The sequence below is a fragment of the Salibacter halophilus genome, assembly GCF_008806325.1.
Classification (GTDB): Bacteria; Bacteroidota; Bacteroidia; order Flavobacteriales_G; family Salibacteraceae; genus Salibacter; species Salibacter halophilus.
The window spans coordinates 1-115,343 of the sequence record NZ_WACR01000006.1; the positions used below are offsets into that span (position 1 = coordinate 1).

Consider the following 115,343-nt stretch of genomic DNA (forward strand, 5'->3'; position numbering starts at 1 on the left):
TGTCAATACATTTGGCGATACTGTATCGACTATTGTTACAACTGCTGTGGCAGCTGAAGTATTACCATTTCCATCATCAGCTGTAAGCGTAACTGTATTTGTTCCTATGTCATTGCAATCAAAAGCTGTTTGATCTAAACTTAACGTAGGCGTTGTACAATTATCGGATGACCCATTTTCGACATCTGATGTAGAAATTGTAGCCTGTCCATTGGAATCGAGTTGAATCGTTATATTTTGCGCCTGGACGGTAGGACTAATATTATCTGAAACTACAACGTTAAAAGATGATGTTGATGTGTTATTAGTTGGAACACCTGTATTATCAGATGCTGTTACATCAACTGTTGTTGAGCCAACAGAAAATTGATAAGTAGAAGGGTTAATTGATTGATTGTTGATACTGTAAGAAACATTAGGATTTGAATCACAATTATCTGTTACAGTAACATTTGAAAACGACCCTGCTACATAAGAGCAATTCGTTGATGATGTACTTACATTTAAATCATTAGCAACAATAGTTGGCGCAGCATTATCATTAAAGTTTTTTGTTACAGAAAAACCGAAAAGTCCTCCACAAGCTGGTTCTGTTTCAACAGGTGGGCCATCTACAAATGTTATTGTTAAAGATTGGTTACACGCAGCTGGATAAAAATCGTAATAAACCCAGTTGTCATAAGTATTTGCTCCAGTACAGGTTGATCGGTTTTGTACGGATCCTTGAACAGGTAAATTACTGAAAGAGGTGTTGTTCACTGATCCAGTAGCTGTGACATTTTGATTGCCTGATCCCTGATCTACAACTATATAGAAATTTGAAAGAGAACTTGGAGATGGTGTCCCATGCCAGTGTTCTAACCAAAATCGAATAGAACCATCATTCCTTTCTTCCCAAAAGGTTTGAACAGAATGCGAAAAAGCATTAGTACTAACTACTATGAAAGTTAAAAATAAAAATAAATGTCTTAGTTTGTTCATGATAATGATTAAATTATTGAATAATTGAATTTTGAAAATAATTTGTGCAAATTTCACTAAATCATTATACCATTAAACAATTGGAAGAAATAGAAATTAAAAATGTGATATAAAGTGATATAACAGCATTTTTTTTTGTAATTATAATTACTTTTTTTCAACAATAACACTGATCATTTTTAAACCAAAAGTCCTAAGTCATAATCAAACTTTAAATACATTATTTTTTTATGCTCTAAGAGGGTTTAGAAAAACCTGTGTTTAAAATTCCAGTCCATATTTCATATAGCTTTTGGCATTGCGGCCATGTGATTTTACAGGTATCTTTCGGAGTGTGTCATGCACTTAGGCACCTGTTATATGCCCATGTTTATGCAATCATAACCAGGGCAAACAGCCGTGCCACATGCTCTGGATATGTTTTAAGTGCGTATGTTCCAGGTTTAACCCGCTGGACTTCATTCCCCTGAACATAGTCTCAATTTGCCAGCGGTTCTCATACTCTTTAATGGAACAGGTTTCCTGATCATAGGAAATGATAAGTTGGAGTTCTGGCTTGTTATTTCGACCATTGACCTTACAGGCTGTCAGGTAACATTTTACCTCACATACGACCAGCGACTTTTCCTTCCAGGTTTTTTCACCCACTATCAATTGACTAAACAGGTGTGAAGCTTTAACTTTGATACCATTAAAGTATTTGACCCATTTGTTTCCTACAAATTCCCTGTAGGCCAACAATGACCATATGGCTTCGCGTCCAAAAGGGTGGATAAAGCGCTCGATAAGTGTACACGTTCATCTGTATTAGAGTTTCCATTTTTAGGGAGGAGCATAGTAAAGAGTACAGGGAATACACAGCCTTTGTAGACAATACCCAAAGCCAGATTATTAATCCGGAACGTACCAAAGTCCCATTCGGTTAAGTCCATCAACAAATGGTAGGGATCTTCAAACGGGATCAACTTCATAATCATCTTTGCAATAAGATCGGTGTCCAATGCTTACTCAGCAATGAACCGCTCAAGTCTACGCATCGAAGATTCTGCTGTGGTTTTACCTGCAGTTTCAAAGCCAGTGGAGAGTTTGCTTAAATTAACATTTTGAACTTTGCAAAGAGCCAAAACTACTGCGAGATGCGATTTAATGCGGGCACGGTTTACTTTTCCTTAAAAGTGCAGGTGAATGGGATCAAAAATTTTCGTAAAATTGATTCAGCCCAGGAAGTCATAACTGGAGAAATGTTTAGTTTTATACCTATAATATATCGATTTCCAGGGTTTTTAAAAGTTATTTCGGACTTTTTATCCTATTTTTTAGCTGTAGAATTATCATCATGTAAGCAGTTCTTTTACATTAAACTATTTTTGATTGTCATTTTTTAAAAGAAAAAAACAATAAAATATAGTTCAAATATTTAAATAAAAAAACAACCTCATTAAAATGAGGTTGTTTAACCTAACAATCTCGATTAAACATAACTAAACCTTAGAGTGAGTGTTCAATCTTGAAAGTAAACATTTATATCTTTAATGCCTTTAAACATTTGAAATAAACCTTACAAGATTAATCTTGTAAGGTTTTGATGTGTATGAGTACATCATGTTTTAGCTTGATACGAATGTAAGTAAATTTAAGAGCTGTTACTTTTTTTACTTATTTTTGCAATCTTTTTGCCTTCTATTTTAAATTTTATTTTGGATTGCCCTTATTAAGTAACCTGATCGTTATATTTTATTATGTCTACTGGTTATAAGGCTAACATTCTATTTAGTGACTTTCAAGAATTGATCATTTCTGGCTTCATCTGTTAAATCTATAAAAATACTGGTTTAGCCCTTTTAGCGGTTTTAGTTTGAAGATCCGAGAGCATGTTTAATGTGATTGATATGTCTGTCGTCTTGATGGTTAATAAGCTGCAATGCTGTAATAGCAGTCATTTTGCATATCATTCTTGTTGCTAGCCCGCTGAATGTTTTTGCGTAGTTTCTTTTAATCATCATATGGTCGCACAATTGAGAAATGAGTGTTTCAATCCTTTTTCGCTACTTTTTGAACATAAAAGGAAAAGGTTCAAAATCCTTTTGATTGCTCCTCATGGGGTTTTAAGTTTGATCCGGTGATCAGTAAATAAATCGACTTTTTGCTTTGAACTCAGGTATCCTGCACCCCATATGAGCGTGCAGTTATTCATTACACTTAACTTTAATTCGCTCAAGTGATGAAACTTGTTGAAATTTAGCCTCAAGTCATGTATATCTGAGAATGTTGTAGTCGTCATTCTATGATGCTGTTTATTAGCAATAATGCATGACTTTATTTTTTATCTACAAAAAACAGCTTAGCAAGTTAAAGCTAATAGTATTTACTTCCCACAAGTAATCCATACTGGTAATTATGGGAAGCAATTATTTGATTGGCTATCTGGTTAAACAATACAATCATTCCCTGTAAAACATAAAAGGGCTTATATCAAAAGACGTTTTGAAGATCAAAAAGATACGTGATTGCACGATGTTAACCTTTATAAATCAGCTATCTAACTTTTTAACATCGGACCCCCCCATCATTTTTACGGTTTTGATACTACCCCTTTTGGTTCTGACCGAAAACAAAACCGCCTTTATTACAGTTCACTTTTTATTCCTCTCACAATATCTTTTTGAAAAGCTGAAAGAATAGCCTGTAATTCGCTAATGTACTTTTCATTATCAGCATTCATGACATAACCAGCCGATCTCGCCAGTCCAAGCCACTGTGCTGCCCCGTTGTTATCGTTTACTTTACTGAGATTCGTAGCCCAGTCTTTACCACCCCAAACGGTTTTCTTGTAATAGACCTTATTAAAAGACCCGTTGGTTGTAATCAACTTGACATCTGCCTTGATTGCAAGTGCGGGTTCGGTCTCGAGCTTTACATCTTTATACCCTCTACCACCATCAAAGTTGGCAAAGCTCACCATAAAGTTGATCGACAACAGATTTGTTTCAGACTTTGACGACACCTTCATATCAAAATTACCTTCTTTGATAATATTTGTGGTGTAACATACATTCTTGTCTTGCGGCCTAAAGGTCAGATCCCTGATCACGGCAAAAGCTCCGTAGCCGGGTAGCGTTCCTTCTGTAACATTCTTTTTATCTGCTACCGGCTCTGAATTTCCCGTAGAGCCGATGACTTCATTATCCTTATCTTTAGAAACGCGTTTTTGCACATAATCAGATCGCAAAACCCGATCGCCTTTATCAATCGTCAATCCTGCCGACTCGAGTTCTTTAATTAATTCAGAGTAAAGTTGATTGACCATCTGCTGGTAGCTCTCCTGTGTGAGTCCTTCAATTGAAACCTCAGAAAAAACTCCTTTCGTGGCACTTGTTTCGCTTCCTTTCATCAGCGTTGCCTGTGAAACGGCATAATCTGAAACGAAGAGTGGATATTTCTTCAACCTCTTGGCTGATCCTCCGCTTATTTTGAATTTACCTTTGTACTCATCAGTAAAATCTACAGAGCTCCAATCGGCCTGGCTATAAGAAAGACAACTACTAAAAATAAACATCAAGAAAATTCCGGCAAGTCTCATGTTGATATGTTTTGGGGTTTTCACTAAAACAAAAGTGACTTACCCGCTGAGCGAAATCAATACGGTAAATACCGTAAATTCACAATTACATAAAGGACATTCTTTTTTCTCCCCCGCGCAATCCCGTCAAAATTTTACCTTTGCTCGCATTTTTAGGACAAAGTCCAAATCATGGCGAAATTCAACGAATACAAGCAGTTAAACCTCACAGAGGTTGCAGATGAAATAAACGAATTCTGGAAGAACAACCGCATCTTTGAAAAGTCGGTTGAAGAACGCTCCGGTTCTGACCCATTCGTGTTTTACGAAGGGCCTCCTTCTGCTAACGGAAAACCGGGCATCCACCACGTGATGGCCCGCACCATCAAAGACCTTTTTTGCCGCTATCAAACGATGAAAGGCAAACAGGTAAAACGCAAGGCTGGCTGGGACACACATGGCCTCCCCGTTGAGCTGGGTGTTGAAAAAGAACTGGGCATCACCAAAGAAGACATCGGGGACAAAATCTCCATTGCTGATTACAACAAAGCCTGCCGCGAAGCGGTAATGCGCTATACTGATATCTGGAACAACCTCACAGAAAAAATGGGGTACTGGGTAGATATGGACGATCCGTATATCACCTACAAAACAAAATACATCGAAACAGTGTGGTGGTTGCTCAAGCAATTTCACGAAAAGAACTTGCTCTACAAGGGTTACACCATTCAGCCTTATTCGCCAAAAGCCGGAACCGGACTCAGCTCGCACGAGCTCAACATGCCCGGCTGCTACCGCGATGTTAAGGACACAACAATCATAGCACAGTTTAAAGTTGCCGATTCAACTTTCAAGGTACCGGCTCTTAAAGCTGCTTATGAAGAAGGTAATCTCTATTTGCTGGCATGGACTACTACTCCCTGGACATTACCCTCAAACACGGCTCTGACCGTAGGTGAAAAAATCGATTATGTTCTGGTCAGAACCTTCAACCAATACACGCACGAGCCAATATTTATCGTGTTGGCTAAGGACCTTGTCAAAAACGTCCTCGGAAAGAAATTCCAACAGGTCGATACGCTTGAAGGCGTTGTAGCTTTCCAAAAAGGCGACAAAAAGATTCCGTTTTACATCGCAGAATCGTTCAAAGGTAAAGACCTCGTGGGCACGAACTACGAGCAACTACTTCCATACGCCAAACCGATGGAAAATCCGGATGATGCTTTTCGTGTAATTCCGGGCGACTTTGTCACTACCGAAGACGGTACCGGAATCGTTCACACCGCTCCAACATTTGGTGCCGATGATGCCCGCGTAGCAAAAGAAGCCGGTGTTCCACCAATGCTCGTGGAAGACAAAAACGGCAACCCTGGTCCGCTCGTTGATTTACAGGGTAAGTTCCTGGAAACCGTAAAAGATGATGTTTTTGGAATTGGTGGCGAATACGTCAAAGAGGAGTACCTCACCGATGAGGAAAAAGAGGAAGCTCTCAAAAAACAACAAACCTATTTAAAAGATGTCATCAAGAACATCGATAAATATTTGAGTGTTGACGAGCGCATTTCCATCAAACTCAAGATGGAAGGGCTCGCCTTTAACGTTGAAAAGTACACGCACAGCTATCCGCATTGCTGGCGTACCGATAAGCCGGTTCTTTACTATCCGCTCGATTCGTGGTTCATCCGCTCAACTGAGATGAAGGATCAAATGATCGGGCTCAACAAAACGATCAACTGGAAACCAAAAGCAACCGGTGAAGGCCGTTTCGGGAATTGGCTCGAAAACCTCAACGACTGGAATTTATCCCGCTCACGCTACTGGGGAATTCCGCTCCCTGTTTGGACAACTGAAGAAGGTGACGAAGTAAAAGTCGTGGGATCAGTTGAAGAACTGAAAGACGAAATCGACAAAGCCGTTGAAGCCGGAGTGATGGACAACAATCCGCTCGCTGACTTCAAGCCCGGTAATATGGATGAATCGAATTACGATCAAATTGATCTTCATCGTCCTTATGTTGATGATCTAAAACTCGTGAGCAAATCGGGAGAAACGATGACGCGTGAAAAGGATCTGATTGACGTTTGGTTTGATTCCGGTTCAATGCCTTACGCACAACATCACTATCCATTTGAAAACAAAGAAGCTATCGATCAGAACCAGTCTTACCCGGCCGACTTCATCGCTGAAGGAGTTGATCAAACTCGTGGTTGGTTCTTCACGTTGCACGCCATCGGGTCGATGATTTTTGATAGCGTAGCTTACAAGAATGTCGTTTCAAACGGTCTCGTTCTCGACAAGAACGGACAAAAGATGTCAAAACGTCTCGGCAATGCCGTTGAACCATTTGAAGCTATGAAAAAATACGGCACAGATGCTATTCGCTGGTATATGATCACGAATGCTCAGCCGTGGGATAACCTCAAGTTTGATCTCGAAGGAGTTAATGAAGTGAAACGCAAGTTCTTCAGAGCTCTTCAAAACACATATGCTTTCTTCTCGCTCTACGCCAACGTTGATGGCTTTACTTACAGCGAGGATAAAATAGACATCAAAGACCGTCCTGAGATCGATCGCTGGGTAATCTCAAAACTCAACTCACTTATTAAAGAAGTTGACGCGGCATATGCTGATTACGAGCCCACAAAAGCAGGCCGATTGATTCAGGAATTTGTCGTTGAAAACCTGTCGAACTGGCACGTACGTCTCAGTCGTAAACGTTTTTGGCGAGGCGATTACGGTCAGGATAAAATTGCAGCTTATCAAACACTTTACGAATGCCTCACAGCAGTTGCAAAACTGGCTGCGCCAATCGCTCCGTTTTATGCAGAGCAATTGTACCGCGATCTGAATAACGTTACCGGAAAAGAAGATCAGGAAAGTGTTCATCTCGCCTTCATGCCTGAGGTTGTTGAAAGTGAAATTGACACCGATCTCGAAGAGCGCATGTCGATCGCACAGCAAGTATCTTCAATGATTCTCGCTCTTCGCAAGAAAGAGAGTATCAAGGTTCGCCAGCCATTACAAAAGATCATGGTTCCGGTTCTGAACGACACCTTTGAACGCCAACTGAGCGATGTGGCTAACCTCATCAAAACGGAAACGAACATCAAGGAAATCGAATTCCTCAATGATACAAAAGGCGTTTTGGTGAAACAGATCAAGCCCGATTTCAAAGCGCTTGGTCCAAAATACGGCAAGCTGATGAAGGGTATTGCGGCTGCTGTCAATCAATTTGAGCAGGAAGATATCAACGAGTTAGAACGCAATGGTCAGATCCAAATCCAAGTTCAGGGTGAAAATATCACTCTTACAACTGACGATGTTGAAATTTCGACAGACGACATTCCGGGTTGGCTCGTTATGACAGAAAACGGAATTACCGTTGCGCTCGACATTCAGTTGAACGATGAATTGCGCTACGAGGGAATTGCACGTGAATTAGTAAACCGCATTCAAAACCTGCGTAAAGACAGTGGTTTGGACGTAACAGACCGCATTGTAATAACCGTGGAATCACAAGAATTGTTATCCGCTGCAGTAAATGATAATTTCGATTATATTTGCGCGGAAACATTAGCAGATGAGCTAAATTTTGTCGACTCACTTTCAGGCAATAACGTTCATGAAAGCGAGTTAAATGAAGACCTCACCTGTAAATTTAGAATTGAGAAAACTTAACAACCTATAAAAACATTTCCGCTGTATGGAAACAAAAGAAAAAAGCAGATATAGCGATGCTGAACTCGCTGAGTTCAAAGACATAATTGAGAAAAAAATCGCTGAAGCCGAAAAAGATCTCGAACTACTCAACGCGAGTATTTCACACAACAACAATGGTACTGATGATACATCTCCCACTTTCAAAATGATGGAAGATGGATCTGACACACTTTCTCGTGAAGAAACTGCTCAGTTAGCTGCTCGCCAGGAAAAGTTCATCAAACACCTTAGAGCTGCATTGGTACGCATTGAAAACAAAAGCTATGGCATTTGCCGTAAGACAGGAAAACTCATTTCAAAAGATCGATTGAGAGTAGTTCCTCACGCAACGCTTAGCATTGAAGCTAAACGCATGCAATAATTGTTGTCAACCGCAACATCAATCAGTTTGGCTAAAAATATAAAACGATTTCGACTCCCGGTACTAGTACTACTGGGAGTTTTACTTATCGACCAGATCTCAAAGTTCATGGTCAAGCTCAATATGTACCTGAACGAAGAGTTCTCGGTACTGGGCGACTGGTTTATTATTCACTTTACTGAAAATCCCGGAATGGCTTTCGGGATGGAGTTTGGCGGTGATTACGGCAAATTATTTCTCACACTTTTCCGCATTGTAGCCGTTTTCTTTATCGCTCGCTACATTGTAAGGATTTCAAAAGAAGGTGCTCCAAAAGGTGCTATTATTGGCGTAACGCTTATTCTGGCCGGTGCGCTCGGAAATATCATCGATTCAGTATTTTACGGAGTTATTTTCAGTGACAGCTATTACAGCATTGCCCAGTTATTTCCTGAAGGTGGCGGATACGGAACATGGATGCACGGAAAAGTTGTAGACATGTTATATTTCCCGCTCATCAGCGGCTTTTTCCCCGATTGGGTTCCGGTTGTTGGTGGCGATCACTTCATCTTTTTCAGACCTATTTTCAACATTGCTGATACAGCTATTTCAGTTGGAGTTGGTATGATACTACTCTTTCACAGAAAGTTTTTCTCTGAGAGCCTCTCAAAACAAAACGAGACAACATCAGAAGAGAAAGCTCATTCGTAATGGTCAGAGCCAAAAAAAGCCGGCTCTAAAAAGAACCAGCTTTTCCTCTTTAACTTAAAAAAGCGAACGATTACTCAACCGTTACTGATTTCGCTAAGTTTCGCGGTTGATCTACATTGCAGCCTCTCATCACAGCAATGTGATAGGAGAGTAACTGAAGCGGTATAGTCGTTATCAAAGGCGTAAACGCCTCATCAGTATCTGGTATTTCAATAACATGATCGGCCATTTCTCTAATGGTTTCATCACCTTCATTCACAACAGCAATGATTTTTCCGTTACGAGCTTTTATCTCCTGGATATTGCTCACAACTTTTTCATACTGTCCGTTTTTAGTGGCAATAACAACCACAGGCATGTTTTCATCGATCAACGCGATGGGTCCGTGCTTCATTTCAGCAGCCGGATAACCTTCAGCGTGAATATACGAAATTTCTTTCAATTTCAAAGCACCTTCTAGAGCAACGGGAAAATTATACCCTCTTCCCAGGTAAAGAAAGTTCGATACGTCCTTGTACATTTCTGCAATGCTTACAGTCATATCTTCACTTTCGAGCATTTGCTCAACTTTCTTGGGAATTTGATCCAGCTCGCTGATCAGTGATCTGAATCTACTCTCGGTCAGAGCACCTTTTCTGCGCCCGATCTCCAACGCGATCAAAGCCAACACGGCAACCTGAGCGGTAAATGCTTTTGTCGATGCTACACCAATCTCAGGTCCGGCATGCGTATAAGCTCCGGCATGTGAAGCGCGAGCAATTGAAGAGCCCACTACATTGCATATTCCAAAGATTGTAGCTCCTTTTTTCTTCGCCAACTCGATTGCGGCCAACGTATCAGCCGTTTCTCCTGATTGTGAAATCGCGATTACAACATCATCTTCAGTGATAATCGGGTTGCGATAGCGAAACTCAGATGCGTACTCAACTTCAACGGGAATGCGAGCAAACTCTTCAAACATGTATTCTGCAACCAAACCTGCATGCCAGCTAGTACCACAAGCCACAAACAGAATTCTACTCGCGTTTTCAAATTTTGCACCGTATTCTTTTACACCCGACATTGAAATAATTCCTTCATCGGGAAGTAATCTACCGCGAAGTGTATCGCGAATTGAGCGGGGTTGTTCAAAAATTTCTTTGAGCATGAAATGATCGTATCCACCTTTTTCGATTTCTTCGAGATGCATTTGAAGCTCGTGGATGTAAGGGTCGATCGATTTATTATCTGTGATGCTCTTGATCTCGAGTTTTTTTCCACGCTCTATTACAGCCATTTCCTCATCTTCGAGGTAAACTGCATTTTTCGTGTATTCTACAAAGGGAGTTGCATCTGAAGCGATGAAAAACTCATCGTCTCCAATTCCAACAACGAGCGGACTACCTTTTTTAGCGAGTACAATCTTGTCTGTGTTTCCACGCTCAACAATTGCGATAGCATAAGCGCCCACAACCTGATTGAGGGCAACACGAACAGCATCTTCCAGTTTGAGGTCTTCAGCTTCTCTCACCATTTCGATGAAATTGATCAGAACCTCAGTATCTGTTTCACTTTCAAAACGGTATCCCTGGTTGACCAATTCTTTTTTGAGGGCATCGTAGTTTTCGATGATCCCGTTGTGAATGATCGCGAGATTTTTGCTTTGAGAGTAATGCGGATGCGAGTTGACATCATTTGGCGGTCCGTGAGTTGCCCAGCGGGTGTGACCAATGCCCAGCGTACCTTTTAGGTTCTGACCATTAGCTTTATTCTCCAAATCAGCAACTTTGCCTTTGCACTTGATGAGATTAATATCATCTTCATCTACAATGGCTACTCCGGCACTGTCGTAACCTCTGTATTCAAGTCTTTTTAATCCTTTTATTAAGATTGGGTATGCCTCCTGGCTACCCACATAACCAACAATTCCACACATAAGGCAGATTAATTTACAGGGGTGTAAATAATTTTCATTTTAGGTTTAGCGCCAGATGTAGGGTCATAGCCCGCTAACACCGAGCGTGTTGCGTTGACACCTTCCCCAGAAGCTAGCAACGCGACTTCAAATTTAGCATTTTCACCCGACTCGTAATTGAGAAACAGGTTTTGTACATAACGCGTCACATTGAAGCGGTAACGTGTATTTGTGGTATCATAAAAACCATCGAGGTGTGATGTTCCTTCAACAGCATCTGGGATTGTGAACAAGGTGCGGGATGAATCAAACTGACCAATACTCAATTGAGCTATGCGATTGTATCCATCATTTTGCTCTACCGGCAGTAATAGCTCTGCGCGGTTGATGATTACACCTCCTTCAAAATCATCAAAGAAGTTCTCGATATGCGGTATTTCAAGTGTTACCCGTGTGCCTCCCATCGCCTGGAGGTAGAGTTTTTCTCGTCCACCTTCATAATCGTCAAGGTTCATTTGGAAGGGAGCCATGCTGTAATCGTGTTCGTAGAGGTTGAAATAAGAACTGGAATCGTTCAACACGAACTCGTATGTTTCTGCATTTTGACCCGCTCCGTCATCAATACGGTAATGCATTGTCATGCGATTAAATGATGACTCGGGATCGATAAACATGATTTGACCAGCATCCAGGAAATAATTGTTGTCTTCTGGAACAATAACAAGTCCGTTGAGATACTGAATAAAAGCTAATTGATTATCGTAAACTCCTGCTCCTGCAGTTAATAGCTGCTGACCAAAAGTTGAATCGAGCTTTATGCGCAATTGTGGCGGCTCAGTATTACTTCCAATTTCAAGAGTATCCTGGGCATTTGGAGTATAAATCGTTGCTTCACCAACGGGATTATTCTCATCGTAAGTGAACTGCTTTACTCCACTAGTGCTTCTGATTGTACCGTTTGAATAAACTGAATCTGAAGCGAAAACATTCGTTGTAGCTCGATATATCTTAAATGAAACGCGATCCAAATTGTTTGCTCTCAAACTATTTCGACCGTAATATGAGGTTCCGACTGTGAAAGGGAGTGACATTACAAGCGAATCCAATGTGAGGTTGTTTGGATCACCAAAGTCAACCTGAACCTGTGATGGGCGATACTGCAAAAACAGACTCGCTTTGGTGGGACCAAAAACTGGGTCGTAATATTCACCGAGAAGTGATCTAAAACCTTCATCAGAACGAACTGAATCCACTTTTACAGTTTTTGCCCTGATCGAAAATGTATCCACAACATTACCGGATACCTTGTCACTATCGGGTTGTAGCTCGCCTCCAACTTTGTTGTCTTTTTTGCAGGACGAGAGTGCTACGAGAATTAATAAAATGGAAAAGGGGTAAACGAATACCCCTTTTGCCTGTGACATTATGGTAGTAATGCTCTTAATCGGCAAGAACCGATTTTTCATCGAGTATTTTGTCATAAAATTCTGAGTATGCATCAATGTATGATTCTTCGTCTTGATAGTCGAGGAACGGTTTATCAGCTTCTTTAATTGCCTTCTCAACACCTTTATCCACATTTTCAGATCCTTTGATTACTGCATCGGCATGTGAAACTGCTAATTTGTGAAGGTTGTTGTATTCAGCTTTTTCAATTACTGAAATTTCATCGTGCTCAATTCCGTCAAACTTCACTTTGTTGATCATTTCATCATCGATCTTTTTCTCGGGATGTTGATCATAAACGCTGTAAACAACTTGTGTATCGTTGAACAGCGGATCGTTTTTGTAAACTGTTTTGAGGTAAGTTGGCAACAATGCAGTCATCCAACCGTGACAGTGAATAATATCAGGAGACCAACCTAGTTTTTTAACTGTTTCGAGCACTCCGCGAACGAAAAAGATCGAGCGCTCATCATTGTCGTCAAAGAAGTTTCCTTCTTTATCCTGAAATGTTGCTTTGCGGTGAAAGAATTCTTCATTGTCAATGAAGTAAACCTGCATGCGTGCCGGCTGTATAGATGCCACCTTGATAATCAATGGATGATCAAAATCATTTACCACTAAGTTCATTCCCGATAGGCGAATTACTTCGTGGAGTTGGTGGCGTCTTTCGTTGATTACGCCAAATCTCGGCATAAACGTCCTAATCTCTTTTCCTCTTTCCTGTATTCCCTGTGGCAAATTTCGCCCTACGCTTGACATTTGGTTTTCAGGAAGGTAGGGGGTTATTTCCTGCGACACAAACAAAATTCTTGGCTTACTCATATTATACCTTCTTTATCAAAAAATTCGCACAAAATTAAGCATAAATGGCTTGTAAATCAAGTTTTCAATTAGTTTTGCCCACTTTGCCCTGCGCTCTGTCAATACAATTGACTAAATTTAGTGAAGCGTGAAAGTTTGTAGAACAAAGAAAGAAATGCAATCGGTTGTGCAAAACGCACAGGCGAATAATCAATCGATCGGTTTTGTTGCCACTATGGGGGCTCTGCACAGTGGCCACCTGGCTCTTGTTGAAAGATCAGCAAGTGACAATGACATCACAGTGGTTAGCGTTTACGTAAACCCCACTCAATTCAACAACCCTGAGGATCTCGAAAAATATCCGCGAACACTGGATCGCGACATCAAATATTTGGAGTCTGCCGGATGCGATGTGGTTTTCACACCAACTGATGACGACATGTATCCCGAAGGCAAAAAGTCCAAATCTTACCCTTTTGGTTCTTTAGCAACGAAAATGGAGGGTGAGTTCAGACCCGGGCACTTCGATGGAGTTGGAACTGTCGTTAATAAGCTCTTCGAGATCATAGAACCAAACAATGCTTATTTTGGCGAAAAGGATTACCAACAGGTTTTGGTCGTTCGCAAAATGGCTGAGCTTGAAGGATTGGATGTCAATGTTGTGGGCTGCCCTATTGAACGCGAAGCGAACGGACTTGCAAAAAGTTCCCGCAATGAGCGACTCACTGATGAACAAATGGAGAAAGGCTCAATTATTTACAAATCGCTTCTCATGGCCCGTGATCTGAAAGAAAAGGGAAAAACGGTTGAAGAAATCGAAAAAGCTGTCAAAGAGACTTTTGATCAACAGGAGATGTTTGATCTGGAATATTTCAATATTGCCGACACCAAAACGATGGAATTATTGAGTGGCTCAATCGATGTTCCGGCTCGCGCATTCATAGCAGCTTTTGCCGGAAATGTGCGCCTGATTGATAACATCGACCTGAATTAATCGTTACTTTTGCGCACTTTATTTATCAGGGTATTTAGCTATGCTTATTGAAGTTGTAAAATCTAAGATTCACCGCGTTAAGGTTACACAAGCCGATCTCAATTACATCGGCAGTATTACGATTGATGAGGATTTGATGAAAGCCTCAAACATTATTGAAGGCGAAAAAGTGCAAATCGTAAACATCAATAATGGTGAACGTCTCGAAACCTATGTGATCAAGGGCGAGAGCGGAAGTGGTGAAATTTGCCTCAACGGTCCGGCTGCGAGAAAAGTAGCTGTGAACGATATTATCATTATCATATCTTATGCTCAACTCGAGTTTGAAGAGGCAAAAAAATTCAAACCTTCTGTTATCTTTCCAGACGAAACAAACAACACACTGAAAACCTAACAACACTATTTTATGAAAAAGTACCTCACCGGATTTTTGAAAATCGCCATACCGCTGGGTTTTGGTCTTTTTCTCGTGTGGTATTTTTACTCCACACTAACACCTAAAGACAAAACAGAAATAATGGACGCCTTTGAGCGCGCCAATTATAGCTGGGTTTGGCTCTCACTAGTAGCAGCTACCCTCAGTCACATGAGCCGCGCTTACCGATGGAAATTCACATTGGCTCCGCTCGGTTACAAGCCCAATTTCACCAACAGCTTTTTCGCTGTGATGATCGGTTACCTCATCAACCTGGCTGTTCCAAGGCTAGGTGAAATATCGCGTTGCGGAATTGCGCGCAAGTACGAAAACATCCCATTTGAAAAACTGCTTGGAACGGTTATCGCTGAACGCGTTGCCGATGCACTCATTCTCATGACAACCATCCTCACCGTAATTTTTCTACAGTACGAAGTCATACAAGATCTACTGAACGAAATACTGGCATCTGTCTTTGGTAAAATATCCGGTACAACGATCCTCGTATTGTTAGTTGTTTTACTGGTTGGCGGAATTGGATCACTCGTTTTCATTTACCGCATCAAATCAGAAAACAAATTCATACAAACCATTCAAAAAACCCTCAAAGGAATTGTTGACGGAATGCTCAGTATTTATACCATGAAGAAGAAGTGGGCATTCATCGGGCACACACTTTTTATTTGGCTGATGTACCTCATGATGTTTTACCTGTGCTTCTTCGCTCTCCCTGAAACATCAAACGTTCCAATTGCGGGTGTTCTCACAGGCTTTGCCCTGGGCGGAATCACTATCGCAGTGACAAATGGCGGAATTGGAGCTTACCCGCTCGCAGTACAGGCGATTTTAGTACTCTACGAAGTGGACAAAAACACAGCAGGAGCCTTTGGCTGGATTGTGTGGACAGCTCAAACGATTCTTATCCTCATTTTGGGTGCGCTGTCATTTGCTTTAATTTCACCGTTTAACCGATGGAAAAATGACAAACTCAAAGCAGCTCAGGCATAAAATCATGGATAAGTCGGTTGCGGTCAGAACCGTAGCCGAATGGAAGTCGCAGGGCGAGACAGTCGTGTTCACGAATGGCGTTTTTGACCTCTTGCACAAAGGCCACATCGACTACCTCTCAAAAGCTGCCGATTTGGGTACAAAGCTGGTGATGGGACTCAACAGCGATGCATCGGTGAAAACGCTGAATAAAGGTCCGGCCAGGCCCATCAAAGATCAGGATCAGCGTGCAACCATTCTGGCGGCACTCTTTTTTGTGGATGCTGTCATCATTTTCGATGAAGAAACACCTTTTGATCTCATCAAAAAACTCACACCAAATGTTTTGGTAAAAGGTGGCGACTACGACCCCCAATGCTCTGACCAAAATGATAAACGCTATATCGTGGGATCTGACCATGTGAAAGAGAATGGCGGAAAAGTGGAGGCAATCGCCTTTTTACCGGGCTACTCCACCACATCTTTAGAGCAAAAGATATTGGATTCAAACCAATAGATTTACCTTAGCGGCATGGCCAAAACGAAATCCGTTTTCATCTGTCAAAACTGCGGTGCACAATCGCCAAAATGGGTTGGACGCTGCTCCAGCTGTGGCGAATGGAACTCTTTTGTAGAGGAAGTTATCACGAAAAAAGACAAAAAACGCGCTTCGGTCAGAACCGAATCGACTAACGACACCATTGCCAAACCGCTGTCTCTGACCGAAATTGAAACGGAAAACCTGCCGCGTATTTCAACCAACAACAACGAGCTCGATCGCGTTTTGGGAGGAGGTATCGTCCCGGGTTCGCTCGTGCTTATAGGCGGTGAGCCCGGAATTGGGAAGTCAACGTTGATGCTGCAAATAGCCGTTTCGCTACCGGGAAAAAAAGTGCTTTATATTTCAGGTGAAGAGAGTCCGCAGCAAATCAAAATGCGCGCCCAGCGAATGGGAAAAGAAACTGCCGATACTTTTTTACTGGCCGAAACGTCACTCGACACGATTTTCAAGCACATCAAGAATGTAGCGCCTGACATCCTGATTGTGGATTCTATTCAAACGCTACACACCTCACTGATAGAAAGTGCTCCGGGAAGCGTGAGCCAGGTGCGCGAGTGTACGGCTGAACTGTTGCGTTTTGCCAAAGAGAGCAACATTCCCGTTTTTCTCATCGGGCACATCAACAAGGAAGGACACATTGCCGGTCCAAAAATACTGGAGCACATGGTAGATAGTGTCTTGCAGTTTGAAGGCGATCGCAATCACATTTATCGCTTGCTCAGATCCGTAAAAAACCGCTTTGGATCGACCAACGAGTTGGGGATTTACGAAATGGAAGGAAGCGGCTTGCGGGAAGTGCGTAATCCGTCAGAGATATTCATCGGTAACCGCGATCAGTCGCTCAGCGGAACAGCTATTGCCGCAACAATGGAAGGCCTGCGCCCTATGATGATTGAAACACAGGCTCTGGTGAGTACAGCCGCATACGGTACTCCGCAACGATCTGCTACGGGATTTGACCTCCGCAGACTCTCAATGCTTTTGGCTGTACTGGAAAAACGCTGTGGGTTCAAGCTCGCTTCGAAGGATGTGTTTTTAAACATCGCGGGCGGAATAAAAGTGGATGATCCGGCCATTGACTTGGCCCTGGTTTGTTCCGTGTTATCCTCCAATGCCGACATGCCGATAAGTGCTAATTACTGCTTTGCTGCCGAGGTTGGACTGTCAGGAGAAATAAGACCCGTGACACGCTGCGATCAACGAATCAGCGAAGCTGAAAAACTCGGCTTTGAAAAGATCTACATCAGCTCGTACAACAAAAAAGGCATCGACCAAAAAGACTACGACATCAAGATCAAAATGGTGAAGCAAATCGGTGAAGTTTTCGCTGATCTTTTTGGGTAAATGAATTTGGTGGGTTTGGTGTTTGGAGGTTTGGAGGTTTGATTCAGGATCACGAAGCTCGCAAAGAAATCACAAAGCTCACGAAGATTAAAGAAGCACCTTGTGTCCTGGTGTCTTTGTAGCTATAAGTTAAACTCAAAAAACACCCTGTGAAACACTGAGAATTACACTGTGATACTCAGTAGTATAATTAAATACAAAGTCAAAGCTGAGTCATTTCCCAGTCTCAGATTATGCATTTAGAAATTACACACCCTCAATGACTCTTCATTTCTAAATGGTTTAAAAAACAATCATCAAGGAATTAAACCTCTTAAACACTAAACTTTAAACGATAAACTAACTGAGCTTATCCGCCAGAATATTCATTTCAATAACAGGAGAAATCTTTTCGTAGATCACGTGATAAACCGCCTGGCAAATAGGCAAATCCACATCAAATTTCTCGTTGATGGCCATAATGCTTTTTACAGCGTAATAACCCTCTGCGATCATGTCCATTTCGAGCTGAGCTGTTTTGACAGAGTACCCCTTCCCGATCATAAATCCGAAAGTGCGGTTACGCGAAAATTTAGAATAAGCCGTCACGAGCAGGTCACCCAGATAAGCTGATGTCAACACATCGCGGTGAATCGGGTTTACAGCATCGATGAATCGTTCCGCTTCCTGGATTCCATTAGAAACCAAAACCGCCTGGAAGTTATCTCCGTATCCGAGTCCGCTGTAAATACCGCTCGCTATAGCGTACACATTTTTTAAAACTGCCGAGAGCTCGGTTCCGAACAAGTCATCAGAAATTGAAGTTTTGATGTAACGGCAATCCAGCATTTTGGCAAAATTAGCCGCTATGTCCTGATCAGGACAAGCAACAGTAATGTACGACAACCGTTCGAGCGCAACTTCCTCAGCGTGACAGGGCCCTGAGATCATCCCGATTTGCTCGTAAGGGATTCTGAACGTTTTGTGAAAATAACGGGCCGGGATAGCGTTAAACTCCGGAACGATTCCCTTAATAGCCGAAATGATGATCTTTTTATCCATCCCATCGCGTGGGTAATCGTCAAACATATTGGCGATAAATGCCGATGGAGTGGCCATTACCAACACCTCTGAGCTGTCGATAATCTCCTTTAAATCTGTACTCACATGAATTTTGTCCATGTTGTACTCCACAGATTGTAAATACTTGGGATTGTGATGGTACTTTTTGAGGTGATCAACACTCTTTTCGTTTCGCATCCACCAATTTACGCGATCGAGATTGTTGGTGAGCATCTTTACGATGGCCGATGCCCAGCTTCCTCCTCCAATAACAGCTACAGACGGATTGTTTTTCAAAACGCTTTCGTGTTTGGTGAACAGCAAAGTTGTAATTTATCTCGAAATTACGCCTACTTCACTGCAAAATTCACAAAAAACCCCACCTTTGCACGCTCGTGAATAAAGGGGTTCAATATATGCTCATATCGGCTTTGTGCTTTAGCCTCATGCAGTTGTGCGTGAAGTTTTTGAGCCACTTGCCTTTTACTGAGCTCGTTTTTTTCAGATCCATCGTATCGCTGGTGTTGAGCCTCATCATTTTGAAAAGAGCAGGCGTACATCCGCTCGGCAACAAGCGTAAGTATTTGGTATTGCGCGGAATCTTTGGCGTGATTGCCCTGTCCAGTTTCTTCTTCACTCTTCAGAACCTGCCCATTGCCACGGCTATCGTGATCCAGTACCTCAGCCCGATGTTCACAGCGTTATTTGCCATCTGGATATTAAAAGAACCCATGAAACCTATTCAATGGCTCTTTTTTGCACTTTCTTTTGCGGGCATTATCGTCATCAAAGGATTCAACGATGACATCGACCTTATATACATGATTGCCGGGGTGGTATCCGCTGTTTTTGCCGGACTCGCATACAACATGATCGGGAAGGTGAAAGGATCTGACCATCCCGTTGTGGTGGTGTTTTATTTTCCGCTCATCGCCACGCCCATCATGGGAGTTGTTTCACTTTTTTACTGGGAAACGCCTGTCGGATGGGACTGGCTCATCATCCTCGCTATGGGTATATTCACGCAACTCGCACAGGTAACCATGACAAAAGCCTGGCAAGCTGAGGAAGCCAATCAAATAGCCCCACTGAAATATGTGGGTATCATCTTCGCGCTGTTTTGGGATTACTCGATTTTTGGCATCTCCCACAACTGGTCGATGTTCGTAGGTATCGGACTCGTAATCTCCGGTGTTGTCGCCAATTTATTGATGAAAAAACGACTGAACAGGAATACTGCTTAGGTTCCTGGTCAGAACCAATTGTGCTTTTCTCTTAACAACAGAGTTTAATTCATAGCTTTGAAACAACATTTATTGAATGTTGGTCGAAAAACAGCAAAATGGATCGTTTATTAAGGGTTGAATTCAGGGTCAAGGTCGAGACTAAAAAAACAAGCGATCCTTAATTAAACAATAAACCCAAATCTTAAATCGTAGGCTTCGTCTCATCAGTCAGTGATATATAGCGGATGTGCGTAGTCGCGTCTTTGAGTTTCTTGCCTATAACCGAAGCGTTGAGGCTTAGAAAGTTATAGCCCCTCGCACTTGCTGCAGGGTTTCAAACTACGAAAAAGACAAAGCGCGAAGCACAAAATCCGACTATGGTTTTCGGAACGAAGTGGAGAAAAATCACCTCTGATGAGACTTGACCTTTACGTCCTTTGTGTCAAGACAAAGGACAATGAAAACTACATCCCTTATCCTCGTTTCTCTCGGATATTCTTGTGCTTTTGCCTTGATGCAAAAACACCTAAAAGATCAAGGCTAACGGAAACTTTGCTCGAATTTCTAGCAGTCGATCACTATTTTTACTGAACTCGCAAACGCCTTTTACGTATTTTTCTTCAAGAAAAACACGAAGGCTGAGCTCAAGCACAGCAAAAATGTACGCTCTCTCTGCTGAAATTCTACACGTCAGTTCCCGAGGCCGTTAAGCTCGTAGTTTTGTTTTCGTGTAAAAACTAAACTACCTCCTCGTCTCAGATGGTTTAAACCATAAAAATCAAGCGGTCCATTATTTATTAAGTAATTAACCAGAATCTCAATTCGTAGGTCGCTTCTCATCAGTCAGTGGTATATAGCAGGTCTTTGAGATTCAAGGTCCAGGTTGAGAAAGCTCGTAAAACTATATTATGAATATATTGAATCCATTCTCGTCCAGCTTTTCGAATAAAAATGCGATACTTTATTCAACAATTAAGCTATTCTGAAAACTTTTCTAAAGCTTGGAACTTTAGAAAAGTTGAATAATTTCAAAAAGAAGGGTTCTGACCATTAAACTGATCAGAACACGGGACTATTTAACTATTTACTCTCCATCAATCGTATCCTCTAACCACGAGAAAAACTCACGCTGCCACAGCAAACCGTTTTGCGGTTTCAGAATCCAGTGGTTTTCATCAGGGAAATAGAGGAATTTACTTTTTAAGCCTTTCAACTGTGCGGCCTGGAAAGCTTCCATTCCCTGCGTATATGGAACACGAAAATCTTTTCCGCTGTGGATGACCATCATTGGGCTGTCCCAGTTATCGACAAAGTTGTGAGGTGAGTATTTTTCATAACTCTCAGGTGGATTATTTCCCCAATAAGGTCCGCCAATATCAAAGTTGGCAAAGAAGAGTTCCTCTGTAGAACCGTACCAGCTCTCCAGGTTGAACAATCCGCAGTGTGAGATAAACGTGTTGAAACGATCTTCGTGGTTACCGGCAAGGAAATAAACCGAGTAACCTCCGTAACTCGCTCCCACAGCTCCAGTGCGTTCATTGTCGCAATACGGCTCTTCAATCACGGCATCAAATGCAGCTTTATAATCGTCAATTGCCTGTCCGCCCCAGTTTTTACTGATCTCTTCATTCCATTCCTGCCCGAAAGTTGGCAAACCTCTGCGGTTTGGTGCTACAACAATGTACCCTTTAGCCGCCATGAGCTGGAAATTCCAGCGGAAAGAATAAAACTGCGAAACAGCACTCTGTGGTCCGCCCTGGCAATAAAGGAGTGTAGGATATTTTTTCTTTGGATCAAAATCTGGCGGATAAATCACCCAGGTCAGCATTTTTTCACCATCTGTGGTCTCTATAAAACGTTTTTCAATTTTGCTCTCCTTGATCTTTGAATAGGCTTTGTCATTGACTTTTGTCAATTGTTTTTCCTCACCAGATTCAATGTTATAACTGTACAACTCATTTGCCCGGTTCATGGTGGACTTGTGAGCCACTACTCGTGTTGGCCCCACACCAACAATACCTGTAATATTGTGATCTCCTGAAGTTATGGCTTTGCGTGTTTCATCGAGATCTTTCACCTTTTTATCAATAGCAGCCGACATGCTGTAAAGCTGGTAAGTAGCCTCGTCACCTGCATTGATGATCACCTCATTGTTCCCGTGAAAAGCAAATCCAAAAAGCTGGCGATCCCAGTTTTGAGTGATGTTTACAGGATTTTCGATATCATCTGTATTAGCAATTTTCAATTCGTTTTGATCAGACTCATAACCATCTCTCTCCATGCTCAACCAAGCGAAAAGGGTTCCGTTTTCATTGAATTGCGGATCAGTGTCGTAACCTTTATTTGCTTCGGTTACATTTTCGGTTTTTCCTGATTTCACATCATAGAAATAGATGTCAGTGTTTGTGCTCTCAGCATATTCTTTTCCGGTGAGTTTCTTGCAAACGTAAGCCAGCGTTTTCCCATCCGGACTCCAGGTGAAGTCCTCAGCTCCGTGAAAAGGCTTAACCGGAACATCGTAAGGCTCATCAGGCATAATGTCTTTGATGTTGGAAATAACTCCTTCCCTGTAATCGGCAATGTGCAGGTGGCTGTAAGAGCCATCTTCCCAGGTGTCCCAATGACGATACATCAAATCAGTATAAATTTTAGCATTAGCTCGCCCAAGATCAGGGTATTTAGCAACTAACGGATCTTTTACTTTCACTTCAGTTGTGAAAGCAATTTTATCTCCTGATGGTGAATACTTGAAATGAGAAACAGCTACATCCTGGTTTTCCATTGTGTGAACATTCATTCCGCTCAAATCAACTTCAAATAGCTTTCCACTATTGATAAAACCGATGCTTTTCCCATTGGGATGGAGCTGAACACCATATTCAGATCCTTCCATATCGGTAATTTGATTCACCTGACCTGTGCGGTTGTTGAGCACATACAAGTCAGAACCGCCCGAGTTTTTAGCAACATCGTACTTCGTGACGCTATAAACAACTAAATCGTATTGTGAGACAAACACCTCACCGCTAACACGACCCAATTCCCATAATTTCTCGGGAGTCATTCGGTTCTGACCGAAACTCAAAAGACTAAAAAATACTGCTATACCTGCTATTGCGAATTTTTTCATTGTAACTTTTCTTTACCTGTTTTGCGTTAAGTTTATAGATTTTTAACCCATAGCGGGCATAAAAATAATAGTTTACTGATTTGTGGTTCCTACATTTGCCACTTAATAACGTGATTTTTTAAAATGGACGATATTTTGATCAAAGCCGCTCAACTGCTGTTGAGTTTATCCATATTGGTGATTTTGCACGAGTTTGGCCACTTCCTGCCCGCCAAGCTATTTGGAGTTAAAGTTGAAAAATTTTACCTGTTTTTTGATCCGTGGTTTTCGCTTTTTAAAACCAAAAAAGGCGATACAGAATACGGTGTTGGCTGGCTGCCGCTGGGTGGTTACGTCAAGCTCTCGGGCATGATTGACGAGAGCATGGACAAGGAACAGATGAAAGAACCGGCTAAGGACTACGAGTTCAGAGCCAAACCGGCCTGGCAGCGGCTTATTGTAATGCTGGGCGGTGTAACGGTAAATGTTATCCTGGGCATTTTCATTTACTCCATGATCATGATGACCTGGGGAAAAACTTACCTCAGCGCTGAAGATGCGAAGTACGGTGTTCATGTGAGCGAGACGGCTAAACAAGCCGGCTTCAAAGACGGTGACCGTGTAATTGAAATTGACGGTGAGCCGCTACCAAATGATTACACATATGCGACAATCACGCAGGAGCTCCTATTAAACGAGGAAATTAACGAGGTAACGGTTGAAAATAATGGTCAGACCCGCACAGTGCGCGTACCGCATGAGTTTGCTCAAAAGATGTTGGCCTCTGGAGAAAAATCGCTTTTCACAGAGAGAATTCCGTTCATTGCCGATACCGTGCTTCCCAGTTCACCCGCTGAAAGTGCAGGAATCCAAAAGGGCGACAAGTTTCTAGCCGTCAACGGGAAAGACACAGAATACTTCATCGATTTTGCTAAAACCGTTCAGGATTTGAAAGGTGAAGAAGTCGAGATCACGGTGGAGCGCAATGGTGAACCGGTAACACTATCTGCAATGGTTGGCGAAGATGGCAAGGTTGGCGTTGGAAATCAGCCCATCACAAATTTCTTTGAACTCACACAAAAAGATTATTCCTTTTTTGAAGCCTTCCCGGCCGGGTACAATTTAGCACTTGACAAAATGGGCGGCTACATCGATCAGTTCAGCCTTATTTTCAGTAAAGAAGGTGTTAGTCAGCTCGGTGGTTTTGGTACTATCGGGAACCTTTTCCCAAGTGCCTGGGACTGGCGAACTTTCTGGAACCTTACAGCTTTTCTATCTCTCATATTAGCAATTATGAATATCTTGCCTATTCCGGCTCTTGATGGCGGACACGTCATGTTCCTGCTCTACGAAATTGTGAGCGGAAGAAAGCCGGGCGAAAAATTCATGGAATACGCTCAATTGGCAGGAATGCTGCTGTTGCTCACTTTGCTCCTATGGGCAAATGGCAACGATGTTTTGAGAATGTTAGATTAGAGGAAACAACATGAGAAAATTACTTCTTTCATTGATCTTTTTCACTGCGCTCAACAGCTTTGCGCAAGACGAAACTTACCGTGTGAATGCCGGTGAGTCTGACAGTAAAACCGCAACTTCCAACGAACTGGGCGACTTATACGTTGTGCCGTTTAAAGATGCGCTTTTCAAATGTCATTTTTCGCAGGAGCTGATGAACGTGAACGGACTCAAGTTTGAAGAGCTCAGCGACACGTTGAAATTCGGACTGGTAAAGGCTGTTTCCAAAACGTTTGGTGACAGCGTTTCTTCGATTCACTTTCAGAACCCACGCAAAGCGGTGTTGGTGAAAAACAACGAACTTGCTTTTAACTCGATGAAATACGAGTATGTTGGTGTTCCAAAAGTCGAAGAGGAAAAATCGAAGCTCGATAAATTCAAGTCGAAATTTAAAAAGAAAGAAGAGCCAAAACGCGAGGGAACTTACATCGAAAATGGTCAGTTACGTACGAATCGATCTAAAGGTGACAAATACATGAATGCTGTTTTTCAGCGTGATGATTTCCTTTTCCTATTGCGTGAAAAACACCAAACGGACTATTTGGTTTCAATCAACCAGCTCGACTTCGTTATCCCGATGGATGCGAGTCAGCTCGATATTCAGCACAACCGCTACGATAGAAATTTACAGGCTCATTACTCGGTTTACAAAACGGACGGAACCTGGCTACACGGTGGAAAGGCCGCTATTAAAATTCCGGCCAGCGACAATTCGGTTCTGACCATTAACGAGACTTACATGCCGGAATTAGCAAAAGTTATTTATTCGCAATTTCACGCGGCTACTGAACAATAGTTTATTTCGACTCTTATCTTTACAGCTCATTTGATCAAAAATTGACTTATGCCAAACATCGGTTCACCATATATTTTTCTTATTGGAGTTAGTGTTATCGTTGTATTGAGTTATTTCTACAATCTCATCAGCAAGCGCACCAATATTCCTACTGTTTTGATGCTTATCACAACCGGAATCATCCTCAACCAGTTGATGAATTATTTTGAAATGGGCGAGATCAATATGATGCCTATTTTGGAGCTGCTGGGAATTGTGGGGCTGATTATGATCGTACTGGAAGCTGCGCTAGACCTCAAGCTCACAAAAGACAAAGCGCCCATAATCATCAAATCCATGTCTGTTGCACTGCTGGAGTTACTGGCTACAACAGCCGTGCTCACTTACATCGTGCAGTTTTTTACCGGTGCTTCCATCCAGCAGAGTATTTTCTACGCCATGCCGATGAGTATTTTGAGTAGCGCCATTGTGATTCCGTCAGTTGGTTCTTTGGATGAACACAAGAAAGAGTTTTTGATTTACAACAGTACTTTTTCCGACATCTTCGGGATTATGTTTTTCTACTTTTATGCCGGTGCTGTTGATGCCGAAAGTAGCTCAGCCATGCTCGCCAATTTTGGGACGAATACGCTCATCACGATCCTGCTCTCATTTGTATTGAGTTATATTTTGGTTTGGGTATTCCAAAAAATCGAATCGGAAGTAAAATTGTTTTTACTGATTGCGGTTTTGGTTCTGCTCTACGCGATGGGTAAAATGCTACACCTTTCGTCACTGCTCATCATTCTCACGTTTGGACTCATCCTCAACAACCGAAAAGTGTTTTTCCAGGGTCGCCTGAGCCGATGGATCAAGCCTGTAGCCATGCGCAGGGTATTGGTCGATTTTAGGCTTATCACGATCGAAACTGCATTTGTGGTGCGCACATTCTTCTTCGTGGTATTTGGAATGACGATCGTGCTTTCTTCGCTCGTATCGGTAAAAGTATTTTTGGTGAGTGTGATCATTTTGGCAGCAGCTTATTTGATCCGCTTCATTTTTCTCTACATCATTGAGCGAAAAGCTGCCAAAACGGAGCTTTGGATTGCGCCAAGAGGTTTGATTACAATTTTGCTCTACTTTGCCATTCCAAGCGAGTACCAAATTGAAGCTTTTGAGTCAGGCATCCTGCTATATGTCATTCTGGGTACGAGCATCATCATGACATGGAGCTTGATATCGAGCAAAAAGACCGATATTTACGATGAGCTCTACGATGATGAAATTGCTCAACAAGAACAGGAAGCAATTGATCAACACACAAAAGATCAGTCATCGTAAAAAGTATCTGCTTTGTGCTCATCCAGCGAGTTGAATTCGATGAATGAAATATCAGTGAGTGCTTCAACCGTGTGAATTACATTCGGGTAAATATTCAACTCAACCGGAGCTTCAACCTCGTGATGAAAAGTTTCTCCTGTTTTTCGGTCAGATCCATAAACTTTAGCTGACCCACTGGTCAAAATCAGGATTTCAGGGTTTTTCGTGGCTGAATTCCCTTTATGATAATGGCCTCCGCTCTTCGATCCTTTTTTGCGCTGAGCGACAATAAATCCTTCAGCAGGTCGAGTAGCCAAACCAAATGTTGATCCGTTTTCATTTTGGCCAATTTCACTGAGCTTTTTCACAACAATCCCATTCATAAACACTAAATTTTGTGGTTCTGGTAGTCTTTAGGTCAAAAATGCATTAAATACTACCTTTGGCGAAAATAAAACGACTTCTCCACGCATGAAAATAATTGTTCCAATGGCGGGTATGGGAAAACGAATGCGCCCGCATACGCTCACTGTTCCAAAACCACTTTTACCTATTGCCGGTAAACCAATTGTACAGCGATTAGTTGAAGACATCGCGAGTGTTGCCGATGAAAAGATCACTGATATAGCATTTGTTACAGGTAGGTTTGGATCTGAAACAGAAGAAAGACTTTTAAAAGTAGCTGATAATCTGGGAGCAAAAGGTCACATCTGTTACCAGGATGAAGCGCTTGGAACGGCTCACGCGATTTTGTGCGCAAAAGAGCTTCTAGATGGCAATGTGATTGTCGCGTTTGCCGATACGCTTTTCAAAGCCGACTTCAAATTCAACGCTGAAAAAGACGGTGTCCTTTGGGTTCAGAAAATTGAAGATCCCAGCCAGTTTGGCGTTGTAAAAATCAATGATAATGGTGTTATCACCGATTATGTTGAAAAGCCAAAAGAGTATGTCTCTGACCTGGCGATGATCGGGATTTACTATTTCAAAGATGGCGCAACACTTCGCAAAGAGCTCGAATACCTCATCGAAAACGACATTATTAAAGGTGGTGAATATCAACTTCCTGATGCGTTGCGCAACATGACCGAAAAAGGAATGGAATTCGTACCGGGAGAAGTTGAAGAATGGCTCGATTGTGGCAACAAAAACGCAACAGTACACACCAATTCGCGCATTTTAGCTTTCAACAGTGACAAGGATCAAAAAGATTCATCAGCTAAGATCAAAAACAGCATTATCAACGAACCGTGTTATCTCGGGGAGAATGTTGTCATTGAAAATAGCGTTGTGGGTCCGCACGTTAGTATTCATGAAAACACAACGGTTAAAGACAGCGTGATCAAAAACAGCATTGTGTACACCAACACAGTTATTGAAGGATTGAACGCTGATAACTCAATGATCGGGAATCACGTTACCTTTAAGTCAGAACCTAAAGATTTAAGTATTGGAGATTATTCAAAACAGTAAAATAGCCGGTGTTTTTCTCTCGATTTTATTGTTGAGTTCCTGCTCTGTTTTTAACAAAACAACGAAGAAGGATAAAACAACTCAAAATAAAACGGAGTACACACCCAATGACAAGCTGAACTCAAACTCGTTTAAGTCGGCATACTTTGACGGACTCAAACACAAGTCGCTCGAGAACTGGGATAAGGCACTCTCATCATTTGACAGATGCCTTGAAATGGTGCCGGGTCATCCCGCTACTTTGTACCAAAAATCGCTGGTTCTGACCGAAAAAAACGACTACGAAAAAGCTGTCACTTCCATTCAAAAGGCAATAGCCGTTGAGGATACCAACCGCTGGTACCTCGATCATTACGCTGATCTTCTCAAGCGAACGAACGATTACAAGAAAGCCGGTGAAACATTCAAAAAACTCACCGAGTTGAATCCCGGTCAGATCCGCTACTATTACGAGCTGGCCAATATGTACCTCTACGAAAATAAGGTTGATGAAGCACTCGTTGTGTACGATGAAATTGAGGAAAAAATAGGCTTCAATGCTGATATCATCAAGCAAAAGTACAAGCTGCACTCGAAGCAGGGCAACAACAAAAAGGCTGAGGAAGAAGTCAAAAAACTGATCGAAAACGATCCCACAAATGCCAACTATCGCGGGATGTTAGCTTCGTTGTACCGCAGCCGGGGAGAATACGAAAAAGCGATTGAAACTTTCAAGAAGCTGCGTGATCTCGACCCTGACAACCCGCTCATCGCGCTTTCACTTGCTGATTATTACGAAGAAGCCGGAAAAGATGCAGAAGCTTTTGAAGAGCGCAAAAAGGCGTTTGCAAATCCTGAACTCGACATCGACAGCAAAGTCAAAATTTTACTGAATTACTACCGCGTTTCAGATCCGGGTGATCAATTAGCGCAAAAAAGTCTCGAATTACTCTCAATCCTCGAAGAGTCACACCCTGATGAAGCCAAAACATTTGCCATTTACGGTGACTTTCTCATCAGGGAAGGAAATGCTGAAAAGGCACGTGAGAAATACATCAAGAGTATCGCCCTGGACAGCAGTCGTTTCCTCGTTTGGAATCAATTGCTCATCATTGAAAGTGAGCTCAACGAAACGAAATCTCTCGAGGAACACAGCGCTGCTGCAATGGAGTTGTTTCCTAGTCAGCCCATTTCATTCCTCATGAACGGACTCAGCAACCTACAACTCGAAAACTACGACAGAGCAGCTTTTGCATTGGAGCAGGGAAAAAATCTGGTAGTTGACAACCAGTCTCTTCAAACGCAGTTCTACAGTAGCCTGGGTGATGCATACTACAATCTCGAAAAATACGAGAAAGCATGGCTCAACTATGAAAATGCGCTCAAGCTCAATCCCAAAAACGATTACGTGCTCAACAACTACGCGTACTTTTTGAGCTTGCGCAAGGAGAACCTTGACAGAGCAAAAGAGATGGCTTCTCAAACAGTTAAAAGGCATCCTACAAACCCGACCTATTTAGATACTTACGCCTGGGTGCTCTACCAAAACGGAGAATACCAAAAAGCAAAAACACACCTTGAAACTGCTCTTGAAAATGGCGGAATGAGCCAGGGTGAAATATTGGAGCATTACGGTGATGTACTCAACAAATTAGGTCAAAAGGAAGAAGCCCGTAAGTACTGGAAAAAAGCGAAAGATACCGGAGCAGCTTCAGATCAAATTGACGAAAAACTAACTCAATCTGCACAGTAAGCTTATGATGCGAAAAGTTTTATTCCTATTCATCATTCCGTTAGTGCTGTACAGTTGTAAAGCCACCCAAAAAGCTGGTGAAGGCGCTAAAGCTGACCTGAACAAACGCACAGAGCAACTCATCGATAGCATCAACAAACACGAGATGAGTCCAAAAACTATTTCGTTTAAATCTGCTGTCGACATAAAATCGAAAGACAAGAAAAACAGTGTCAAAATGAATTGCCGCATGCAGGTAGATTCAGTGATTTGGATTTCATTTACAGCTTACGGTTACGAAGTTGCTCGCGCATTAGCTCGGCCAGATAGTTTATTCTTCGTCAACAAAACGAAAAAAGAATACTTCAGCGGGGAATACTCTTTCCTCGAACAAAAATTAGATCTCGATATCGACTTCAACCAACTACAATCAATACTGCTGGGAAATGCAATCGACATCGATGACCCCAATATCAAGCGGAGCAATGATAACGACCTCTATTTGCTGAGTACGCTCAAAAAACGAAAACTGAAAAAAGCGAGAGAAAAAAGCCACAGGATCGATGACGATATCGTTGTCAGCAACTGGATCAATCCGGCAAATTACCGATTATCAAAATTGCAAATACTCGATTTACGCAATAAAAGAAGTGCACTCATCAAATATCAGGATTTCAAAGAAATCGACAACTTTGTCCTCGCAACTGAGTCCACCATAACCATCAAGTCAAAGCAAAAGCTTACTATTGAAAACCAATATTCGCGAATAAACATTAACGATGAGGAACGCTTTCCTTTCAAAATATACGACAGCTATACGCCCATTCGCTAAAACAGCATTGCTGGCATTTGTTCTTCTACTTAGCTGCTCGGTTGTTTTTGGTCAGAGCCAAAAGCGCAAAGAGCTGGAAAAGCAAAAGTCTAACCTCGTCAAGGATATTGAGTACAAAAACAAGCTGCTAGAACAAACCAAAAAGCAAAAGCAAAGTACGCTCAACGATTTGGTTCTGATCAACAAAAAGATCAACGAGCGCCAGCAACTCATCACCACAATCAGAACCGAGATCAACCTCCTCTCTGACGAAATTGAAGAAAATCAGGCCCTTTTGGAGTCGATGCACAACGACCTCAAAAAGCTCAAAGAAGAATACGCTGAGTTGATCCGTTTTGCAGAGCGCAATCAAAACAGCTACGACAAACTCATGTTCGTCTTTGCAGCAAAAGACTTCAACCAGGCGTACAAACGAATCAAATACTTGCGTGAATACACCGAGTATCGCAAAAGGCAAGCCGCTGCAATCAAAAGACTTGAGAAAAAACTACAGGAAGAAACCGATCAGCTCAAAAAGGATAGAAAGCAAAAAGAACAACTCCTCACTGATTTGAGTTCTGAAAAGCAAAAACTTGCCGGAGAGCAGGAGGAGCAAGAATCGCTCGCCAACAACCTCAAGCAAAAAGAGCGTGAACTGAAAAAAGAAATCGACAAGAAACAGGAAGAACAGCTCGCTATTCAAAAAGCAATACAGCGCGTTATTGCCGAGGAATTACGCAAATCCCGCGAGGCCAATCCTAAATCAAAAGAGAGCGAATGGTCGCTCACACCAGAAGCTAAAGCACTGGCAGATGACTTTACGAGCAACAAAGGGCAACTTCCCTGGCCAACAGAAAAAGGAGTTATCACGCAGAGCTACGGAATCAAAGCTCACCCGGTGCTAAGTCACCTCAAAGTGAAAAATGACGGTGTTGCCATCAGTACTGAAGAAGGATCAACAGCACGAGCGGTGTTTGATGGTGAAGTGAGTAAAGTGTTGATTATTCCGGGTGCTGGAAAAGTTGTCGTGATCCGTCATGGTGATTACCTCACCGCTTACGGAAAACTCGATGACGTATTCGTCACAACCGGTGAAAAAGTAACCAGTAAACAAGCTATCGGCACGATTAGAACCAGCCAGGGCAAGACAGAAATGGAATTCCAAATACGAAAAGGACAAAAAGCTGAAACCCTTGACCCTGCATATTGGCTTTATAAAGCAAGATAGTCTCAATTTTGCCGTTCATTTTCGTACCTTTGCCCATCAATTTAGCGTTGAATAAACGAGAACTATATAGGAGGAAATTATGAATATTGGTCCATGGCAAATCGTCCTCATTCTTTTGCTCGCTCTTTTACTGTTTGGCGGTAAAAAACTTCCCGAGCTTATGAAAGGACTTGGAAAAGGCATCAGAGAATTTAAAGACGCTTCTAACGAAGACGATGATGCAAACTCCAAAAAGAACAAAGTAGAAGACAAGAAAGAAAGCTAACACGTTCTCAAAACTCAATCACGTGTACACATCTTTTGAACAGGTAAAGCGCGAAATCGAAAACGGCAAAACCGTTGAAGACATAACGCGCAACTACCTTGAAACCATCAAAGAAAAAGAGTCGCTCAATGCCTTTCTAGAGGTTTTTGATCAGGACGCTATCGAGCAAGCCAAAAAGGTTGACGAAAAGCTGAAAAACAACACTGCCGGTAAATTGGCAGGAATGGTAATCGGCTTAAAAGACAACATTTGCTACAAAGGTCATGCGGTTAGCGCTTCCTCAAAAATCCTCGAAAACTTTGAGTCGCTTTACAGCGCAACGGTAGTAGAGAGACTTCTCGAAGAAGACGCAGTGATCATTGGCCGCCTGAATTGCGATGAATTTGCAATGGGTAGCTCTAATGAGCACTCGGCTTATGGCGCAGTGAAAAACCCTCACGATCAGAACCGTGTGCCCGGTGGATCATCCGGTGGTTCTGCGGCTGCAGTAGCTGCGGGATTATGTCTCGCAACACTGGGATCTGACACAGGTGGATCTATTCGTCAACCCGCTTCATTTTGTGGAGTTGTTGGCCTCAAACCCACTTATGGCCGAGTTTCGCGTTGGGGCCTCATCGCTTACGGATCATCGCTCGATCAAATTGGTCCGCTCACGAACACGGTTGAAGATTCAGCACTTATCCTGGAGGTTATTGCCGGATCTGACCAAAAAGACAGCACTGCCTCAACGAAAAAGACGGATGCTTATTCAACAGCTTCAAAGTTTGAAGGCAAAGTAAAAATTGCGGTCATCAAAGAAACTTTTGAGACTGACGGACTCGATCCTGAAATAAAAAAGAATCTCGAAGAAAGAATAGAGTCGCTTAAAGAACAAGGCCACACGGTTGATTATGTGAGCCTTGATATTTTAGATAAACTCGTTCCAACTTATTACGTGCTTTCAAATGCTGAGGCATCGAGTAACCTGTCGCGCTATGACGGAATGCGTTACGGTTACCGAAGCGAACGGGCAGAGGATCTCGAATCAACTTATGTGAAATCGAGAACTGAAGGCTTTGGCACTGAAGTAAAACGCAGAATTATGCTGGGTACTTTTGTTTTGAGTGCCGGCTATTACGATGCTTATTACTCTAAAGCACAAAAAGTTAGAAGAATTATTCGCGAAAAAACTGATGAAATGCTCAGGGATTATGATTTCATCCTGTCTCCAACAACTCCAAAGACAGCTTTTGAGTTTGGAGCCAATGATAATGATCCCGTTTCGATGTATCTGGAAGATATTTTCACGGTCCACTCCAACTTGGCCGGGACACCAGCAATATCGATTCCGGCTGGATTTCACAGCAACGGAATGCCTTATGGACTGCAAATCATGGCCGGTTCATTCGAAGAAAAGAAGTTGCTCGGCTTTGCTCGCACACTAACTGAGTAACTATTTCGTTAAAATTCCGTTGTGTAAAAGTAACGAAACCATTGGTTCACAACAGCCAATGGTTTTTTCATATTAGCTGCATAAATTCTAACACATGAAGTGGATTTCATTAACAGGTATTTTATTTTTCTCTTTAAGCGCACTGGCAACAAAGCCAGATAGCTCACAATCAGAACCGATCGACACAAACGTGGTTGAGGAAACCTCATCAGTAGTAGCTGCAATGGACAGCATGATGCATGCTCCGTTCTTTGAACTGGCCGAATCGGCAAAGCTCACATTCGATACAGGGTATGTGGAAATACCTAAAAACGAAATTCCAACTTACAGCGATTCCATTGTGAAGAACCGCCTGGATTCTCTCAATCTGCGCACTCCTTTCAATGTAGTTCACAACGATCGCGTTGAAGCTTTTATTAATCTCTATGCAGTTAAGAGAAGAGAGCAGGTTTCCCGAATGCTAGGCTTGAGTGAATACTACTTCCCGATGTTTGAAGAAGTCCTCGATCAGCACGATGTTCCGTTAGAATTGAAATATTTGGCAGTTGTGGAAAGTGCTCTAAATCCAAGGGCTCGCTCTCATGCAGGCGCTGTTGGAATGTGGCAGTTCATGTATTCTACAGGTAAAATGTATGATCTTGAACAAAACTCTTACATGGATGAACGCATGGATCCGGTTAAATCGACTCATGCTGCCGCTCAATACCTCAAGTATTTGTACAGAATGTACGGAAAATGGGATTTGGCTTTGGCAGCATACAACTGCGGCCCCGGAAATGTGAACCGCGCAATGAGGAGATCTGGCTCAAGAGAAGGAAATTACTGGGATCTCTACCCGTTTCTACCACGTGAAACAAGAGGTTACGTGCCGGCTTTCATCGCTGCGTATTACGTTTTTGAACATGCTGATGAATACAAGATTAACCGTGTTGCACCTCTAAAAACTTTCTTCGAGACAGATACTGTTCACGTCAAAGGGCCTATTTTCTACTCGGAATTGAGCTCAAAACTGGATCTGACCGAAAGAGAATTGAGTTTCTTAAACCCGGCTTACAAACGCGACCTCGTACCGGCTTACAGCGATAAAACAAATATTTTGAGACTCCCTCGCGAAAAGGTTTTTGAGTTTTACGAACAACAGGATACGCTCGTAGCATCGACTTACGAAACGATGGGAGAAGAAAATGACGGCAACCTCAAAGAGTTTGAAGAAGATCGCGTTTACTATCGCGTTAGAAGCGGAGATGTACTAGGACGCATCGCTCAGCGTTATGGTGTTAGATCCAGTGAAATTATGCGTTGGAATAACCTTAGGTCATCTCGTATTAACATCGGTCAGCGACTCGTAATTTACCCAAAAGGCGGTAATCATTACGCTCAAAAAAGTGAGCCAAAAAAGATTGAAGTTGAGAAAGATGGAGATAAGGTTTACTACCAAATACAGAGCGGTGATACGCTGTGGGACATCGCAAAAGCCCGTGGAATAAGCGTTTCTCAGCTAAAAGAACTGAATAAAAACGTCAACTATTCCCGACTAAAACCGGGAATGAAAATAGTGGTTGGTACAAATGGTTAAATATTTCGCACTTTTCCTTTCTGTCCTCTTTTTCATCGGCTGCTCGAGCGATGAAGATAATCAACGCTTTTTGCCTATGGCCAGCGGTGAAGGAGGTGACTTGATCGTTTGGGTAAAACAGGATATGTGGAAAGGAAAACTTGGTGATACGATTCGTGAGAAGTTGAGAAAAACGCAATACGGCCTTCCACAGTCAGAACCAATTTTCAACGTACAGCACACTACAGACAAGAGTTTTAGCAAGGTTTACAAGTCGTTTGGGAATATCCTCATTTTTGAGATAGATCCTACGCGGGTAACCGGTCCAAAAATGAATATCCAGAAAAACGTGTGGGCGCGTCATCAATTGATCGTTCGTATCAAGGCAAAAAACGAAGAAGGGCTCATCAAAAAGTTCAACGAGGAATCACAAAACCTCATCGATTACTTTGAAGCAAAATCTCTCGACAGGCTCTACCACAAAAATAAAAGTGCCGGAAGTGAAGAACTCAATAAGCGTATTGATAGCTTATTGAATATCGAGATCACGACCATGAAAGGGATGTATTTTGCCAAGTCAAACAAAGACTTTGTTTGGTTGAGACTCGAACGTGAACGAGAAAGAGGAGGCTTTAAGCATCAGATCAGTCAGGGAGTTTTGGTTTTTAAATATCCCTATACTTCACCTGATCAACTCCAGCCAACCAACATCATCAACAAAGCCGATAGCGCTTTAAAAGCTACGATTCCAGGTCCGGTTGAGAATTCTTACATGGACATTGACATGCGGTTTGTTAGTCCGCGAGCTGAAGAAATTAACTTCAGAGAACACTTCGCAACAGAAATACGCGGTCTTTGGCGAACAGAGGGCTACCTGATGGGAGGTCCGTTTGTCATGCTCACAATCCTGAATGAGAAAAAAGATGAGATTGTAACAGCTTACGGCTATGCTTATGCTCCGGAGTTCGATAAACGCGAGTACCTGAGAGAAGTAGAAGCTGTTATCAAGTCAATCCGCTTCAAAGAGAAAAAGAAGAAAAAGGAAGAGAGTTAATCCTCTTCTTCCTCTGTTTTTTCAATTTCTTCATCTTCTTCTGAGGCTTCCTTTTCCGATTCAACTTCATCGAGCTCAACAACTTTTTCTTCTCCATTGAGGAAGCTGTTGATCATGTTATTCCTAATCGCAAAACCTAAGCCCTGAACGCTGTAATCGTAAACCTTGTTACTCACAACACCCAGGAGGTCTCCGTTATCTCTGAGTAAAGGTCCGCCAGTACTCCCTTTGTTGACACTAACATCGGTTTGAATAAAATCTACACCCTCTACTTTCCTCTCACCAGAAACAATTCCGTTACTCAAGGTTTGTGAAAGCTGTTTGTTTTGTGGGGTTCCGATCGAATAAATGTTTTCACCCACTGTCAACCCGTTGACATTGCTAAGCCTAAAGGTTTTATCAAATGGCTTGTCAATTTTTATTAAACACAGGTCATATCCTTCATTAAACTGAACCACACGTGCGGGCAATTTCTCACCTTCATGATCAATGACAGTTAGGTTATGCAGATCGAATTCTGCAACATGATAGTTTGTGAGGATGTACCCTTCTTCCCCTACGACAAATCCACTTGCGTGGTAGTCATCACCAGCGAGGATCGTAACAGTGCTTTGAATCGCATCATCTAGCGAATTGATTTGTTTCCTGGTGTGATTGATCTTCTCTTTAGCAATCAGATTGTTAGTAGTATCCTGTATTTTAAGTTGGTTCTGAACCTCATCGCTATCAAAGAACTTGTAAAAGTTATAAGTAATGGCATCTTCGATGGCAATAGCGTAAGGTTTTTGAGGCTCTCCATCAATATGAACTAAATTGTTATGGCTAAACTCGCCTCCCCAGTTCTCTACAAGCTTATTAACCAGTGTATCTCCATCGAGATTGATAAGCGACCACTCTATTCCCACCTTTACTTTAGTTGAATAAGCGCTAAAGTGCTTGATAAAGTGCGTCACTTTTGTCTCTTTTGAAACAAATGAAGCAGTCAAAACCAATGAGTTCCCGTTGTGTTTTACGAAGTTCTTTTGATTGGTATCGTAATACTGCCTTTCCATCAGGTTATCATTGACAAGTCTAAAAAAGGCTGCATCATTTATATCTACGGGATCATAATTTGTTGTGACTGTTTCGGGCGGCTTCCCTCTCATTTCCCTGCGCTTTTTTACTTCAACGTAGCGGGAGTTGCCTCTTTCAATTTTAATATCAGACCGCTGAAAAAATACAAACCGCTCATTGCTTTGTCTCTTATCAATCCTTGGCCCCGGTTTAAAAACAGGCGGATTTCTATCGTAAATCCACCAGGTAGGATAAACTTTTGCCGTAGACCATGAGAAAAACGGGAAAAACGCATAGTAAAGTGCTGGTCTTTTGTGCTGAGCCATTACATAGTACCGATCGATATGACCTTTTTTCTCAACTTTTACCTGCTGGGCATTTCCATACAAGGTAGATAACCTGACTTTAGTTTCGCTGCCAAAGCTTATTCGCTTTTCGTTGATAAAAACAGGGTCATCAGCGTTTTCTCTTTTGACATTCACACTTTGGTGTGTCCCCATTAAGATCAACCCGCAGGAAGAAGACAGGGTAGCCAGACTTAAAAATATCGCAATTAGTTTAAAAATCTTCATACAATAGAGGTTTAGGTGATTAATTCTTTACGTTGATAAACTGTCTGATTTGATCAGCTGGTACAACAAAACTAATTCCCTCTATACCAACACCAAGTAGTTTACTACGCACCACTCCAATCAAATTACCATCTCTATCCACTAGCGGACCTCCGCTATTTCCCGGGTTTACACTAACATCTGTTTGTAAAAGCCTTATTCCTTCATTTTCTCGAACTGCCGAAACAATTCCCCTCGTGATCGTTTGCCCTAATTGAACATTTCTTGGAGTTCCTATTGCAAAAACTTCCTGTCCTAATTTGAAGTTTTCTGTTTTTGGAATACTAAAAGGATTGTCAAATTCTTTATCAACCTTGAGTAGAGCGAGATCTACCTCATCGCTGTAGCGAATAACTTCAGCTTTTATTTCATTTGTGTCATCCTTAATTCTTAGGTCGTCCATATCCTGAGCAATAACGTGATAGTTCGTTACGATGTAACCATCTTTACTCACAGCAAAACCACTTCCATGACCATTATCTCCTGAGAGAATAGTAACAGCACTTTTTGAACTTATCCCGAGATTTGTAGGGTTAACACCTCCGCTTACAGTAAGCTCTTCAAACTCTTCAGGGTTGAACTCTTCACGCTCCATTACCTTTTTAACCTCAAAGTTTTTAATCAACTTGAGAAAGCTATTCGTAATAGCGTCATTCACAGCCATTGAAATCACATTGGGATTGTTGCTGCTTCCATAGAAATCAGTACTGAACTGACCACTTGTAGCTTTTATTTTTTTATCGAGCTGAGAAACACCATACACATCCAGTATAGACCACTTGATTTCCAATTCAACCTCAACAAAATTCGTTGTATGCCCTTTGTTCATAGTAACCTCCTTAATATCAAGGTCACTAACTTCTCCATCGAGCAAAAGTGAGTTGGTCTTTCTTTTAATGATCACATTTGTAGTATCAGCATAGTTATGCTCATATAAGAATGAATTGACCGCGCTTGAAAAAACAGAGTTGTCAATCTCTAAACTTTCGCTATTTCCCTCTACCCAGTTAGGAGCAGCATCTCTTAAATAGTTTTTATAGTTGTAATAGCTATATGTAGCATCACCAGTATTTACATTGAAATTTGTGTTTTGAGCGTATAAATATTTTTGATCCTTTGAACGCTCAGGAATTACAGGGCCGGCTTCATATTTTGGTGTAATTTTATCGTAATTCCATCCTGTTGAACTGTAGGTGTCAACATAAGGACCCGCTAAAGGCAAAAAAGGAATATATGAGAAAAAGTGTGTAAAAGGTCTTTTATATTGGCCATGGATATAATAAGCTGTTTTGTGTCCTTCCTTTTTGACCTTTATTTGTTTTGCTTCAACATCACGATCCAGTTTTTCGGCAACCTGAGGGCCGTTACCAATCATAACACCATCCACAAAAATTTCAGTACTGTCACTTTCAGTTCTTATTACAACCTCTTGTTGCTTCCCGTTAAATACTGAGGCACAAGAAGAAAAAAGTACAATTTGAGCAATTAATAAGTACGCTACTGGCTTTAACATAGTTTAACTTTTGGTTTGAAAAGCCTCAAATATAACCGTTTTTTATACTTATCAAAAAGTGCAATCAAGTTGAACATTTTACTTTTATTTGAATTTACATCATTGTGGCAGCGGGTTCATCATTAATTAAAAAGTGGTTTTCTGATAAAGGTTGGGATGCTTTTGCATTCCAAAAAGAAGCCTGGTCTGCATACAGATCTGGTAAAAACGGGCTTATCAATGCACCAACCGGTTCAGGAAAAACATATGCCATGCTCGGTGGTATTCTCTCTGAATACCTGAGTTTCCAAAAAGGAGATTACAAACAGCCTCGCGGACTTCAGGTCATCTGGATAACACCAATTAGGGCGCTGAGTAAAGAAATCCATCTCTCGAGCAAAAGAATGATTGATGGGCTAAATATTCCCTGGGAGGTTTCGGTCAGAACCGGGGACACATCAAGCAAAGAACGAGCCCGCCAATCTCGAAAAATGCCGCAAATATTGATCACTACTCCTGAGAGTTTGCACTTACTCCTGGCACAAAAAAATGCCGCAAAGCGGTTCAAAAACCTCAAAGCCGTGGTTTGTGATGAATGGCACGAGTTGATGGGTTCCAAAAGAGGAGTGATGATGGAGCTGGCTCTGAGCAGACTGAAATTCACATCCAAAAAGCTGCGCGTTTGGGGCATTTCAGCTACTATCGGGAACATGGAGGAATCGATGGAGGTTCTTCTCGGATCTGACCATGACCCTCAAAAAACGGCATTCATTAAAGCGGATATCAAAAAAGAGCTCGAGATCATCTCTGTCTTGCCCGATGAAGTTGAAAAATTTCCCTGGAGCGGACACCTGGGAATAAAACTACTCGCCAAAGTTGTCCCCATTATCAAGGAAAGTAAAACAACTCTGATTTTCACCAATACGCGTTCTCAATGTGAAATTTGGTATCAACGAATTCTGGATGAAGATCCTGAATTAGCCGGACAAATAGCCATGCATCACGGCTCTATTTCACGAGAACTGCGCGACTGGGTTGAAGATGCTCTGCATGATGAACGCCTAAAAGCTGTTGTTTGCACATCGAGCCTTGATTTAGGTGTTGATTTTAGGCCTGTTGAAACGATCATTCAAATTGGCGGACCAAAAGGTGTCGCTCGATTCGCTCAACGAGCTGGGCGAAGTGGACACCGCCCGGGAGAGAAAAGTAAGATCTACTTCGTGCCAACTCATTCGCTCGAGCTAATTGAAGCGGCTGCACTGAGAAAAGCAATTGATCAAAATTACATGGAGGAACGAACTCCTTATATCCGTTCGTTTGATGTATTAGTTCAGTTCCTCACGACACTCGCAGTTGGAGACGGGTTCTACCCTGATGAAACACTGGAGCAGATAAAATCCACATTCAGTTTTAACAGTATCAATGACGATGAATGGCTCTGGTGTTTGGATTTCATCACAACCGGAGGTGACAGCCTACACAGCTACAACGAATACCACAAAGTTGATGTACTGGAAGACAATCTCCACAAAGTTACAAGCAGAAAAGTAGCCATGAGACACCGTTTGCAAATTGGAGCAATCGTCTCTGATGCAATGCTCACAGTTAAATTTGTTTCAGGAGGAAGAATTGGCTCAATCGAAGAGTCCTTTATCTCTAAACTAAAGCCTGGCGATGTCTTTTGGTTTGCAGGAAGAAGTCTTGAACTTGTGAGAATCAAAGACATGGTGGTTCAGGTGAAGAGGAGTAAAAGCAAAACCGGTAAAGTTCCCAGTTGGCAGGGAGGAAGAATGCCTTTGAGCAGCAACCTTTCAGAAATGCTCCGCGAAAAAATGCAGGAAGCCATTTTAAACACCGGATCTGATGTTGAACTCAAGACTATTCAGCCACTCCTAAATTTTCAAAAAGAGCGAAGCCACGTTCCGTTGGAAGACGAGTTTCTCATAGAAGTTTTTGAAAGTAGAGATGGCTATCATTGCTGCATGTATCCTTTTGACGGGCGATTTGTACATGAGGGAATCGCGAGCTTAATCGCTTATCGCATGAGTTTGCTCAAGCCCATTTCATTTTCCATTGCAGTCAACGATTACGGATTTGAGTTGCTGAGCGACCAGCCTGTTCCCATTCAGGATGCTATCGACAACAACCTATTTACAACTGATCATTTGATGGATGATATTCAAAATAGCATCAATGCATCAGAAATGGCTCGAAGAAGATTTAGGGATATTGCCGGAATCAGCGGACTCGTGTTCAAAGGCTATCCCGGAAAATCGAAATCTGACAGGCACCTGCAATCTTCCTCACAGTTGTTTTTTGTTGTATTCCGCGATTACGAACCGCGTAACCTACTTTACAAAGAAGCTTTTGAAGAGGCTCTGGAATTTCAACTCGAGTTTAACAGGTTGTTTAAAGCCCTGGCACGCATCAACAGCCAAAAATTTATTCTGTCAGAACCGGAAAAGCCAACTCCATTTGCTTTTCCTGTGATGGTGGATCGATTGAGAGAGAAGTTCATTGCCGAAACACTCGAAAACCGCATTCAAAAAATGCAATTGTCATTCGAATAGTCGAACAACCCACCCATTCACGTGTTGCATACTAAAAGAGATAATTATGTTTGGACTATTCAATTCTGATCCCAAAAAGAAACTTCAAAAGAAATATAAAAAATTGATGGAGGAGTCTCACGCTCTTTCACACAAGGATAGAAAAGCCGCTGATCAAAAAATGCAAGAAGCTGAAGATGTTTTAAAAGAGATCGATAAACTGGACAGTTGATCTAGCCCTCATTTTAAAGCTTTCACGGAAACATAAATATGTTGACCTTTGGTTCATAGATCATGAACCTCAAGAAAGTAGTTATATGGATCGTTAGTATCCTGGTTATTGCCATAGCTGGCTATTTTGGATTGGAAAAATGGGTTGAATACAAGCTCAAAAAACTATTACAATCTAATGAAACTTATCTATACAGCCTGTACTTTGAAGGCGTTGATGTGAAATTATTTGATGGTTCAGCTTCACTGACAAAGTTCAAAGTTTCTCCAAACAGATCAATTGTTGACCAACTAATAGAAAATAAGACCAACCCCGAAATTATTTTTCAATTAAAGGTCAAAAGTGTCAATCTCAATAAGCTGAGCTATTTTCAATTACTGAATTCAGAACTCCAAATCGGTGAATTGACTATTTCAAAGCCTGAGGTTACTTTAGAACTTCTCCCAAAACCTGATGAAAAACCGCCTGAGGACGGAAATAAAAAGGATTATTCATCCCTCTTTTCTTTTAAAAGTCTTCTTATCAAAAACTTTGCAATTGAAGAAGCATCTGCAAGCTTGCATCATTACCAAACGAAGTCGAGTAAATCGAGACAAATAGGGTCTATGGACTCATTCAATATGATTGCTGGTCAGATCCAGTACAACCCTGAAGGTTCCATTCAAAACAGGTTGAGTACAGAAGGCATAATAATCGAAGCATCAGAGGTTGTTTTCCCAAACTATGAGGAAAAACAAATTCGTTTATCAAGGCTGAAATTTGATTTTAACGAACGTAAAATTCAACTCAAATCAGGTTCTGTTCAACACCTCGAAAGTATTGAAGCCTTTCAAAGGCAAACACAATTTCGCAAAATGTGGTTCCGGTTTCAGTTTAGTGATCTCACCATTGACGAAATCGATTACGAAAGTGCCCTCTACCAAAACTGGTTAGCGGAAAAACTTTCTGTTGATTCGCTGAATATTCAATTATTCAACAACCCTAGACTCCCTTTTCCACCTGACAGAAAGTTTCCGTTTTTTCAATCTGCCTTAAAGTCAATCCAAAACCCGATTAAAATTGATTCAGTGCTGATTAACAACAGCGCACTTACTTATCAAATTCCGGGGCTCAAAGGCGAACCGAGGTCACAACTCGAATTTGAACAAATCAACGGATACCTGAAAAATGTCACAAATTCATTGCCTACAAGCGGAAAAACAATTTTTGAAGTCAGCTGCCTGCCCAATAATACCGGCTGGCTTCACTCAACATGGACCTTTGACCTTTCGAGTACTGAAGATGATTTTTTTATTGCTGCAAATGCCACTGATCTCGACCTTTCAAAATTCAACCAGTTAATTGAACCACAAACCCGCGTTCACATCAACTCGGGAAACATCCCGTATTTGAAATTGCGGATGGATGGTAACAAATACCAAAACCATGTCAAAATGAACTACGAGTTCAGAGATGCTGATATTGAGGTGTTTAAATATGATCAGGAAACCGGTCAAAAGAAAAAGAGAAAAATCGCATCGTTTTTGGCAAACCTCGTCATCGATAATCCATTGAAAGACGAGTATAAGTTTGAAACAAAATCGACAGTAAACAGACCTTCAGAAACTACTTTTTTTAAGTTTATTTGGCTCGGAATTTTAGATGGCTTTAAAGAAGGTGCCTTCAATAACCGATATGAGAAAAAAGAAAAACCTTAGTATGTCTCACCCAAAAGAAATTTCAATCGCGAGTTACCAGTATGATTTGCCCGATGAAAAAATCGCTCAATACCCTGTTGAGCCTCGTGATAGCTCAAAACTTCTCACTTACAGGAAGGGAGAAACAGGTCACTCAACTTTCAATAAGCTACCAAATGAGCTTCCATCAAATACACACCTGATTTTCAACAATACGAAAGTCGTTCCCGCCCGGCTGTTTTTCCGCAACCGAAACGGACGTGTTATTGAAGTGTTTTGCCTGGAGCCACAATCAGAACCGAGCGCTGAGCTGGCTCTTTCACAAACCGAAAGCACACGCTGGTGGTGCATGGTTGGCGGAGCAAAAAAATGGAAAGAAGAAACACTCACACTTCAAACCGGGAGAGGCGATCTGTTGAACGTCAAAAAAATCGACAGGGAAGATGCGCGCTTTTTAATCGAGTTTAGCTGGGAGCCTAAAGACCTCACCTTTTCTCAACTTCTAGAAGAAGCCGGAAAAGTTCCGCTACCTCCTTACATGACACGAGAAGCTGAGGAGGAAGACAAGTCGCGCTATCAAACGGTTTTTGCCAAAGTTGAAGGGTCAGTAGCCGCTCCCACCGCGGGTTTGCACTTTACGCCTTCGGTTCTGACCGATATTGAAAAAGAAAAAATCAACTCTTCTCAGGTTACACTACACGTGAGTGCAGGCACTTTCAGACCCGTACAAACAGATAAAATTGGCGATCACGCTATGCACGGTGAGTTTTTTGAAGTGAGTAAAAACACTGTTGAAGAACTCCTCAAAACGGATGACAAAACACTCATAACCGTTGGAACAACTGCTATGCGTACGATGGAAAGCCTTTATTGGGTTGGCGCACAAATTGCTAAGCACGGTTTCAAAATGGAAATGCCGTTTCGCATCGGGCAGTGGGAACCGTACGATGAGCCGTGGGATGCTTCGAGAGGTGAGTCGCTCCAAATGATTTTGGAATACATGAAACACCACAAAATTGACAAGTTGAGCGGACAAACGGAGATTATCATCGCACCGGGATACGAGTTTAAGTTTTGTAACGGACTCATCACAAATTTTCATCAGCCCGGGAGTACGCTTTTGCTACTGGTTGCTGCACTCATAGGATCTGACTGGAAAAAAGTGTACGATTATGCGCTCAACAATGACTTTAGGTTTTTGAGTTACGGGGATAGCTCTTTACTAATTCCTTAGGTTGTCAAAAGACATCTGTTCATAAAATAGCGCAATATCCATTGTTTTGAGCGCGTTTGACATCAACCTTTGTATATTGGAAAAAATGTATCTGTATCATGCGTAAACTCATAGCTTTTAGTTTGTTCATCGCCCTGTTTGCTTCGTGCGTACCTGTAAAACGCGTTGAAGAACTCAAAACAAAATACGATAAATGCGAGGGAGAACGCGAATATCTCGCAGGAGAAAAAGATCGTCTCGAAACTGAAAATGCCGAGCTCAAAGCTGAGGTAAAAAAGCTCAAGCAGGCTGTGAGATCAATGATTGATGATACGGCTTCCACAGCAAAACAGTACCGTCAATTGCGTCACGAAACTGATCGCCTCAAAAAAATCAACACACAACTTCGTGAAAAAGCTGATGCTCTCGAAAGCGGCTCAAATGCGGAAAACCGCAAACTAATGAGCGAAGTAATGGCGCTCCAGGATGATCTTCAAATCAAGGAGGATAAGCTCAAGCTGCTCGACAAACAACTGGATGACAAAGAGAAGCGACTCAATAAACTTCAGGAAGAACTCGAGGCTCGCGAAAAACGCGTACAGGAACTCGAAAACATAATCGCTCAAAAAGATGCTGCTGTTAAAGCACTTCGCGATAAAGTAAAAGATGCATTAACCGGTTTTGCCGACAAGGGTATTACAGTTGAACAGCGCAACGGACGCGTTTATGTTTCTATGGAGGCCAAGTTGCTATTTGCAAGTGGTTCAACAAGTGTCGGCTCTGAAGGTACTAAAGCTGTCGTTCAGCTGGCTAAAGCACTTGAAAACCAAAACGAACTCACCATTTTAGTTGAAGGTCACACCGATACAGACCCAATCAGCTCTTCATGTATCAAAGACAACTGGGATCTTTCTGTGATGCGAGCAACATCAGTTGTGAGAATTATGATGAACAACAGCTCCATTGATCCGCAAACACTCACTGCTGCCGGCAGAGGAGAACACTTTCCAATAGCATCAAACGACACTCCTGAAGGCAAAGCAAAAAACCGCAGAATTGAAGTGATCCTCACACCAAACCTCGATCAGCTGTTCAAAATTCTAGACGAAAGCGCTCAGCAAATCACAAATGACGAGGGCACTGAATAACTTTAGCCCGGTTTTTGCTTATCTAGGAAAAAGATAAGCCATGACAAAGAGCAAAAAATCATTAAAACTGGGGTTGGGTACGCGCATCTACCTTTCAATGATGGCGTTGATACTCATTTCGCTCATTGTCATTGGTATATCGACCTATGCTTTCTTTCAGAACCGCAACGAACAGTTTCATCAAAACAGACTACAGCAGCAGGAAAACACCATTATGCTCTCGCTGCAGTATTTTATCATTGAAAACGGAATAAGAGACGTCAATGCAAAGCTGGAAAACAAGATTCATGAATTGGCTGAAATCCATGACGTTGATCTAAACGTGTACACTACTGATGGAGAGTTGCTGGGTTCAACTCAGGTTGAGCTTTTTGAAAAAGGCGTTTTCTCCAAAACACTTCCCGACTCACTTCTGCATAAACTCAAACCCAACGAATCCATTGTCAAAAAAGAACGGCTCGATGGTGAAGAATACCTCTCCGCTTATTTCATTTTAGAAAACGGCAACAAGAAAATAGCCATCATCAATTTGCCGTATCGCAAGGACTCACAAACCATGCAGAATGAAGTTTCTTCGTTTCTCCTAACTCTTGCCCAGGTTTATGTGTTGTTGTTTTTATTCGCCTCGATTGTCGCTTTCTTACTGAGTAATTACATCACCAACACCCTCAAAAAAATCAGTGCGAAACTCAAAGAAGTGCGTATTAACAAGAAAAATGAACCCATTGAGTGGAACAGCAAAGATGAAATCGGGGAGCTCATCAACGACTACAACCGGATGCTGGAAGAGCTCGAAAAAAGTGCTCAGCTACTCGCCAAAAGCGAGCGTGAATCTGCATGGAAAGAGATGGCAAGGCAGGTTGCTCACGAAATTAAAAATCCGCTCACGCCAATGCGTCTCAACATTCAGCACCTTCAACGTACGGCAAAGCAAAACCCCGAGGAGCTGGAAGAGCGCATTCAATCTATCGGTCAGAACCTAATCGAGCAAATCGACACACTTTCGAGCATCGCGAGTGAATTCTCCAATTTCGCCAAAATGCCAAAAGCCCAAAACGAAAAAGTAGACGTGAAATCTGTACTCAATTCGGCTATTGAGTTGCATCGCAACAACGGAGCAATCGATCTTGAGGTAAAAGGATCTGACCATTATGTTTTTGCCGATAAACAACACCTGTTGCGCGCTTTCACGAATCTTATCAAAAACGGATTACAGGCCGTGCCCGATGAAAGAGAACCCGAAATCAAAATCTTTTTGGAAAAAACAAACTCAAATGTTGTCGTGAAAATTAGCGATAACGGAAGCGGAATTCCCGATGAATTGAAAGAGAAAATCTTTAGCCCTAATTTCACCACAAAATCGAGCGGAATGGGACTCGGACTGGCAATGGTGAAAAACATCGTAAATGCTGCCGGAGGCGAAATCAACTTCCAAACAAAAGTGAATGAAGGCACCACTTTCACAATTTTGCTCCCATTGAGCTCTGAATAAATATATAATTTTGAGCAGAGAAAAATTCAATCAAAATGGCATATAACAACATACAAACCGAGTCAAAAGACAATATTTTATACATCACGATAAACCGACCCAAGCAACTCAATGCTCTCAACCGCGAAACCATTGGCGAGCTTTCTCAGGCTTTCAAAGATGGTGAGGCAAACAGCGATATTCAGGTGATCATTTTAACCGGAACTGGCGAAAAAGCTTTTGTTGCGGGTGCTGATATCAAGGAGTTTGCAAATTACAGTGTTGAGGAAGGAAAATCACTGAGTGCTGACGGACACAAAAACTTATTCGATTTGGTGGAATCACTCGGAACACCTGTAATTGCAGCTGTAAACGGTTTTGCTTTAGGTGGCGGACTCGAATTGGCCATGAGTTGCCACATTCGCGTTGCATCAGAAAACGCCAAAATGGGATTACCTGAAGTTTCTCTAGGTGTTATTCCGGGTTACGGAGGAACTCAACGTCTCGCTCAGCTCGTTGGAAAAGGAAAGGCAATTGAAATGGTTGCTACAGCAGGTATGATCAATGCTGAAGATGCTCATCACTGGGGCCTCGTAAACCATGTTACTTTCCAGAGTGAGCTTCTCGAAAAATGCCAGGAAATCGCTAATGCCATCAAAAAGAATTCTCCAAAAGCCATTTCAAATGCAATCAAAGCGATTAATGCAGGCTTTGAAGAAGGGAAAAACGGATTTGAGGAAGAGATCAACCAGTTTGGAAATTCTTTTGGAACAGCAGATTTCAAAGAAGGAACTTCAGCTTTCCTCGAAAAACGCAAGCCCAACTTTAAAGGCGAATAAATCAAAATATACTTTTCACATAAAAGCCGCAGCATGCGGCTTTTTTTGTTACGAACCTCCTTCTCCCCACAACCCGATTTTAAATTTTACTTTTGACCCACAAATCAATTCATGGCAGCACTAAAAAAACTGGCAGGTCAAACCGCTATTTACGGCTTATCGAGCATGCTGGGTCGGTTTCTCAACTACCTATTGGTGCCGCTGCACACCACTCAGTTCATCACAGCAGATTACGGTGTCATCACTGAAATTTATGCGCTATCAGCTTTTTTTGCTGTCTTACTCACGTGGGGACTTGAAACCGCCTATTTCCGCTACATCAACGAACAAAACACTGATAGCAATAAAGTAATTGGCAATGTGCTGGGCTTTTTGTCTTACAGCACCGTCATCTTTTTCATCATAATTATTTTCGGTCAGAACCTCCTGGCCGACTGGATTGGTTATGAGCAAAACCCCGAGTACATCGTGTGGATGGGACTGGCTCTCGGTTTTGATGCACTCTCAGCAATTCCGCTAGCCAAGCTCAGGAAAGATGAAAAGTCAGTGAAGTTTGCTGTCATTAACTTTCTGAATATTGGTGTCAACATCGGGCTCAACTTGTTTTTTATCGGATACCTCATTCCGGAAGCTCGTGAAGGAACATCAAACTGGCTCATCGATACATTTTACAATCCGGCTATTGGTGTGGGATATGTTTTTATCGCCAACCTTATAGCGAGCGGAATCAAGTTTATCGCGCTATCACCAACCTTCAGGCTCGTTCACTTCAAGCTCGATTCACAGCAGATCAAAACACTTTTGATCTATGCACTGCCCATTATGGTAGCAGGTTTTGCCGGAATCATCAACGAAACACTTGACAGGAGACTGATTCGCGTAATACTGGAACCTGAAATTGGTGAAACAGCAGCTAAGTCTCAGGTTGGAATCTATGGAGGTGTTTACAAACTCTCTATCGTGATCACGCTTTTCATTCAGGCATTTCGCTATGCCGTGGAACCGTTCTTCTTTTCAAGAGCAAAGCAACAGGGTGCAGCTCACGCCTATGCTGATGTCATGAACTGGTTTACCATCATCGTATCAGGTATGTTTTTATTCGTACTCATGTATCTCGATTTGTTCAAGCATTTTTTGGGAAGAGAGGAGTACTGGAAAGGATTACATATTGTTCCAATTTTACTTTTAGCCAACATTTTCCTCGGTTGGACCTACAACCTGAGTGTTTGGTACAAAATCAAAAACCTGACGATTTACGGAGCTTATCTCGCTGTAGTTGGAGCTATCATTACTGTAGTACTAAACTACATGCTCATTCCAGAAATGGGCTACGAAGGAGCTGCATGGGCTACTTTTGCAGCCTACGCTAGTATGTGTTATTTATCGTACTTCTTTGGCCAAAAACACAACCCAATTCCATACGACCTAAAAAGAGTTTTGGGTTATCTGGCTTATGCTGTAGCTCTCTACGGACTAAGCACAATTCCAGATCTCGAAGGCTGGATAAAATACACGTTGAACACAGGAATACTTCTCGTCTTCCTGTTTACGGTTCTGACCATTGAACGCAAACGCATTAAACAGTTATTATGAACGTAAAGATTGTCAACAAAGGCAAACACAAGCTACCACATTACGCTACTGAGCAGAGTGCCGGAATGGACCTGCGCGCTAATTTAGGCGCTCCTGTAACGCTAAAGCCACTTGAACGAACATTGATCAAGACAGGGCTTTTTATGGAATTACAGGCGGGCTATGAGGCTCAGATTAGGCCACGATCAGGACTCGCATTTAAACAGGGCATTACTGTTTTGAATGCTCCCGGCACAATCGATGCTGATTATCGCGGAGAAATTGGTGTATTGCTCGTGAACTTATCCAATGAAGATGTAACGATTGAAGATGGAGAGCGTGTGGCGCAAATGGTTATCGCAAAACACGAGCAGGTTGAATGGAAAGAAGTTAACTCACTTGAAGATAGTAATCGTGGAGAAGGCGGATTCGGCTCGACAGGGAAAAAGTAACCAATTCATTCTACAAGTCGTTTAGAACCTGAGTAAACAGAAAAAAACAATGAGACAAATACAATCTTCAAACCCGGCTTTTAATTCGAAAGCTTTTAAGAGTGCTACTCAATCTGCAGCCGCTGAAGGAAGCATGACAATTGCCGGTACTGTCAATAAGACGATACTTTTAACTCTGCTCGTTTTAGCCAGTGCTTCGTACACATGGCTCAATCCTAGTACAACACTAATGTGGGTTGGTATTATTGGCGGATTAATCGCGGCATTAGTTACTTCATTTAAGCCAAATCTATCACCAATATCAGCGCCAGTTTACGCTTTGCTTGAAGGAATGGCCCTGGGAGGAATATCGCTGTTCATCAGTCAGAGCTTTGGCGGAGGATCAATTGTTTTCCAGGCAGTAGCTTCTACAATAGGGGTTCTTTTTGCGATGCTCTTTCTTTACAGAACCGGAATTATCAAGGTCAACAAGAAGTTGCGGTCTGGAATAATGGCAGCAACTGGCGGAATTGCACTTATGTACATTATCAACATGGTGATGGGCTTTTTTGGCGGTTCTTTCCTGAGTTTGCAAAATACATCCTGGATCATGATTGGAATCAACCTTGTAATTGTAGGAGTAGCAGCATTTAACTTATTGCTCGATTTTGATTTTATTGAGCGAGGAGCAAAATCTGGAGCTCCAAAATACATGGAGTGGTTTGGCGCTTTTGGGTTGATGGTTACGCTAGTGTGGCTCTACTTAGAGCTCCTTAAGTTATTTGCCCGCTTACAGTCAAGAGATTAAACTCAACTTTATTGCATAAAAAAAGAGGCTCAGCTGAGCCTCTTTTTGTTTTAGTGAATGTCCTAATTACTGCTTGATCAATTTCATCTGACCTAATGATTCACCATCGATTCGTGCATCGATGAAGTAAACGCCACTTTCAAGGTTTGAGAGCGGTAAGTTTATTTGGTTCTGACCAGCAGATAATCCTTTTTGAATACGATCTACAACAGCTCCAGTAGTTGACATCACAGTCAGATCCACCTGAGCTTCATGATTGAGGTTGATCTGAATAGTCGTTCTGGTTTTAGCCGGGTTTGGATAAACCTTCCAGCTATCTACCTGAGCTAGTTTTTCTTCATTGCTCATGATAACGTCAATGAAGATTTCATCTCGGCCAACACAACCATTCTCGTCAGTTACTTCAACCCAAACAGTGTTGCTGGATGCAATCCCGTATTCAGTTGTTTGTGTGCTATCGCCATTACTCCAAATGTAAGACTCATAGCCACTACCTGCATCAAATGTATAAATGCCCGGTCCGTCATTGATATCACCTCCGAGATCAATATTTGGCGGGTCAAGTACTGTAACAGTTTTATCGTCAACGTTTTCGCATCCAAATTGATTTGTAACAGTGACCACATAAGTTCCTGATTGTTCAACATTTATTTGATCAGTTGTTGAGTTAGTTGACCAATTGTAAGAACTAAACCCAGTTCCGGCTGTAATAAGTAACTCTTCTCCTTCACAAATTACTGTATCACTTCCCAGGTTAACTGATGGGTCAGGATATCCAGCTAGTTGAACAGTATCAGAGAAATTACACCCAAATGGATCAACTACTGTTACACTGTATTGACCAGGGTTATTGATATTAATTTGTTGCTGAGAGCCACCTGTTGACCAATTGTAAGCATTGTTGAACGTAGTATCAGCAAGGTTTGTGATTACTTCTATTTGCATTTGTTCTCCCTGACAAAGACCAGTATCAGGAGTGTTTATCATAGGCCTGGGGTAATGAGCTAATACAATTGTATCTACTAATCCAAAACCGGCAATATTTTCGTAATCCAGTTCAGCTTGAGTAATGAAAAATTCATCTTCTCCTATAAAGCTATAAACCGAATCGGATTGTATTACAGATGCTCCCTGACTGTTTTCAGAAAGCCACTCATAAGTACCTTCACCTAATTGAGGGTTGTAGTTACCATCCTGACAAACAAAAACAGTATCGTTCACATTTAATTCTGGGTACGGAGAAATAGCAAAGTTATCAACTCCTACACCTTCATAGTTCAAGACTATATCTGATTTAAAGTTGAATCTAAATTGAACAGATGGTTCTCCCATTAAAGAATCTAGCTCGTGCTCTACTTCGACCCAGCCATTGTTATCACCATCCCATAAAAAGTCGGGTGAAAAAGTTCCGCCAAAAGTGTTGGAATTATTGTACCAATTCATACCTGTAGTATCTGAACCAACAGGAATCCATGTATTACCTGTATCCAGGCTTACCTGGAGCTGCATTCCGTCATAACCACTTTCTGAAGCTCTCCAAAGGTCAAACCTTACATTTGGTTCAACTGTTAAATTAGAAAAATCAAAACACGGAGAGTACAAATAGCTGTCCTCACTAGAGTTGTATGATCCAGTCAGGTTCGTAACCCATGCATTGGGTGAGCTCGCTGCAGAATTGATTGTCGTGTTATTTGGTATGCCTCTGGCCCATGAAGGTGATGCTCCTTCAACATTCCATTCAGAATAAGCATCATCAAAGTCATCGAGGTAAGGTAAACTAGAATATGTGGTAATATGATAAAAGGCCATCGGCTGTGAAAGAGTATCATTAGAAGCCACACTATCATTAGGAACATCAATCCAGGATTCAACTGTATACAAACCTTCATTTGAAGCATCGATCAAGTCATCAAATGCATACGTATAAGTTGAGCCGGGAGTAATTGTTGTATAAACACTATCAACAACAGTATCTGTACCATTCACTACGTAATAGGAGTAGATTGTATCAATATCGACAGTACCATTATTAAAAATATCAATTCTAACAGAATCTGATAGAGCCAAATCACAACTACTACCTAGTTGGTTAATACCGGATATTCCAGCATCTTTGACTTGAGGAGCTTGAAGAATATCAGCTGTGAAATCCATAAGAGACCCCCATGAAAATGACGAACATGAGTTAGCTGGAAGAGAGCCCCCTTCTTCCTGTAATACTCTCATCCTTGTACTACCAGCCGAAGCAAAATAAGGTACAGTAAAATTAAAAGTGACAGGACCAGACCAGTTTCCACTTCCCGGAGTTCCAGAAGAGGAGCCAATTAGCTCATTTGAATCAAATACTTGATTCTGGTTATAGTCAATCCAAACAGCTCCAACTCCTGGATAATCCAAACCACAGGTTCCAAAAGTAATATCCATACTGTAAGAGTTCCCGGGCATTAGTTCTACACTTTGTGCTGTTAAAGTATCAACACCTATTACGCCCGGACAGCCTGTGTGAGATATTGATGTAGCGTTTTCTCCGGTAATATCAACCTGCTCAACATTTGAGTCAGAAGTTGACGAAGGCCCCCCTGTACAATACTGAGCGAGCACTTTATCGGTTTTAAAACTTAGAAACGCCAATGCAGCAAAGGCAATGGCTCCTTGTAATTTGTGTTTCATAACGATTAGATTTTAAAATTTAGGCTAATAATAGCCATGGGTTAATTAGTTGTAAACCTAAATATTTTTTACTTATAAAAAAAGGGGTGTCAGCTAAAAAGCCAACACCCCTTTTATTATGATTATCTAGTTTGTACTACATCTTAGTAACATTGAATTGAGAGATACTCTCGTCATTCAACTTAACATTGATGATATACATACCATTTTCGTAATTACTCATATCAACCGGTACGATTTGTTGACCTGCTGAAGCTCCGTATTGTACCTGATCAAGTAACTGACCAGAAATACTGTAAACTTCAATCATCATTTCGCCACCTTCAGTGAGTGTCATATCCAACTTAGCGTTTCCTCGCGTTGGGTTAGGATACAACTTGATTGATCCCTGTACGAGATCTCTAACTCCTGTGTTGGCATCGATGAAAATCGTGTCAGTTGATACACACCCTTCAGCTGAAGTAACTTCTACTGAGAAATCTGATGGCACGTCACCATACTCAACGTCAATTTTTTGAGTTGATTCACCAGTATTCCAGTTATAAGTGTCACCGTCAGATCCGGCATCCAATGTAATCGTATAGCCTGGAGACATTGTTGTGTCATTTCCAAGATCTACAACAGGAAGCGGATTAACTGTAACTACTGCTGATGCAGAAGCTTCACAACCTGCTGCATTTGTTACTGTAACTTCATACGTATCATCAGTTGAAACTGTGATCGTTTGAGTTGTTTCACCATTACTCCAGTCATAGCTAGCAAAGCCAGCACCTGCATCTAGAGTAGTAGTTTCATCAGCACAAATTTCAGCATCATTGAGCGATACAGTTGGAACTGCATTTTCTGTTACTTCTAATGTGTCTGTAGAAAGGCAGCCATTTGCATTTGTAACCTCAACCCAGTATGTACCTGCTGTATTAACAGTTAGGGTCTGACCAGTTGAGTTATCACTCCAATTGTATGTAGCACCAGCATTTCCTGCATCCAATGTAATGCTAAACGCATCTCCTGCACAGTAAGCTGTGTCATTTCCAAGGTCTACCATTGGAAGTGCGTTTTCTGTTACTTCAAGAGTATCAGTGCTCACACAACCATTAGCATTTGTAACCTCAACCCAGTATGTACCGGCAGTATCAGCTACAAGTGTTTGGTTCATTGAGCTATCGCTCCAGATGTATGAAGCACCTGCGTTTCCTGCATCCAATGTGATACTAAATGCATCACCTGTACAGTAAGCTGTGTCATTTCCTAATGCAACCATTGGAAGTGCATTTTCTGTTACTTCAAGAGTATCTGTATCTACACATCCACCAGCGTTTGTAACCTCAACCCAGTACGTACCAGCAGTATCTACTGCGAGTGTCTGGTTAGTTGAGTTATCACTCCAGTTGTATGTAGCGCCAGCATTTCCTGCATCCAATGTGATACTAAATGCATCACCTGCGCAATAAACTGTATCGTTTCCTAATGCTACTGTTGGTAGTGGGTTAGATTCAAATGTAACCCTAGCTGGAGCGCTTTCGCAACCTTGTCCTGTAATTTTCCAGTCATAGAAGAAATAATAGAAGCCTGATAATGTTCCATCAGTTATTGTTACACTACCACTCTGGCTAACATATGGGAATGATGCACCGCCACTATTTCTATATAGATCTGAAACAGTAGAACCAGTTGCATTCATCTCATATCCAGTTCCTGCCGGAACGGTAATACCAACTGGAATCGTAATTTCTTCATCACTTGTTGTTGGATTCACTGAAACTACAGTTGAACCTATAGGATTTCCAGAATTATCTTCAATGTTAACATGAACATCACCTGCTCCTGTAACAAATACTGTTACAGAATCAATAACAGATTGTTGTGTTACATCAAAAACGAGTCCTGGAGTGAAAGATGAGTAAGCACCACCTGCTCCAAGTGCTGAATAATTGGTTGGCCCAACGCTATCTGGCACAAGGGGGGTAACAGTTGCATAAGCTGTATCAGCCTGATTGATAGTAAATGAAGCTGAGTCACCACTTGTTAAAAGATTCATTCCAGCATCATACCAGTTAACAACTTCTGTTGAAGTTGAGCTCACAACTAAAGTAGTATCAGTTCCATTACATGCCGTTACCATTGAAGGTAAGGTCGGTGTTGCCGGTAGAGGCGTAAATGTCACGGTTGGGACTATTGCTGTGTCATTTGACACTACTGCATCACCTGAAAGCATCGTGTAAGCTTCAAGACTAAAAGTACCACCTACAACTGTATTCAAAGTATCAATATTTACAGTATCAGTAGTACCAGCAACAAGAGTTCCGTTATAAGTTATGCTAGACGACCCTGTTGTTGAGCCTGTCCAGTCTACGGTGACATCGAAACCACTTTGATCAGCCAAACCAAAGTTCTCAATAATGACTGAAATAGTTGTGTTGCTGTCTCCACATAGAACAGTGTCTCCAATAAAGCCAACTACACCGATGTCATCATTTGGTTTGTCAAATACTTCTACATCATCTATTGACCAGTCTGCTTCAAAGTCATCTTTAATGTGCCAGAAGCGGAGCTTAACATTGCCACTATAAGATGAAAGATCGAGCTCTTTATTGAGATATGGATCAGATTCAGCAGTTTGTGTTTCTCCAACAATTGAATCTATCGTGGTCCATGAAGAACCATCCCATATATCGATGTATCCAGTGAGGTAGTCAGCACCAAACCTGTGATACCAGAACGATAGATAAGGATTGTTGAGCGATGAAATATCAACAAACGGAGACTCTAAAATTGCGGTGTCTCCTGCCGAACCATTAGAGGCTTCACTGTAAACGTAAATTCCGCTACCGGTTGTATGATCACCATCAGGACCTGTACTACCTGAAGTGGTAGTTCCCGTATTTGTGTGCCAATCGAAATCAGTAGATGAAACATCTACCCATCCGTTTCCAAATGCCCCTCCTTCAATACCGCTTGACAAACCTTCAAAGTCTTCAAAGTAAGGAGCAATGAAATAAGTAGTCGCTGTTGTTGGGCCTTCTACGAAGCTAGTGTCACCTACACCACAAACTGCAGATACATACACTTCATAAGAAGTTCCACTCATTAAGCCTGTAATCGTATCAGCATTCATGTTTTGTGTGATAAGGCTATCACCCATACCAGGTGTAAACCCAGCAGGACCGTACTCAATCACAAAATCAGTTGCTGTCGTTTGAGTTGAAGGCGTCCAGTTTACTTCTATTTCAGAAGTTGAAATAGCTGAAGCAAGGATATTATTAACACTAAAGCAAGTTGGAATAGCCTCATAATTGAAATCATCCAAATCTATCTCATCAAAGGATGTACTTGCACCTGCAGCAATAGCAATATGCTTGCTGTTTCCAATAAGTGCAGAATCATCTAAGTTGACAGTATACTGTGTATATACATCATCTAAATTCGTAGTTATCGTGTCTAAAACTACGAATGAACTACTGTTATTCGGATTTGACATAACACCAACATACAGTACATTACTGTTTTGGTCACCATCCTCGAAAGCAGCATAAAACTGAACTCTATTGTCATAGTCAGTTAAATCTGAGAACTCAGGGGATACTAGAATTGCCGTATCACCTGCGGCCATATCTACATCGCCAAACTCGACTTTATTTGGACCGGAGTAAGTAGTGAAGTCTTCAAGTTCAATCTCTGAAGCTTCATTTCCAGCTATATTCCAGCATGTAAAACTGAACGGATCAGCTGAAGGTTCCCCGTCAAAGTCCTCGAAATAAGGCGCAGTATATTGAGGACAAAGAGTCATAAATGTTACAGGCCCAGCCCAAACTGAAGTGTCATTATTACCACAAACCTCTCTTACATAAAAGTCATAATCTGTAGCTGGTGTTAACCCATTTAGCACAACAGAATCAGCATTTACTATAGTTCCAGTAGGTGCTGGAGTGCTACCTGCTGAAACAACCTGGTAGTCAAAGTCTGTTCCGGAGCCGTTAGGAGTCCAGTTCACTGTAGCACCAGCAGTACTGATGTTTGATGCTGTAACGCCACTTGGCGGAACACAAGATGGCCCTGAGTAAACTTCTACATTATCAATATCCCAATCATCATAGTTTGACCCTGTACCTATTGACGTAAAACGTACATTAAACTGGTTCGTCAAACCCGATGAGATCAAAAAACTATCTGTTTGCCATGTAGAAATACTGGCATCGTAAACCACTACTGTTTGGTATTGAGTACCGTCAAAATACTCTACAGTAAGAAAATCAGCTGGTGGCTCAGGGTCGTTGTTAGCACCCTCAGATATATCAAACTTCACCCAAACACTTGGTTGGCCGCTCACATCAATGGTTTGTGATGTCGCTATCCCTCCTGGTGTAGCCAAGCCATTAAGTCGTAAAAAACTCGTTGAGTTGGTTTGAAAGTTGTTATCAATCACAACCTCCGTGGTATCATTTCTTGACCAACATGAAGGAAAGCCCGACTCGAAATCTTCAATATATGGCAATGATGCTGAAAGACATTGAGTGGAATAATTGAAAGGTCCAACCCAGTTTGAAGTATCATTAGAACCACACACTTCTCTCACGTAAAAATCATAAGAAGTATTTGGTGTAAGTGATGATAGTACAACACTATCGTTAGATGTTAGTGTTCCAGCACCAGATGGTGTATTTCCCTGCGGAATATTAAGGTAAGTAAAATCTGACCCAGAACCTGAATAATTCCAGGATAGTGTTGCACCAGTTGCACTAACATTGTTCAATGCAATATTGGTTGGGTCTGGACAACTTTGATTCTCAACTTTTACATTATCAAGAATCCAATCATAACCCCAAGAACCATAAAACCTAAAAGCTACTTGTGCATTTGCAACTCCTTGAACAGAAGAGGTAATGTCTATAAGTTCGCTTTGTGGGTTGTTTGTTTCAGCTGTACCACTTAAAACCGTGTCCCATGAAGTTCCATTGTAAGCTAGAACCTCATAACCTGTCCCAGACCAATCATCGAAATAATGGTCAAAAGTCAAAATCACATTTGATGCAGAACTCGCGTCAAATACAGGTGATTGTAGAATTGCATCTTGTGAGTTACCTGACCCGTACCATCCACTGGGTAAGACTGCAGCTGGATCAGATATAGGAGAATTTAAAGTTGCCGAACTTGGATTATCAAATCTCCACACCTGTCCATTCTGAGCACTTGAGCTGTCAATATTCGACCACCCACTTGGTGGTGTGATTGAATCAACTGCTGTTGAAAAATCTTCATCGAAATACACCTGTGCATTTAGCGTGCTCACATTCATAGCGAACATGACGGCTAAAGAACACAAGACGACAAAGACTCTTTGTACATTGTTCTTCATAGTTATCTATCGATTAGTTAAACATTAATTAATTACAACATCATAAGCCCATCGCTTTGCAATGAGCTGTATTCTTTTAATTCTACTGGAAGAAATTTGTGACTTACGAGAAGTTTTGATTGGGGTGCTTCTCGTATTTGAAATTGAAATTTCGTTCCAGCTCTTCAATTAGTTGGCTTCAAATCTATGGTATAATTGGGGGTTTGTCAATATTTTAACAATTAATGTTATAGAGTAATTTTATTTTTCACGCTCTATCATAGGGATAGCAAGCTTTAACGGTTGGGTCATTTTTTTTAATTTCTAATCATATAATGATCATTTTTTACCTGTTTCTATTTTCTAGCATCAATAAAAAGGCATAATCTAATGCGGTTTCTCTCAATCTTTTGAATCTTCCAGATGATCCCCCGTGACCTGCATCCAAATTTACTTTCATCAACAGTAAATTTTGGTCTGTCTTTTTCTCACGCAGCTTTGCTACCCATTTTGCCGGTTCCCAGTACTGTACCTGTGAGTCGTGGAAACCGGTTGTCACCAATAGATTTGGATAATCTTTAGGCTCAACATTATCGTAAGGAGAGTATCGCAACATATAGCGATAGTATGTTTCGTCATTCGGGTTTCCCCATTCATCGTATTCTCCTGTAGTGAGCGGAATCGATTCATCGAGCATGGTGGTAACAACATCCACAAATGGCACGGCTGCTACTACTCCATTCCACAAATCGGGGCGCATATTGATGATGGCTCCCATGAGCATTCCGCCTGCGCTACCTCCTAATGCATAGAGCTGGCTCTGACCAGTATAGTTTTTCTCAATGAGGTGCTCAGCACAATCGATAAAGTCTGTGAAAGTGTTCATCTTGTTGAGCCACTTACCATCGAGGTACCAATCCCTGCCCAGGTCTTCACCGCCACGGATGTGTGCTATGGCAAAAATAAATCCGCGGTCGAGCAGACTCAATCTAATGGAGCTAAATGATGGATCGGTACTGATTCCGTAAGATCCGTAGCCGTAGAGTAAGAGTGGTTGGCTCTGACCATCACGGTGCATGTCTTTTTTGTAAACTAAAGAAATTGGAACTTGCTTTCCGTCACGTGCGGTTGCGTACAGTCGTTCGCTCTTGTATTCATCCTGGTTATATCCGCCAACAACTTCGTGCTGTTTGAGCAACTCCTGCTCGCGAGTTTTCATATTGTAGAGGTAAACGCTTGGCGGAGTGGTCAACGAGGTGTAACCATAACGAAGATTATCGGTATTGAAATCGGGGTTTATGCCGATGTAGGCCACGTAAGCGGGATCTGAAAATTTGATTTCATGCATATCGCCTTCCCACGGCCTGATGCATAAATTCACCAATCCGTTTTCGCGTTCTTCCGTCACCATGAAGTTTTGAAAAAGCTCCATATTCTCGATCATCACATCATCACGATGCTCAATGACAGATTCCCAGTTTTCCTGAGTTGTTTTGTACTCAGGAGTCTTCATAACCTTGAAGTTGCGGGCATCTTTATTGGTGAGAATGTAAAAGTGATCGTTGTAATGGGCAATTGAGTATTCGTGATCGCGCTCGCGTTTATCAAATAGCTGAAACTCTCCGTTTGGCTCATCAGCCGGCAAATAGCGATACTCGTTACTCACTGAGCTGGCCGATCCTATCATGATGTATTTCTCAGATTTTGATTTAAACGCGTAGCATAAAAAAGTGGCGTCTTTTTCTTCGTAGATCAGCTCGTCATCTTTTTGGTCAGATCCCAGGACGTGACGATAGATTTTACTGGGCCTCAACGTTTCGTCCTGCATGGCATAAAAAACCGTTTTGTTGTCATTGGCCCACGCTACTGATCCGGTAGTGTTATCCAATACGTCATCTAAAAATTCACCGTTTTCTAAATTTTTAAAACGCACCTTATATATACGCCTGCTCAAAGTGTCTTCTCCAAATGCGAGCAATTTGTTGTTCACACTCAAGCTCATACCACCTAATGAATGAAACTCTTTTCCTTCGGCTAGCTGGTTCTGATCGAGAATTACTTTCTCCTCTTTTTCCTCAACTTTTCTTCTCAGGAAAACCGGATATTCATTCCCTTTCTCAAACTTTGTGCGATACTCATAGCCACGTAGTGTGTAGGGAACAGACTCATCATCTTCTTTGATTCTGCCTTTCATCTCGGCAAAGAGCTTTTCCTGTAGCTCTTCAGTGTCCTTCATTTTTTCCTCAGTGAAAGCATTCTCATTCCTGAGGTGCTGAAGAACCTCATCACTCTCCCTGTCGCGCATCCAGTAAAAAGGGTCTATTCGAGTTTCGCCATGTGCAGCGAGTGAAAAATCTATGTGTTTTGCTTTTGGTGCATCCATTTGAAAGTATTTTTGCCAAATGTAGGATGTGTTTTTTGAATCGTTTAATTTTTTTCATGGTCTCAACCGATCACAAAATAATTGTTCGTTCATTTGCAATTATCACTCTACCCGACAACAAAAATTAAGTTGTTTTTGTAAAAAGGAACGTTATATTTGTATGCACGCATAACAAATTGGTTATGCATCAAACCAACCCATGGGAAAACTTTCATCATATCAGCTTCGCCCAATACTGGCGCTAATCTTTTGGGCACTTGCAGGATTTGCTTTTGGCCAAAACGTGATTGAAGGACAAATTATCGACAAAACAACTGGTGAAACGCTCATTGGCGCAACAGTTGTCATTAAAGGAACATCAACAGGTAGTACAACAGATTTTGACGGCAATTTTTCTGTAAAAACAGACAAAGAGCCGCCTCTCACACTTGTTATTTCCTTCATGGGTTACAAAAAGCAGGAGATTGAAGTCACTGATTTTTCTGATAAAATAAAAGTGAAACTCGAAAGCGATAACGTCCTTCTCGATGCTGTTGAAATTGTCGATACACGAATCACAGACCGCCAAAAACAAGCGCCTCTTACGGTTGAAACCATGGACGTCATCGCGATTAAAGAAGCGCCTTCGGGCAATTTTTACGAAAGCCTGGGAACATTGAAGGGTGTCGACATGACAAGTGCTTCGCTCGGTTTCAAAGTGATCAACACCCGCGGATTTAACAGTACATCTCCGGTCAGATCCTTACAGCTCATCGATGGAGTGGATAACCAGTCTCCCGGATTGAATTTTTCGCTGGGTAACTTCCTGGGAGCAAGCGACCTCGATGTAAAAAGCGTTGACATCGTTGCCGGAGCGAGTTCTGCCTATTACGGACCCGGAGCATTCAACGGGGTCATCAACATGACGACTAAAGACCCGTTTGTTTTTCAGGGTTTGAGCGGATCAGTAAAAGTAGGAGAAAGAAACATGCTTGAAGGCGCAATACGCTGGGCACAGGCAATTAAAAATAAAGACGGAGAAGAAAAGTTTGCTTATAAAATCAACGCTTTCTATCTACAGGCCAATGACTGGGAAGCAGAAAACTACTCGCCCGTTTACGATAGCGAGTCTGCTCGATCAAACCCCGGTGGCTACGATGCGGTTAACATCTACGGTGACGAGCGAGTAGAGTCAAACGCTGATGAATCTTCAGCTTTTGGAGCTATCGACTATCCCGGACTCAACACTTTTCACAGAACGGGCTACAAGGAAGTGAATTTAGCAGATTACAACACTCAAAACGCAAAGTTGGGAGTAGCTTTTCACTATAAATTCAGGGAAGACCTCCGCGCAATTGTAGCTTCAAACTACAGCACCGGAACTACCGTTTACCAGGGCGATAACCGATACAGCTTAAAAGACATTCAGTTTTTTCAGAACCGATTTGAAATCCGCCAGGATGACAAGTGGTTTTTCAGAGCTTACGCCACTCACGAAAACTCAGGTAATTCTTATGACATCGTCACAACAGCCATTCGCTTGCAAGAAGCCTCGATGGGTGATGTAGAATGGAATGAAGCTTACAAACAAACGTGGGGATCAGTTTTAGGTCCGCAGGTCACAACACTACCCGGCTATCCCAATCGCTTCAATTACGACAACGCGCAACAATGGCAAGAGATTGGGCTCAACCCATTCCTCAGTCAATACAGAGACTCTATTGTTCGCTTTCATCAATTGAACAGGCAGTATATTGACTCACAACTAGTGAGTAAAGATCAGGCTCGTTATTACCCTGGAACCGCTCGATTCGACAGCGCTTTCAACAACATCACCTCTAAAAAATTCACCGATGGTGGCTCACTTTTTTACGATCGCTCAGCTCTTTACCACGTTCAGGGTGAATACAAATTTGAGCCTTCGTGGGCTACAATTCGGGTTGGTGGATCAGCAAGACTTTACACTCCTGATACGCGCGGAACCATTTTCAATGATACATTGGAGTACACCCGTCAACAAACAGATACCGGAACGATTATAACAGATTCAGCTTACAAAGAGATCACCAACTTCCAATACGGTGTTTATGCCGGTTTAGAACGGTATTTTTTCAAAGAGCAACTCAAAGCCAGTGCGACACTCCGCATGGATAAAAACGAAAACTTCGACTATATCTACAGCCCGGCTCTGACCATGGTTTACACACCAAATGAAAAGCACACATTCAGAACCACTTTCAGCTCGGCTGTGCGGAACCCCACAATGGCAGATCAATTCCTGTATTACGATGTAGGTCGCGCTATTCTGCTTGGCGGGCTCAACGGCTACGATTCGCTCGTTACGACAGAATCGTTTGAGTCAACGCTTTCCTCACTCAACCAGGATTCGCTCGATTATTTCAATGTAGACCCTATCAAGCCTGAGCAGGTTAGAACTGTTGAGTTGGGATATCGAGGAATATTCAATAAAAAAGTTTTCGTTGATGCATCTTATTACCATAGCTGGTACACGAACTTTATCGGGTATCAAATCGGTATTGATGCAGAGTTTAACAACCTCAACTTCTTATCTGGGTTTCAACCTTATCGAATTTCATCAAATGCCCAATCTACTGTGACAACGCAGGGCTTCTCAATAGGCGCAAATTACTACTTTGCTAAAAAATTAACGCTTAATGGTAACTACAGCTGGAACAAATTAGTTTCAGGTGACGATGATCCAATTATCCCTGCGTTTAATACGCCTGAACACAAGTACAACCTGGGAATTAGCGGTCGCGAACTATCGTGGGGCTTTTTGCCAGTGCCGGGATTCTTCGGCTTTAGCGCAAACTACAAATGGGTTGAAGGGTTCATCTTTGAAGGATCCCCTCAGTTTACCGGGCCAATTGACTCATACGGATTAGTTGATGCACAAATCAATTATAACTGGCCCCGCATCAATACAACCTTTAAATTAGGAGCTTCTAATTTACTGAATAACGAGGTTTACCAGGTTTACGGTGGACCGAGAGTAGGCAGACTCGCTTACTTCTCAATTTTGTACGAATGGAAAAGAAAAAGATAAAAAACTAAATTGTATCTTTCTTAAATTAAAATAGGCTTATGAAACAGAAACTACTCATGACGATTGCAGCTGCAGCTTGCACTGCGTTTAGTATCTCCGCTAACGCCCAGTTGCGTTACGCTGAAGAGATCTTTGACGAAAGTGAAATCGAGGTACAAACCGATATCACTTATGGAATCAATGTTGACTTTTTGAAAAACACGTCATTATTAGATCCAAACTACATTCAAAATAACCAGCAACAGATTGCGGGTGAAATGAGCTATCTCGACAGTACACTTCAGGCTGGTGGTAACCCGAGCATGAACTACTTCCTTCCTTATGGAGCTGACTCCTCAACAATTGTAAAAGTATCACAGCTCGAGATGGACGTTTACATGCCAACGACCAGTGCTGATAACATGGCTGAACGCCCGGTTATTGTTTACGTTCACACCGGAAACTTTTTGCCTCCCATTATCAACGGTAGTGTTGGTGGCTCCAAAAATGACTCGGCAGCGGTTGAGTTTTGTACTCAATGGGCAAAACGCGGTTATGTAGCTGTAGCTCCAAATTATCGTCACGGGTGGAACCCGCAGGCAAACGACCCGCAAACCGGTCAAATCATTAGGCGAGCAACATTGTTGAATGCTGTTTACCGCGCTATTCACGATGTAAAGCAATCTGTTCGAGTATTGAGACAGGGCGCAAACCAGGGGCCAAACCCTTATGGTATTAATTCAGACAAAATCGCATTATTCGGTCAGGGATCTGGTGGTTATGTAGTATTGGCATACACAACTATTGACAGCCAAAGCGAAGTGGGAACTTCTAAGTTTTTGAACCCTCTAACTAATCAACCTTACGTTAACGAACAAGTTGTTGGGAACTACGAAGGTTTTGGTGGTTTGTTGAACCTTTATGTTGACAATGGTGAAAGTGCCGATATTCAACACACTGTCAATGCAGGTGGTGCTTTAGGTGATATTTCATGGTTAGATGGCAATGAAGCTCCAATGATGAGTTTCCACTGTATCAATGATCCATTTGCACCATTTGATACCAACCAGGTTGTAGTTCCAACTACAAACAACAATGTTGTTCCGGTTCCGGGACCAAACACATTTATTCCTGAAGCCAATGCGTTAGGCCTCAACTCTGACTGGATTAACAAGAATGAGTATCAGGATCCTTATACTTCTCGTGCACGTTCGCTTTACGGCAGAACTTTTGAAACGTTCTACCCAACAGCTCCTCTCGATGAAGTAACAATTGACGCAGATGCTGAAGGTTTGTTTGCTTTCCAACTCCCATTGAAACAAGCTCGTTTTGAAAATCAGGGCGCTCCGTGGGAATGGTGGAGTGAAAGTGATGTAATCGCTTTAGCTCAGGCAGTCAACCAACAAACCGGTGGTTCTTATGACGGTGCTGCAATTCACCAAAACTCATTGATGTCAAACCCTGATATGTCAAAAGAAAAAGCACTTCGCTACATCGACACAATCCAGGGTTACATGCACCCCAGATTGATGCTTGGAATGGGAATTGGCGACACGAATGCTGTTGGCTACGATGAGCTTTACCCATTTGCTGAAGCTGAGATCAAGATTTTCCCTAACCCATCAGTTGGTGAGGTGAATATTCAATCAAAAGGTGACGCCATTCAAATGGTAACTGTTTTTGATCTCACAGGTAAAATCGTTTACCGCTCTGAGAACATCAACAGAGAGTTTGAATCGATCAACCTGAACGAACTCAAATCAGGAATGTATTTGATCAAAGTTGAAGGTGATGAAGCCTCTTCAACGGAAAGACTTTTCTTGCACTAAGAAATAAGTAACTTCAAATAATGAAGCCCCGCAGCATAAATGTTGCGGGGCTTTTTATTTACACAAGTTTGTTTTCAACTAAGTACTCGGCTATTTGAATAGCGTTCAGAGCCGCTCCTTTTCTCAGGTTATCGGCTACGACCCACATGTTGAGTGTGTTTTCAAACGATTCGTCAACCCTTAGTCGACCGACAAAAACATCGTCTTTCCCCTCGGCAAATCGAGGCATCGGGTATTGATTTACATCCGGATTATCCTGCAACTTTATACCGGGTGTGTTTTGATATTTTTTGCGGATATCAGTCAGCGAGAACGGTTTCTCAAACGTGACATTGATCGATTCTGAGTGACCACCAACTACCGGAACGCGAACTGCTGTAGCAGTAATGCCAATGCTGTCATCATTTAAGATCTTGCGCGTTTCATTGACCAGCTTCATTTCCTCTTTCGTGTATCCGTTTTCCTGGAATACATCACAGTGAGGAAGGCAGTTTTTATCGATCGGATAAGGATAAGCCATCTCCGCATCAACTCCATCGCGCTCGTTATTCATCTGTTGAACAGCCGAAACTCCCGTTCCGGTTACAGATTGGTAAGTTGAAATAATGAGTCGCTTCATGCCGTACATCTCGTGGAGTGGCGCCATTGCCATAACGAGCTGAATTGTAGAGCAATTAGGATTCGCGATGATTTTATCTTCAGCGGTGAGCGATTTTGCATTGATCTCGGGAACGATGAGCTTCTTGTCCTCATCCATTCGCCATGCAGACGAATTATCGATTACTGTGGTTCCGACCGATGCGAACTTTGGCGCCCATTCTTTGGAAATACTACCTCCGGCCGAGAACAAAGCGATGTCCGGTTCTGACCGAACCGCATCTTCAAGCGATTTAATTTCATATTGCCTGCCGTTGAATTCAACTTTTTTCCCAACTGATTTTTCCGATGCTACCGGAATTAATTCATCTACCTGAAACCCTCTTTGAGCAAGAGTTTTGAGCATTACCTGACCAACCATTCCGGTGGCTCCAACGACTGCAACTTTCATATTAAATATTTTATAACCTATTGAACCTTCGTAAAGGTGGCCAAAAGTAATATTTTTGAACATTGACAAGAACAAAACCACATGAAACGAACGATCATATTTTTGTTTTTAACCATCACGTTTTTAAACGGATACTCTCAGTTTAATGACGATTTTAGCGATGGCGATTTCAGTCAGAACCCAACGTGGTTTGGCGACACCTCGATCTTCATCGTGAACGCGCAAAACGAATTTCAACTCAACGATGTTGTGAGCAGCGAAGCCCATGCTGTGACACAAAGCCAGGCTATTGTGAGCGCGAGCTGGGAAGCGAAAATCAGGATGGATTTTGACCCATCATCATCAAATTATTGCAGGTTCTATTTAGTTAGTGATCAACCCGATTTAAAAGGAAGCCTCAACGGATATTTTTTGAGAATTGGCGGAGTTTCAGGAGATGGAGATGATGTTAGCCTGTACCGCCAGGATGGAACTTCAGAAACTCTTTTAATCGATGGAGCCGACAGCACCGTGGGATTAACTCCTGAAGTTCGTGTACGCGTCAATAGACAAGCAGGCGGACAATGGGAACTCGAAATTGATACGGCTTTAAACGGAACATTTCAAAGCCAGGGAATGGCAACGGATAATACTTACACAAACGCGCAATACACGGGTGTTTTCTGTGACTACACGAGCACACGAGCCGATAAGTTCTTTTTCGATGATTTTGTGGTTACCGGAACTCCCGTTCCCGATACAACAGCTCCTTCGATCGACAGCCTGGTGATTGTGAGTAATTCAGAATTAGATGTTTTCTTTTCCGAGTCGCTCGATCAGCAATCTGCTGAAACCGATCAAAACTACTCTGTTGATCAAAGTATCGGAAACCCGTCAAATGCAACGCTCGATTCACAAAACGACCGACTCGTACACCTCACTTTTAGCTCCACTTTTTCGCAGGGATCGAGCTACACGCTTTCAGCATCAAATATCGAAGACCAAAACAACAACATGAGCGGCACGCTACAGGAAAGCTTCGTTTATTTTATTCCGCAAACACCCATTGCAAAAGACGTCATCATCAATGAGTTTATGGCTGATCCAACTCCGCCAGTTGGGCAACCAGATGCAGAATACATCGAGCTGTACAACAACTCAAACAAATCATTTGATCTTTCAGGATGGACCATCAGCGATGCCTCTTCAACAGTTTCACTACCCGGCTACCCGCTTTTAGCCGGTGAATATGCCGTGATTATCGATAGCGATGACAGCTCGCTGTTCAGCAACGTGAATAATCTCGTTTTAGTCAACTCATTACCTGCGCTCAACAACGGAGGTGACGACATCGTTTTAACTGACGGTCAGAGCCTGGTGATCGACTCACTCAGTTACGAAACCTCGTGGTATGGAGATCCCAACAAAAGCTCAGGCGGTTACAGCCTGGAGCTCATCAACCCAAATGCGATTTGCGGAGGAGCAAACAATTGGAAGGCCTCTGAAGATCAATCAGGCGGAACGCCCGGTGCGCAAAACTCCGTTTTCAACACCCAGCCTGATGTCACTCCGCCCGGCATAACGAGTGTGTCAATTCCAGATTCCTCAACGATCCAGCTCCAATTCAACGAGGGAATCGATACGGCTCTGAGCACGAACTCATTTATTTTGAGTCCGCTCATTCAACTATCAGGCATTACGATTAACGACCTCAGTTCGATCAGCCTTAATCTCGCATCACCGCTTGACTCGGCACAGATTTACGACCTGTTGGTCCAAAACATTTCAGATTGTCCGGGGAATACGCTCAACGACACAACCATTAAAATCGCAATCGGGAAAACGCCACAGCCTTTTGAGCTCGTTATCAACGAACTTTACCCTGATCCTGATCCGGAAATCAGCAACCTCCCCGATGCTGAGTTTGTCGAGATCTTCAACACTACCCAAAAAGCACTCAACCTCAACGGACTTTCCATAACCGATGGCACCTCAACGACTTCGTTGCCTAACGAGATTCTCCTCCCGGGCGAGTACGCCATCGTTATCGATGATGATTTCACGCTCAATTATCTCAATCACGGCAAGTTGATTCCCGTTTCCAGCCTTCCTTCACTCAACAACAGCAGCGACCAAATCGTGATTTACAGTCTGAGCCAAACGATTGACCGCGTCAATTACAACTCCTCCTGGTATGGAAGCGCTGAAAAAGCCGGGGGCGGTTACACGCTGGAACGTATTTCTCCTTTTGATTTTTGCTCTGGAGATGAAAACTGGAAAGGATCTGACCACCCTGATGGCGGAACTCCCGGATCTGAAAACAGCGTTTTTGATCCAAACTCAACTGTTCCAGATCCCGCTTTGACGAGTGTGAAAATTGACAGTTTAAAAGGTATCAGAGCCGTTTTCAATCGCAGAGTTGATTCTACAACAATCATCTCAGCAAATTTTGAACTATTGCCAAACCCCGGAATTGACAGCGTTTATTATTCACCGTCAGAACCGAACGAAGCCATCATCATCATTGCTTCAGATTTGGTGGCCGGTCAAAACTACACGCTCACCGCGACAAATATTTTGGATTGCGCAGGAGCAATAATCGGTTCGGGGAACAGCGTTGACTTTTCGCTTCCAACACGCGGAACTGTTGTAATCAATGAGGTTTTGTTCAATCCGCGATCCGGTGGATCAGACTTTGTGGAGCTCTACAACCCAAACGACATGCCTGTTGATGTTACGGGTTGGGGATTTCAATATGTCAGCAACAACGGAGACACATCCGTCAACGCCTTTGAAAATCAGCAATACGTCATTGAGCCTGATGGATACCTGGTTCTGACCGAAGAGCCGGAAAATATACTACTCGAATACCCAAATGCTGTTGAGGAAAACATTTACGAAAGTGATCTTCCAACCTATGCGAATGACGAAGGAAGAGTAACGCTGGTTTCGACTCTTAACGACACGATCGATGATTTTTACTACAACGAAGATTACCATTTTGAACTTCTCAACGATCTTAATGGCATTTCGCTGGAGCGCATCAGTCACGAACGCAACACGATGGATGCTACAAACTGGCACTCGGCATCTGAAGTGGTTGGCTTTGCAACACCGGGATACGAAAACTCTCAGGGAGCCAATCTGGAAGTAGAACCAAACGAAATTACCGTTAGCCCTGAAACATTCTCACCCGATAATGACGGCTATAACGATGTGGTATCGATCGGTTATGAGTTGGATGAGCCGGGTTATGTGGCAAACATCAAAATCTTTGACAGCAACGGAAGAGAAGTAAAAGAACTGGCCAACAATAAACTCCTCGATCGTAAAGGAGCATTGAGCTGGAATGGAATTAATGAAAATGGCGAGAAATGTGGTGTTGGAATCTACATCATTTATGTTGAACTGTTCAACCTTGATGGTGATGTAGAGACATTTAAAGAGGCCTGTGTTTTAGCCACTCGTTTTTAAGTCGATTTAAAGTTCCCTTAACTTTCGCCCTTTATAATCGCGTTACTTTTGCGGCAAAATCTTTAAAATAAAAAGAGTTATGAGAAAACTTTACTTCGGCTTTTTGTCGATGGTATTTGCATTAATTGCAATTAATGTTAGTGCTCAAACTGTTGTATCGCAACAGAGTTTTGAAGGCACTACATCGGATGACTGGAACTACACCGTAACCCCTACAAACTTCAATGGTGGCGGTGATATTTGGGACACTGTAACTACACTTCCAAATGTAGCATCAATGCCTACAGCTGGTTCTTATTTTTGGGGTGTTCGGGATCTCAACAGCCCAAATGGAACTACTGGTTTTGCTGAAATCAATTTTGATACTGTTCATACTTCTTCAATTTCAACTGGCTACATTGCCTTTGACTATGACATTTATCAATTTGATAGTGGAGATGATGTACAATACGAGGTTTTTGCAAACGGAACTTCTCTTGGCGTTGACACAATTATTGATGGATTTTCAAATCTATCTGCAGTAGGAACTGTAAACGTTGCAATTCCGTCAAATACTGACAGTGTAAGACTTAAGCTCTATGTTAAGCAAAATGGCGGAAGTGACTACGCTGGTTTTGATAACTTTAGAGTAATGAGTGGATCTATTCCAACTCCCCCATCAACTCCATTTTACAACATTGCTGACATTAATAATGTAGACGCAAACGGTGTTGCAGATTCTCTCAACGTTACTTGTTTCACTCAAGGGCTTGTTCTGGGAGTTGACCTCAACTCTGGCGGAGGATATTCTTTCACACTTTGGGATGGTGAAGGTATTGGCGTTTACAACAACTCTGATGTGAATGGTTACTCTGTTCAGGAAGGTGATTCAATCATCATTCGCGGAACAGTAGATCAGTTCAACGGTCTTACTCAACTAGGAAGCATCGATTCAATTTCTGTTGTAAATACTGGAAATGCACTTCCTTCTCCTGCTGTTATCACGGCACTTGATGAGACTACTGAAAGTAAGCTTGTTCGTTTTGATAACGCTGAAATCACAGCAGACCTCGGGTTTGGTAACTGGGAAGCTGTAAGTGGTATGGATACTATCACAATGCGTATTGAAACTGAAACAAATGTTGACGACTCAGTATCTTTAGCTGTTGGTGATTCGCTTTGCTACATCATCGGCCTTGGAGGTCAGTATGACAGCAACTCCCCATACAATGAAGGCTACCAATTGATTCCTCGTTACTTTGCTGATGTTGACACAACTTGTGGTTCTTCAAGTAACCCACCAGCTCCTTCAACTGATCCTTTCTACAATATTGCTGACATCAACAATGTTGATGCAAACGGTGTTGCCGATTCTCTCAACGTTACTTGTTTCACTCAAGGCCTAGTTCTTGGTGTTGATCTCAACTCTGGCGGAGGATACTCTTTCACACTTTGGGATGGTGAAGGTATTGGCGTTTACAACAACTCTGATGTGAATGGTTACTCTGTTCAGGAAGGTGACTCTATCATCATTCGCGGAACAGTAGATCAGTTCAACGGTCTTACTCAACTAGGAAGCATCGATTCGATTTCTGTTGTGAACACCGGAAATGCACTTCCTTCTCCGGCTGTTATCACGGCACTTGATGAGACTACTGAAAGTAAGCTCGTTCGTTTTGACAACGCTGAAATCACAGCAGACCTCGGTTTTGGTAACTGGGAAGCTGTAAGTGGTATGGATACTATAACAATGCGTATTGAAACTGAAACAAATGTTGACGATTCAGTATCTTTAGCTGTTGGTGACTCGCTTTGCTACATCATCGGAATTGGCGGGCAATATGACAACAACTCTCCATACACTGAAGGCTACCAAATGATTCCTCGTTACTTTGCTGATGTTGACACAACTTGTGGTTCTTCAAGTAGCACTCCTACTCCAACAGGAACTCCTTTCTACAATATTGCAGACATCAACAATGTAGATGCGAATGGTGTTGCAGACTCTTTAGGAGTTGAGTGTTTCACAAAAGGTGTTGTTTTGGGTGTTAACCTGAGAACTTCAGGATACCAATTTACACTTTGGGACAATGAAGGTATTGGTGTATTCAACTTCAGTGACGTGAATGGTTACACTGTTCAGGAAGGTGATTCTATCATCATCAAAGGTGAAGTTGATCAATACAACGGATTAACGCAAATGGGAAGCATCGATTCAATCCACGTTGTAAACAGCGGAAATCCACTTCCTTCTCCATCGGTTGTTACTTCTCTTGACGAGTCAACTGAAAGTGAGCCAATTCAAATCAACAACGTTCTCGTAACAGGTGTGAGTGGTTCAAACTTTGAAATTGTGAATGCTACTGACACAATGACCATGCGTATTGATACAGAGACTGGTATTTTCAATGATATCACTCCTGCTGTTGGCGATTCACTATGCTCAATAGTTGGAATTGGTGGTCAGTTTGATGGATCTTCTCCATACACATCAGGCTATCAGATTTTCCCAATGTACTCGAGTGATCTCGACACAACATGTGGTGGTGTTACTCCTCCTGCTGTTGATCTCAACATTTACCCAATTGGTGATGTAACGACTGTTGACGCTAACGGTGAGCCAGATTCATTGGGTGTTGTTTGCGGTGTACAGGGTGTTGTAACAACTATCGACTTTAGAGTAAGTGGTTACGAACTCTACATTCAGGATGCTACAGGCGGAATCAACGTATTCAGCTTTAGCGATTACAACAATGTTCAGCCATTGATGGGTGACTCTCTACTCGTTTGGGGTGAAATCGATCAGTACAATGGTTTGACTGAAATTATTGTTGATAGCCTAGAGGTTCTTAACTCAGGAAACTCTATTCCAAATCACAAGTTAGTTAATACTATCACAGAATCTGTTGAGGGTGAAATTGTTGAGATTCAAGACTTTGTAGTTAATAGTGTGGATAGTACTAATGCTGGTACAGGAGCAATTAATTACGGAATTAATAAAGGACAAGACTCATTAACTTTAAGAGTTAGAGATATTACAGGTATAAATGACATGATTACCCTTAATGTAGGCGATACCCTTTGCTCTGCAAAAGGCGCTGCCAGTCAATACGATGATCAAGCTCCTTTATTTGATGAATATCAACTTCTACCAGTTCAAATGTCAGATCTCACGGTGAACAACTGTGACTCTATTGAAAACTCAATCGGTGAGGTTGCAGAAAAAACTGAGCTTCGCGCTTATCCAAACCCAACCAACAACATGTTGAATTTCAACAAAACAATTGACTTTGTGATGTTCAACGCGCTTGGTGAAGAAGTTAAGCGTGCAACTCGCGTGAGAAGAATCAATGTAAGTGATCTTACAAATGGTATTTACTTCATCAAATCTGAGGATACTGTTCTCAAGGTTATCGTGAAGTAAAACGCACAATTTTCGATAAACAAAAAGGGCTTCAGAAATTCTGAAGCCCTTTTTTTATGTCTGCATGATATTGGTCAGATCCGTCATAAATAGTGACGAAAAGCCGGCTGTAGTTCCGGCTCTGACCGTTATCGTTTTATACTAATGAAATATCGAACTGAGTGAGGTTTACAAACTCGCGAACGCGCTCATCGAAATCTTCCTGTGTTACGTTTTGCAGTCGCTCCGTTCCAAACTGCTCAACGCAGAAAGAAGCCATTGCAGAACCCACGATTACGGCACGCTTCATGTTTTCAAAGGAAATATCCTTCGTAGAAGCCAAATGACCGATAAATCCGCCAGCGAATGAGTCTCCGGCACCAGTTGGGTCAAAAACCTCTTCGAGCGGCAATGCAGGCGCAAAGAACACTTCATTCTCGTTATTGAAGAGAAGCGCTCCGTGTTCACCTTTTTTGATCACCAAAAACTCTGGTCCCATCCTGAGGATTTCCTGAGCTGCTTTCACAAGGCTGTACTCTCCAGAAAGCTGACGAGCTTCCTCATCGTTGATCGTCAATACGTCAACTTTTTTGAGCACTTTCTTGAGATCGTCCATCGCGATATCCATCCAAAAGTTCATGGTATCCATTGCGATGATTTGCGGCTTGCGCTCACACTGCTCGATCACTTTCAACTGAACATCAGGAGCGAGATTACCGAGCATGAGAAACTCAGGGTTTTTGTACTCTTCAGGCAATACCGGATCGAATTTTTCCAGAACGTTGAGTTCTGTTACCAGGGTATCGCGGGTGTTCATATCGTTGTGATACTTACCACTCCAAAAGAAGCTTTTTTCATCTTCTTTTATTTGAAGACCCTGCTGATCGATTCCGCGCATGTCTAGCATTGCCAGGAAGTCCTTTGGGAAGTCTCCTCCCACAACGCTAACAATTCCGCTTTTCTTTTTGAAGAATGAAGAGGCGATACTGATGTAAGTACCTGCGCCTCCGACAATTTTATCACTTTTACCGAAAGGTGTTTCAATTGCATCAAATGCAACTGAGCCTACTGTAACTAATTCCATGAAAATTTTTCGTTTAAAATTTTGCCAAAGATATTGTTTAATTGGTGTCTTGTTAGTAATATTGCCTCCCATTTTGAAACAGACACCATATAAATGGTGGGAAAACAAAATTCCTCAGTAGCTCAGTTGGTTAGAGCATCTGACTGTTAATCAGAGGGTCGTTGGTTCGAGTCCAACCTGAGGAGCAGAAAAATTAAAGCGTTATAACTTTTTGTTATAGCGCTTTTTTTTGCTTCTATTCCCGGGTTCTTCACCTCCCGCTTTTAACCAACCAACTGTATAATTTCTCTCACACTGGTTCGTGTATTCTATTCAAAGAGAACTCCTTTCAATTTGTTTTTATTCTGGTTTTTGTAGTTTTACGGTTAAGAGAAGTAAAATTGATACAAATAAAAATTCACTTATCCCCGGTTTTAAGGTGGGTTAAAGGGACATTTTTTCAAGTTATAAGTTAGTTGGCGGGCATGCAAAAAATGACGACAAAGACAGTAAAATATAAAGATTGGACTTTTGAAGTTGACTACGGACGAACAAAAGAAGTTTACGACAAGGTTAAACACGGAAGTCCAGAAGGATGTGCTTGTAATGACTGTAAAAATTTCGCGACAAATAGGGAAAACATTTATCCAGCCGAAATTAAAAACTTGCTATCAGAATTCGGAATTGACTACAAAAAGGAATCTGAAATTTATCACATGGCACTACTTGAAAGTGGACTTCACCATTACGGTGGTTGGTTTCACTTCAAAGGAAAAATAATAGAAGGAAAGGACTGTAAAATTGACCTTGGTGGCGGTGGAAGTACTTTTGACACAGCTAAAGTTGCAGACGACTTTGAAATTGCATTTATGAAAGGAAGTGACTTGACCTTTTTTGACAAAGAAGTAAAGGACGACTTGATTCAAATTGAGTTCATTGCTGACTCCGAATGGGTGATAGACAAAGAAATAGAAAGTGAATAAAAAAGCACGACCCGCCAACAATGGGTATAAAACATAGGGCGGACAGTGGTTTCCGCGAGTTTCGGGTTCTTAGTAAGTTTGGTTTCGGCCAGACAGAAAAGTGCTTCGTAGCGCCCTACGTTTTTTACCCGAGACCGTTGGTGGCAATTTAATAACGATGAGAAACGGATTTATTTACGTTATAACAAAATATGCAGTAAGGTTAGGTTACTATACTAATCTTGTTGAGCTTTTCAAGTGGATTTTTGGTTGTTTGACAAAAGATAGTAAAAGAACTTACAAGAACTTTGCTATTGACATTTTTATAATTCTAAAATGGGTATTTGTCTTGGGTATTTGGATTAAAGGCTATAATTCAAGCTTATTGACAATTTTTACTTTATACCTGATTTGGACAAACCTCTTTACATATTTTTACTATCATTTTTGGAATGCAAAACGGATTGAAGAAATTGAACATGGTCAAAGACGATTTATAAACCTTGTGATAGCATTTTCATTTTCAAATATTTGCTTTGCTTACTTGTACAGTCTACCGTATAAGGAGAACTTCATTATGGACAAAGGTTTTGAAAGTAAGTTTTCATTCTTAATGTATTCAAGCTTTAATTCCTTATTTTCTGACTATAATTTCATTTCATCAGCGGATCAAATAGGCTCTATTTTGACCGCGACCCAGTTAACAATCACATTCGTATTTGTTTCAATATTATTAACTAAAACAATTCCAGAATAATGCCAAACAGAACAGGAACCTACATTGCCTTCGCAGCTGAAGGTGGAAAAAACGTAACAGAAACAGATTTCAGATATTACAACTTACTTAAAGGTTGGGATAAAATGAAGAATAGAGAATTCAAAATAGTAAACTCTCACGATAAGATTAGACTAATTCGGGGTTGGAGTTCAGAGCCTACTATTGTGAGAACTCTTAAAGAAAGAATGAAAGCCAGCAAAAGATTTATGCTTTTAGTAGGTGATAAAACTAAACTTGATGATGACTACATACCATTTGAAATTGAATATGCTGTAAAAAAATGTGGATTACCAGTAATTATTTGCTTTGTTAATGAAAGAAACAGGCTCACTACTAAGACTTATAGAACTGAGCTAGATAAGCTGATACCAAAAACATTAAGAGATTTAATGAAGAATAAAGAAGTTAAAACGATTCACATTCCTTTCAGAGAAAGAATCATGTCAAAAGCATTGGATGATTACGACTTTAACAATATGCCAAATCACTCAAGTGGACTCTATACTGAAAAGGTTTATGACAACTTATACGACAAAGGTGAAATATAAAAAAACTGCCACCAACAATGGGTATAAAACATATGGCAGAGAAGGATTTCAGAAAGGTTCGTTCAATTTTTTTGGTGGTCAAGTAATCGCTCCTAAATCTCGCATTACGCTTATATTTTGACGTTGAGCTCTAAAAACAATAGGCCATTATCTCAGGCATAAGAACCCCCTAAAAAACCTCCCTCGCAATCTTCTGGATATTCTTACTCTTTCCCATAGAATAGTAGTGCAACACCGGGGATCCGTTTTTGATCAACTCTTTGGATTGCTCAATGCACCATTCCACTCCAATTTCCCTGATAGCATCTTTCGACTTTGCTTTGTTGACCTCATCTACAAGAGCATCCGGTAAATCGAGGTGAAAAATTTGCGGGAGTAATGACAATTGTCGCTCCGTTGAGAGCGGCTTCAACCCCGGAATAATTGGCACATCGATTCCCTCTTCGCGGCATTGTCTTTCAAACTCAAAGAACTTCGAATTGTCAAAAAACATTTGCGTCACGATGTATTCCGCCCCGTTTTCAACCTTCTTTTTGAGCCAGTACAGGTCGTTTTTCATGTTGGGAGCCTCAAAATGTTTCTCCGGGTAACCCGCTACACCAATACAAAAATTCGTTGGTGAATTGTACTTGAGGTCCTCGTCCAGATAAACCCCATCATTCAGGTTTTTCACCTGTTCCATCAAGTCAATTGCGTAAGCGTGCCCATTGGGCTCGGGAGTGAATCTCTTTTCAGATTTGATCGGATCTCCGCGCAAAACCAACACGTTGTCAATTCCCAAAAAGTCCAGGTCGATCAACGCATCCTCAGTATCCTGCTTGGTAAAACCTCCGCAAATAATATGCGGCACCGCATCGATCTTGTACTTGTGCATAATCGCTGCGCAAATCCCTACTGTCCCGGGTCTTTTGCGTGTCACGGTTTTTTCCAACAATCCGTTTTTGTGCGTTTTGTACACATATTCTTCGCGGTGATACGTAACATCAACAAAAGGCGGTTTGAACTCCATCAACGGATCAATCGTGCTGTAAATTCCCTCGATGTTTTGACCTTTCAATGGCGGCAAAATCTCAAATGAGAAAAGTGCTTTGCCGTTTGCTTTCTCAATGTGTTCAGTAACTTTCATTCAACTTCTTTATTTATAACTCAGTATTGGTCGGAGCCATTTTTCAGCCTCCTCAATACTCATATTTTTTCTCGATGCATAATCTTCAACCTGGTCTTTGTCGATTTTACCCACGTTGAAATAGCGCGATTCCGGACTCGCAAAATACCAGCCACTCACTGCCGATGACGGATACATCGCCATGCTGTCGGTAAGACTCAGCCCGATGCGTTTTTCCACATCCAGCAGATCAAAAATTTTCAGCTTTTCAGTGTGATCAGGGCAGGCGGGATACCCGGGAGCGGGTCTGATCCCCTGATACTTTTCTTTGATCAACGCATCGTTATTCAGGTTTTCTGACGGAACATATCCCCAGTACTCCTTCCTGATGCGCTCATGAAGCAGCTCTGCACTCGCTTCAGCTAATCGGTCAGCCAGCGCTTTGAGCATGATGTTTTTGTAATCATCATTCTCGCGTTCAAACTGTTCCAGCTTCTTTTCAATTCCGATTCCGGCCGTTACAGCAAATGCGCCCATGTGATCGTTGTGGCCTTTTGGCGCCACGTAATCGGCAAGTGAGCGATTCGGTCTTCCTTTGCGTTGATCCATCTGTTGGCGGATCATCTCAAAACGCTCAATCTCATTGTCATTTTCATCCAAAACAGCCACAGAGTCGGTTTCGCTGTAAGCTCCAAACAGCCCGTAAACAGCTTTCGCCTTGAGCCATTTTTCCTGAATGATGGATTCGAGCATTACCTGCGCGTCATCAAAGAGCTCCTGTGCCTGTTCCCCAACAACCTTGTCTTTGAGGATTCTGGGGAACCTTCCGTAGAGCTCCCACGACTGAAAAAACGGACTCCAGTCGATGTAATTCCGCAGCTCCCTGATCGAAAACTCCATCTCGTAAACCCCTTTTTGTTTTGGGGGACTCACCAATGAATTTTCCCAGTCAACTTTCAATCTATTTTCCTGAGCTACAGAGAACGGAATCAGTTTTTTCGCGCTTTTCTTTTGGTTGTAATCGTCCCTCAGTCGGTCGTATTCTTCTTTTGCTTTTGCGAGGAACTCATCCCTGTCTTTTGACAGCAGTCGCTCCACAAACGTCACAGCCCGCGAGGCATCCAAAACATTGAGCGTTGACCCCGAATAAGCCGGTGAAATTTTCACAGCCGTGTGCGCCTTTGAAGTTGTGGCTCCACCGATCAAAAGAGGCGTTTTAAAGCCATCTTTTTCGAGGTGCTCAGCCACTGTTACCATTTCATCGAGCGATGGCGTTATGAGTCCGCTGAGGCCGATGATATCCACATCGTTCTTTTTCGCTTCCTCGATTATTTTTTCGGTCGGAACCATAACGCCCAAATCGATGATTTCGTAGTTGTTGCAGGCCAAAACGACACCCACAATGTTCTTCCCGATATCGTGCACATCTCCTTTTACGGTTGCCAAAAGAACTTTCCCTTTTCCTTTATCAGACGGGTTTGGGTTTTTGCGTTTTTCCTCTTCGAGATAAGGTTCCAGGTAAGCGACAGCCCGTTTCATTACGCGCGCACTTTTCACAACCTGTGGCAGAAACATTTTTCCGCTACCAAACAAGTCCCCAACCACGTTCATGCCTTTCATGAGCGGACCCTCAATCACTTCGAGCGGCTTGTCTTTTTCCTGCCTGCTCTCTTCCACATCCTCTTCGATGAACTCGGCAATTCCTTTTACGAGAGCGTGCTCAATTCGCTTTTCGAGCGGTAGCGAACGCCATTCGAGGACCTTCTCTTTTGGTGCGCCTTTTTGCTTTACGCTTTGCGCAAAATCTAGCAGCTCCTCTGTTGCGTCTTCTCTGCGGTTGAAAAGTACATCTTCAACCTTTTCAAGGAGTTCGGGGTCGATGTCATCGTAAATCGTGAGTGTTGTGGGATTGACAATTCCCATGTCCATCCCGTTCTTAATCGCGTGATAGAGAAACGCAGAGTGCATCGCTTCGCGCACAGCGTTGTTTCCACGGAAAGAAAACGAGACATTACTCAACCCTCCACTCACGTGCGCTCCCGGCAAATTGGTTCTGATCCAGTTTGCGGCATTGAAAAAATCCACCGCGTAATTGTTGTGTTCCTCGATTCCGGTTCCGACCGGGAAAATATTGGGGTCGAAAATGATGTCGTGCGGATCAAACCCTACTTCGTTGATGAGCAAATCGTAAGACCGCTTGCAGATGGAGATTCTGCGTTCGTATGTATCGGCCTGGCCATCTTCATCAAAAGCCATAACGACCGTTGCAGCTCCGTACTGGCGAATCTTTTTGGCTTGTTCAAGGAAGATCTTTTCACCCTCTTTAAGCGAAATTGAGTTGACTACTCCTCTTCCCTGGATACATTTGAGTCCGGCTTCAATAATTTCCCATTTAGAACTGTCAACCATGATAGGAACGCGAGCGATATCGGGCTCGGCAGCGATGAGATTCAAAAACTTGACTATCGCCTCTTTCCCGTTGAGCATTCCTTCATCCATGTTGACATCGAGGATTTGCGCTCCGCCTTCAACCTGGTTGCGCGCAACCTCAACTGCTTCGTCAAAATTCTCTTCGCGAATGAGTCGCAAAAACTTGCGCGACCCCGTTACATTGCAGCGTTCGCCAACATTAACAAAGTTCGAGTCTTCGCCAGTGATCAATGGCTCTAGACCTGATAAAACGAGTTTTGTCGGGTGGAATTGATTAGCCATTGACTGTTTCCTTTCTTTTTCTAGGTTCGTATTTCGCAGCCGTTTCGGCAATGATTTTTGTATGTTCAGGTGTTGTTCCGCAACATCCGCCAATGATGTTCACCAAATTGTTTTTCAAATACTCTTCGATTTGACCCGCCATCATATCTGGTGTTTGGTCGTATTCGCCAAACTCATTTGGCAAGCCCGCATTGGGGTGAGCACTGGTGTAGAAGTTCGTTTCTTTCGCTACGCGTTCGAGATATGGCTCGAGCTGTTCTGCTCCAAGCGCACAGTTAAACCCAACGCTGAGAAGCGGTGCGTGTGAAACACTGATGAGGAACGCCTCCGGGGTCTGACCGGAAAGTGTTCTACCACTGGCATCGGTAATCGTTCCAGAAACCATAATCGGCCATTTTTGACCTCTTTCTTCAAATACCTGTTCACAGGCAAAAAGAGCGGCTTTCGCATTTAGCGTATCAAAAATGGTTTCGATGAGAAGGATATCGCATCCGCCATCGAGCAAACCGTTGATTTGCTCGCGGTAAGCTTCCTGCAGATCATCGAAGTTGACCGCTCTGTAACCGGGATTGTTAACATCGGGAGAGAGAGATGCCGTGCGGTTTGTTGGTCCCACAGACCCGGCAACAAATCTCGGTTTGTCAGGTGTTTTGGCTGTATATTCATCAGCCGCCTGTTTCGCCAACTTTGCCGACTGGTAATTGAGATCGTGAACCAGTTCTTCCAGTTCGTAATCGGCCTGGGCTATTGATGTACTGCTAAAAGTATTTGTCTCGATGATATCAGCTCCTGCTTCCAGGTAATCGCGATGAATATCGAGAATGATATCGGGCCGTGTGAGGGAAAGCAAGTCGTTGTTTCCCTTTAATGGCGATTCATGATCTTTTAATTGTTCATTCCGAAAGTCATCCTCAGTGAGGTCGTGCTGCTGGATCATCGTTCCCATTGCCCCATCCAGGACGAGGATTCGATCGGCTAAAGATTCTTCTAATTGATTGTGCATAAGTCAATTGCTTTATTTGCATTTGGCTTATCACAAGATGTTGGAAAAACTGGTTGATGTTGAGTAGCCGAAAATCTCTTTTCTGCTCATCTTAACTTCTCTATAGAGAAGAAAGGAATTAGCACCCAGCTAGTCTGGGTTGCTAAGACATCTACGGGCCAGTCCCTCCGTCTTTCTTGATAAGCTCAGCCAAATATATATCAGGTTTTTATACTAGCAATATTGAGACAATAATATCTAGTTTGGTCAGAGCTCTTTTCGTGCTTTCAGAGCCAGTCGGATTTCATCGTAATCGTATTTGCGGTCGAGCTTTTCGCGTGCCTCGGTGAGGTTGTCGAATTTTATATTGTCCAACCCGTGACACAGTTCGTCATAGCGCGACTCTTCGATTAAATCGGTGGGTGGGATGGTTCCGTCTTCAACGCTCTTCACGAGGTGACTGAAAACTGTTCCTTTTGTCAGGTTGCGGTCTCGTGCTATTTCACCGATATCAGTGCCGTTCTGGAACATCCTCAGGCTGATTTTATGGCTGGGTGTTTTGTCTTTCTTTCCGGCTTTCTTCTTCGATCCGGGTTTTGAGTCGATTGATAAATCTGATGGTTTTGGTGTTTTTCCGTCAGCGGCTTTTTCAATGATAACCATTGCCCGGTAGAGCGATTGTTTTTTGCGCTCGGCAAAGTCTAGTAATTCTTCCAGCTCTTTTGAATACTGCTTGAGGCCTTCCTCCTCTTTAACTAACTTACGTTGCGCTTTCAGTTTGTTGATGAGGTCGTTGAGTGCGCTCATCACACCGGGCTTAGCATCGCTGAGAACCGATGCCAGCTGGTTGAGGTTCTGACCGTAAGCTTCTTTCAACTGGGCAATTTGCTTGAGCGGCTTTACTGTTTTGTGATAGAGTTCCTGAACTTCTTTGAACCGCTCATTTGTCCATTCAAAATATTCCTGCTTTTTAGATCGATTAGCCTGCTTGTCAAAAGTGTTGAGGTGATTGCGCCACTGCTTGCCCATGGGGACAACATCGAGCGATGAACCCGCGAGATTTGCCAGGTGATGGAAATGTTCCTTCCCGAGTTGATCTTTCAAAAAGCCTGTTTCCTGCTTCGTGCTTTCAAACTCACCCAGCTTTTCGTGAGCGGGTACGATGTCAGTAGGCATTTTAGATGCGAGGAAAAGTCCGTCAAGCGAAACGAGCCTCGACAACGCCACGTAGAGCTGACCGGGTGCAAACGACTGGTTGAGGTCGAGAATAGCCTTTTCAAATGTGAGTCCCTGGCTCTTGTGAATAGTGATCGCCCATGCTAAACGCAATGGAAATTGCTGAAACGAACCGATTGTTTTTTCCTCAATTTCACCTGATCTCTTGCTGGATCTGAACCGCTTGTTTTCCCACGTATTGGGCTCGAGTTCCACTACTTCACCATCCTCGCAGGAAACGGTAATGCAATTATCATCGATGTCTTCAACTGTCCCTATTTTACCGTTGAAAAAGCGTTTTTCGGGATCGTTTCGCACAAACATGACGCGAGCACCGGTTTTGAGCTCCAAAACGGGCGGAATCGGGTACATGGATTCGGGAAAGTCACCTGTTACAATCGCCTCAAAACTCCTGCGTTTGCCTTTGAGTTTGTTGAGTTCGCGCTCGTTCACTTCATCGGCAATGCGGTTGTGGGTAGTGAGGTGAATAATTTTTTCTTTTTGCAGCTTATCGGCCGGGGCTACTTTTTCGTTCAGAGCCCTGCGATCCTCGGGCGTTAGTTCGTTGTCGCGAACGCGGTTGAGGAGTTCGAGGAATCTTTGATCTGATTGTCGATAAACTTTATCCAGCTCAATGTAAACCAAATCGGTTTGAGACATGACATTGGACGAGAAAAAGAACGGACTCTCGTAATACGAGTCGATGAGTGCTTTCTCTGATCGTTTCACAACCGGAGACAGTTGACTCATATCGCCAATGAACAACATTTGAACTCCGCCAAACGGCTGCGTATTTCTTCGCACTTTTTGCAAAACGAGGTTGATACAATCGAGCATATCGGCTCTAAGCATACTCACCTCATCGATAACGAGCAGCTCCATTTCGCGGATCAATCTGCGCTTGGCACTGTTCATTTTGAGCTGGCGCGTAACCGTTTGGGGCGTATTGACCTTTTCTGAGACGGCCATTTGATTGGGATAATCATCAGGCGCAAATACGCCAAAAGGTAAGTGAAAAAGAGAGTGTAGTGTGACGCCTCCGGCATTGATGGCGGCTACCCCGGTAGGTGCAGCCACGACATTTTTCTTGTAGGTCGTTGCCAGTAAATGCTTGAGCAGAGTCGTTTTTCCTGTTCCGGCCTTGCCGGTCAAAAAGATGTTTTTGCCTGTTTTATTGACGTATTCCATCAATAACTCGGCATTTTGGGTTAGGGTTATCGACATAATATGTGGGTTTTCATTAGGCAATCGGCTAAATTAAGGAAAGCTAATGAGAAATGGGGTGAGGCTAAAGAGTGAAAGTTGAAAACGTTATAATTTTATCCTGGATGGATTCTGACGATTATCCCAAAATAGCAACAATTCAATATGGCTTGATTTTATTCGATAAAATAGACTCACTTGTTTTACAACAACACAACGATGTATATTGCGTTTAACATCAACTACAGGACACATAAGTGGACTTCTACTAAGGTGGTCGACTTTATCATCTACTCTTGTAATAAACTAGCGAATTTCATTTTTACCCCAGTTTTCTTCCAGATAATCAATCTGATTAGCAAAAGATCTTTTAGCAGTAATCGTCCATTTTACACTAAGAGGCATTAAAGATGCTTTTTACGATAATCCTTAATAACAGACTCATGATCCTCCAACTTCCCTTCTTCGCCTTCAGCAACAGATTGATCAATAACTTCTTTAACTTCATAAGGAAGGCTTTCCCAATAAGCTTTGCCGTCTAAAATCGATTCAACTTGTTTTAAAAGCTCCTGGTCTTCAGTTTTCACGAGCTTTTCGATTAATCGATATTTTATGTTAATTGCAGATCCTTGTTTCATTGCGTTTGTTCTTGTGCGAAATAAATATAACGATTTTATCTTATCTATGGTTTAATATACTTTTTTTACGATATGCTATCGTGAATGTGCGGTAGCGATGGTGAGTAGCAAAAATGGTATATTAGTTGAGAGTTAAGAGTGAAAAGACAAGTAATGCCCGAAATCAGACAAAATCGCCTAATCCCTGTTGAAAACCGTATTATCAAGCTGGCTCATTTAAAAGAACTAGCTGAGATTCTGGAAAAAGAGTATAAACTGGCATCAAAGGACAACCCCAATGCTGATCTTCTTTTTTCTGTGAAGTGCTTCGAACCTTCTTCTTATGAAGATGAAGGTTATGAAAGTGAAGGAAGCGATATCTTTAATGAAGATTCGATTATCAACAAGAAAAGAATTCGGTCTGTTACAATGACATTTAAAGACGGAAAACGAAAAGGTGTTGTAATCAGACTCAACCATGGTTGGAAAATTATCGATGATGAACATTATACCGATAGTGATATTGAAGTCACAGGCAGTGATCAATTTTGGGTAAGTGGCACGATAGATCATCTGCTAAACCTTATTAAGTCAATGCCCCCACAACAGTCTTTTTTATTAAATAATTCTTTCGAAATTAAGTTAGGGTTTATTTTACTCACAATCATAGGGTTCGGGTTTGGACTAAACATATTTGATGATGACCCAAGTAAGGGGTTTCTTCCTTTTTGGCAACAAGCTTTTTCTTCCATTGACTCATTTTTTCCACATGTATTTCTTATTAGCCTCCTTTCGTTCATGTTTTATCTGTTTTTTTCTAAATCAGTAATGTCAAGAATCTATGATTTATGGCCAACCATTGAATTACAAGTTGGCCCTGAACACACTTATATTGAAAAGCGGAGAAGAAACTTTCTACTATATTTTTCCTCCACTATCCTTATCCCTGTTATTTTAGCAATAATTGCTGCTTTTATAAGCTAGTATTAATTCACAATACGAACGTTTTGTTTGGTCTTTGTCTTCCAATACCGAACTCCACCATGATGAGAACAGGCTCCTCTACCAGTAGCCGTACTCGAAGAACCATCTTTACAAACTGCACCAGTTCTAACCTGGTAAGTACTGACGACAGCCTCACCTTCTTTGATATAATCAGCATAAACATAGCCTTCCTGGTTATCAAAGACGACTTTTGACCAGTTATCATTCGTTTCAACTACTTCCAGATTATCATACCTATCCAGTTTCGTAATGACTTCTGAACTGGTGTTTGGCTCACTTCTAACATTTAAAGAACTACCAGAAACATAATGGGGCCCTTCTTGAGCAAATAGGTTTACAGACCCAAATAATACAAATAGCAATAAATAAAACAGCTTTTTCATAGGATTAGATTTTAACTTGTTAACACTAAGAATTTCCGCTCTAAAGTAATTCATCCTTTCATTAAACACAATGTTTCGAGTGCAACATATACCACTATCATACAGCAACCTAAATTGATTCATAAGCTATTAGTTAACAAAAAAGGCCCTTCCTCGCGGAAGAGCCTCTCTCTTTACAGGTTATGAAACGTTATTTTTTGATGAGCTTCTTTGTTACAACGGCTCCTTCAAAGTTAAGTCGAAGAATATAAGCCCCTTCTGGTAAAGGTTGAAGATCGATTCTGGAAACGTTGCCCTCGATTGAAAGCACCCTGCTACCTGTAATGGAAAAAATCTCAGCTCTCTTCACCGTTTTATCGGTTGAGATGAAAACTTCATCTTTAGTCGGATTCGGATAGATGCTTACTGAGTTATTTTCAAGTTCATCTGAAATCCCTGTAATGGTGATTTGCTCACAACTCGTTGTCACAGTTGTACAACCGTAAGTGATTTCGCAAGCGTAACTCCCCGATTGTGTGGCAGTAAACGATTGACCTGTTTCTCCGCTAATGGGAGAATTATCGGAACAATCAATCCACTGGTACTGAGCGTTGTTCTGATTTGCTGTGATTGTAGTGCCGCTTACTGAAGTTGAGGCATCAGCTTGTGTAGAGCACAGTTCGAAAGGTCCAAGGTCAATCGTTCCGTTGAAACGATCGATTCCGTTGAGGTCTTTATTAGGAATATGATCTGATATACCGGCTGTGTCTCCAGCATCGATACCGGCTGAACCCGCAACCAGTTTGAAATCGTGATTAGCAGAATCTGCAAACTGCGGATATGAATCTACACCCTGTTCAATACAATTGCTTTTCGTGATAACCGAGTTTGAGTTGATTTTGTGAATGTGCGTATTACTGTTCGTTGTCCAAAAAACACTGTTGTGAATATCGTAATCAACAATGTTCGAGTTAATAGAGCAGCCTACACCTGCCCTTGAGTAGTTGTTAGCAAATGTTGAATTGATGATCAGAACCGGTTCTGAAATATTGTACGAATGAATTGCCGCACCACCGTATTGAGTACTAAATGATTTGTTATTGTTGAATAAACAGTTTGACAAAACATGTTTACCATTGGCAAGGATGTTATTCAAAGTAACCGCTCCTCCATAACTCGCTGACTGATTGAAGGAAAATTGCGTATTGTAAATTTTCATATCACAATAGGATGCATAAAATGCTCCGCCTTCACTAGCAGTATTGTTTCTAAACACACAACCTCTAAACTCAATACTTGAATTGCTAAAAGAGCTGCCTCCGTTTGACGCAGTTTCGTTATTTTGAATAGTTGTGTTTAGAACCTTAACACCTATTGTGCTGGTAATAAACAAGCCGTCTCCCCCAAATGGATCACTGGAAGAAGTATAACACTCTTCAACTGTAATACCATCGATCAAACTGCTATCTGCGTCTCTTAAAACCAAAACCTGGTAGCAGTTATCAGTCTTATCAGTTGAGCTCCCTATATTTCCCGATAATATCACCGGGTTTGATTCGTGGTCTCGATTTTCCAGATCCGTTTCATTTCCCTCGTAGCCGCCCAAAAGAGTAATTGTTTTAGCGTTGATTCTAAACTGCTTTTCTCTTGGATCGGTTGGGTTTGTATCCCCTGACATATCTGCCTGTGGATAATAAGTGCCTGCGGCTACACAAATAGTGTCAAAAGAAGCGGCATTTGATATAGCATCGTGTAAATCTGAATAGGCGTTTGACCAAGTTGTTCCGTCATTGCTACCTGATGCATTAGCGTTCACATAAATAACAGCTGAAAAGGAACTAAGGGTCATGAACGACAACACAATACCGAGTAATGTTTTTTTCATAGCGAATAAATTTTCAAATGATTTACCGCTAAAGTAAACTGACCTTACACTGTATTATTTGACGAGTTTGTGAGGGTTTGATATGAGCTGCTGAAGCTTATTGAATTGCAGGTTTTTAATCTTTGTTTTAAAAGAGCTTTTATTGATTTATACTTTCCCGATACTCACGAAACGCGCAGTTGTATTAGCTTTGAATTGCCAAAACAAACTCAATGGAAATACCTATTCTGCAGGACATCCTCATCATTTTTGCTCTATCGGTATTTGTTGTACTGGTATTTCACAGGCTAAAACTGCCCTCAGTACTGGGTTTTTTAGCGACCGGAATTATAGCCGGACCAAACGGCCTCAGCCTCGTAAAAGCAACGCACGAGGTTGAAGTCCTCTCTGAAATCGGTGTGATTCTCTTGCTTTTTGTCATTGGGATTGAGTTTTCTCTCAAACAGCTTGCCTCTATTAAAAAGACGGTCTTCTTTGGCGGTGGTATTCAGGTGGGTCTTACGATCATCGTTACTGCGCTGGTTTTTATTCTGCTCGATTTTTCATGGTCAGAGGCCGTTTTTACCGGGTTCCTCTTTTCGTTGAGTAGTACGGCTATCGTGCTCAAGCTACTGGCCGAGCGCAATGAAATTAATCTCCCGCACGGCAGAATGTCATTGGGTGTGCTCATCTTTCAGGATGTTATTGTTGTTCCTATGATGTTGTTCACACCTATCATAGCGGGCAACACTGCCGATGTCACAACTGCATTGCTCAACCTTCTTGTGAAATCACTTATCGTATTGGCTGTAACGTACATCGGTGCACGATACATAATTCCAAAACTTTTACACGAGGTAGCGCGAACAAAAAGTAAAGAGCTCTTCCTTCTCACAACAGTTGTCATTTGTGTCGCTGTTGCGTGGACCACCTCACAGGCCGGGCTATCACTTGCACTCGGAGCTTTCCTTGCCGGGCTCATCATTTCAGAATCAGATTACAGTCACCAGGCTACAAGTATAATCCTGCCATTCAGGGAACTTTTTACCAGCTTGTTTTTCGTGTCGATCGGGATGCTGCTGAACATCAGCTTTTTCCTCGATCACGTTGGTTTGATTTTGGTTCTGACCGTAATGGTAATCATTACCAAAGCAGTCATTGCCGGCTTCGCAGCGAGAGTCTTGAATTATAGCCCAAGGACGGTTTTCCTCACCGGACTCACTCTTTTCCAGGTTGGGGAATTTGCTTTTATCCTCTCAGAATTCGGGATTTCAAACGGGTTGCTCAGCGAAACCAACTACCAATATTTCCTTTCGGTTTCAATCGCTTCAATGGCTATTACGCCTGTAGCGATTATGAATGGCCAAAGACTATCAGCTCTGTTCATGGGTACGCAGTTCAGGAAACGCGTAATGAACTGGCAAACAGCAGCTCAAAAGCAAAAGCGCAAAGATCCTGTTGACGAAGGATTATCTGATCATCTCATAATTATCGGTTTTGGTGTGAATGGTAAAAACGTTGCGCGAGCTGCTAAATACGCTAAAATCCCATACATCATCATCGAATTCAATGCTGATGTCGTTCAGGAAGAGCAAGATAAGGGAGAGCCAATTTTGTACGGAGATGCTTCACACGATCACATCCTGAAACATTGCCACGTACAAGAGGCAAGAGTTGTAGTTGTTGCCATTTCAGACTCACAGGCGATTAAAGGAATTACATCGGCAATAAGGAATATTTCTCAGCAGGTTCATCTCATTATCAGAACCCGCTATGTGAAAGACATCGATTCGCTCATTCAATTAGGAGCTGATGAGGTAATTCCGGAAGAATTTGAAACGAGCATCGAGATTTTCTCCCGCGTCATGCATCGCTTCCTGGTTCCGATCGATAATATTGATACGATGATCAACACGATCAGATCCGATAACTACGAAATGTTCAGACCCAAAACGCACCTCAAAGCAAACTCCGGTGATGTATTGCCGAGGCTCAACATCGAGTGTGTTCGTGTTTCGCGTGAAGGCGGTTTAGTTGAAGGGAAAACGGTTGAAAGTGCTGAGGTTCGCAAGGCGTTTGGAGTTTCAATCATCGCGCTGATGCGCAAAAACGAATTGAGGTCGAGCATAAAACCATCGACCAAAATCAAGCGAGACGATCTCCTCTACATTACGGGAAATAAGAAAAATATTGAACGCTTTATCGAAGCTGTTTCACTGCCTAAGGTTTAATTTCAAAACAAGTTCTTTTTATGTCAATCATTTCGGCAATTAGCCAAATCACAAATATTCCGGAAAACCAGGTTAAAAAGACGCTCGCCCTTTTTGATGACGGAGCTACAATTCCGTTTGTGGCACGATACAGGAAAGAAGTCACTGGCGGACTTGACGAAACGCAACTGGAAAAGATTGTCAATGAGCACGAGCGCATCCAAAACTTTGAAAAGCGCAGGAAGTACATCCTGGAAACATTGGCTGAGAAAGAGGTTCTGACCGATGAACTGAAAAAAGAAATCGAGTCGGCACAAACTGAGCAGGAACTCGAGGACCTCTACCTTCCCTACAAAACGAAACGAGCCACTAAAGCTGAGAAAGCACGAAAAGCCGGACTTGAACCGCTGGCTAAAATGATGATGGCACAACGCGACCCTGATCTTGAAAATAAGGCACAGCGTTTTGTGAATGATCAATTTGAAAGTGTCGATGATGCACTTCAGGGAGCGCGAGATATTGTGGCGGAATGGATGAGTGAAAACTCGATCGTCCGCCAGCGATTGCGCGAGATGTTTAAAAAGTTTGCCCGTATAGAATCGAAAGTCGTGAAGTCAAAGAAAGAGGAAGCTGAACGATACCGCGATTATTGGGATATGCAACAAACGCTTTCTAAAATTCCATCTCACCGTTTACTCGCGATGCGCAGAGGTGAAAACGAAGACTTCCTCCGCGTAAAGATTGAAATCGATGAAGACCGGGCCCAGCAATTCATGGAGCGGTTTTTTGTCAAGCGCGACTCTGCTTGTCGTGAAGAAATTGAACTCGTAATTAAAGATGCTTATAAAAGACTTTTAAAACCTTCGCTGGAAAATGAGTTTGCCGCAAAATCAAAAGAAAAAGCTGATCAACAGGCAATCAATATTTTCAAGACCAACCTTCAGCAGCTTTTGCTCACTGCTCCGGTTGGTGAAAAAAGGACACTTGCCATCGATCCCGGTTTCAGAACCGGATGTAAACTCGTGTGTATCGATGAGCACGGAGATTTACTCCACAACGAAACCATTTATCCGCATCCGCCACAAAACGAAAAAGGACGGGCAAAATCGAAAATCAATCAGCTCGTCAACACTTTCAAAATCGATGCGATTGCCATAGGTAACGGAACAGCAGGAAGAGAAACTGAAATTCTGATCAAAGGCGTTCGGTTTGAAAAAGATGTAGAAGTATTTGTAGTGAATGAAGCGGGAGCTTCGGTCTATTCGGCCAGTTCAATTGCCAGGAAAGAATTTCCAAAGTACGATGTGACTGTTCGTGGTGCTGTGAGCATAGGGCGAAGGTTACAGGATCCGCTTGCAGAATTGGTGAAAATCGACCCAAAGTCAATTGGCGTGGGACAATATCAACACGATGTGGACCAAAAAATGCTTCAGTCTGCACTGGATCAAACGGTTATCAACACTGTGAATCAGGTTGGTGTGGAATTGAATACTGCGAGTGAGTACTTGTTGCAGTACGTGAGCGGACTCAACAAAGGGAGCGCTCAAAAGATCGTAACACACCGAAGCAAAATAAACGGTTTTAAGAGTCGAAAAGAGCTTTTGGAGGTAAGTGGGCTCGGACCAAAAGCATTCCAACAATGTGCGGGCTTTTTACGCATTAGAAATGGAGAAAATGTTCTTGATAACACGGCAGTCCATCCAGAGAGTTACGACATCGTAAAAAAGATGGCGAAAAGCTTATCGATCAGAACCGAAGAGCTCGCTGGTAACCGCGAACTTTTGGAAAAACTGGATCTGACCAATTTTGTCAATGAAGAAGTTGGATTGCCTACATTAAAAGACATCGTGGAAGAGCTCAAAAAGCCGGGAAGGGATCCGCGCAAAAAAGCCAAAATGTTCGAGTTCGATAAGTCGCTCAAGTCGATTGAAAGTGTTGAAGAAGGAATGATTGTGCCTGGAATTGTCACCAACCTCACGAATTTTGGTGCTTTTGTGGATATCGGCATCAAGCAAAACGGGTTGATTCATGTGAGTGAAATCGCAAATGAATTTGTCGATGATCCCACCCAACATTTACACCTCGATCAACAAGTTAGAGTGAAAATAATCGGTGTTGATGTGGAGAGAAAACGGATTGCCTGTTCGTTGAAGCAAGTCGACTAAAGCGTATCCATTACTTCCTGTAAAACCGTTTTCGATTTTATCTCGCGGACTCCTTCTAAATGGAGCTGATAATACATGATCAACTGGTCCAGCAATATTTGCCTGGTTTGCCGGTTGAGTTTTAATTCATGCATGTCTTCAAAACTCGTTGACAAAAGATATTTCACCGCATCGCCATACTCTTTATCAACAGAATACTGACCTGTATTTTCGTGCGTGAAATTCCCATTGAGCAAATCAAAGTAATGGTCAGATCCGGTCTCAGGCATTATTCCCAAAAACCGCGTGATGTGCCAACCGGCAAACAAGTGAAAATTAGAAACGCCTTCGTCAGATCCGTCAAACCAAACGAGGTGAATACGCAGCCAATCGAACAGATCAATGTGAGGGTCTGACTCGTGAAGGCTTTTGTACAAAAGCTCTGCTAAAAAAATAGCCTGTGATGATTTGAGAAAATCGTATGGAATACTCGAATATGTTGTGGATAGCGAGCAGGTATTTGCGCGGTGCATATTCGCATTTTCCTTGTATCTGAAGGTTATTTCAACGAGCGATAACGGCTGAAAAAGGTTTGCTTTTGTTTTTGCTTTTTTCTTTCGAACACCCTGAACGAGAAAAGACTTCAATCCTAAATCACGCGTAAAAACTCTAACGATAATACTCGATTCACTGTACTGAATTCGGTTGATGACAAATCCGAGCTGTTTTGTGATCATGTTTAGCGATTGATCAAAATCTTGGTTGCTGCTGCTTCCAATCCTTCTGAGTCTGATGCGAAAACCAGGTAAACGCCAGCCGGTACCGGACTACCATTCATGTTTTTACCATTCCAAATTGCCTGTCCGCCATCAGCATAAGTATCGAAAACGAGATTTCCGTTGATATCAGTAATCTTCACGGCTGAGTTTGGCGCCAGCCCTTTTATGGCAATGTTTCCGGTAAATCCGGGACTTACGGGGTTCGGATAGGCGTAAACATCCTGATACAGCGGATCGCCTTCAGTAGCTGTTCCTTTGTAAGCCACAACTCCTTCTCCGGTTGCGATCATCACTTCACCGTTGAATGGGTTTACTCCAATATCTACGATTTCATTGGAGATGAGCGGACTATTTTCTTTTGTGAAATGGAAAATTTCTTCGCTTCCGTCTTCACTCATGAGGAAAACTCCTGAGCTCTGTGTTCCAAACCATTTTCTGTTAGCTCCATCGACAGCAATTGTGGTAACAACCTCTGTTTCGAGAAGGTAATTTGTGACACCATCTACCTCTACGAATATTCGCTGAGCATCAAAGTTTACTCCCTGTTCAAAAACACTTCCCGGAGAATAGAAAACCACAACACCCTGATCTGTTCCAACCCAAATTCGACCTTCCAGATCTTCTTCCATCGAATAAACATTGGTGGTAGGTAATCCTCCGTTTCCACCGGCCGAATTGAGAATTTTGGCGCGATCATCCTGAGTTTGAAGTGGAGTTCCATTATCATCAAAAACGAGAATTCCCTTTCCTTTATTCGGTAAGAGCATCCACTTGTAACCGCTTTGTGTAGCTATAATATCTCCTGATGAAGCCTCAGCATCGAGGTATTCACTCAGATTGAAACTTCTGAACTCCCCATCCGGGGTTCTGACAGCAACTCCAAATTGGGTAATACTATTTGAAATCCACAGATTTCCCTGTTCGTCAAAATCGAGCCCGTTAATTCGAACATCTGTTCCTGCTGAATCATCAACTCCGGTAACGTTTTTTAATAGGCTATTATCATTGTCGTAAATATCTATGAGGTCCTGATTCTCAAACTCTAAAATACCTGATCCGATGGTTCCGACATAAAAATGTGATTCATCCATTGGATCAACTGCCAGAGAAATGTAATCAAATACGTTTACTAACCTATCATCATCGAGATAGCTGTATTTACTCCAATCGCCACGGTTGCTGAGAAAATAAACGCCTTCTCTCAGATATTCATTTCCCAGTCCGCGGTTTGTAGCTCCTGATGCTACATATGTTTGCTCATTTCCAAATGCAAACTCATTGGCGTTGTTAGTTGGTGGTCCTTCGAGCAAATACCGATCAAAGCCTTCAAGATTACTTACTTTAATCACACCTTGCTGATTATCAGCTATCCAGTGTGTATTTTCACCGTCTTTGACAATTGCTCTCGGTTGTGCTCTTTGGTCTGTATAGTACTGGAAAATCGTTTGTTTTACCTGAAAGTTTTGATCGACAATCACGACATCACCGTTTCTTGAAAGAAAGAGTTCCTCTGGATAAGCTGTTATATCAAAGAAGTTGGATTCATCGAGAAACTCTGGCGAAAACCAACCGGTATCAGATTGAATTAAGATAGAATCTGCAGCGAATTTATCACTCGGTATGTTGAGTATTAACTTGTTTTGGAAAATTTCCACAAATTCATATTCAGCATTAGGGTCAGGATCGTAAGATGGTTTTTCCCATGCTATGTAGTAACTTATGTTTGGATCTGACAGTGATGCTTTATAGAGTCCTTCTTCAGTGGCAGCAAAAATGGTATCTCCTTTAAACGCAACATCAAATACCGCTAGATCTCCGTCCTGGTTGAGTCTGAAAGTTTCTGATACTTCTCGCCTTGAAATATCGTATTGGACAATACCAAAAGTAGTTGTCAAATAAGCGAATTGCTCGTTACATTGAATATTGGTAATGCGTTTATCTCCGGCAATATTTGCTCTTTCAATATCCTGTATTGAATAGATTCTGCTCTCTGTAATGAGATCAAATATTCCATTGTCGTAACCGACTATTGCGGTATTCGTGTTCTTATCGTAACCGAGGGCTGTTATGCCAACTTCAGATAAACCGTTTAATGCGCTCAATCTTCGAGCCGAATTATCACGCTTATCAATTTCAACAAGTGAAAATGGAGTTGCCGCATAAACTTTGTTTTTTGCAGCCACAACTTTAAAAGTTGATTTATAAGGTAGATAATCAATCCAGGTTCCAACTGAGTTTCCAGATTGACCAAAAACAGAGTTGGAGAAAATTGTGATGGTCAGAACCAAATATAACAGGTATTTCATAGCAGCAATATTAACCCTGAATTGTCATTTTTATTGTAAAAAACTCAAACAAGTATATTTAATCATCGCAATATGTTTGTAATCAGTAATAAAAATTAACTTTTTACAAATTATCCGTTTTAATAAAATCAATCGTTCGATACTACAGAAGGCCTTCAACTCAATAGAGAGCCTAATTTTAGCTCTTCTGTAAAAAACCCTTCTGTTTCACGTGAAACATATCATCTTCCAAGGTGAACCAGCAAAACGCTGATATCTGCAGGTGAAACTCCACTAATTCGTGAAGCTTGAGATAGTGTTTCAGGTTTTATATTCGTCATTTTTTCGGCAGCCTCAGCAGATAATGAACTCAACTTGTTATAATCGATGTTACCAGGAATCTTGATATTCTCGAGACGTTTCATTTTATCGGCCATCTCTTTTTCTTTTTCGATGTAACCTGCGTACTTCGATTCAATCTCAAAAAGCTGAATCTGTTCCTTATTGATATTTTCTCGATCGATGAAATCTTTAAAACTTTCAGATCCGTCAATGATATCGTTGAGTTGTAGTTCAGGTCTGTTCACTAGTGAAATTAACTTCACTTTTTGATTGAGTTTGCTCGTATTTTTTTCTTCTAAAATAGGGTTGATTTCATCAGGAACAGCACTCTCTTTTTCGAGAAAACTTTGAAGCTTTTGTTTTCCTTCTAATTTAGAATCGAGGTTACGGATTCTGTTTTCATCAACTAAACCCATCTCGTGAGCTTTTCTCGAAAGTCTTTCATCGGCATTGTCCTGGCGAAGTAAAATTCGATATTCCGCTCTGCTGGTAAACATCCTGTAAGGCTCTTCAGTTCCTTTTGTAATAAGATCGTCAATCAACACGCCTATATAAGCTTCATCACGAGATAAGATGAAAGGTTCTTTCTCCTGAATTTTTAGTGCGGCATTTATACCGGCCATCAAACCCTGACATCCGGCTTCTTCATAACCTGTTGTTCCGTTTATTTGTCCGGCAAAATAAAGTCCGTCAACAAGCTTTGTTTCCAATGTGTACTTCAATTGAGTGGGTGGGAAATAATCGTATTCGATAGCGTAGCCGGGTCTGAATATTTTAGCTTTCTCAAAACCTTTAATTTCGCGAATCGCTTTGAATTGTATTTCTTCAGGCAAACTCGTGCTAAAACCATTGACGTAAACCTCTACTGTTTCCCAACCTTCAGGTTCAACAAAAACCTGGTGGCGATTTCGATCTGCAAAGCGATGAATTTTATCTTCGATACTCGGGCAGTATCTTGGTCCAATACTTTGTATTGTTCCGTTGAACATCGGACTGCGATCAAATCCTTCACGAAGAATGTCGTGAACTGTAGAGTTTGTATATGTAATGTGACAACTTCTCTGTTTACTCAATGGAGATGTATCGTCAGAAAAAGAAAATTTTCCAGGCTCTTCATCACCCTCTTGTTCTTCCATGACAGAATAATCTAAAGAGCGGCCATCGACACGTGGAGGTGTTCCTGTTTTCATTCTGCCAGATTGAAAACCGAACTCTTCGAGTTGTTCAGTCATGCCGTAAGAAGCTTTTTCTCCTGAGCGACCACCACCCATTTGTTTGTCTCCAATATGGATTAATCCATTGAGGAAAGTTCCACTTGAAACGATTACAGATTTACAAGAAATCTCAATACCGAGTCCTGTTTTAACTCCCTTAATCTTTCCGTTTTCTACAATCAAAGCATTAACCATGTCCTGCCAAAAATCTACATTGGGAGTTTGTTCTAGCATGAGTCTCCAAATGTTATTGAACATGCTGCGGTCATTTTGGGTACGGGGGGACCACATTGCAGGACCTTTCGATCTGTTTAGCATTCTGAATTGGATAGCACTTTTATCAGCTACTATTGCACTATAACCACCAAGAGCATCAATTTCTCTTAGGATCTGACCTTTCGCAACACCACCCATTGCCGGATTACAGCTCAACTGTGCAGTACGGGTCATATCCATTGTAACCATCAAAACCTTTGCACCCAGTTTGGCTGCACCAACAGCTGCTTCACATCCTGCATGTCCTGCACCAACTACAACTACATCGTAACTATCAATCATAAATCAATGTTTCACGTGGAACAATTCAATGTAATTATCTTCCTTTTCTCTCATTAATAACTTCTCTGATGAAGAGTGATCATCATAACCAATCAGGTGTAAAACACCATGAACGACTACTCGTAAAAATTCGTTCTGGTATGAACCAGATTCTAAACTGTTTTCTTTTATTCTATCAAGGCTAATAAAAATCTCTCCATTAATCGTGGTATCGACAACCTCATCAAAGGTGATGATATCGGTATAAAAATCGTGGTTGAGAAAATCTTTATTGATTCTCAAAAGCTCTTCATCATCGACAAAAGTATATGATATAATTCCGGTTTTTCTGTTTTCAAGATCTATTACTTCCCGAATCCATAATTTAATATCATCAGGATTAAATGGAAGAGATCTATCAGAATGAAAAGAAATATCACTTCGATTCATCGAGTAAATATTTGTCAATTTTTCCGCGGTAATACGGATTAAAATCAAGGAGACCTCCTCTAAATAATTCGGCTTCTTGCTCCTTTTGTTTTAAATATTTTTGAAGGTAATCTGGAACTTTCTCCTGAGTCAAGTTACTGGATTCACTCTCTCTTTCTTTTTTCTTGCCCTGTTGACGAATACTCTCTTCTACTTCGAGCATCTTGGTCAATATTTCCTGTTGTCTGCGAAGAGTTTCTTCATCGATCTTCTTCTCTAAAATATCACGTTCATTCTCTTCCATCTTTTGATCGAGATTTTTCAGTTGATCTCCTGCTTTAGTTCCTTCTTGTTCATTTTGGATTTGACGAAGCGTTTGTCTTAAAGACTTTTGTCTACCCATCATCTTTCCAATTTCTTCAGACATTCTAGGTGATCCTTGCTGACCTTTCTTCTTCCCTTTTTTTCCACCAGGATTACCCTGCTCCATTTGCTTTTTGAGTTTTTCCATGTTTTTGGAAAGCTCTTTTTGCATCTGTTGCATCTTTTTCATTCCAGGTTTTGAACCTTTGCCACTTCCCGGTTTGTTGCATTGGTTCTGACCAAATTTTTGCTTGGACATTTGCTTTTGCATTTGTTCCAGCATTTCACCAATCATCAAAGCCAAATTGTTGAAGCTTGTCATTGCTTGCTGAGATTCCATCAATCCCTTGCTTTGTTTTCTATCTGCATAATTATCGACACTTGAAGCTATACTCTCATCAATAATTTTCATCTCCTTATTGATGATAGGATCGAGGAAAAATGCCTTTTTAGCTAGAGCTCTCAATGAATCTTCAACAACCTGTACATCTTCACCAATATCATGTTGATTTTCAATAACCGAAACATAACGTGGATCTTCACTTTTCAAGATCTTCATGGAATCAATAACAGCTTCTTGTCTAAAGCTCAATTCAATGAGGTTTTCCTGTATTTGCCTTAGCGTTTCAATGTTCATTTCCATCTGCTTACTTGACTGCATTGATAAAGACTGACCCATACGTTGTTCGAGTTCCTTCATCATTTCAGCAGATTTAGACTGGCTCTTTTTACCTTCTTTCTTATTTCCCTGCTTCATTTGTTGTGAAGCATTCTTCATCTCTTTATCGATGCCCTCTTTTTTATCTCCAGTAGAAAGCTCATCCATGTCGAGTTCTTCGGCTTTCTTTTCTGTTTCATCGAGCTTCTTCTTAAATTCATCAAATTCTTTATTCAGGGAATCTTGCTTAGCAGCATTTTCTTCAGGGGAGCTTTTATCATCTTTTTGAAGTTCTTCTTGCTCTTCTCTAATTTTTTGAAGGTCCTCTTTGAGTTGATTAAAATCATTTTCGACTTTTAATCGCTCAAATAATTCGAGATTGCGATCCAGTTGTTCATTTAGTTCTTCAGGAGAAAGCTCTTCCATCTTTTCGAGAAGCTCATCTTTATTCATTTTCTCGAGCATCTCCTCCATCTCTTTCATCTGCTTTTTGAATTCTTCATCGGCAATTTCATCAAACAACTCGTTTAACTTCTGTTGCTTTTTTAGAATCTCTTCATTTAGATTAGTATTCTGCTCCCTAAAATTATTCAGCTCTTCATTTTTCTTTTTTAAATCTTCAGCTTTTTCCTGGAGATTTTTTCTTTCATTCATCAATTCCTTGAATTTCTTCTTATCGCTCCAGTCTGATTTTTCCTTTTGAAGAAGTTCTTCTTTAAAATCTTTCAGCTTCTTATCCAGTTTTTTGGCATCGTTAGATAATTGTTCAATCTCACTTTCAATGTCCTTTTCTTTTTCATTTTGTAGTTCGTTGACCTTTTCACGATCAGATTTGGCAATAACAAAGAGTTTTGAAAAAGATGATTTGTAACCATTAACAACATCATTATCAGATACTTTAAACTTAATATTTTTAGAATATTTATACGCAGAATCGTTGATATTCAGAGAATAGAAGAACCTTCCCTCTTTAAAACCATCATATTCAATCGGTTCTGACCGTCCATTATCAAAAACAGCAGATATATTCCTTATTCCATGATCATCCTTAAACTCTCCTGAGAAGTAGAAAACATTGAGATTTACACTATCGCGAACCATCTCAACTTTTATTTTGGGTGCCATATCTTGCTGGACAGTAATTTTGAAATCTGAAACAACAGTGTCTGACAATGAAACTCCATGAACTACGAGGTCATAATTGAGGTTTTGATGAATCTGGTTCTCTTTGGTAGGATCAATTCTTTGGTTTCTGCTGGTCAGAACCGTAGCTGAATCAACGTTTATCATATCCAGCTCCCATGAAACGAGCGATCCTTCTGGGATAACAATTTCAGATAAGCCGTTCTTGTTTAGCTTTTTTCCATTTTCAATGTGAGACGGATATTGAATTTGATAACTAAAACTATTTAACTCAGGAACGGCCTGAACGTTAACCTGATAACTTTCACTTTGATATTCTCCGTCATTGAAAACAAAACTGAAGTCATTCTCAATATTTTCAAGTTTCAATGAAAATAAGCCGGCTTCTTTTTGTTCCATTCTCCATGAACCTCTGCTATCCTTGAGAAATAGTTTTGAGGGAATTTCCTTTCCATCCAATATTACATTCACAGTTAGATCCTGACCCTTTTTAACATTCAACTCAGTATTCATGAGTGAAAATTCATAAGGTGCCATTTTATCAAAAGGGGTGTTATACTGAATGTAATGCTTTGTGGAGCTGGAAAAGATAGATGGATTCCAAAAATATACGACTCCACAAATAAGGAGAACTCCAAATAAGTAAGGAGCAATTTTCCAGTTTAATTTGACATTTATAGCTTGTTCAAACGGGACAGGAGAAAGCTCTTTTGCACGCTTATCAACCATAGCAAGAGCAAGTGCATTCTTATCATCTCTTCCGAGAAGTAAAGCATTGAGTAGTTTATCATCAACATCGTTGAAGTGTTTCCCAATGATTGTAGCGGCTTTATCGTAGCTCAATCCCTGTTTTGGAACAAAAAGCTTGTAAGAAGGTAGAGCAATATATTTTATTAATATAAAAATAAATGCAGCGATAAATACGATTAAACCGGTGAGCCTGATGCTTCCCGGTAATCGAAAAAAGTATTCTGAAACCGCAAGTAATAGGAACAATCCGCCCAATAAAGCAGTTCCGATAATTGTACCCTTCAACAACTCGTTTAGATAAAATTTACGGGTAAAATCATCTAACTTTTGAATTAATTTGCTATTTACTTTAGACATTCGTTACTTTTGCTACTTTCAACTCGCTAACCATCACAATTTTAAACCTTACAAACATGAACCTTAATTATCCCAAAATGGTTATGCGCGCCTCAATCATACGCCAAATTTCGTTGATTGTTGTTGCATTGTCAATATTCTCAACAACATATTCACAATTATGGACGAGATACCGCACTGAAATGTTCATCGGTGGTGGTGCCAGTCAAATGTTATCTGACTTGGGTGGTGGCCCAGGTGAAGGTAGAAATGACATTAGAGATATGGATCTCGAAGCAACCAATTATTCTGCAACAATTGGTGTTCGCTATAAAATAAGTGAATACGTAAGTGGAAGATTGAGTTTTTCACATCTCCAAACACTTGCTAGTGATGAGTACTCTGAAAATGCAGGTCGTTCTATCAGAAACCTTTCGGCAAGAACAAATATTTTTGAGTTTTCACCAATGGTAGAAGTTTATCTGTTAAAGGAAAGTATTCCTATGAACAAGACTTTAGGTAGACGATATCGTCACTATGGACAGGGTGGAGACTTTTCAATTTACATGGCAACAGGATTTACGGCTCTTTATTTTAATCCACAGGCTCAGCTAAACGGAACCTGGCACGATCTTCAACCTTTAGGTACTGAAGGACAGGGATTGGAAACTGGAAATGGAAAGTACAGTAGATTTACTTTTGGATTACCTGTAGGTATTGGATTCAAATACAGCATGACGCGATACTGGTCAATTTCTCTAGAAGGTCAGGCGAGATTCACAGCTAGTGATTATCTCGATGATGTAAGTACTGATTATTACGATAATCAGGAAATTCGTGATGCTTATGGTCCTGTAGCTGCTGAACTAGCTAACCGCAGATTAGATGGTGGTGGCGGTGAAGGCGGCATTAGAGGTAATCCTGAGAATAATGATGTTTACATGTTTCTTGAATTTCACCTCAGCAGAAGATTTGATTCAAGTAAACGCAGGGGCGGAATAAGACGTTCTTTCTAAACCCTCTAGTTCTCTATATTTCTATTCATATCTTTGCGCGCTCAAAAACGAAATAAATTATGAGTGCATCAGTAAGAGTGCGTTTTGCTCCAAGTCCAACCGGACCGCTTCACATGGGTGGTGTGAGAACAGCCCTTTACAACTATCTGTTTGCGAAAAAACACAACGGTACTTTCATCCTAAGAATTGAAGATACCGATCAAACAAGGTTAGTTGGTAAGGCGGAATCTTATATTAAAGAATCACTTGAATGGTGCGGATTAAATGTGGATGAAAGCCCGTGGAAAGAAGGTGAATACGGGCCGTACAGGCAATCTGACAGAAAACACCTCTACCGCCAGTATGCTGAACAACTCATAAAAGAAGATAAAGCATATTACGCTTTTGATACTGCTGAGGAACTCGATGCTATGCGTGAAAAAGCCAAAAAGGCTAAGATGCCTAACTGGCAATACAATAGCGTTACGCGCAATTCCATGAAAAACTCGCTTACTTTATCAGAGGATGAAGTAAAAGCTAAACTGGATAACAATGAGCCTTACACGATTCGTTTAAAAGTTCCTCGCAACGAAGAAGTGCGTTTTCACGATGAAATTCGTGGATGGGTAGTTGTCAACTCTTCAAACATTGACGATAAAGTAATTTTCAAAGGTGATGGAATGCCAACTTATCACCTCGCAAACATTGTGGATGATCATTTGATGAAAATCACTCACGTAATTCGTGGTGAAGAATGGCTGCCATCAGCACCATTGCATGTTTTACTATATCGTTTCCTGGGATGGGAAGATACGATGCCAACTTTTGCTCACCTTCCACTTATCCTAAAACCAGATGGCAACGGAAAATTGAGCAAGCGCGATGGTGATCGTCTCGGTTTTCCTGTATTTCCGCTGCAATGGGAAAATGAGGAAACTGGTGAAGTATCAATGGGTTATCGCGAACAGGGATATTTTCCAGAAGCTTTCATCAATACACTCGCATTCCTGGGTTGGAATCCTGGTACAAATCAGGAGATATTTACACTGTCAGAACTCGTTGAAGCCTTCTCTCTAGAACGTGTGGGTAAAGCAGGAGCTAAGTTCGATGCAAAAAAGACAGAATGGTACAACCAACAATACCTCAGAACCAAGGACAATAAAACACTTGCTGAATTAATTGAACCTCAACTCGCTGATAATAAAATTGAAATTGATAGAGACAGATTGTACTCCATCATTGAACTAACGAAAGAGAGAGCTACATTCCCAAGAGATATATTAAAAGAAGCTGAGTTCTTTTTTGAGGCTCCATCGACTTACGATGAAAAGACAGTAAGTAAAAAATGGAAAGAAAACACTCCGGAATTACTCAATAAAGTAATAGATCGCTTTGGCGATACTGATTACAGCGCATCTGAGCTGGAAGTAGCCTTCAAAGCCATACTGGAAGATGAATCCATCGGTTTTGGTAAACTAGGCCCGCAACTACGTGTGGCTCTGACCGGAAAAGGAATGGGTCCTTCTCTCTTCCAAATTTGTGAACTCTTAGGAAAAGAAGAAACCGAAGCTCGCATTAAAAGAGCAATTGAGGAGATCGGCTAATGAATCAAATCAATATTGAAGGAATAAAAGTTTACGCCTACCACGGTTGCATTGATGAAGAAGCTAAAGTTGGCGGATATTTTACCATTGATGTAGAAGTAATAGGCGATTTTTCAAAAGCAATTGAAACTGATGATTTAAAGTATGCTTTTGATTACGTGACTGTTAGCAGGATGGTAACAATCGAAATGCAACACCGGTGTAATTTGATTGAAAAAGCCGCACAAAACATAGTGGATGCTATTAAACGCCATTACATTCATGCTAAAAGCGTAAAAGTTAAAGTAACAAAGCACAGAGCCCCAATAGAATTAGATGTTGAGCAGGTAAGTGTGATTGTACAAGGCTAAAATATTATTACATTTGCACCGCATGGTCGCGTGGCCGAGTGGCTAGGCAGAGGTCTGCAAAACCTTGTACAGCGGTTCGAATCCGCTCGCGACCTCAAAAACTGTAAACCCGATGACAAAAAATGTCCATCGGGTTTTTTCATTTTGTACCAAAAATAATGAAATATGAATAAGGCATCATTCGGTTCTGAAGATTTTGAAAAAGCATATACATTTAAATCTTACAACGAGCTCATAGAATCGCTTTTAGAGGAAAATAAAACTACCGGTACCAATCAAAGCGAAGCGATGATCAATTACACTCAAATGAACCAGAAACGCATGAAACGCTGGTTTAAAACGCTAAAGTTGAGTGATGAAATAAAGGGATTGAATATTGATGGTCAGAACCAAAAGTGGCTCATCATCACTGAAGGTTGGTGTGGCGATGCTGCTCATAACATACCGGGAATTGAAATGATAGCCAGGGAATTAGGTATAGAAACACGTTACATCTTGAGAGATGAAAATCCTGAAATAATCGATGCTTACCTCACCAATGGTGGAAGATCAATACCAAAGCTAATTGCTGTCGATAAAGACTTCAACGAATTATTCACCTGGGGACCGCGTCCTAAAGAATGCCAGGAACTATACCTTTCACTCAAAGAAAATGGATCTGACTGGAACGAAATTCTAGAAAAAGTACAACGCTGGTATAATTCCAATAAAGGTGCAATGCTCCAGCAGGAATTTACTCAGTTGCTAAAAACAGTTTAATCGGAAAAATATTGAATTTTCAACGATTTAAGCTGACTGACCAGAAGATTTAGAGAAAAAATAAGCGCCTAATCCGCCTCCAACTATTGTGAGGATAAATGTAATTAGCGTTGTTAAGTTTGGTCCCATTTTCAATAAAAAACCAATGTTAAATGGTACTATAAGCGTTATTAACCAAATAACGAGACCGATCATTTTATTCTTCTTCATTGTGCGCTTGTTTTAATCCGGGCTCCAAAAATAAAAAATCCATTTTTCAACAACACGAAGATCCTATTGATTTTTGCCCCACATTTGCTAAAAATATAATTATGGTTGTTTTTTCTGAAGCTGAATTACTGAAGTGTATCGTCCATAAAGTGGGGAATAAGTCGCGAAATGAGTCACTTTTTACAAGTGAAAGATCGCTTGAATTGACTGAAGATATTCTAGACTCGCTGCATAAATATTTCTTTAAACCATTCAGAAAACAACAGGATTTCTACAAATTCACCCATAATTCTGGTGATACATCAAGAAATGATCTCTTTCATTACTGCGATATGTTGTTTCACGATCAATCGAAGTTTGAAGAGATTTCTATGCAAATTGCCCGTCATTTATTTGAGCAGGGAACACATCCTCAAATTAAAACCGGAGAATGCTGTGTGGCTTTCTTCGATAACATGGTTATTGAAGGTGAACCGGTTGAAGCAGTCGGAATTTTTAAAAACGAGAGTAAAGATCAATTCTTAAAGATTGTTGATGGCCACAGTCAAATCAATTTAAAACCGGATGAAGGCATCAATACCAATAAACTGGATAAAGGTTGTATCATCTTCAATACAGAAAAAGACTCAGGTTTCAGATTACTCACAATCGATGCAAATGCTTACGATACTCAGTACTGGAATGAGAAGTTCCTGCAGGTAGTTCCCGATGCTACAGATAGTTTCTATACTGCAAAAACCTTTGAAATGGTGAATTCATTTGCCAATGAAGTAGTAAATGAGGAAGAAGCTCCACAAGAGCGAATTCAAATGCTCGACAGAACGGTTAAGTACTTTGAGGAAAAAGAAAAGTTTGATGTTGACGATTTTGTGGATGAAGTCATACAAACAGATGCTTACAAGGAGCAATTCAAAGACTACAAACAAAAGTTCCAGGAAGATAATCACTTTGAACCGCGCGAAGAAGAATCATTCCAAATCGATGAAAAACGCGTAAAAGAATCAAAGAAACAAATCAAGAGCACTATTAAGCTCGATGGTCAGATCCAAATCAAATTAAACTTCAACAACGAATCACAGGTTGATCACTATCTAGAACGCGGATTTGACAACGAAAAACAGATGAATTTCTACAAGGTTTACTTCAGAGAAGAGAAACACTAAAACAACCGTTTGAGCCGTTATACGTCTTAGATGTAAAGCATATATAATTCACTGTAAAGGAATTATGTTGCTTGGTTAAAAAGTTTTTCCTAAATTGTGAAAGGAAAACTTCAAGTTTAATCGTTCTAAAACGTATTGGTATGGCTACTTCAGAAACAACTCTTCACACAGAGCAAGAAAGCCTGTCGATGTGGAATTTTGCCACCGCAGGGGTGATTGCCGGTTTAGTAGCCGGTGTTCTCAACAACCTATGGATAATGATTTATCCATTGGCAACCAGTTATAAAGTACCTGGAGGAATTGATACTATGTCAGTAACAATCTTCTCCTTCTTCCCCATGTTAGTAGCTGGTATCGTTTATTACTTATTTTGCTTGTCGGGATTCAAAAAAGGAACCAGAAATTACTTAATTATTGGAGGTATTGGCTTGATCGCAAGCTTCTATTTTCCGCTATTTCCCGAAACTTTAGGTTTCATCTTTACTGAAGGTGTACCCGATGGTTTCGCAGCTTTAACCATTCCTATGCATGTTTTTGCTGGGGCAATGGCATTGATTTTAATACCGAAATTTGTGAAAGCAAATCACGGTAAGTAGTAACTTTCAAAAAAAAATTAGAAAGCCGCATTGTAAATCTTTGCGGCTTTTTTATTGTTTTATTTTTCTGCCGTCAATACGAACATTTTGTCCTCCTTCGTATTCATTTGTGAGAATCAGTATTCCATTACGATCAAAACGTTTCCAAACACCTTCTTTCAATCCAGCCTGGTATTCACCCTGCAGCATCTTTTTTCCATTATCGTAGTAATAAGTGTGCTTACCATCAGGTAAACCATCGATGAATGATCCTTCAAAAGCGAGTTCCTCAGTATCCAGGTAATAATGCTTCCATTCTCCGTAACGCATTCCTTCAATGAATTTTCCTACTTCCTTGTATTCTCCACTGATAATCGTCCATTCACCATCTTCTAATCCATTGATGTAATAACCTTTTACAACAACATTTCCTTCTTCATCGTATTCCAGAATTTCGCCATCTTCCTTACCGTTTCTAAAGTATTCTTCTCTGAGGATATCTCCATCTTCATAATACCATTTCCACATTCCGTGAGGTTTACCACCAGCCAGATAAGCACCATGCTGCTCAATACTACCATCTTTGAAGTAGAACTTCCATTTCTTGTAGCGAGCTCCATCCAGGTATTCACCTTCAGCACGTAATTCTCCAGTTTGATAGAACTCCTTCCATGGACCTTGTTTCAATCCTTCTTCATCGATTATTCCTTCTCCTAAAAGATTTCCTTTATCGTAGATCTTTCCGGATACAACTTGCCCTGAATCATTAAATTTCTTCCAAACGCCATGCGGTTTTCCATTCAAATAAGTCCGTTCCCACTCAACTTGTGCATTGTCGTGAAAAGTTCGTTTAACCTCAACATTCATCAACTCTTCAGCGTTTTTAACAACCTCTCCGTTGACATATTTAGTCGTTGAGAGAAGTTCTCCATTTCGGTCATATTCACGGAAATAACCATTTTTTAAACCATTGACATAACGACCTTCAAGCTGTTTTACTTTTTTAGTTTCTTCTATATCTTCATGATAGGTAATCCAGAGTCCTGTTTTCTTTTTCTGAGGATTGTATCGATTGATCTCATAGCGATCTTGCAAAAAGCCTTTTTCGTATTTCAAAATTGCGATTACACGGCCATCTTTACTGTATTCGTAAGCTTCACCTTCAACTTTGCCGTCAACAAATTTTTTCTCGTACTCCTTGTTTCTCCTTTCAGGAAAGTAATATGTTGCCCAACCTTGTTTTACATCATCTTCGTACGGAATTTTAGAAACGAGTAAACCTTCTTCATTGTAATTATAAGTGTATCCGTTGCGTTTTCCAGCTGTATAATTAATTTCCTGTTCAAGAGCTCCATCTTCACGATAAAAGCGCCACAGGCTATCTAATTTAAAGTTCTTCCTGTTTCCTTTTGATTTGAGGTTGCCGTTAGGGTAGTAGGTTTTCCAGTATCCATTAGGTTTGCCATCTTTAAAATAGCCTTCGCTGGAAATAATCCCGTTATCATATCGAAATACAGTGTAACCTGTAGAATCGGTTTCTTGGCTCTGACCAATATGAAAAAACAAGAAAGCAACGATTCCTAAAAAAGCTCTTTTTAACATTCCGTAGTTTTGTTCTAATTCTTCTTTTAAAATATAAGATGTTATTATTAGTCTGTTGAAAGTGTTTAAAAATAAAACGCAATTTACTTTGAATTGTGTGTTTTCAATACTTCATAACAGTGTGTTCACAATCTGTAAATATCTAAATTACTACAAATGAAATCAAACGAGGGTTTTTAACAATATGTTAGCAACGTATAATAGTTGAATAAATTTTTGGTCAGAGCCTGTTTTACCTATTGAAGGAATGTCAGGAGATTATCAGAAACTACTGGTCTAAAAATTTTTTGTTGTGCTCATTTATATCAATTCGAATTTAAAGTGACATTTGCAAAGAATAAGTTTGAACCACTTTCAACTGTTATTAACATCGTTTTTAAACATTTTGTTAAGAACCCTGCAAGAAATATAAAATCAGTAAATTAGTGTTATGAAGATAGCGATTGGCAGTGATCACGCGGGTTTTGACCTCAAAGAGTCACTTAAAAAGTACATTGAATCAATGGGGAACGAGGTTACAGACTTTGGTCCTGAAACAGATGCGAGAACGGATTATCCTGATTATGCTCATCCGGTTGCTGAAGCGGTGCAAAAAGGAGAGTTTGATTTGGCTGTTTTAATATGCGGAAGTGGAAATGGTATCAATATGTCGGCTAATAAACATCAGGGCATTCGTGCTGCTTTGTGTTGGGAACCTGAGTTAGCTGCATTGGCTCGTCAACACAACAATGCTAACGTACTATCACTTCCCGCCAGGTTTATAGAAGAACAAACAGCTAAAGATTGTGTGAAAGCCTTTTTGACTAATGAGTTTGAGGGTGGACGACACGCAGCCAGAGTTGAAAAAATTGCTCCCGGATCTGATTGAGAATTTCTTCATTATTATGGACAGCGATCAAAAAGCACAAATCGAAAAAGCTATTCGCGAAAAGTTGGAAAAGGTGACCAGCGATATTGCAATGCTCAAAGAGCAAACAAAACCAATATCGCCTGATAATGCTTATGGACGCGTATCACGAATGGATGCTATCAACAATAAAAGTGTTGCAGAAGCAAATTTGCGCCAGGCTGAGAACACCATTAAACGACTGAACATTGCGCTCGATCATTTGAAGAAAGATGATTTTGGAAAATGTATCAGTTGTGGATCTGAAATAAATCCAAAAAGACTAATGATTATGCCTGAATCGCGTAAATGTATCCGCTGTGCATCGAGAGGATAGTAATCAATGTTCGCTTTGTGATCAATGGTCAAATCACAAAGTACCCGGCCCATTCAATCGTACCTATTACCGCTGTAAAAACTGCGAACTGATTTTTGTAGATCCTTCAGATTTCATCTCTGAAAAAGAGGAATTGAGACGCTATGATTTACATGAAAATAATTCTGATGATGAAGGATATCAAACGTTTTTGAAAAAAGCAGTTGAGCCAGCTTTACTATATTTAAACGATGAAATGCAAGGATTGGATTACGGATCTGGTCTTAATAAAGTGCTTTCGTTGCTGTTAAAAGAACAGGGAATAAAGTGTGATAATTTCGATTATTACTATCATCCAGAGTTAGAAGATAAAAAATACGAGTTCATTTTTTCAACAGAAACATTCGAGCATTTCACTGATCCTAAAAAAGAACTGGAAAAAATTGATAATCTACTCGTTGAAGGAGGTTATTTAGTAGTAATGACCAAAACATGGATCAGTGAAGAACGCTTTGAAAAATGGCATTACGCGAGAGATTATACCCATGTTTCCTTCTTTAACGTAGAAACCTTTCATTACATAGCTAAAAAATGGAAATACCGTGTTCTTGAAAATATCAGGAATACAGTATTCATTCTTCAAAAAAGCAATTAAACTGTTGGTTTTGCCCGATCAGATACTACCTTGTATCGAGGATCTTCAAAGTAATTTACCTCCACAATAGCCTTTGCATTGTCCAGTAAACGGAGACAATCCTTACTCAGGTGACGTAGATGCACTTTTTTTCCTGCTTTGGCGTATCGCTCGGTTATTTTATTGAGTGCTTCGATAGCTGAGTGATCAACCACGCGAGACTCAGCAAAATCGATAATTACGTGTTCTGGATCGTTTTGAATATCGAATTTATCATTGAAAACTGATGTTGATCCAAAAAATAGCGGACCGTAAATTTCATAGTGTTTGTAACCGTTTTCATCAACGTGCTTACGAGCTCTAATGCGCTTTGCATTTTCCCATGCAAAAGCAAGAGCAGAAATCACTACACCTATTAGTACAGCGACTGCCAGGTTGTGGAAAACAATCGTAACACCAGCAACTAAAACCATTACAATTACATCAGTGATTGGAACCTTTCTAAAAATACGTAAACTCGCCCATTCAAACGTCCCGATGGCTACCATGAACATCAGTCCGGCCAGGGCAGCCAACGGAACCTGCTCGATCAAACTGGATCCGAAAAGAATAAAAATCAACAAACTGATGGCAGCTACAATTCCCGATAACCTGAATTTACCTCCTGAGCTCACGTTGATAATACTTTGACCGATCATAGCGCAACCGCCCATTCCGCCAAAAAATCCATTCACGAGATTCGCAACTCCCTGTCCGATAGCTTCTTTATTACCTGATCCGCGTGTTTCAGTCATCTCGTCAATTACTGAAAGCGTGAGCAAACTCTCGATCAATCCAACAAGAGCCATAATAATGGAATAGGGAAGCACAATTTGAATAGTCTCAAAATTTATTGGCACAGATGGAATATGAAACTCAGGAAAACCACCCGATATAGAAGCGATATCACCAACTGAGCGAGTGTCAATATTGAAATAAATAACGATTGCTGAAACCACTAAAATAGCTGCCAGTGAAGAAGGAAATGCTTTGGTGAGTTTTGGTAAAAAGTGGATTATAGCCATGGTCAGAACCGCAAACCCAATCATTATCCATAGTGGAGGTCCCTGTAGCCAGGAAGCTTCACCTGTTTCAGGAATAGTCTTAAAATGACTGAATTGAGAAGTGAAAATAATGACTGCTAATCCGTTTAGGAAACCAAAAATAACGGGATGTGGAACAAGCCTGATAAACTTACCGAGCTTAAACAAACCGATGACAATTTGAATAATTCCCATCAAAACAACTGCAGTAAACAAATATTCAACTCCGTGACGAGCAACCAAACTCACTACAACAACAGCAATAGCTCCTGTAGCACCGGAAATCATTCCCGGTCTACCACCGATTAATGAAGTAATTAATCCAATGATGAAAGCGGTGTACAGCCCAATAAGCGGGTTTACATTCGCGATAATCGAAAAAGCAACAGCTTCTGGAACGAGTGCAAGGGCAACAGTAAATCCGGATAGGATTTCGTTTTTTGGATTAAAACCCCTGGTTTTCAATTGTTCAATAAAAGTCATACCAAATAAAAATGCCTGTTAATAAGTGCGCAAAAATGAAGTCGCGAAAGTACAATTTATGCTACCAGTAAAAAGTGCTGAGTGTTATTAAAATGAGAAATACTTACTCAGCTCATCCTGAATGTTAGGATTCACAAGAATAGCGAGAGTTATAGAGATCAATAAACCGATGAATGCAAAGAATGCATCTCGCAATACAAGTCTGATTGTATCCATTGATTTGCGACCTGTTGAACTGTGTTTACTGAATTGCATCGCAATTTCTCTACCTCCAAGAAGTCCAAGGAATACCCAGGTTGTACTCATCGGTATGGTACTCATTTCTTTGAAGAAGAACAGAATGATAGCGTAAACAAGATCGATGATTGAAGCGGCTCTAACATCGGTTACTTGTGATTTTTCCTTTACAATTTGCTGGATCTTATCACCTTTCAAATAGAAGAGGAGTCCAAGACCAAAGAATATGAAACCAGTAAAAAAGATAAAGCCCCATATACTCAAGCTACGGTCCAGGAAAACAGCAATATTAGCGGCATCCTGCATAATCCACACAGACCACAAGGCACCACTGATAATCCATTGAGCAACACGCCACAATGGATGAGGTTTTCCTTTCAGCATCTTGTTGACAATTTTACCTAGTAAGAGCCAAACGATTATTGCCATTGTAAAAGAGACAAAGTAACCGAGCAAACTCTTTTGCGTAACACTGATAATCCCCGATGCACTTCCACTAAAGGCTGATAATAAAAGGAAAGTAGTTGATACAGGCATCCTGAGCCTCGTAATAATCAACAGAATTAACGGAGCAGCTAACTGCAAAAAATGGAATTCTGTTGGCGCTTCAGAGAATCCTTTTGAGGATAAACGCTGATAAGAGACATCACCATCGTAAACGATCCAACTAAACAGAACAGTCGCGATAAAAATACCACCTATGTACAGCCACAACTGCCACCAGGGCCGGTCTTCGTTACTGGCTATAAAGGTTCCGATCGTTTGAATGGAATCATTGGCAATTGCCGAATAAGCAGCGAATGTAAAACCTACCCACATCGCAATGCGGGGATAAGGATAAAAAATAGCGGCTAAAATGATAAAGAGAACGATGAGCCTAAAAAACAAACGCTCTTTGAAAAAGAACATCCGCAAGATGCGGTATCGTTTTCGGCCGATTAAAGCTGAAGTGAAATTGTAATTCAGCTCGCTACCAACCTTCGTCTCTTCTCTTTCCTTTTCTTTCTTTTTAGACATCGTAATTTTTAAATCCGCCTATTTTATTGTTCTTGATTCTTGTATCGATGTATTCTCTAACAAGATTTATCCTGATATAACCCCTGCTCACAATGAGGAAGAAAATGGGTGAGATAACGTGAATTGCGAATTCCTCTAGTGTAAAAGGAATAGCACTACCTGTTTCAAGACCGTAGAAAAACAGAGCAAAAGGATTGATGATAGAGGTGTTGGATATCCAACCTGATGCAAAGAATAATAGCATTATGAGGATGGATAAAAACAAGGTTCCTGAGAATTCAACTTCTCTGAAAACGTATCTTATAATGTAGTACATGTAGTAGATTATGGCTACAAGAATTCCGTTTGCAAACCCTGTAACCCATTGGCTTTCAATTGAGTACCGAATGGTGTTAAAATGATAAACCTCACCGATGTTTGAAAGGCAACATTCGTTGAGCATTAGGAAAATTTGAACGGCAAAGAATGCTCCCAGGATCTGAAAAGGAATGTGAAGTAATCTCCTCCATGAAAAGCCACTTTCAAATAGCTTTATCAACGTGATAAGCGGAATAACATCAACCACATACCGGTAACTGGGAGTGAACATAGCAGCTAAAAAACCCAGGCCTACATAAAAGCTGAGTTCAGCATAACTGATGTCGTATTCAGGAGAAATAAATCGATAAATGAAAATCAGGAATAAAAGAGAAAACAGGAATGACGCGAATATTTCACCACCGTAATGGGAAATGGTCATGAATTTTTGGTACCTCTTTTTACTCGTCATCATCAATGGGTGTTACCCCGTTTATTTGCGGGCAAAGATAGCGGAGCAAAAAGCACTTCATGAAATTAATGAATTGCTCAACATCAAATTTAACACAGGGTTAATATTTCATGACGAAGCAGTAATCACTTTAAAGTGGACTTGTAGGTTTCTAAAGCCCGCTCACGAGCAAACTTATGTTCTACAATTCGTTTTTGCTGATAATCGAGCTCCTGGAATTCGGGAACCCATTTATTGATGTATTTGAGATCAGGATCAAACTTTTTGGTTTGCAGCTCTGGATTGAACACCCTGAAATACGGAGCGGCATCGCAACCGCTTCCTGCTGCCCATTGCCAGCCACCATTGTTTGAAGCCAGTTCGTAATCGATTAGTTTTTTAGCAAAATACTGCTCGCCCCAGGTCCAATGTACGAGAAGGTGTTTTGTTAAAAAGCTGGCTACGATCATGCGGACTCTGTTGTGCATAAAACCGGTTTCATTCAACTCGCGCATTCCCGCATCAACAATCGGATATCCGGTTTCTCCTTTACACCACTTTTCAAATTCTTCTTCGTTGTTTCGCCAGTTAAT

Annotated in this window: 83 protein-coding genes, 2 tRNA genes, 1 pseudogene and 1 riboswitch (1 of these 87 running past the window's edge); of the genes and pseudogenes, 51 read left to right on the forward strand and 35 right to left on the reverse strand. The window is 41.4% G+C overall.

Annotated elements, in window-relative coordinates:
• From F3059_RS07585 to F3059_RS07595, 4 genes and pseudogenes are all read right to left on the reverse strand, one after another.
• Positions 1-981: pseudogene (locus F3059_RS07585) on the reverse strand (hypothetical protein); the annotation flags it as partial.
• A gap of 378 nt (positions 982-1,359) precedes the next feature.
• On the reverse strand, positions 1,360-1,719 hold the full coding sequence (locus F3059_RS07590) for a hypothetical protein (RefSeq protein WP_151167860.1): 360 nt from the start codon (positions 1,717-1,719) through the stop codon (positions 1,360-1,362).
• Positions 1,698-1,952 (reverse strand): hypothetical protein, encoded by a 255-nt coding sequence (locus F3059_RS13675; RefSeq protein WP_170265123.1) that lies wholly within the window; start codon positions 1,950-1,952, stop codon positions 1,698-1,700. The genes F3059_RS07590 and F3059_RS13675 overlap by 22 nt, the downstream gene beginning before the upstream one ends.
• A gap of 1,655 nt (positions 1,953-3,607) precedes the next feature.
• Positions 3,608-4,561 (reverse strand): hypothetical protein, encoded by a 954-nt coding sequence (locus F3059_RS07595; protein WP_151167862.1) that lies wholly within the window; start codon positions 4,559-4,561, stop codon positions 3,608-3,610.
• Positions 4,562-4,732: 171 nt separating this feature from the next.
• Between F3059_RS07595 and ileS the strand changes: the two genes are divergently transcribed.
• From ileS to F3059_RS07610, 3 genes are read left to right on the forward strand one after another with little or no spacing between them, the layout of a single operon-like run.
• On the forward strand, positions 4,733-8,218 hold the full coding sequence (ileS, locus tag F3059_RS07600; protein WP_170265124.1) for an isoleucine--tRNA ligase: 3,486 nt from the start codon (positions 4,733-4,735) through the stop codon (positions 8,216-8,218).
• A 25-nt stretch (positions 8,219-8,243) separates the two neighbouring features.
• The gene (locus F3059_RS07605) at positions 8,244-8,621 is read left to right on the forward strand and encodes a TraR/DksA family transcriptional regulator (RefSeq protein WP_151167866.1); all 378 of its coding nucleotides are present in this window, start codon (positions 8,244-8,246) and stop codon (positions 8,619-8,621) included.
• Between the two features lie 27 nt (positions 8,622-8,648).
• Complete coding sequence (locus F3059_RS07610) at positions 8,649-9,311, forward strand: lipoprotein signal peptidase (protein WP_223274571.1); 663 nt, start codon at positions 8,649-8,651, stop codon at positions 9,309-9,311.
• A 70-nt stretch (positions 9,312-9,381) separates the two neighbouring features.
• On the opposite strand, the gene glmS is transcribed toward F3059_RS07610, so the two are convergent.
• From glmS to F3059_RS07625, 3 genes are read right to left on the reverse strand one after another with little or no spacing between them, the layout of a single operon-like run.
• On the reverse strand, positions 9,382-11,226 hold the full coding sequence (gene glmS / locus F3059_RS07615; RefSeq protein ID WP_151167868.1) for a glutamine--fructose-6-phosphate transaminase (isomerizing): 1,845 nt from the start codon (positions 11,224-11,226) through the stop codon (positions 9,382-9,384).
• A gap of 8 nt (positions 11,227-11,234) precedes the next feature.
• Positions 11,235-12,671 (reverse strand): DUF4270 family protein, encoded by a 1,437-nt coding sequence (locus F3059_RS07620; RefSeq protein ID WP_170265125.1) that lies wholly within the window; start codon positions 12,669-12,671, stop codon positions 11,235-11,237.
• On the reverse strand, positions 12,646-13,473 hold the full coding sequence (locus F3059_RS07625; RefSeq protein WP_151167871.1) for a glycogen/starch synthase: 828 nt from the start codon (positions 13,471-13,473) through the stop codon (positions 12,646-12,648). The genes F3059_RS07620 and F3059_RS07625 overlap by 26 nt, the downstream gene beginning before the upstream one ends.
• Before the next feature lie 127 nt (positions 13,474-13,600).
• On the opposite strand from F3059_RS07625, the gene panC reads away from it, so the two are divergent.
• From panC to radA, 5 genes are read left to right on the forward strand one after another with little or no spacing between them, the layout of a single operon-like run.
• Complete coding sequence (gene panC, locus F3059_RS07630) at positions 13,601-14,446, forward strand: pantoate--beta-alanine ligase (RefSeq protein ID WP_189683215.1); 846 nt, start codon at positions 13,601-13,603, stop codon at positions 14,444-14,446.
• Positions 14,447-14,486: 40 nt separating this feature from the next.
• A complete protein-coding gene (panD, locus tag F3059_RS07635) occupies positions 14,487-14,840 on the forward strand; it encodes an aspartate 1-decarboxylase (RefSeq protein ID WP_151167873.1) in 354 nt (117 codons plus the stop codon).
• A gap of 12 nt (positions 14,841-14,852) precedes the next feature.
• A complete protein-coding gene (locus tag F3059_RS07640; RefSeq protein WP_151167875.1) occupies positions 14,853-15,869 on the forward strand; it encodes a lysylphosphatidylglycerol synthase transmembrane domain-containing protein in 1,017 nt (338 codons plus the stop codon).
• Positions 15,841-16,365 (forward strand): adenylyltransferase/cytidyltransferase family protein, encoded by a 525-nt coding sequence (locus F3059_RS07645; RefSeq protein WP_151167877.1) that lies wholly within the window; start codon positions 15,841-15,843, stop codon positions 16,363-16,365. Before F3059_RS07640 ends, F3059_RS07645 begins: the two co-directional genes overlap by 29 nt.
• Before the next feature lie 15 nt (positions 16,366-16,380).
• On the forward strand, positions 16,381-17,754 hold the full coding sequence (gene radA / locus F3059_RS07650; protein ID WP_151167878.1) for a DNA repair protein RadA: 1,374 nt from the start codon (positions 16,381-16,383) through the stop codon (positions 17,752-17,754).
• A gap of 339 nt (positions 17,755-18,093) precedes the next feature.
• Here radA and F3059_RS07655 read toward each other — a convergent pair whose 3' ends face one another.
• Positions 18,094-19,119, reverse strand: a complete 1,026-nt coding sequence (locus tag F3059_RS07655) for an NAD(P)H-dependent glycerol-3-phosphate dehydrogenase (protein WP_223274572.1) — start codon at positions 19,117-19,119, stop codon at positions 18,094-18,096.
• A 71-nt stretch (positions 19,120-19,190) separates the two neighbouring features.
• Here F3059_RS07655 and F3059_RS07660 point away from each other — a divergent pair, with 71 nt between their 5' ends.
• A complete protein-coding gene (locus tag F3059_RS07660) occupies positions 19,191-20,039 on the forward strand; it encodes a DMT family transporter (protein WP_262713926.1) in 849 nt (282 codons plus the stop codon).
• 1,066 nt (positions 20,040-21,105) lie between these two features.
• On the opposite strand, the gene F3059_RS07665 is transcribed toward F3059_RS07660, so the two are convergent.
• Entirely contained in the window at positions 21,106-23,151 is a 2,046-nt protein-coding gene (locus F3059_RS07665) for a S9 family peptidase (RefSeq protein WP_151167884.1), read from the reverse strand.
• A gap of 123 nt (positions 23,152-23,274) precedes the next feature.
• Between F3059_RS07665 and rseP the strand changes: the two genes are divergently transcribed.
• The 3 genes from rseP to F3059_RS07680 are packed head-to-tail and all read left to right on the forward strand — an operon-like array spanning position 23,275 to position 26,761.
• Positions 23,275-24,606 carry an RIP metalloprotease RseP gene (gene rseP, locus F3059_RS07670; protein WP_151167886.1) on the forward strand — a complete coding sequence of 444 codons (1,332 nt, stop codon included), beginning with the start codon at positions 23,275-23,277 and terminating at the stop codon, positions 24,604-24,606.
• Positions 24,607-24,616: 10 nt separating this feature from the next.
• The gene (locus F3059_RS07675) at positions 24,617-25,441 is read left to right on the forward strand and encodes a hypothetical protein (protein ID WP_151167888.1); all 825 of its coding nucleotides are present in this window, start codon (positions 24,617-24,619) and stop codon (positions 25,439-25,441) included.
• 48 nt (positions 25,442-25,489) lie between these two features.
• The gene (locus F3059_RS07680; RefSeq protein WP_151167890.1) at positions 25,490-26,761 is read left to right on the forward strand and encodes a cation:proton antiporter domain-containing protein; all 1,272 of its coding nucleotides are present in this window, start codon (positions 25,490-25,492) and stop codon (positions 26,759-26,761) included.
• Here the strand turns inward: F3059_RS07680 and F3059_RS07685 are convergent.
• On the reverse strand, positions 26,749-27,123 hold the full coding sequence (locus F3059_RS07685) for a hypothetical protein (RefSeq protein WP_151167892.1): 375 nt from the start codon (positions 27,121-27,123) through the stop codon (positions 26,749-26,751). The two genes, F3059_RS07680 and F3059_RS07685, sit on opposite strands and share 13 nt — an antisense overlap.
• Before the next feature lie 88 nt (positions 27,124-27,211).
• Between F3059_RS07685 and F3059_RS07690 the strand changes: the two genes are divergently transcribed.
• The 8 genes from F3059_RS07690 to F3059_RS07725 all read left to right on the forward strand — a co-directional run bounded on the left by F3059_RS07690 (position 27,212) and on the right by F3059_RS07725 (position 36,266).
• Positions 27,212-28,210: a sugar phosphate nucleotidyltransferase gene (locus F3059_RS07690; protein WP_151167894.1), complete on the forward strand. Its 999-nt coding sequence runs from the start codon at positions 27,212-27,214 to the stop codon at positions 28,208-28,210.
• Positions 28,188-29,942 carry a tetratricopeptide repeat protein gene (locus tag F3059_RS07695; protein ID WP_151167896.1) on the forward strand — a complete coding sequence of 585 codons (1,755 nt, stop codon included), beginning with the start codon at positions 28,188-28,190 and terminating at the stop codon, positions 29,940-29,942. Before F3059_RS07690 ends, F3059_RS07695 begins: the two co-directional genes overlap by 23 nt.
• Before the next feature lie 4 nt (positions 29,943-29,946).
• A complete protein-coding gene (locus F3059_RS07700; protein WP_151167898.1) occupies positions 29,947-30,753 on the forward strand; it encodes a DUF4292 domain-containing protein in 807 nt (268 codons plus the stop codon).
• On the forward strand, positions 30,701-31,960 hold the full coding sequence (locus F3059_RS07705) for a murein hydrolase activator EnvC family protein (RefSeq protein WP_151167900.1): 1,260 nt from the start codon (positions 30,701-30,703) through the stop codon (positions 31,958-31,960). The genes F3059_RS07700 and F3059_RS07705 overlap by 53 nt, the downstream gene beginning before the upstream one ends.
• Positions 31,961-32,039: 79 nt before the next feature.
• Entirely contained in the window at positions 32,040-32,225 is a 186-nt protein-coding gene (gene tatA, locus F3059_RS07710; RefSeq protein ID WP_151167902.1) for a twin-arginine translocase TatA/TatE family subunit, read from the forward strand.
• 22 nt (positions 32,226-32,247) lie between these two features.
• Positions 32,248-33,657, forward strand: coding sequence for an Asp-tRNA(Asn)/Glu-tRNA(Gln) amidotransferase subunit GatA (gene gatA / locus F3059_RS07715; protein WP_151167904.1), 1,410 nt, complete (start codon positions 32,248-32,250; stop codon positions 33,655-33,657).
• Positions 33,658-33,751: 94 nt separating this feature from the next.
• Entirely contained in the window at positions 33,752-35,233 is a 1,482-nt protein-coding gene (locus tag F3059_RS07720; protein ID WP_151167906.1) for a lytic transglycosylase domain-containing protein, read from the forward strand.
• Entirely contained in the window at positions 35,226-36,266 is a 1,041-nt protein-coding gene (locus tag F3059_RS07725) for a DUF4837 family protein (RefSeq protein ID WP_151167908.1), read from the forward strand. The genes F3059_RS07720 and F3059_RS07725 overlap by 8 nt, the downstream gene beginning before the upstream one ends.
• Here the strand turns inward: F3059_RS07725 and F3059_RS07730 are convergent.
• Positions 36,263-37,891 carry a S1C family serine protease gene (locus F3059_RS07730; protein ID WP_151167910.1) on the reverse strand — a complete coding sequence of 543 codons (1,629 nt, stop codon included), beginning with the start codon at positions 37,889-37,891 and terminating at the stop codon, positions 36,263-36,265. The genes F3059_RS07725 and F3059_RS07730 overlap by 4 nt on opposite strands.
• A gap of 19 nt (positions 37,892-37,910) precedes the next feature.
• Positions 37,911-39,443: a S1C family serine protease gene (locus tag F3059_RS07735; protein ID WP_151167912.1), complete on the reverse strand. Its 1,533-nt coding sequence runs from the start codon at positions 39,441-39,443 to the stop codon at positions 37,911-37,913.
• Between the two features lie 104 nt (positions 39,444-39,547).
• On the opposite strand from F3059_RS07735, the gene F3059_RS07740 reads away from it, so the two are divergent.
• The 10 genes from F3059_RS07740 to F3059_RS07785 all read left to right on the forward strand — a co-directional run bounded on the left by F3059_RS07740 (position 39,548) and on the right by F3059_RS07785 (position 51,361).
• Positions 39,548-41,992, forward strand: coding sequence for a ligase-associated DNA damage response DEXH box helicase (locus tag F3059_RS07740; RefSeq protein ID WP_223274573.1), 2,445 nt, complete (start codon positions 39,548-39,550; stop codon positions 41,990-41,992).
• Between the two features lie 46 nt (positions 41,993-42,038).
• Entirely contained in the window at positions 42,039-42,203 is a 165-nt protein-coding gene (locus F3059_RS07745) for a Lacal_2735 family protein (protein WP_151167916.1), read from the forward strand.
• 62 nt (positions 42,204-42,265) lie between these two features.
• Complete coding sequence (locus tag F3059_RS07750) at positions 42,266-43,900, forward strand: DUF748 domain-containing protein (protein ID WP_151167918.1); 1,635 nt, start codon at positions 42,266-42,268, stop codon at positions 43,898-43,900.
• The gene (locus F3059_RS07755; protein WP_151167920.1) at positions 43,878-45,113 is read left to right on the forward strand and encodes an S-adenosylmethionine:tRNA ribosyltransferase-isomerase; all 1,236 of its coding nucleotides are present in this window, start codon (positions 43,878-43,880) and stop codon (positions 45,111-45,113) included. Before F3059_RS07750 ends, F3059_RS07755 begins: the two co-directional genes overlap by 23 nt.
• Positions 45,114-45,211: 98 nt before the next feature.
• Positions 45,212-46,240: an OmpA family protein gene (locus F3059_RS07760; protein ID WP_151167922.1), complete on the forward strand. Its 1,029-nt coding sequence runs from the start codon at positions 45,212-45,214 to the stop codon at positions 46,238-46,240.
• Positions 46,241-46,280: 40 nt separating this feature from the next.
• Positions 46,281-47,732, forward strand: a complete 1,452-nt coding sequence (locus tag F3059_RS07765) for a sensor histidine kinase (protein WP_151167924.1) — start codon at positions 46,281-46,283, stop codon at positions 47,730-47,732.
• A gap of 35 nt (positions 47,733-47,767) precedes the next feature.
• Positions 47,768-48,550 (forward strand): enoyl-CoA hydratase/isomerase family protein, encoded by a 783-nt coding sequence (locus F3059_RS07770; RefSeq protein WP_151167926.1) that lies wholly within the window; start codon positions 47,768-47,770, stop codon positions 48,548-48,550.
• A 111-nt stretch (positions 48,551-48,661) separates the two neighbouring features.
• On the forward strand, positions 48,662-50,143 hold the full coding sequence (locus F3059_RS07775) for a lipopolysaccharide biosynthesis protein (protein WP_151167928.1): 1,482 nt from the start codon (positions 48,662-48,664) through the stop codon (positions 50,141-50,143).
• Positions 50,140-50,574: a dUTP diphosphatase gene (dut, locus tag F3059_RS07780; RefSeq protein ID WP_151167930.1), complete on the forward strand. Its 435-nt coding sequence runs from the start codon at positions 50,140-50,142 to the stop codon at positions 50,572-50,574. The genes F3059_RS07775 and dut overlap by 4 nt, the downstream gene beginning before the upstream one ends.
• A 49-nt stretch (positions 50,575-50,623) precedes the next feature.
• On the forward strand, positions 50,624-51,361 hold the full coding sequence (locus F3059_RS07785; protein ID WP_151167932.1) for a Bax inhibitor-1/YccA family protein: 738 nt from the start codon (positions 50,624-50,626) through the stop codon (positions 51,359-51,361).
• A gap of 66 nt (positions 51,362-51,427) precedes the next feature.
• On the opposite strand, the gene F3059_RS07790 is transcribed toward F3059_RS07785, so the two are convergent.
• The 3 genes from F3059_RS07790 to F3059_RS07800 form a co-directional block, all read right to left on the reverse strand.
• A complete protein-coding gene (locus tag F3059_RS07790) occupies positions 51,428-54,031 on the reverse strand; it encodes a T9SS type A sorting domain-containing protein (RefSeq protein ID WP_151167934.1) in 2,604 nt (867 codons plus the stop codon).
• Between the two features lie 136 nt (positions 54,032-54,167).
• Complete coding sequence (locus F3059_RS07795; protein WP_151167936.1) at positions 54,168-59,384, reverse strand: fibronectin type III domain-containing protein; 5,217 nt, start codon at positions 59,382-59,384, stop codon at positions 54,168-54,170.
• 325 nt (positions 59,385-59,709) lie between these two features.
• Positions 59,710-61,746 (reverse strand): S9 family peptidase, encoded by a 2,037-nt coding sequence (locus tag F3059_RS07800; protein ID WP_151167938.1) that lies wholly within the window; start codon positions 61,744-61,746, stop codon positions 59,710-59,712.
• A 199-nt stretch (positions 61,747-61,945) separates the two neighbouring features.
• On the opposite strand from F3059_RS07800, the gene F3059_RS07805 reads away from it, so the two are divergent.
• On the forward strand, positions 61,946-64,792 hold the full coding sequence (locus tag F3059_RS07805; RefSeq protein ID WP_151167940.1) for a TonB-dependent receptor: 2,847 nt from the start codon (positions 61,946-61,948) through the stop codon (positions 64,790-64,792).
• A gap of 38 nt (positions 64,793-64,830) precedes the next feature.
• Complete coding sequence (locus F3059_RS07810) at positions 64,831-66,600, forward strand: T9SS type A sorting domain-containing protein (RefSeq protein ID WP_151167942.1); 1,770 nt, start codon at positions 64,831-64,833, stop codon at positions 66,598-66,600.
• Between the two features lie 58 nt (positions 66,601-66,658).
• Here the strand turns inward: F3059_RS07810 and F3059_RS07815 are convergent, their stop codons facing one another.
• Entirely contained in the window at positions 66,659-67,648 is a 990-nt protein-coding gene (locus tag F3059_RS07815; RefSeq protein WP_151167944.1) for an aspartate-semialdehyde dehydrogenase, read from the reverse strand.
• 81 nt (positions 67,649-67,729) lie between these two features.
• Between F3059_RS07815 and F3059_RS07820 the strand changes: the two genes are divergently transcribed.
• Positions 67,730-71,101, forward strand: coding sequence for a lamin tail domain-containing protein (locus F3059_RS07820; protein WP_151167946.1), 3,372 nt, complete (start codon positions 67,730-67,732; stop codon positions 71,099-71,101).
• 79 nt (positions 71,102-71,180) lie between these two features.
• Entirely contained in the window at positions 71,181-74,504 is a 3,324-nt protein-coding gene (locus F3059_RS07825) for a T9SS type A sorting domain-containing protein (RefSeq protein ID WP_151167948.1), read from the forward strand.
• Between the two features lie 136 nt (positions 74,505-74,640).
• Here F3059_RS07825 and F3059_RS07830 read toward each other — a convergent pair whose 3' ends face one another.
• Positions 74,641-75,567: a PfkB family carbohydrate kinase gene (locus F3059_RS07830; RefSeq protein WP_151167950.1), complete on the reverse strand. Its 927-nt coding sequence runs from the start codon at positions 75,565-75,567 to the stop codon at positions 74,641-74,643.
• Positions 75,568-75,678: 111 nt separating this feature from the next.
• Between F3059_RS07830 and F3059_RS07835 the strand changes: the two genes are divergently transcribed.
• The 4 genes from F3059_RS07835 (at position 75,679) to F3059_RS07850 (ending at position 77,834) form a co-directional block, all read left to right on the forward strand.
• Positions 75,679-75,752 (forward strand) — tRNA-Asn (locus F3059_RS07835).
• 288 nt (positions 75,753-76,040) lie between these two features.
• Positions 76,041-76,529 carry a hypothetical protein gene (locus tag F3059_RS07840; RefSeq protein WP_151167952.1) on the forward strand — a complete coding sequence of 163 codons (489 nt, stop codon included), beginning with the start codon at positions 76,041-76,043 and terminating at the stop codon, positions 76,527-76,529.
• A 157-nt stretch (positions 76,530-76,686) separates the two neighbouring features.
• Entirely contained in the window at positions 76,687-77,265 is a 579-nt protein-coding gene (locus tag F3059_RS07845; protein WP_151167954.1) for a hypothetical protein, read from the forward strand.
• Positions 77,265-77,834 carry a TIR domain-containing protein gene (locus F3059_RS07850; RefSeq protein WP_151167957.1) on the forward strand — a complete coding sequence of 190 codons (570 nt, stop codon included), beginning with the start codon at positions 77,265-77,267 and terminating at the stop codon, positions 77,832-77,834. The genes F3059_RS07845 and F3059_RS07850 overlap by 1 nt, the downstream gene beginning before the upstream one ends.
• A gap of 169 nt (positions 77,835-78,003) precedes the next feature.
• Here F3059_RS07850 and metF read toward each other — a convergent pair whose 3' ends face one another.
• From metF to F3059_RS07875, 5 genes are all read right to left on the reverse strand, one after another.
• Positions 78,004-78,960: a methylenetetrahydrofolate reductase [NAD(P)H] gene (gene metF, locus F3059_RS07855; RefSeq protein ID WP_151167959.1), complete on the reverse strand. Its 957-nt coding sequence runs from the start codon at positions 78,958-78,960 to the stop codon at positions 78,004-78,006.
• A gap of 9 nt (positions 78,961-78,969) precedes the next feature.
• The gene (gene metH / locus F3059_RS07860) at positions 78,970-81,651 is read right to left on the reverse strand and encodes a methionine synthase (RefSeq protein ID WP_151167961.1); all 2,682 of its coding nucleotides are present in this window, start codon (positions 81,649-81,651) and stop codon (positions 78,970-78,972) included.
• Positions 81,644-82,654 (reverse strand): homocysteine S-methyltransferase family protein, encoded by a 1,011-nt coding sequence (locus tag F3059_RS07865; RefSeq protein WP_151167963.1) that lies wholly within the window; start codon positions 82,652-82,654, stop codon positions 81,644-81,646. The genes metH and F3059_RS07865 overlap by 8 nt, the downstream gene beginning before the upstream one ends.
• Before the next feature lie 83 nt (positions 82,655-82,737).
• Positions 82,738-82,840: riboswitch (SAM riboswitch) on the reverse strand.
• 60 nt (positions 82,841-82,900) lie between these two features.
• Positions 82,901-85,072: a helix-turn-helix domain-containing protein gene (locus F3059_RS07870; protein ID WP_151167965.1), complete on the reverse strand. Its 2,172-nt coding sequence runs from the start codon at positions 85,070-85,072 to the stop codon at positions 82,901-82,903.
• Positions 85,073-85,455: 383 nt separating this feature from the next.
• Positions 85,456-85,689, reverse strand: a complete 234-nt coding sequence (locus tag F3059_RS07875) for a hypothetical protein (protein WP_151167967.1) — start codon at positions 85,687-85,689, stop codon at positions 85,456-85,458.
• A 153-nt stretch (positions 85,690-85,842) separates the two neighbouring features.
• Here F3059_RS07875 and F3059_RS07880 point away from each other — a divergent pair, with 153 nt between their 5' ends.
• Entirely contained in the window at positions 85,843-86,652 is an 810-nt protein-coding gene (locus F3059_RS07880) for a hypothetical protein (protein WP_151167969.1), read from the forward strand.
• A 2-nt stretch (positions 86,653-86,654) separates the two neighbouring features.
• On the opposite strand, the gene F3059_RS07885 is transcribed toward F3059_RS07880, so the two are convergent.
• Both F3059_RS07885 and F3059_RS07890 read right to left on the reverse strand, forming a co-directional pair.
• Complete coding sequence (locus F3059_RS07885; protein ID WP_170265126.1) at positions 86,655-87,056, reverse strand: SH3 domain-containing protein; 402 nt, start codon at positions 87,054-87,056, stop codon at positions 86,655-86,657.
• 190 nt (positions 87,057-87,246) lie between these two features.
• A complete protein-coding gene (locus tag F3059_RS07890; protein WP_151167973.1) occupies positions 87,247-88,920 on the reverse strand; it encodes a T9SS type A sorting domain-containing protein in 1,674 nt (557 codons plus the stop codon).
• Between the two features lie 212 nt (positions 88,921-89,132).
• Between F3059_RS07890 and F3059_RS07895 the strand changes: the two genes are divergently transcribed.
• A complete protein-coding gene (locus F3059_RS07895) occupies positions 89,133-91,130 on the forward strand; it encodes a cation:proton antiporter domain-containing protein (protein WP_151167975.1) in 1,998 nt (665 codons plus the stop codon).
• Between the two features lie 20 nt (positions 91,131-91,150).
• Positions 91,151-93,274, forward strand: coding sequence for a Tex family protein (locus F3059_RS07900; protein ID WP_151167977.1), 2,124 nt, complete (start codon positions 91,151-91,153; stop codon positions 93,272-93,274).
• On the opposite strand, the gene recO is transcribed toward F3059_RS07900, so the two are convergent.
• From recO to F3059_RS07925, 5 genes are all read right to left on the reverse strand, one after another.
• Positions 93,271-93,990, reverse strand: a complete 720-nt coding sequence (recO, locus tag F3059_RS07905) for a DNA repair protein RecO (RefSeq protein WP_151167979.1) — start codon at positions 93,988-93,990, stop codon at positions 93,271-93,273. The genes F3059_RS07900 and recO overlap by 4 nt on opposite strands.
• 2 nt (positions 93,991-93,992) lie before the next feature.
• Positions 93,993-96,338: a type IX secretion system anionic LPS delivery protein PorZ gene (gene porZ / locus F3059_RS07910; protein ID WP_151167981.1), complete on the reverse strand. Its 2,346-nt coding sequence runs from the start codon at positions 96,336-96,338 to the stop codon at positions 93,993-93,995.
• Between the two features lie 221 nt (positions 96,339-96,559).
• On the reverse strand, positions 96,560-98,431 hold the full coding sequence (gene mnmG, locus F3059_RS07915) for a tRNA uridine-5-carboxymethylaminomethyl(34) synthesis enzyme MnmG (RefSeq protein WP_151167983.1): 1,872 nt from the start codon (positions 98,429-98,431) through the stop codon (positions 96,560-96,562).
• Positions 98,432-98,434: 3 nt separating this feature from the next.
• Positions 98,435-98,860: an rRNA maturation RNase YbeY gene (gene ybeY / locus F3059_RS07920; RefSeq protein ID WP_151167985.1), complete on the reverse strand. Its 426-nt coding sequence runs from the start codon at positions 98,858-98,860 to the stop codon at positions 98,435-98,437.
• The gene (locus tag F3059_RS07925) at positions 98,847-102,110 is read right to left on the reverse strand and encodes a hypothetical protein (protein ID WP_151167987.1); all 3,264 of its coding nucleotides are present in this window, start codon (positions 102,108-102,110) and stop codon (positions 98,847-98,849) included. The genes ybeY and F3059_RS07925 overlap by 14 nt, the downstream gene beginning before the upstream one ends.
• A gap of 56 nt (positions 102,111-102,166) precedes the next feature.
• On the opposite strand from F3059_RS07925, the gene F3059_RS07930 reads away from it, so the two are divergent.
• The 5 genes from F3059_RS07930 (at position 102,167) to F3059_RS07950 (ending at position 105,797) form a co-directional block, all read left to right on the forward strand.
• On the forward strand, positions 102,167-103,105 hold the full coding sequence (locus F3059_RS07930) for an outer membrane beta-barrel protein (protein ID WP_151167989.1): 939 nt from the start codon (positions 102,167-102,169) through the stop codon (positions 103,103-103,105).
• Positions 103,106-103,164: 59 nt separating this feature from the next.
• Positions 103,165-104,688: a glutamate--tRNA ligase gene (gene gltX, locus F3059_RS07935; protein WP_151167991.1), complete on the forward strand. Its 1,524-nt coding sequence runs from the start codon at positions 103,165-103,167 to the stop codon at positions 104,686-104,688.
• Entirely contained in the window at positions 104,688-105,038 is a 351-nt protein-coding gene (gene folB / locus F3059_RS07940) for a dihydroneopterin aldolase (protein ID WP_151167993.1), read from the forward strand. The genes gltX and folB overlap by 1 nt, the downstream gene beginning before the upstream one ends.
• Before the next feature lie 24 nt (positions 105,039-105,062).
• A tRNA-Cys gene (locus tag F3059_RS07945) sits at positions 105,063-105,133 on the forward strand.
• Positions 105,134-105,203: 70 nt separating this feature from the next.
• On the forward strand, positions 105,204-105,797 hold the full coding sequence (locus tag F3059_RS07950; RefSeq protein WP_151167995.1) for a thioredoxin family protein: 594 nt from the start codon (positions 105,204-105,206) through the stop codon (positions 105,795-105,797).
• A 27-nt stretch (positions 105,798-105,824) separates the two neighbouring features.
• Here the strand turns inward: F3059_RS07950 and F3059_RS07955 are convergent, their stop codons facing one another.
• The gene (locus F3059_RS07955) at positions 105,825-106,007 is read right to left on the reverse strand and encodes a hypothetical protein (protein ID WP_151167997.1); all 183 of its coding nucleotides are present in this window, start codon (positions 106,005-106,007) and stop codon (positions 105,825-105,827) included.
• A gap of 101 nt (positions 106,008-106,108) precedes the next feature.
• Here F3059_RS07955 and F3059_RS07960 point away from each other — a divergent pair, with 101 nt between their 5' ends.
• Both F3059_RS07960 and F3059_RS07965 read left to right on the forward strand, forming a co-directional pair.
• Entirely contained in the window at positions 106,109-107,170 is a 1,062-nt protein-coding gene (locus F3059_RS07960; protein WP_151167999.1) for a nucleoid-associated protein, read from the forward strand.
• A gap of 140 nt (positions 107,171-107,310) precedes the next feature.
• A complete protein-coding gene (locus tag F3059_RS07965) occupies positions 107,311-107,766 on the forward strand; it encodes a hypothetical protein (protein WP_151168001.1) in 456 nt (151 codons plus the stop codon).
• A 51-nt stretch (positions 107,767-107,817) separates the two neighbouring features.
• Here the strand turns inward: F3059_RS07965 and F3059_RS07970 are convergent, their stop codons facing one another.
• Positions 107,818-109,347 (reverse strand): toxin-antitoxin system YwqK family antitoxin, encoded by a 1,530-nt coding sequence (locus F3059_RS07970; RefSeq protein ID WP_151168003.1) that lies wholly within the window; start codon positions 109,345-109,347, stop codon positions 107,818-107,820.
• Between the two features lie 430 nt (positions 109,348-109,777).
• On the opposite strand from F3059_RS07970, the gene rpiB reads away from it, so the two are divergent.
• The 3 genes from rpiB to F3059_RS07985 are packed head-to-tail and all read left to right on the forward strand — an operon-like array spanning position 109,778 to position 111,204.
• Positions 109,778-110,215 (forward strand): ribose 5-phosphate isomerase B, encoded by a 438-nt coding sequence (rpiB, locus tag F3059_RS07975; protein ID WP_151168004.1) that lies wholly within the window; start codon positions 109,778-109,780, stop codon positions 110,213-110,215.
• Positions 110,216-110,231: 16 nt separating this feature from the next.
• Positions 110,232-110,570 carry a TraR/DksA family transcriptional regulator gene (locus F3059_RS07980; protein WP_151168006.1) on the forward strand — a complete coding sequence of 113 codons (339 nt, stop codon included), beginning with the start codon at positions 110,232-110,234 and terminating at the stop codon, positions 110,568-110,570.
• Positions 110,554-111,204: a class I SAM-dependent methyltransferase gene (locus F3059_RS07985; protein ID WP_170265127.1), complete on the forward strand. Its 651-nt coding sequence runs from the start codon at positions 110,554-110,556 to the stop codon at positions 111,202-111,204. The genes F3059_RS07980 and F3059_RS07985 overlap by 17 nt, the downstream gene beginning before the upstream one ends.
• On the opposite strand, the gene F3059_RS07990 is transcribed toward F3059_RS07985, so the two are convergent.
• The 4 genes from F3059_RS07990 to F3059_RS08005 all read right to left on the reverse strand — a co-directional run.
• Positions 111,201-112,748, reverse strand: coding sequence for a SulP family inorganic anion transporter (locus F3059_RS07990; protein ID WP_151168011.1), 1,548 nt, complete (start codon positions 112,746-112,748; stop codon positions 111,201-111,203). The two genes, F3059_RS07985 and F3059_RS07990, sit on opposite strands and share 4 nt — an antisense overlap.
• A gap of 87 nt (positions 112,749-112,835) precedes the next feature.
• Positions 112,836-114,002 carry a hypothetical protein gene (locus tag F3059_RS07995; RefSeq protein WP_223274574.1) on the reverse strand — a complete coding sequence of 389 codons (1,167 nt, stop codon included), beginning with the start codon at positions 114,000-114,002 and terminating at the stop codon, positions 112,836-112,838.
• Positions 113,995-114,774 carry a hypothetical protein gene (locus F3059_RS08000; protein ID WP_151168013.1) on the reverse strand — a complete coding sequence of 260 codons (780 nt, stop codon included), beginning with the start codon at positions 114,772-114,774 and terminating at the stop codon, positions 113,995-113,997. Before F3059_RS08000 ends, F3059_RS07995 begins: the two co-directional genes overlap by 8 nt.
• A 122-nt stretch (positions 114,775-114,896) precedes the next feature.
• Positions 114,897-115,343, reverse strand: the end of a protein-coding gene (locus tag F3059_RS08005; protein WP_151168015.1) for a cryptochrome/photolyase family protein. The gene runs 861 nt beyond the window's last position; the window shows 447 of its 1,308 coding nt (coding positions 862-1,308); its start codon lies beyond the right edge, outside the window; its stop codon occupies positions 114,897-114,899.

Bases quoted from the DNA above. Each gene is read 5' to 3' on its own strand.
- F3059_RS13675 (WP_170265123.1), bottom strand. From the start codon at position 1,952: ATGAAGTTGATCCCGTTTGAAGATCCCTACCATTTGTTGATGGACTTA.
- F3059_RS07595 (WP_151167862.1), bottom strand. From the start codon at position 4,561: ATGAGACTTGCCGGAATTTTCTTGATGTTTATTTTTAGTAGTTGTCTT.
- ileS (WP_170265124.1), top strand. From the start codon at position 4,733: ATGGCGAAATTCAACGAATACAAGCAGTTAAACCTCACAGAGGTTGCA.
- F3059_RS07605 (WP_151167866.1), top strand. From the start codon at position 8,244: ATGGAAACAAAAGAAAAAAGCAGATATAGCGATGCTGAACTCGCTGAG.
- glmS (WP_151167868.1), bottom strand. From the start codon at position 11,226: ATGTGTGGAATTGTTGGTTATGTGGGTAGCCAGGAGGCATACCCAATC.
- F3059_RS07620 (WP_170265125.1), bottom strand. From the start codon at position 12,671: ATGAAAAATCGGTTCTTGCCGATTAAGAGCATTACTACCATAATGTCA.
- F3059_RS07625 (WP_151167871.1), bottom strand. From the start codon at position 13,473: ATGAGTAAGCCAAGAATTTTGTTTGTGTCGCAGGAAATAACCCCCTAC.
- panD (WP_151167873.1), top strand. From the start codon at position 14,487: ATGCTTATTGAAGTTGTAAAATCTAAGATTCACCGCGTTAAGGTTACA.
- F3059_RS07640 (WP_151167875.1), top strand. From the start codon at position 14,853: ATGAAAAAGTACCTCACCGGATTTTTGAAAATCGCCATACCGCTGGGT.
- F3059_RS07645 (WP_151167877.1), top strand. From the start codon at position 15,841: ATGACAAACTCAAAGCAGCTCAGGCATAAAATCATGGATAAGTCGGTT.
- radA (WP_151167878.1), top strand. From the start codon at position 16,381: ATGGCCAAAACGAAATCCGTTTTCATCTGTCAAAACTGCGGTGCACAA.
- F3059_RS07665 (WP_151167884.1), bottom strand. From the start codon at position 23,151: ATGAAAAAATTCGCAATAGCAGGTATAGCAGTATTTTTTAGTCTTTTG.
- rseP (WP_151167886.1), top strand. From the start codon at position 23,275: ATGGACGATATTTTGATCAAAGCCGCTCAACTGCTGTTGAGTTTATCC.
- F3059_RS07675 (WP_151167888.1), top strand. From the start codon at position 24,617: ATGAGAAAATTACTTCTTTCATTGATCTTTTTCACTGCGCTCAACAGC.
- F3059_RS07680 (WP_151167890.1), top strand. From the start codon at position 25,490: ATGCCAAACATCGGTTCACCATATATTTTTCTTATTGGAGTTAGTGTT.
- F3059_RS07685 (WP_151167892.1), bottom strand. From the start codon at position 27,123: ATGAATGGGATTGTTGTGAAAAAGCTCAGTGAAATTGGCCAAAATGAA.
- F3059_RS07690 (WP_151167894.1), top strand. From the start codon at position 27,212: ATGAAAATAATTGTTCCAATGGCGGGTATGGGAAAACGAATGCGCCCG.
- F3059_RS07700 (WP_151167898.1), top strand. From the start codon at position 29,947: ATGATGCGAAAAGTTTTATTCCTATTCATCATTCCGTTAGTGCTGTAC.
- F3059_RS07705 (WP_151167900.1), top strand. From the start codon at position 30,701: ATGAGGAACGCTTTCCTTTCAAAATATACGACAGCTATACGCCCATTC.
- tatA (WP_151167902.1), top strand. From the start codon at position 32,040: ATGAATATTGGTCCATGGCAAATCGTCCTCATTCTTTTGCTCGCTCTT.
- F3059_RS07720 (WP_151167906.1), top strand. From the start codon at position 33,752: ATGAAGTGGATTTCATTAACAGGTATTTTATTTTTCTCTTTAAGCGCA.
- F3059_RS07725 (WP_151167908.1), top strand. From the start codon at position 35,226: ATGGTTAAATATTTCGCACTTTTCCTTTCTGTCCTCTTTTTCATCGGC.
- F3059_RS07730 (WP_151167910.1), bottom strand. From the start codon at position 37,891: ATGAAGATTTTTAAACTAATTGCGATATTTTTAAGTCTGGCTACCCTG.
- F3059_RS07735 (WP_151167912.1), bottom strand. From the start codon at position 39,443: ATGTTAAAGCCAGTAGCGTACTTATTAATTGCTCAAATTGTACTTTTT.
- F3059_RS07745 (WP_151167916.1), top strand. From the start codon at position 42,039: ATGTTTGGACTATTCAATTCTGATCCCAAAAAGAAACTTCAAAAGAAA.
- F3059_RS07750 (WP_151167918.1), top strand. From the start codon at position 42,266: ATGAACCTCAAGAAAGTAGTTATATGGATCGTTAGTATCCTGGTTATT.
- F3059_RS07755 (WP_151167920.1), top strand. From the start codon at position 43,878: ATGAGAAAAAAGAAAAACCTTAGTATGTCTCACCCAAAAGAAATTTCA.
- F3059_RS07760 (WP_151167922.1), top strand. From the start codon at position 45,212: ATGCGTAAACTCATAGCTTTTAGTTTGTTCATCGCCCTGTTTGCTTCG.
- F3059_RS07765 (WP_151167924.1), top strand. From the start codon at position 46,281: ATGACAAAGAGCAAAAAATCATTAAAACTGGGGTTGGGTACGCGCATC.
- F3059_RS07770 (WP_151167926.1), top strand. From the start codon at position 47,768: ATGGCATATAACAACATACAAACCGAGTCAAAAGACAATATTTTATAC.
- F3059_RS07775 (WP_151167928.1), top strand. From the start codon at position 48,662: ATGGCAGCACTAAAAAAACTGGCAGGTCAAACCGCTATTTACGGCTTA.
- dut (WP_151167930.1), top strand. From the start codon at position 50,140: ATGAACGTAAAGATTGTCAACAAAGGCAAACACAAGCTACCACATTAC.
- F3059_RS07785 (WP_151167932.1), top strand. From the start codon at position 50,624: ATGAGACAAATACAATCTTCAAACCCGGCTTTTAATTCGAAAGCTTTT.
- F3059_RS07790 (WP_151167934.1), bottom strand. From the start codon at position 54,031: ATGAAACACAAATTACAAGGAGCCATTGCCTTTGCTGCATTGGCGTTT.
- F3059_RS07795 (WP_151167936.1), bottom strand. From the start codon at position 59,384: ATGAAGAACAATGTACAAAGAGTCTTTGTCGTCTTGTGTTCTTTAGCC.
- F3059_RS07800 (WP_151167938.1), bottom strand. From the start codon at position 61,746: ATGGATGCACCAAAAGCAAAACACATAGATTTTTCACTCGCTGCACAT.
- F3059_RS07805 (WP_151167940.1), top strand. From the start codon at position 61,946: ATGGGAAAACTTTCATCATATCAGCTTCGCCCAATACTGGCGCTAATC.
- F3059_RS07810 (WP_151167942.1), top strand. From the start codon at position 64,831: ATGAAACAGAAACTACTCATGACGATTGCAGCTGCAGCTTGCACTGCG.
- F3059_RS07815 (WP_151167944.1), bottom strand. From the start codon at position 67,648: ATGAAAGTTGCAGTCGTTGGAGCCACCGGAATGGTTGGTCAGGTAATG.
- F3059_RS07820 (WP_151167946.1), top strand. From the start codon at position 67,730: ATGAAACGAACGATCATATTTTTGTTTTTAACCATCACGTTTTTAAAC.
- F3059_RS07825 (WP_151167948.1), top strand. From the start codon at position 71,181: ATGAGAAAACTTTACTTCGGCTTTTTGTCGATGGTATTTGCATTAATT.
- F3059_RS07830 (WP_151167950.1), bottom strand. From the start codon at position 75,567: ATGGAATTAGTTACAGTAGGCTCAGTTGCATTTGATGCAATTGAAACA.
- F3059_RS07840 (WP_151167952.1), top strand. From the start codon at position 76,041: ATGACGACAAAGACAGTAAAATATAAAGATTGGACTTTTGAAGTTGAC.
- F3059_RS07845 (WP_151167954.1), top strand. From the start codon at position 76,687: ATGAGAAACGGATTTATTTACGTTATAACAAAATATGCAGTAAGGTTA.
- F3059_RS07850 (WP_151167957.1), top strand. From the start codon at position 77,265: ATGCCAAACAGAACAGGAACCTACATTGCCTTCGCAGCTGAAGGTGGA.
- metF (WP_151167959.1), bottom strand. From the start codon at position 78,960: ATGAAAGTTACTGAACACATTGAGAAAGCAAACGGCAAAGCACTTTTC.
- metH (WP_151167961.1), bottom strand. From the start codon at position 81,651: ATGGCTAATCAATTCCACCCGACAAAACTCGTTTTATCAGGTCTAGAG.
- F3059_RS07865 (WP_151167963.1), bottom strand. From the start codon at position 82,654: ATGCACAATCAATTAGAAGAATCTTTAGCCGATCGAATCCTCGTCCTG.
- F3059_RS07870 (WP_151167965.1), bottom strand. From the start codon at position 85,072: ATGTCGATAACCCTAACCCAAAATGCCGAGTTATTGATGGAATACGTC.
- F3059_RS07875 (WP_151167967.1), bottom strand. From the start codon at position 85,689: ATGAAACAAGGATCTGCAATTAACATAAAATATCGATTAATCGAAAAG.
- F3059_RS07880 (WP_151167969.1), top strand. From the start codon at position 85,843: ATGCCCGAAATCAGACAAAATCGCCTAATCCCTGTTGAAAACCGTATT.
- F3059_RS07885 (WP_170265126.1), bottom strand. From the start codon at position 87,056: ATGAAAAAGCTGTTTTATTTATTGCTATTTGTATTATTTGGGTCTGTA.
- F3059_RS07890 (WP_151167973.1), bottom strand. From the start codon at position 88,920: ATGAAAAAAACATTACTCGGTATTGTGTTGTCGTTCATGACCCTTAGT.
- F3059_RS07895 (WP_151167975.1), top strand. From the start codon at position 89,133: ATGGAAATACCTATTCTGCAGGACATCCTCATCATTTTTGCTCTATCG.
- F3059_RS07900 (WP_151167977.1), top strand. From the start codon at position 91,151: ATGTCAATCATTTCGGCAATTAGCCAAATCACAAATATTCCGGAAAAC.
- recO (WP_151167979.1), bottom strand. From the start codon at position 93,990: ATGATCACAAAACAGCTCGGATTTGTCATCAACCGAATTCAGTACAGT.
- porZ (WP_151167981.1), bottom strand. From the start codon at position 96,338: ATGAAATACCTGTTATATTTGGTTCTGACCATCACAATTTTCTCCAAC.
- mnmG (WP_151167983.1), bottom strand. From the start codon at position 98,431: ATGATTGATAGTTACGATGTAGTTGTAGTTGGTGCAGGACATGCAGGA.
- ybeY (WP_151167985.1), bottom strand. From the start codon at position 98,860: ATGAATCGAAGTGATATTTCTTTTCATTCTGATAGATCTCTTCCATTT.
- F3059_RS07925 (WP_151167987.1), bottom strand. From the start codon at position 102,110: ATGTCTAAAGTAAATAGCAAATTAATTCAAAAGTTAGATGATTTTACC.
- F3059_RS07930 (WP_151167989.1), top strand. From the start codon at position 102,167: ATGAACCTTAATTATCCCAAAATGGTTATGCGCGCCTCAATCATACGC.
- gltX (WP_151167991.1), top strand. From the start codon at position 103,165: ATGAGTGCATCAGTAAGAGTGCGTTTTGCTCCAAGTCCAACCGGACCG.
- folB (WP_151167993.1), top strand. From the start codon at position 104,688: ATGAATCAAATCAATATTGAAGGAATAAAAGTTTACGCCTACCACGGT.
- F3059_RS07950 (WP_151167995.1), top strand. From the start codon at position 105,204: ATGAATAAGGCATCATTCGGTTCTGAAGATTTTGAAAAAGCATATACA.
- F3059_RS07955 (WP_151167997.1), bottom strand. From the start codon at position 106,007: ATGAAGAAGAATAAAATGATCGGTCTCGTTATTTGGTTAATAACGCTT.
- F3059_RS07960 (WP_151167999.1), top strand. From the start codon at position 106,109: ATGGTTGTTTTTTCTGAAGCTGAATTACTGAAGTGTATCGTCCATAAA.
- F3059_RS07965 (WP_151168001.1), top strand. From the start codon at position 107,311: ATGGCTACTTCAGAAACAACTCTTCACACAGAGCAAGAAAGCCTGTCG.
- F3059_RS07970 (WP_151168003.1), bottom strand. From the start codon at position 109,347: ATGTTAAAAAGAGCTTTTTTAGGAATCGTTGCTTTCTTGTTTTTTCAT.
- rpiB (WP_151168004.1), top strand. From the start codon at position 109,778: ATGAAGATAGCGATTGGCAGTGATCACGCGGGTTTTGACCTCAAAGAG.
- F3059_RS07980 (WP_151168006.1), top strand. From the start codon at position 110,232: ATGGACAGCGATCAAAAAGCACAAATCGAAAAAGCTATTCGCGAAAAG.
- F3059_RS07990 (WP_151168011.1), bottom strand. From the start codon at position 112,748: ATGACTTTTATTGAACAATTGAAAACCAGGGGTTTTAATCCAAAAAAC.
- F3059_RS07995 (WP_223274574.1), bottom strand. From the start codon at position 114,002: ATGTCTAAAAAGAAAGAAAAGGAAAGAGAAGAGACGAAGGTTGGTAGC.
- F3059_RS08000 (WP_151168013.1), bottom strand. From the start codon at position 114,774: ATGATGACGAGTAAAAAGAGGTACCAAAAATTCATGACCATTTCCCAT.